Origin of the sequence: Paenibacillus sp. MER 99-2, assembly GCF_023714095.1 — a bacterium.
Taxonomy (GTDB): Bacteria; Bacillota; Bacilli; order Paenibacillales; family Paenibacillaceae; genus Paenibacillus.
On sequence record NZ_JAMAUZ010000003.1, the window covers coordinates 461,374 to 576,716 of the forward strand.

A 115,343-nucleotide genomic window follows, 5' to 3' on the forward strand; every position below is an offset into this window, starting at 1 on the left:
ATCCATTGATGCTAGCGGATTGTTCTCTTCTGCTGACGTATCGCTGCTCATTGCTACAGTGATACTCGTACTTGTGTTGTTGTTATTAATCTATCGTTCCCCGGTACTTGCGATTATTCCGATTATCGCAGTAGGGTTCGCATATATGGTGACGAGTCCGATTCTGGGATTCATGGCAGATCAGGGATGGATCACCGTTGATGCTCAGTCCATTTCAATTATGACGGTACTCTTGTTCGGGGCGGGAACGGATTACTGTCTGTTCATGATCTCTAGATTCCGCCAAATTCTCTACCATGAGCCGGACAAAAAGAAAGCTCTCTTCCAGGCGATTACGGGTTCATCCGGTGCCATTGCGATGAGTGGATTCACTGTCGTTGCGGCATTACTTGTACTGTTACTCGCTGAATACGGGGCATATCACCGTTTTGCTGTACCATTCAGTTTGTCCATCTTCATCATGTTTATTGCAAGTCTGACGCTGGTTCCAGCGCTGCTCGCTATCTTCGGTCGTGGTTCGTTCTACCCGTTCGTACCACGTACACATGAGATGGAAGTTGAACGTGCGAAGAAAAAAGGCAAACCAGCTCCAGCTCCGCGCAAAGTGAAAGAAAGCTGGATCGGGCGTACTGTTGTTACGAAGCCATGGACTGTGCTGGTAGTAACCCTAGTGCTCCTGGGTGGACTAGCAGCGTTCTCAACACAGATTAAATTCACATATGACTTGTTATCTTCCTTCCCGGAAGATGTTCCTTCTCGTGAAGGCTTCACCGTTATTGGAGAGCAGTTCTCCCAAGGGGAATTGGCTCCAGTGAAAGTTATCATTGATGCTGAGGGTCAGGACACGGATCTGCAATCCAAACTTGAAGCACTCGATTATGTAAGTAAAGTTGGCGATGCACAGCAAGGTGCGGAGAATGCAAACATTACAGCTTATGATGTAGAGTTCAATCTGAATCCGTACTCAATGGAAGCGATGCAGCATATTCCTGATTTGCGAGCAACAGCTGAACAGGCTTTGACAGATGCGGGGATATCGAATGCCGATACGCACGTATGGATTGATGGTCAGACGGCTGAGCAATATGACATTGAAGTAGCTGGAGAACGCGATGCCAAGATCATTATTCCTGTGGTCATCGGCATGATCACATTGTTATTGCTGCTCTACCTGCGTTCTGTAGTTGCAACGGCATATCTGATTGCTACTGTCGTTCTATCCTTTTTCTCAGCACTGGGATTGGGGTGGCTCATTATCCATTACGGACTTGGAGCCGATGCGATTCAAGGAGCGATTCCGCTGTATTCCTTCGTATTCCTTGTGGCATTGGGTGAAGACTACAACATCTTCATGATCTCAAGCATCTGGCAGAAACGCAAAACGATGCCGCTTCGCCAAGCCATTAAGGAAGGTGTAGGCGAGACTGGATCGGTTATCACCTCTGCGGGTCTGATCCTGGCAGGAACGTTCGCGGTATTGGCAACATTGCCGATCCAGGTGTTAGTGCAGTTCGGGATTATTACGGCTGTAGGCGTTATGCTGGATACGTTCCTGGTTCGTCCATTCATGGTACCGGCGATTACGACATTGCTAGGTAAATGGGCATTCTGGCCAGGTAAGTATGTTCCGATTGCGGAGAAACAGGAAGAGAAGCAGGTTTAATCTCTATCCTCTGATTCGGTTATATAGCATGGATGGCGGTTACGATCTAACCGCTGTCCATGTTTTTTTGAATGATGATATAGGTGCGTTGTCCAGTTTCTATCGCCGAATCTGTGATGGAATGGTGGAACTGTCAAATATGCGGTAGATCTAAGGGTGAGTAGTGCTCTCTTTGGGCAGGAAGGTTTACGTACACACAAGTTTTGGGACATAATAGAGTGAACGTTGGTCTAGAATGGGCCGAATGCAATGAACAACAATGAGACAACCAGGGGAAGGATGAAAGCTAGCATGACGAATCAACTTAATGTGTACTTTAACCATGACGGCGGTGTGGATGACCTCGTATCGCTGTTCATGCTTCTGCAGATGGACAATGTGAATGTAACCGGAGTATCTGTTATTCCGGCAGATGGATATCTGGAGCCGGCAACGGACGCCAGTCGCAAAATCATCGATCGTTTCGGAACATATTCCGTAGACGTGTCCAAGTCGAATTCCAGAGGGAAAAACCCATTCCCGGCAGCATGGAGATTGCACTCTTTCTATGTAGATGCACTTCCAGTATTGAACGAGTCTGGCAAAATGGAAGCTCCATTATCCACTCTGCCTGCGCATAAGCACTTGATTGAGAAGGTTCGCAATACCGAAGGCAAAACGTTGCTTCTGTTCACTGGACCGTTGACTGACCTTGCGCGTGCGCTGGATGAAGCACCAGACATTGAAGAGAAAATCGACAAGCTGGTATGGATGGGCGGTACATTTGAGAAAGGTAACGTCGAAGAGCCAGAACATGACGGTACAGCAGAATGGAACGTATTCTGGGATCCAGAAGCGGCTTATCGTGTATGGGAGAGCGGCATTCAGATTGATCTGGTTGCACTCGAAAGCACAAACAAAGTACCTCTTACTCCAGCAGTCCGTAACCGCTGGGCGGCAGAGCGTCGCTTCGAGGGTGTGGACTTCTTGGGTAACTGTTATGCTGGTTGTCCGCCACTCGTGTACAGTGAGACGAACTCCACTTATTATCTGTGGGATGTACTGACAACAGCTTCCGTAGGTCGCGAGGATATCGTGAAGAAGAAAACGGTGAATTGCATCGTGATCCCGGATGGGCCAAGCCAAGGTCGTACCGTAGAGCAGGCCGATGGACGTCCAGTACAATTGGTGTACGATACGGATCCAGAAGCATTCTTTACTTATATGACGGATTTGGGCAAAAAAGCTGCTCCGCAGCGTTATTAATTCAGGCAGCCGATAGGCTAGTCATCATCTAGTAGACACAATAAGCCGCTCAGCAGAGAGAAAGGAATTCCTTTCCCTGCTAAGCGGCTTATTTCGCATTGGGACACAGCGCCCAATGCATTGCTTGCTGACCCACTCTATATTTTAAAGCGGGCAATCAGTCCGTTCAGTTCACTGGACAATACACGCAGACTCTCGGCTGACGCACTGATCTCACCCATCGATTGCAATTGGCCGCCAGTTGCGGCAGACACCTCTTGAATGCTGGATGAAGATTCACGCGAGATGTGCTCCATATTTTCGACGGAAGCCGATATTTCTTCTGCACTGGCAGAGAGCTGTTCTGAAGCGGCAGACACCTCATGTAAACGCTCGTTGATCGTATCAATTCCCGAGTGAATCGAGGTGAACGAACGCCCCGCTTCCTGTACAACGACGAGTCCTGACTGGACTTCGGTTGTACTTGCACTCATATGCTCAGACAAGACTTGAGTTTGGCGCGTGATTTCGGCAATTAACTCCGATACATGCAGGGAGGACTGTTCAGATTCGGTGGCGAGCTTACGGACTTCGGAAGCCACCACGGCAAATCCATTGCCATGCTCCCCGGCGCGAGCAGCTTCAATGCTGGCATTGAGCGCAAGCAAGCTGGTCTGGGATGCAATGCCCTTCATCAGGAGAGCCACAGATTCAATCTTGCTGGAGTATTGCTCCAGCTGCAAGGTGGATACGGACATCTGCGTGTTTGCTTGATGGATTTTATCCATCCGATCAATCGCAGTGTTAATGTTCGCTTGTCCTTGCACCGCATTAAGGGTTGTTTCCTGGGATACGCCCGCAACGAGCGATGCGGAGTGAGCGATATGCTGCATGCTACGGGTGATTTCCTCCATGGCCATTGTAACTTCTCCCGCTCGGGCAACCTGTTCAGTAGCTCCCTGAGCCGTATGATCTGTATGCTTCGCGATCCGCTGGCTGGCTTCGGCCGTTGCTCTGGAGTGAACCGATACACCTTCGGCGGCTTTGAGCAAGGAATCGGAGCTTTTGCGAATACCGGCCATCACATTGCGAGTATCTGTGACGAGATGTTTGAACTCGGTAGCGAGCTGACCGACCTCATCCTTACGTCCCAGCTCCACATCGACAGTCAGGTCGCCTTTTCCTACTTGAGCGATGATCTTCTTGAGTCTGACGAGAGGGCGTGTGAGGTAATGAGCGAACCCATATACAAGTAATACGCTGAGCAAGACAATAACCAGTGCTGTCCAGATCATCGTCATGCGATTACGTGTCATCAGCTCATAGACAGCCGTGGAGTCCAGATCCGCACCCACAATGCCCAGCACTTCCCCGTTTGTACCGTGAATTGGGACATAGGCAGTGATGGTCGCTCCATACTCGTCCTGTGTTAGTTCCCCATGTACAGACTCGTTATTGGCAAAAGCGTGGAGCATGCCTTCGTATTGCGTTTCCTCTACTGATCCGTAGGGTGAAAAATCATCCTCCGACACGTCGGCAGCCGCACCATCGACCACGTAATAATATGTGGCTGTTCCGTTCTCTTCCCGTTTACCAAGAGTGTACAGATACTTCAAGCCATTGGCTTCACGAAGCTGGCTAAGCTGTTCGCGCAGGGTTCCGTAATAGGCAGTTTCATTCTGTCCCGTACTGAGTGGTGCATATTGAGTCACGTCTATGGATTGTGCAGCTCGTTCGGCAACAGCCTGAGCTTGCATTCCCATGGATTGTTCAACAAGTTCAGCAGACGAACGGTACATCGTCACACCAAGCACGGCTCCAGCCGCTAGCATGAGGCATGAAAAAAACAAAAAGATACGCATAAACAAACTGTTCATTAGTAGTATTACTCCCCCTTTTTAGCGGTAAACGGTTGTAGCTATTGATCACTATTGAAACGACTATCAACATATGGATCAGACGTGCATTGTGCTGGGTTGAACATGGGTAAAACGAATATGTATGTGTATTGCTGTATTCAATGTGCTGGCTTCATGTGCGTGTTCAAAAAGGTAGGTGCCATGAAGTAGCCGTCCACCTTCAAATATCGGCATTTCAGGGATAAAGAATTAGCCCCCGAATGCAGTTCATCCGGGAGCTCGTTTATCCTGATCTAATTGAAGCTGTATGATGTTACATTGTTCCCCCACCTTGGCGAATCGAGGCTGGGATCTTTTCTGGCCCTTGATTGATGTACTTTTGAATAAAAGTCCCCACCTTCGCATCGTCAAACGTGGCGAGTTTCATCGTCTTCGTCCAGGCGGTCACAACGACCTCGCTGCCTTCGGGAATGTCCTTGTTCGGAACGGCGAGGATTCCTGCGCCTGCTTCACGAAACTTGGTCAGATACTTCAAATGCTCTTTGAGCTCGTCACTCGCATTTTCACGATAATAAATAATGATATCTCCATGCTCCAGATTGTGTACCAGATAAGGATAACCAGGGAAGTCGGTATAGAACCCAAACTTGATATCATGTGGATTATGAGGCCCTGAGGTCGGAATGGTCATCTCATAGTTAATCGGGTCTTCCGTATGGCTAGCCCCATAATACGGGTCATCCGTCACATCTATGGTGGCATTGGCGTTCAGATCAGCAACATTGTATTGGGTAAAGGCACCCTGCATGAAGAAGAGAGCGATCACCACGATGGATATTCCGAGCATAGCGTGCGCTGTGATCCGAATGGTTCGACTTTTCTTTTTCACAATGGCCCGCTCATCCTTCTTCATATGGGCAACAATGGAGCCTTGCGTGCGTGAAGCCCAGACGTAGGCGACGATAGACAACAACAGAATGACTGCGCCGATGATGAGCCACAGGTAGGATGTACCCGCCTCGTGATTCATCTGCATGTGATCCATATGTGGATCCATAAATATCCTCTTCTTTCTTCGTTAAAATAAAATCATCATTCATTAACACTACATATCGTAGTGTTAATGGCGTTACACACTCTACTTCCGATCCAGTACACCGAGATGTACCGCAGATTAGATGCGAGAGCGAAAGGTGGATGGTCATCTTCCTTAGATGTCCAATACGTAAATAAAACCATATCAAATTTACACTACACATTATAGTGTAATCATGTGGATCGTGCAATCTTTGTGCGATATACATGACATGTTTTTCAAAGTGAATTCAAGTTTCAAGTTCATCATATGTCCTGTTCCACACTATAGTTGCTCTATAGTTATAACAAAAAGGCTCTCGTTGCCGAAGCAAGAGAACCTTTTGAAATGCCATATTGATCATCGATTACCTCTAGGGAGAGGACTACATCCGCCAGAACGAAGAGTAGAACAAGCTCAGGATGCTAAGCAATGTCTCCAAGAGCAAACGATATACGACATAGACTAGCACGATGTTGGCAATGAGCACCGTATAGATGCTGTCGATTGCGGCTTTGGAACGATTCAATGGATATTGGAACACAACCGCATTCATGCCTACAATGACGATGATGTAAGCAATCGCGACAAAATACAGTGAGAAGGAGAAGGAAATGATCGTGAACACGTTCGCCAGAACGAGTGCAGCCACTGCAGGAACCAATAATGCGCCGTACTGGGCTACGAGAATTTTGGGACGGAACGTAAGCTTCTCCACTTTCAAAATGATATACATTAACGCAACCGCAATAATTAGCATGATGGCTGTAAGCAAGAGAGGTCTGATGAACCCACTTACGAATATGCCGGGAATTTCCATAGAGCTAAAGGCAATTAAGAAGTATGTAGAGGATAAAACTGCGATTAAAGCCATCGTCAACCATCCATTGAATGAGTGCTGTTCACCAACGCTCTTCATCGCTTGGTAAGGACGAACAAGGACGCTAAGGAAATAAGATGCATATTGTTTGCTTACTTCTTTGGCTTGCTGAACTTTCTCATTTTGCATCATATTGTTCCATTGATTGTTCTGTGGATCACCGGACGCCTGATTTTCGGTAGTGTGCGCCTGTTCTTGCGGTTGCCGAATTGGAATGGGTGCTGATGTATTCGAGCTGGAATCCTGAGGTGCATGATTAGGAGAGTCTTGTTTACTTGACCAACGCGTATATTCGGACTCCGATGCAGCAGCAGATTCGTGATCTGGTGAAGCGCCAGCAGGGGAAGACGTCGAAGCAACCTCGGTCAGGTTCGATCCGCACCTCTCGCAAAAGCTAGCATTTTCATTTTCATGATTACATACTGGGCATTTCATGATATAAGCCTCCATTTCATTTATTTAGACATTTTGTCTTATTTTAAGGGTTAATGTGGAAGTTTGTCCATGACTTCCATTGAATTCTACAAGGGATTTATGAAAATGAAGTTTGTATTTATGATCATATTTAGTTCTTGTACAGTTTATGTCCATCGTAAGTATGATCGTTCTTTCTGCAGCGAATGTAATGGATAGAGAACGTAGTCTGCGGGTATACTTTTACCAGTTCAATCCTTTGTTCAATCACGTTAAGTACAGATATAAATACGTTTCAATTCATGTAATGTTCGCTTTTATGAGATATTTGTAGGTGAAGTTCATCTTTTGGGTTGCCCAACACAGAACATTTATGTATAATCAGACGTGTTAATACGTTTAATGTACGGTAGTAAATGATGTAGGTGAGTTCATGGAACTGCTGGACAGTAATGAGAGCAAGAAAAAGATGTGCCAATACTATAATGAAATATCGAAGGAACTGTTCGGCTTCGGGACAACTCTCCTGAGAGTGACCGTAGATCAGAATATTGTAACCTTCTTCGCGAAGCACCGACGTTCGCCACGCTCTGACGCCCTGGAAGGGGAGGCCCCCGGCTTGAAGCTGGAAGTGGACTTCCGCATGTCTGTCTTATATAAGAAGAAATTCAGGGAGAAGTTAGAGCAACACATGGGTTTGCCAATTGAAGCTGTTTTAAGGGATTATGATGCGTCCACGCAGTGGGCCATTACCAATGTGATTTTGGAACAAGCATAGATGGATTAGTGGGGTTTTCCTGTTGATGCATACTGCCTTTGTACCTGAGATTCATATGGATTCTGACAATTTCATACGATGGCGTCTGTCTTTGGATTGATTCTGAAGCAGAAACCGATGATGTACCGGCTACGGGTGTCGCTTTCCTTTGTTTACGAAGAAAAGTGTTCTTGTTCACACAAGAATGCTTTTCTTTTTGTTTTTTTAAGTTGAATTAGCCCTGTCATAACACAAATGCTCCGAAAACAGAAAACCTTTCGATCGTCGTTATCCCCAGATTTCTTTTATTCCCTTATATAAGGGAGAAATCTTGTGATAGCTTATGCTTCCGAAGCAGCTTTCTTACAGAAAGCTTTTAGGCGAACACTTCGTTTCTCCAGGTTCTTTCTGTTTTCTACGTAATAATTGTTATCAAGATAATTCAACTTCATAAATTGCGTTAAAAATCACACATATCAGGGGGATTAAGATCATGATGAAAAAATGGATTAGTGGTTTGGCGACAGTAGCGATGACTTCGGTATTACTTGCAGGTTGTGGCAGCAGCACGGATGATGCAACAGGCGGATCAGGCAATGGGGGAACAGCTCCAACGAAACTGGTTATCTCCACATGGGGTTTCTCGGAAGATTTCTTCAATCAAGAAGTATTTGGTCCATTTGAAAAAGAACATAATGTAGATATCGTGCTGGAAGTGGGCAACAATGCTGAGCGCTTGAACAAAATCCGTCAGGGTACATCTAGCGTAGATGTGATCTATCTGTCTGACTACTATGCGCAGCAAGGCATTGACGAAGGCCTGTTTGAGAAAATCGACCGCTCCAAAATTCCGAACATCAATGACATTTATGAAATTGCCCAAGCTCCACTTGGTGAAGATTACGGCCCTGCTTACACCGTTGGACAATTGGGGATTGCGTATAACCCAGACATGGTTGCCAAAGAAGTTACTTCTTGGAGCGATCTATGGGATCCCGCTTTTGAAAATAACCTGACGATTCCGAACATTACAGCAACCGCTGGCCCAATGGTACTCGATGCAGCATCCCGTGTTGCAGGCAATGATACGTTTAATGAAGATGCCGCATTCACGAAGCTAAAAGAGCTTAGCGGAAATGTCGTGAAATTCTACACGCAAACTTCGGAGTATGTGAACATGTTCTCTCAAGAAGAGATTGCAGGCGGTCCAATTATGGAAATGTACTTCAAAGACTTGAAGGCAGCTGTGCCTAATGCGAAGTTTGTAACACCTAGCGAGGGTGCTTATGCCGTTATGAACACGATCAACGTAGTTAAAGGCAGCAAAAACAAAGAACTCGCTGAAGAGTTCATCAACTGGCAGCTCAGTCAGGACGTTCAAGCGAAATCAGCTAAAGCCAAAGTGGATTCTCCAGTAAACACAAAAGTAGAACTGAATGCTGAAGAAGCTGAAGGTGTGACATACGGAGCAGACGTAGTTGAGAAGTTGAACAAGCTGGATATGGAGTTTGTAAACCAACAAGCTAAAGGCTGGACAGATCGTTGGAATCGTGAGATTGCCCAATAAAACAAACGTAACGACAAGGAGTGGAGCATAGATGAGTAAAACGTCTAATCCCATCATCTTGGATGTAGATACAGGTATTGATGATGCGCTGGCGATTCTACTGGCTGTCAAAAGCCGGAAGCTAGATATTCTCGGCATCACGACTGTCTGCGGGAATGTATCTCTAGCGCAGGCAACGGAGAATACGTGCAAAATACTGGAGCTGGCAGGTGCGCCTGCCATTCCGGTGATTGCTGGAGCAGCGAGTCCGCTGACTCGGAAGTCTCATTATGAACATCGTGTGCATGGACAGGACGGATTGGGTGGTGCGCTGCCTGATCCGGCAATGTCCAAGCAGGCTGATCCAGGGTTCGGCCCAGACTTTATCGTGGAGCAGGCTAAACTATACCCTGGTGAACTCACCCTGATTATGACGGCACCACTTACGAATTTGGCGCTGTCGCTAATTAAATGTCCGGAGCTGCCTTCTTTATTGAAGGAAGTCATCTTCATGGGTGGCGTTGTGCGGGGTCACGGTAACGTGACACCAGTAGCGGAGTACAATACGTACGCTGATCCTGAGGCTGCACGCATCGTTGTGCAGGCAGGAATTGAGAAGCTTACACAAGTCGGACTGGATGTGACACGCCAGACGTTGCTGAATGAAGCTACCATTGAACGCCTCACAGATCCTGTACTACGCGCATATGTAGCTCAGAGTACGGAGATTTATATTAATCGTTACGAACAAATGAATGGTGTACGAGCATGTGCGCTGCATGATCCACTAGCTGTTGGTGTAGCACTCGCTCCGGAACTGGTTGGACGCAAGTCGTATTACGTGGATGTCGAAACCGCGAGCCGTCTGTGCGACGGTCAGATGGTGTGTGATTTCCAAAACCGGTTGGGACAACAGCCCAACACCCTCGTTTGCGAAACAGTAGATGCGGAAAGCTTCCTAGAACTGTTTATCAACGCATTAAATTCGTAAATATAGAGGTTGTTCAAAAAATCCGCTTTTGATTACGAAGGATGCCTGTCGGCATCTCAGCATCGAATATGGGATTCAGCCGAAATGTCCGTTGCTCACGTAGTTTTGCCTACGCTCCGCTACTCCATTTCTATCTTCATCCCATCTTCTTGGCACTGAAAACCGGATTTTTTGAACTCGTTAATATTTTTATCCAAAGAGGAAAGTTAAGATCGATATTAAAATAAGTTCTTAACTTGATCCCGCTTAGTGGAGGGGACGAAATCGATTCTGGAGAAGCGAAGCGCTCGCCTAAAAGCTTTCTGTAAGAAAGCTGCTTCGGAAGCATATGCTATCCTTGGATTTTTCCTTCTAAGAAGAAGGAGATCAAGAAAATCCAAGGATAACAGCGATCGTAAGAACGATTCGTATCCGGAACGGCTGATGCGGAGATAGCCAACACTTGTTTTTGGAATGACTCAAATTTTTCTTATGTCAGGAGTAGAACGATGAAAAAATCAGTAATCTACTGGCTATTGCTGCCGGGATTCATATTTTTGGCGGCATTCATGATCATTCCGATTGTCCTGACGATCGGGTCGACCTTTTTTCAGGAAAACTCCTTCACGTTTGAAGGATACATGCATTTTTTCAGAGACCCTTACTTTTTGAAAATATTGCTTACCACCCTGCAGGTCAGTGTGGTCACCACGATTGTCTGCGTGGTGCTCGGATTCCCGACAGCTTATTATATTTCTCGGAAAGCGCCGCGCCGCAAAGGCATTTTGCTGGCACTGGCGATCTTCCCACTCTTGACGAGCCCGGTTGTGCGCTCGTTCAGCTGGATGATCATCCTTGGACGTAAAGGGCTGATCAACAACGCGCTCGTTGGTTTGGGAATCGTGGACAAGCCGCTGGATATTTTGTACACACCGGCAGCGATGATGATCGGTCTGACACATCTGTTCTTGCCGCTCATGATTATTTCCCTGGTCGGCGTACTGGAGAACATTGATGGTGACCTGCTCAAAGCAGCACAAAGCCTAGGTGCATCCCGCTTCACTGCGTTCCGCCGGGTTGTGTTCCCACTGGCTGTGCCAGGGCTTGTCATCGGAGCTGTGCTTGTATTTGTCGGCAGTCTGACGGCATATACGACACCTGCCCTCCTTGGAGGTAAACAGCGTGTAATTGCCACGTTCCTGTATCAGAACGCCATGACTCTCAACGACTGGTATCTGGCCTCGGTTGTTGCCGCGATTATGATTGTGATTACATTCGTCGTGGTCGGTGTCATGAACAAAATGGCCAAAACTTTAAATCCGAAGGGGTAGACATATGCGGGAGAAACATATCGGGCTGGGCCTGTTCAGTCTGCTGGTCTTTATCTTTCTGCTGGGCCCGCTTCTGATCATATCGGTCACTTCGTTTGAACCGGGAACGGTACTCAAATTCCCACCGGAGGGATTCTCCTTCCGCTGGTACGAAAATATTTTCAACACAGGCGGTTTCCTCCGCACATTCCAGACGTCCATCATTATCTCCCTGCTGGGGAACTTGCTGGCACTGGTGCTAGGGATTCCGGCTGCGTATGCACTCAGTCGTTACGATTTCAAAGGTAAATCATTGCTGAATGCCGTATTCCTATCGCCGGTATTGATTCCGGGAATCGTGCTTGGTTTCACGTTAATGAAATATCTGATCGTGATCTACCACCTTCCGATGTATCTGGGATTGTTGATTGGACACACGATTATTATGCTTCCGTTTATTATTCGGGTTATTGCTTCAAGTCTGTCGAGCTTTGATTTTGCAGTGGAGGAAGCTGCACTTAGTCTGGGTGCGGGACGTCTAAGAACGTTCTTTCAGGTGGTGCTGCCTAACATTCGCTCCGGTATTCTGGCGGCGGTACTTATTGCTTTCTTGGAATCGTTCAACAACGTGGACATTTCCGTGTTCATGACTGGCCCGGGTGTGAGTACATTGCCGATTCAGATGCTGACGTACGTGGAGAATTATTTTGACCCAACGATTGCAGCCATTTCCGTGCTGCTGATGGTACTGACAGGACTCTTAATGTTCGTGATCGAACGGATCATGGGCGGATTTTCATACTTTACTAAACGTTAATTGGAGGCGCAGAACGCTATGGCATTGCTGACACTAGACCACGTATCCGTGGCATACGATAAGCAGACAATCCTGAAGGATTTTCAGTTGGAGCTGGAAAAAGGTAAGCTGCTCTCCCTGCTCGGACCGAGCGGTTGCGGCAAAACAACTACGCTGCGCCTCATCGCCGGATTCTTAGAAGCATCACAGGGCAAGTTTATGTTCGGCGGCAAGGATTACACGAAGGTTCCGGTGAACAAGCGGAACTTCGGATTTGTATTTCAGAGCTATGCGCTGTTCCCGCATCTGTCTGTCTATGACAATGTGGCGTTTGGCCTACGGATGCGCAAGGTGAAGGACAAGGATATCTCCTCTCGTGTGATGCGCATTCTTGAAGTGGTTAACTTGATTGGATTCGAGAAACGCTTCCCAACAGAACTGTCGGGTGGACAACGTCAGCGTGTGGCGATTGCCCGCGCACTGGTGATTGAACCGGATCTGCTTCTATTTGATGAACCTCTCAGTAATCTGGATGCTAACCTGCGACTCAACATGCGAGTCGAGATTCGCCGGATTCAGCAGGAGCTAGGCATCACTACTCTCTATGTATCTCATGATCAGGAAGAGTGTTTCTCGATTTCCGATCAGGTAGCAATCATGAACAAAGGCGTGGTCGAGCAGCTCGATCGCCCAGAGACAATTTTTAAATATCCAGCAACGGAGTTTGTAGCACGATTTATCGGATTCCATAACTTTATTGAGTTTGCGGATCGCACGGATGCAGGGGATATGATTACGTTGCATGCGGGAGGCCGTACGTTTAATGCTACTGCACATCCGGGTACGGCTCGTGCCGGTGCTCGCAAAGGCGCGATCCGCCCCGATGATCTGATCGTGAGTGGAGACACATCCGCGGATCTTGCAAATGCATTGCCAGGCATCGTGAAGGTAAGTACGTACCTCGGTCGTAGTTATCAGTATGTCATTGAGACGGAACTTGGCGACTTCACAGCCAACCAAGAGATGGAGACGCCTTATCTTAGCGGACAGCGAGTGAGTCTGATTTTCCCACAGGATAAACTTGTGTTGGTGGAGTAGTCACATTGAATGTAATTGACAGCAACAGGAAGTAAAGCAGCAAAGAAGGCATGTTGTGCAGTGAATCCGGTTAGGGCAAGGTGCATCGTAGTTGCGAAACTGTAGATAAAAGCGCAGTGCAGCACGTTGCAGGTAGACTGCTCATCCGGATCACGCCGAGATGCTTGTGAAGAAGGAGATTATGCCGATGCGTGCAGATCAACTAATTGTGAATGTAAATGTGTATAACAGTTATTATAAAAGGTTCGAAGCTAATAACGTCGCTGTATTGGACGGTCGATTCCTATATATCGGTTCAGGTGGGTCAGAGCTCATTAATGCTGATGAAGTCATCGATGCACGTGGTCGTTATATGATTCCAGGTTTGATTGATATTCATCTGCACATTGAGAGTACAATGGTAACGCCAGCTACATTTTCACACGGACTTATCCGCTCTGGGGTGACTTCCATTGTGCCTGAGCCACATGAGATGGCTAATGTGTTCGGTCTGGAAGGTGTGCAGGAGATGATGGCGGCAAGTCGGGAGACGTTGGTGGACATGTTCTATGCGATCCCAAGCTCGGTGCCGGCGACTCCAATGGAAACGACAGGTGGTTCCATCGAGATCGAAGATATGGATACATTATTGGCAACCGGAGAGATCATCTGTCTGGGTGAGATTATGAACTATGTGGATGTCATTCGCGACCCGGACTGCAAAACCAATCAGATTCTTCGCCACATTCGGAAGAACTACCCGGAGCTTGTCATTGAAGGGCATACCCCGAAGCTACTGGGTCTGGATCTACACCGACTGATCTATGCTGGGGTTGATTCGGATCATACACATCAGAGTATTGAGGGATTACAGGCTCGTATTGCTGCGGGCATGTTTATTGAAATCCAAGAGAAATCCATGACACCAGAAGTGATGGAGTATCTGATTCAGCATGATGTGAAGGAGCATTTCTGTTTTGTAACAGATGATGTTATGCCTGACAGTCTGGTGGAGCGAGGACATCTGGATCATCTTGTACGTAAAGCGATTGGTATGGGAATGCGCCCAGAGGATGCGATCTATGCGGCGACATCCACTCCTGCAGCTCGGATGAAAATGACGGATCGTGGCAGTATCGCACCAGGTAAGGTAGCAGACTACGTCCTGTTGTCCGACCTTGAAATGTTGCGTATTGATCAGGTCTACAAAAAAGGTCGTAAGGCTTACGACGACTACGAACCGTATACACAAGAACGGATCATTGGGCAGTTCCCAGCTCATTTCTACCATAGTGTGCAATTGCAGCCGCTTGATGAAGAGGACTTTGCAATTCGTTTATCCAATCCTAAAGTTAGTGGTTCAGGAGTAGGTACTGGTAGTGTTGTAGATGCTCTTCAGGCAGAAGACAAGCCGAAGGCGAATGAAGACCATGCGGGTGAATCCTCGTACCCATGCCGGGTGATGATGGTGAAGGACGGCTCAACCTTTGTGGAGGAACATATTGCGCAGATACAGGCAGCGGGAGATGAGCTCTTGTGGGAAGAGAGTGAATATGGACAGATTGCCACCTTTGAGCGTTATGGGGTGAACGGTAATCATGCCCATGGTCTGATTGGCGGAGATACGATTAAACGCGGTGCCATCGCAACAACGTATTCCCATGACAATCACAACCTTCTCGTCGTTGGACGTAACCGCAAAGATATGATTATGGCAGCTAACAAGGTGATTTCGAGCCAAGGGGGATTCTGCGTTGTTGAGGATGGTAAGGTGCTCAGTCATCTGGAGCTTCCGGTAGGTGGTATTCTGACCGAGGAACCGCTGGCTGTTGTATCCCATCAAGTGAAGGAATTACGGGCTGCCATGTTATCGCTCGGTTATGTGCATTATAATCCGATTATGTCGATTAGCACCCATTCCCTTGCCGTGAGTCCAGCGCTCAAAATCACCGATCACGGGCTGATTGATGTGAATGCAGGTAAGGTTGTACCACTAATCGTACAATAGCGATTGTTCAAAGATCTGCTTTTGATTAGAAAGAAACCCAATGGAATCATCAGCATCGAAGTTGAAATTCATTTGAAATTCAGTAACTGGGTTCTGAGGAATATACAAAAAGGTAAGTGCATGGTAGAGAGAATACCGTGTACTTACCTTTTTTTGACGATCCTGTATGATAGGATGATTATTATAGCTCGGATGCAGAACTCTGAGCAGATCTCATTTTCCTGAGCTTTATCACATAGTATACTGATCTTACGGTACTACCTGCCATAGGTATTGCAATGAGTACATAGTTGAATGTTGAAGCAGAAGGGAAATTATAAAAAGCATAGACCATCACTGCCGCGGCAAAGAGCAGAAGGCTACAGTTTAGAATCAGATGGTACACAATACGCTTATATTCAGTCGGGTATGAGAAAAATTTCATGAATATACCTCCTAGTCGTATTCTTTGAAGTCATGATTAAAGGTATTCATAGAAACTTAATTATAACATTCAACGGAGTGTATTCCCACATTATTCTAATATGTTAATGAATTCGTTCGCTGTTCTGTAGCTTATTATAGAAGGAATATTGTTTCATACGTTTATCTCAATTATATAGAGACGAGAGAGGGAGTCTTAATGATGACATCTAATTCGAATGCTAAGAAGGCTGTATTTTTCGATGTGGATGATACGTTATATGATCATCTACAACCATTACGCGGGGCGCTTCAAGATATTCTTGGCTTACCGGACGATTTTCCCTACAGCGAGGTATATCATCGCTTTCGCTACTATAGTGATTGGTTATCGGAGCAGGAGGGATTGTCTGCTGTACCGGAACCGGCAGCTATGGAACGGATGCGTCGTCGCCGGTTCGAGCTGACCTTAGAAGAGTTCGGTGTGTCACTACAGGCAGGACAAGCAGAAGCATTGCAGCAGCAATATCTAAGCTGCCAGTTTCGGATATTACCTTTTGAAGGAGCGTACGATCTGATTCGGAGATTGTCAGCCGAGGGGCATGTTGTTGGCTTGATCACGAACGGTCCTGGAGCACACCAACGTACCAAGTTGGAAGCATTAGATGTATTCGGATTAATTCCAGAGGAACGAATCTTCATCTCGGGCACCATTGGTTATGCCAAACCAGATCGGCGACTATTCGAACATGTAAACGAGCTAACAGGCACAACGCCCTCTAACAGCTTCTACATTGGAGACTCATGGCGTAACGATGTCGTAGGTGCAGTGGATGCCGGATGGAGCGTTATCTGGTTTAATCATCGTGAAGCCATGCCTGAATCAGATCACCAACCACATCATGTTGCACAAACGTATGAGGACATCAAACATGTTCTTTTGTCTTTGATTTCCTGATAGATATCATTGTACCTTATCTTTAGATACCATCTAATGAGGTTGAAAAATGAATTGAATGATATACAGCAGTCCAATCGATAACATACGAGGGGCTGCTTTTTTAATGCTAAATAGATGAAGTTCCCTTCATAGAATCTTCATTTCATAACATAGCCGAAAGCCTAGCCAAGTGAGCAAGCTAGTGTTATAATTAAAACAAGATTTAGATTAAGTCTAAATTAAAGAAGTGACAACGACAACGTACGCAACTTCACATTCACTACACATTAACTTAAAATAATGAATTCGAGAGGGGATTAATTCCATGAGCACAATGCAAACTAAAACCAACCCATTTGTAACTGAAACAACTGAACTTCACGAGGTACTTAACCGTCAGATCGCAGGCTGGTCTGTACTGTACACGAAATTGCATCATTTCCACTGGTATGTTCAAGGACCACACTTCTTCACATTACATGCCAAATTCGAAGAACTGTACAATTTGGCTACAGCTCATATGGATGAAGCAGCAGAGCGTTTGTTGACCATCGGTGGACGCCCAGTAGCGACGATGTCGGAACAGTTGCGTTTGTCTCCGATTGAAGAGGCTCAAGGGCAATTCACTGCAGAACGTATGGTTGAAGCTGTTGTTGCGGATCTACGCCTGATGTTGAACGTGATTAACGAAGGTATCCAAGCAGCGAGTGCAGCAGATGACAAAGCAACTGAGGACATGCTGATTGGTTTCACGGCTGGATTGGACAAAGAAGTATGGATGCTGAATGCTTTTCTGGGTAAATAATGGTTCTTTAAAGTCGTGATCCCTCAAACCAAAACCCTACAGCGTAATCCTAACTTGCCTCCAATAAACTGCTAAACGGTGCAAGGTTATCCTATAGCCTGACAGCGATGTGTAGAGTCCGTGAACAAAGTGTCTGTTCGCTTACAAATTGAATTTGCTTACCGTATAATGAGGGCATTCAAGATGGATAGAATGGTGGAATGAACGATGCGGACAGACCTAAGAGAATTGAAGGAAGAAGCAGAACACTTTATATATAGATGTTACGATGAGCTGGGTTATTCGCGTGAAGACGCGGAGACCCGGCTTAATGCTGTTCAACATGAAATCGAGGAAAAGGGCACATATACGCACACTTTAGAAGAACTGGAACAAGGGTGCAAAATGGCATGGCGTAATAGCAATCGCTGTATTGGACGATTATTCTGGGACAGCTTGCGTATCATTGACGCTCGTCATGCAGATACAGTCGCAACTGCTGCCGATGCCGTGCTCCATCATATTCGGGTGGCTTCCAATGGCGGTAAAATTATACCTACGATCACGATTCTTCCTCCAGCTGGCCCACACGGAGCACCTGTACGCATCTGGAATCATCAGTTGATTCGTTATGCAGGGTATGAAACTGCCGAAGGTATCGTAGGTGACCCCGCTTCTCTGGAGTTAACTCGTGCTGCAATGGAGCTTGGATGGCAGGGAGCTGGTACGGCGTATGATGTGCTCCCCATCATTATGCAAGCTCAGGATGGACATCCAGAGTGGTATCCGGTACCTGAAGAGGATATCGTAGAAGTCACTATTGAGCATCCAGAACGTCCTGAAATCGCTGAGCTTGGTATGCGTTGGTACGGTGTACCGATGATTGCTGACATGCGGCTGGAGATTGGGGGGATATCCTATCCGGCTGCTCCGTTTAACGGCTGGTATATGGGAACGGAGATTGGTGCGCGCAACTTAGCAGATACGTTCCGATACAACAAGCTACCAGTGGTGGCGAAGGCGCTAGGCCTGAGCACGTCCAGTGAGACGACCCTGTGGAAAGATAGGGCACTCGTTGAACTGAATGTTGCTGTGTTACATTCGTTCAAGAAAGCTGGCGTAAGCATCGTAGATCACCACACAGCGGCCTCACAGTTTGCTTTATTTGAGCAACGGGAAGAGAAGGCTGGACGAGAGCTGACGGGGGATTGGGTATGGCTCATACCGCCGGTCTCTCCCGCGACAACGCATATTTTCCATAGCTCATACCGTAATGAGATTGTGAAACCGAACTTTTTCCGTCAAGATCCAGTGATAAATCTAGCTGGAGCTAATGCTGATACTACGTTAGACAATCAGGATGGAGCTGCTGCATCGACTAAGGATGAGCAGTTACCATCAGATTCAGATCGATCCCCGAAATGCCCGTTCGCCCATTAATCTGGTGCGAGCGGGTTCTTTTTTTTGAGGAGAAATGAATTGAAATAAAGTTGTATTATGGCTCAATCTGGCAGGTAGGAGATGCCTCAATGAGCTGTCAGACTTCTTACCTCTGGATAGTAGCAACAGGGAATGTGATTGCAAACGGATCAACCTTAAGCACCGCCCATGGTTTGCAGAGCGAGATGTCAGGGAACAATGCAGCGTTGATGGATAGCTCGTCAATCTTGGCGAGTCTGCCTTTTCCTTTGCCGGAAAATTGTGTGTAATACCATTGCTGTTGATGCTGCTGAACGAGTGGGAACGGTAGCAGGCGTGTGTTAACGGGAAAGCTCGGACCAAACGCAGATAAAGTCAGATCAGCAACGGATACTCCAGCTTGGCTAACTTGCACGTGTTCTTTACCAGAAGCTAGCTTCTGGAATGTGAACGCAGCAAGTTCCTTCGGAATGCCCCAGTTCTCCCAACCGTTATCTACACTATCCGAGGTGGACACATATATTTTGCTAATCGTATTAAGTTTGCGACCTTGGTGCTGGAACTTTCCTGGGATGAAGAGCAGCTCTCCATACGGTCCGGCGTCAGAAGACTCGTAATTCACGAGCATCACACTTCCCAGTCCCCCACTGAACTGACCTTCTAGAAAAGCAGGCACCCGCCCATGCTGCGCTACGAATTCCTTAGTGAAACGATAGATTAATATATAACCTGAGCCTTGGAGCTGCCAGGGAGCTGGAACATGATTCATTTGAGTTTCTCCTCTCTGTGCTTTTGCTGAACCCACTGTTGTAATTTTGCATTTTCATGATTGGCGTATAAACGTAAAACAAACGGGAAAATGCGATTAAGTGTATTCATTAAACGAAAAGTGAACGAAGGGTAGATGTCTCTTTTCCCTGAGCCTAACCCGTTGACCAGAGCAGAAGCGACGGCTGCCGCCGTTTGTGAAGGCCATGGCATAGGGCTATTACCTGCATTTTTGAAGAAATCGGTACGGGTGGAGATGGGATATATGACTTGAAAGTGCTGACCTGTGTTCAGCTCATATCGGTATGCTTCGGCAAATCCACGAAGCGCCGCCTTCGTTGCACTATACAGTGCATATCCCGGTAGTGGCAGAATTCCCATTCCACTGGCTGTGCACATAACGGTATATGGACGATCCCCAAGAAGCTGCTTCATCTTCTGTGCACTGTAAATCGCTCCGAAGGTGTTGATGTTAAAGATGTTGGAGATATGTTGCCAATCTGGCGAGCCGAGCAGCTCATAATAAGCAAAGCCTGCGTTCGCGATAAAAATATCAATGCCACCCATGACATCAAGGGCGTAATCGAATAACTGGTCGATCCCTTCTTGTGTGGACAGGTCACCGACATAGGCAAATAACCGAACATCGTCTGGCGTTAGACCGCCGATCTCTTTGGCTGCGGCAACGATGGTGCAATTATGCTGGAGAAGCAGCTTTACAACTTCTAGCCCTATTCCGGAGGAGGCGCCAGTAACAATGATTTTCTTATGGTTTAGTGCTGTTGTGGTCATCCTGCTTCTCTCCTTCCGGCTTGAGATTCAGAAGTGTGTCGAGCTGCCCAATGGTGTTCAGTAGCATATGGATCTGCTCGGGGGTGAAGTGGTGAAGACTGGAGGATACCGTTGAATAGTTAAAATCCTCAATAGATTGAATCTTGGCTCTACCTTCGGAGGTGATGAACACTTCAACGACTCGTTTATCGGTCTTGGAGGCGATTCGATTCGCCAGCCCTGCCTTTTCGAGTTTGGTCACCATTCGGCTTGTTACAAAGTCCTTCACGCTCATTCGATTGGAGATCTCGGATATTCGCATACCTGGGTATCGGATTAGAAGCTGGAGTAAATACACCTCATTCCAATCGACGTGGAATCGTTCAACCTCTCGCTGTTCGAATAGATAAATGCTCTGTAAAAAAGAAAATAAAGCGTCATTCACTTGTTGCTGGGGAATTGTCTGAGTCATGGAGATCGCCACCTTGGCTTCATAGTCATTGTAGTCGTTACAATTGATTTGGTTGAATTCAATCTACTGCATTTATTTGCAAAATGCAAATAAATAATCGGAGCGCAGTAATGCTGCTCCAATCCACTTTTTCAGCGATGAGTAAAGGAAGAGGAAGGGCTACCTTTGATGAACGCGGTAACGGCTGCGCATGACAGCTTGAACTGCAATGGCGGCGGCAATCAACAGCAGATTGAATACGAATACGGCATATAAGGAGCTATACTCAGCGAGTAATGCTGCGATGATCGGAGACACGATGGAGCCGATCTCCGCAGCAGACACAATTTTTCCAATCACGTTACTCCGATTCTTCTCTGGAATGTGGTCACCGACGTGTGCGAAGAACGAATCCATATAACATGCGCCGCCTACGCCTCCAATCAACATGCCCACGTATACCCATAGATAAGATGCCGTGCTCAGAAATACAATCACTTCAATGCCGATCATCAGCATGCCGAGCATACATAACAACAAGCGATCGCCCATGCGGTCGGACAAATAACCTGCAAAGGGTGCTGCCGCCAGTGTGGAGAGACCCGCAACGGTGAAGGCTAGACTGGTCTGGAGCGGGTTCCACTGCATAATATGAGCCGCATACAGAGCGAAGTAGGTTAGGAATACAGCATAGGCACTCATCTCAAGAAAGTGAACGGTGGCATACCCGATAAATTGTTGTCTCTGCGATAGTGCCGGGTTATCTGTGTCAGGGAGGTTACTTTGATCAAGATCAGGGTTTATGAATGCAGTAGCACCGGTGGGGATAGGGGGTGTATCTGTCGTAGGAGAGGAAGGGTTATGTGTATTCAGATCTTGTGTTGCTTGTATACCCAGGTTTGTGGTGCTCCTGCCCTTCATGCCCCATGCTGTACCCATAGCCATAAGACAACAGAGTGTAACCAGCCAAAAGGGGACGGATAAAGGCCAGTGTAATGCTAACCAGCCACTAATGACGGGGCCAAGAACCATACCGCCGCCTTCACTGCTGCTAATGTAGCCATTATATAAACCCCGGTTGCTTACATTGCCTTCATCTCCGATGATGGATCGTACAACTACTGTAAGACCCGTAGAGGCGACTCCTTGAAGTAGCCGCAATACACCGAAGAGCAGAGCAGTAGATGAGACAGCAAAACCCGCCATGCAGACAGCGAGCATCAGGAGCATGAGGATCAGAGCCTTCTTGCCCCCCAGCTTGCGATATACAGCGGCGGCAGGGATACCACCCAGTACTTTCCCGACATAAAAGAGTGCAAAAATAATGCCCATCATCCATCCGCTCATCCCGAATTCTTCAATGAATAAAGGAAACAGAGGGATGATCATGAAACCGCCCATCTGACTGAGAAAACAAATGAGCATGAGCAAAACGAGGTTACGTCGGATATCCACCAATAAGACTCCTCTCTCGATCAAGAGATCATGCAGCAAAAAGCTGAGGGACATGTACGTATAAATAGACATATTCACGACATTGTATGTGCCAAATGATCAGGAGAGAAGAAAAATCAAAAAAATAAAAAGACGTCCTGGTGGACGTCTTATGTACTGTTTTTAAGTTCAGTAATCATTTCATCGGAGTTAAGAATAATTTATACGATTAAATCTCTTTCGTTTGTCCTCATCTTCCCAATCTCTGTGTTGACTAAATACCTTTAGACACTTGATTGTATTGGAGTCACTACTTATATTCTCCGCAAACTCTAATCCTTCCAGCAAGGTATCAATACCTTGAGAACGTCTATGATGTAAATAATACTTCCCTAATTCGGTCAAAAATGAGGCGTATTCCTCCGCTTTGATTGGTTTATTATACTCACCAAATGCACTGTTATAGGTTTTATACGGGATATGCTCTTGGAACCGTTCCAGAATATCGTCAATGTTCACATCGAATTTATTGGCAACTTTTACAACATGGCATAGTCCAGAGAAAATCTCATCGGGGTGTGATGCAATATACGCCACATAATCGGACAAGATACTTATATTTCCCGCGAGTAATTGGTATAACAATTGGTTAGCGGTTGAATATTCATTGAATTGTATAGTAATGACCTTGGCTTCCTCAGAAGAATCATCTATCCATTCTTCTGCGTTTGCGTACAATTTTGCGTACTCTATAGCTTTCTCGTAATCTTCATATTGTTCATATGCTGCGGCTTGTAGCAAACGCGCGTACAGCATATAGAAATAATAAGGACGGAAGGGCTTCTTATACTCCGAAGTTTTGCGTTTGGGACGGAGTGATAGTTCATATTGAATAGAAGCGAGACGATACATTTCTTCGGAAAGTGTGTCAACCTTATGCCATTCTTGCAGTGAAACATAGACGTGAGCCAAGTGTTTGATAGCTTCCAGTTGATCATTTTCCTCCAGGCGGTTCGCGTAGGGTTCAAATCGTGTAGCGGCGCGCAGATTTAGCGCTAGGTTATCGCTCAATGAAAGGGAGAACAAACGATATTGGCATACAGCTAGACGCTCAGAATGCTGGTATTTCTCGATAATACTTACACTCTCATATATTAATTTGGCGGCTTCATTGTACTGACTATGAAACAACTCTTCCGCGACCTCAAAGAGTAAACTTCCGTAATTTGTGTTATCTAACAGACTGCTCAGAATAAGTTCAATACAGTCCAGCCTACCTAATTCTGCACAACGAATAAGGAAAGGGCGTAATCTGCGCCAATCTGGAGCAGTAAGTGTGACGCACTCATCAACATATCGACTATAGAAATAATCTGCTTCTAACCCCATAGCTTGCGTAATACCGTCAAGTTGACTCATGGAGAATGGTTTATTTTGATTAATGAGCCGGCTGAATGAGCCTGAATTAATATTGCATCGGGTCGAAAATTCACTATGTGTTAAATTATGATTTTGTATATATTGTAGTATTTCTGCGTGTATGGTGTTCGTTTGCATACATTACACCGCCTTTTGACATGAATCCAAAATTTAGTAGTTACATCTATTTATATCAAGTATAATACTATAATTTTATAAGCGGATAAATTTTATTTTTGTAGAGCTTAAATCCCTACATTATTGCCCTTCACATGTTTGCCAGATATCTGAAATGTCGACACTTATAGATGAAGAGGAACGTCTTGGATCTATATAAATTGAACTAAACATTTACACGGAAACGGAGAGGACAGAAATAACCTGAAGAAGCGGAGCGGTCGCCTGAAAGCTTTCTGCAAGAAAGCTACATCGGAAGCATAAGCTATCCCCGGATTTTCCCCTTATAGAGGGAATCAAAAAAATCTGGGGATAACAGCGATCGTAAGGTTGTTCTGTCATTGGAGTGGCAAGTGTAAATATTCTTTAGTTCAATTTATATAGTATTTAACGGAATGACTTTTAAAACGAAAAAAAATAAGTTACATTAACCTTATTCGAAACATGGCTGAATCAAAGTTGTGTATAATGGATAAGGTTCTTTAGGATAAACCTCAAGTTTAAGGGGGCGAAATGGCATGTCAGATCAACAACCGATTATCCGGTTTGACCGGGTAACTCAGCAATACGATCAGGATGAAGCTGTATTGAAGCAAGTTAGCTTTGAGATCGAGCGAGGTAAATTTTATACGTTACTAGGGCCGTCAGGCTGTGGTAAAACAACCATATTGCGACTGATTGCTGGCTTTGCAACGCCAACACAGGGCAGTATTTATTTTAACGGTGCCTTAATTAACAGTGTGCCTGCCCATCAGCGGCAAGTGAACACGGTATTTCAAGATTACGCATTATTCCCACATCTGAATGTGTTTGAGAACGTCGCTTTTGGTTTGCGCATCAAAAAAATGAAAACGGCTGAAATTCGCAGCAAAGTATTGGAAGCACTCAAATTCGTCAACCTATCCGGTTATGAAAACCGTGAAATAGGTGAGATGTCTGGTGGTCAGAGACAACGTGTTGCCATTGCTCGTGCAATCGTCAACGAACCTGAAATCTTGTTGCTGGACGAGCCGTTATCAGCACTCGATCTGAAGCTTCGTACAGAAATGCAGTATGAGCTGCGTGAATTGCAGCAACGGCTGGGGATCACGTTTATTTTTGTCACGCATGATCAGGAGGAAGCACTCGCGATGTCAGATGAGATCTTTGTCCTGAACGGTGGTGTGATCCAGCAGAGCGGAACACCAAATGACATCTATGATGAGCCGATCAACCGTTTTGTCGCAGATTTCATCGGGGAGTCTAACATTGTATCCGGTAAGATGAAGCAGGATTTTGTGGTGGAGTTTGCTGGTGCAGAGTATGAATGTGTGGATCAGGGCTTACAACGTGACGAGCCTGTTGAGATTGTGATTCGTCCGGAGGATCTGGAGATCACGACCGAGGAGCAAGGGAAAATGAAGGTCAACGTAGACTCCCAGCTATTCCGCGGGGTTCACTACGAGATCTCTACTTACGATGATTCTGGAAATGAATGGTTAGTGCATTCCACGAAGAAAGCTGACGTAGGTGCACGAATCGGTCTATATTTTGACCCGGAAGCGATCCACGTTATGCGTTTCAACGAGACGGAAGAAGAGTTCGATAAACGACTAGAAGCGTATCAAGAGGCTGTTCATGCAGACTAAGGCGAGTGCACGCAATGCGTATCTAATTCCATATGTGCTATGGATGGTGTTGTTCGTTGTCGCCCCGGTTCTGCTCGTTGTCTATTACTCTTTCTTCGATGTCGAGGGGAACTTTACGCTGGGCAATTATGCCCGCTTCTTCACCCCGGTCTATATGCAGATGACGCTCAGTTCATTCTGGTACGCACTGCTCATTACCGTATTCTCACTGTTGATCTCATATCCGACGGCGTATCTGCTGACTCGGACGAAGCATAAGCAGCTCTGGCTGCTGCTCATTATTTTGCCAAGCTGGATTAACCTGCTGTTAAAAGCCTACGCCTTCATCGGTTTGTTCGGCACGTATGGTCTAACCAATTCCTTGCTGGAGGTTATCGGCATTGGGTCACAGCAGATCTTGTTTACCGATTTCAGTTTTATCTTTGTGTCGGTGTACATTTTCATTCCATTCATGATTTTGCCGATCTTCAATGCACTGGAAGAGATGAATCCATCGCTGATCTATGCAGCGCGGGATCTGGGTGCTTCTTCTTGGCTGACCTTCCGCAGAGTCATCTTCCCGTTGACACTTAGCGGTGTGAAATCGGGCTGCCAGGCTGTATTTATCCCGGCATTGTCCCTGTTCATGATTACCCGCCTGATTGCGGGGAACCGGGTGATTACGCTGGGGACAGCGATTGAGCAACATTTTCTCGTTACCCAAGACTGGGGAATGGGTTCGACCATTGCGGTCTTTTTGATTATCGCGATGGCTCTCATTATGTTTTTAACTGGATCAGGGAATAAGGAGGTGCGTCATGGGAAGAAACGGAAAACTGTCTAATGTCTATCTGGCTGTTGTGTTTGCCATCCTATACGCACCGATCGCGTACCTGATCTTCTATTCCTTTAATAGTGGCGGCCATATGCGAAGCTTTGAAGGATTTACATTGGAGTGGTATAGGGAAGTATTTGCGGATACACGCCTGCTGATTATCGTTTTGAATACCTTTGTTATTGCGCTGTTATCCTCGGCTATATCCACGATGCTGGGTGTGGCGGGTGCGCTCGCCATCTACCATGTACGCCGCAAACGAACAAAGAGTACCTTGTTATCACTGAATAACGTGCTAATTGTAAGTCCCGATGTCATTATCGGTGCGTCATTCCTAATTCTGTTTACGATGATTGGTATTAAGCTAGGCTTTACATCGGTTCTGCTGTCTCATATCGCATTCAGTGTACCGATCGTCGTCATTATGGTGCTTCCGAAGCTACAGGAGATGAGCCCAACCTTGATGGATGCGGCGCGTGACCTCGGGGCAGGATCGTGGCAGATTCTAACGCGTGTGGTACTGCCGTATGTGAAGCCAGGCATATTTGCTGGATTTTTCATGGCACTAACCTATTCACTAGATGATTTTGCCGTAACCTTCTTCGTCACAGGAAACGGCTACTCTACGCTCTCCGTAGAGATCTATTCACGGGCACGACAAGGTGTATCCTTGTCCATCAACGCCTTGTCTACACTGTTGTTCCTGCTGACGGTACTGCTCGTTGTGGGGTATTACTTCATTAATCGCCGTGCGGCACGGACACCTGCTGGAAGGGGGCTACGTCCATGAAGCAACTGGTACGGACATTTGCACTTGTCTTTGTGGCGGCCTTTGCCTTGATGATCCTAACGTCTTATCTTAACAAGAGCCAAGGCTATTCTGGTGGAAATACGCTGACCATCTATAACTGGGGCGATTACATCGATCCAGATCTGCTGACGGAGTTTGAGGAAGAGACAGGCATGAAGGTTATCTACCAGACGTTTGATTCTAATGAAGCGATGCTGACCAAGATTGAGCAGGGGGGCACCACGTTCGATGTGGCGATTCCTTCCGAGTATGCGATTAGCAAAATGAAAGAAGAGAACCTGCTCGTGGCTCTAGATCATAGCAAACTGCCTAATTTGAAGAACATTGACGCACGGTTCATGAACCTTTCGTTCGACGAGGACAACAAGTTCTCGATTCCTTATTTCTGGGGAACGGTAGGTGTTGTATTTAACCCGGAACTGGTCGATGGGCTGACATTTGATAGCTGGAACGATCTGTGGGATCCTCGCCTGAAGAATCAAATTCTCTTACTCGACGGTGCTCGTGAAGTCATGGGAATGGGGCTGAACAGCCTGGGTTATTCCCTGAACGATACCAATGAGGATCACCTGCAAGAGGCACTCGCGAAGCTGTCTACGTTAACGCCTAACGTTAGAGCCATCGTCGGAGATGAGATCAAAATGTTGCTCGCCAACGAGGAAGCAGCAGTCGGGCTTGTCTGGTCTGGAGACGCGTCTGAGATTATGGATGAGAACGACAAACTGGATTATATGGTGCCAGAGGAAGGTTCGAATCTCTGGTTCGATAACATGGTCATTCCTACCACTGCACGAAATGTTGAGGGAGCGCATCAGTTTATCAATTTCATGCTAGATCCCGATCATGCTGCTCGTAATGCCGAGTACGTGGGGTATTCCACCCCGAATGCCGCTGCATTAGCGCTATTGCCTGAGGACATCACCGAGGATGAACGCTTTTATCCCGATGAGACGCTGACAGGTAAGCTTGAGGTGTACGATAATCTAGGTAAAAAAATGCTCTCGCATTATAATGACTTGTTCCTGGAGTTTAAAATGCATAGCAAATAGCTAGTTCGCTAACGAATCCAGCACACCTTATTGGGCTGATTTACAGGCATAACGAATTCTAAGGAACTTCAGCGACGCTATTCCGCGAAATACAAGGGTAGAGCGTCAACAATAACTCTAATTAGCATAAATAACGCCGCTGAGATTCATTAAAACTCAAAAAGGTGTGAAATGCAGTCAATAGCGTGCCTACGGTTCGTTAGAAAAAAATAAAAAGGGGTGCATCTCGTCATACGCATGTTGACGAGATGCACCCCTTTTTACACACATCACTAATCAAAATATCCCCTGAACCATAATAAGTTCAGGGGATATTTCTTTTTTCCTTACCCTACTTCTAGAGCTAATAGCGAATGTAGGTCTAAGTTTATTTTACACGTTAACGTAGAGGGCAGAAATAAGCTGGAGAAGCGAAGCGCTCGCCTTTATCCCCGGATTTTACCCTTTATATAAGGGAATCAAAAAAATCTGGTGATAACAGCGATCAGAAGATTATTCTGCACTCGGAGTGACTAAGTGTAAATGTCCAATGGTCTACATGCGCTTTTTGCGACCCACGATGAGCCATGCCCCGCCCATAATCAGCACAATCGCTACAAAAGGCTGGAAGAAGGACATGCTGTTTAACATCGAGCCAATCGACATTACCGCGAAGAACAGCAAGAAGAGCACGGTTAGGATGTTGATCGGAATCAACAACCATTTGTTACGGCCACCGAACCAATACAATTCGAACAGACCCACAGCTACCGCAAGAATAAAGCCAGGCCACATCGTCCCCCAGTTATCAAACAGCATCGCGATTTGACTCACAATACCCGCAGTCAGCAAAATACCGCCGGGAACCAGCAAGCCAACTCCTCGGCCGATCATGGAGAAGTAGAGCCAGTGAAAGAATAATCCCAGTGGAATGACGAATAATGTAGGCCAGAATGTGGCGAAGATCATCCCTGGACCGACTGAACCTCCCTGGTTCAGAATTAAGTACACACCTAGCAGGATGAGGACAGGCGCAAAGATTGCACGTTTTGCCATCGTAGTGTTCTCCCTTTCTCTTCGTTTTTACGAACGTTGTCATTTCAATATACACAGCATACCATGAATTGGAAAAGAATAACCTCAGTCCTTGGCGTTAAAAAGAACCTAGACTTAAGTCTAGGTTCTGCGTTCTCATCCATATGATCTTCTACCAATAGATTCTACAGGTAGGCAAGTCTATTTTGTTGAAATGTCAGCATGTTTCTTGCCCCAGCTATTGACGCCGTCATCCTCAATAATGGAGATCGCTGCATCGGCAATGTCCGGGTTGGTCATCAGCTTCTCCTGAATACGGAATTTGATATCATCCGCATCGGCGAGGGACAGACCTTTAGTTAACTCAATCAGACCTTCAACATGATAATAGCGACCTTCCTGAATGATACGCATCATTTGGATATCAGCCACATGGGTATCTGCAAGAATGGTCTGGGATACTTTATCCTCAATATCCTGTGGAGCAGCTACACCGATGAGTCCGATCATATTGTCATAACCGACTCGGAAGGCTACTGCGATCATGAGACAACCAATGAGTGTAGTTACGATACCGTCGAGCAGCGTGAAGTTGGTTAGTGCAATGACCACAACCGAGATCAGGGCAAGTGTTGCGCCGAGTACTGCCACTACATCTTCGTAGAAGACGAGACGGGTTGGCGGTGCAGCACGGCCTACATTTTTGATGGCTGCAGGTACCAGTCCGAATCCTGATGCTTTGGGTGCACGGGCTTCTTTCAGGATTTCCTTCATCGCTTTGATTAGAATGGCTCCGTCAATCAAGATGTTTAATACGAGTACACCGATGTTAATCCACAAGCCACCCGTATGACCAACCGGATGCTGCAACAAATGAATACCCTCGTGAATCGTTTCATAGGCCATGATGGTGACCACGATAACGGCGATCATACAGAAAATGTTAATGACACGCCCGAATCCTGTAGGGAATCGTGGAGTTGGTTTTTTCTCGGACAATACACTTCCGACAAATACAAACCCCTGGTTAATCGCATCAGCCAAAGAGTGCATCGCCGAGGCGAACATGGCACCACTACCACTGAATAGGAAGGCTCCTCCTTTGCACAGAGCAAGTACTGCATTACCCGCCATGGCTACGGCAGAGGATGTGTTTCCTTTTTTGACGAGAGACATGAAGCTCTCAGACTTCGGTTGTTCAGCCACTTCGAAAGTTCCTCCCAGAAATATGTGATAGGTGTAGAAAGACAGTCCCGATCTGGATAGCATGTGCATTCCCACTAAATGTTATTATAACCGTCTTTACATATCCCAGCATTATGCAAAAAAGGTCATATCATCAACTGGTAAGCATCAGCATTTGAAGGCAGGAGGGGCGTGTTTTGAACTGGCGTATAACTTTAGTATTCCTTCAGTATTCAATCGCCTCCAAGGCGCGTAAATTCTCGTTGGATTGCTCCAAAAGCTCTGTGAATGTGCCAGCCACATAATAGATAAAGTCGGGGTCATGCTTGTACATAATGATCTGTCCATATGTCCCTTCTGCGGTTGGATCGAAATCGAACATTAGATATAGTGAACCGCCTCCCAGCATTCCGAAGGTAACCCATTTCTTTTGAAACAGATAAGGCTTGATTCGGGCATCCAGTTTGCTCATCTCCTCAGCAGTGTAGAAGTCTTCCAACGTATTCTCTACAACTGTGGCTTGCTCTCTGTGAATCTTCTCTAACGATAATAGATAAAATGCGGTGTCTTGGCTGCCTTCGGCATCGGTAGGATATAGAATGTGAAAGCCATAACCGCTCCCATTTTTACGTTTGTAAAATGCACGGAAATCCGCGGGCAACTGCACACCATATTCCTGCTCGAATGCATCCAGCTGTTCGTCTGTGACACCGTCCAACTCACGGTAATCGCTGAGTAGCTCCTGATTTTCCTCATCCTGTACTTTCTCATCTAACATACCATCAAGCTCGTCCATCAATGCATATATACGTTGTTCCGACATGCCCATCCCTCCAGTGAACTATTGAGAACCAAGCGGTGAATGATGTACAAAGTAAGCCTAGTCTGATTTCACCTCATATTATAGGTATAATCCAGAACGTCTCACAAGAATCGCGAGTCCTTGTCTACATGCTACGTTGGTCTCAGGTTTTATCACCCTTAACAACCCCAAAAAAGCGTGAGCAACAGGGAAGATACCTGTACTCACGCTGTATTTTATTCGTATCATGTTCGATCTAATGAATTAATCAAACTTCCAACAGGACAGGCTTAGATTGCCCAGCTGATAGGCTTTGAACATTAAGCTCGCCTGCTTGTTGCGATCCCCAGCGCCCATTGCAAGTAGCAATGGTACGAAGTGTTCTGGTGTAGGCACAGCTGCTTGCGCAGAAGGAGCAAGTGTATCGTAGGCAAACAGAGACTCGGTATCCCAGCTCTCCAATTTGTCCTGTAACCAATTGTCGAATTCAAGCGCCCAAGGGTCTATTTCGTTGCTGCCCCAGTTTAGACGACGGAGATTATGCACAGTTCCGCCGCTGCCAATAACAAGAACATCTTGTTCGCGCAAGGAAGCGAGGGCTTGTCCTACCTGATACTGCTGTTCCCCTGTCAGGTATCGGTTCACGGACAAAGCGACAACAGGAATATCAGCATCAGGGAAGAGAAGACGAAGCACAACCCATGCCCCATGATCCAAGCCGCGTACATCATCCGTCTGAACCGGGATGCCAGCTTCCGTGAATAGACGTTCTACCTCTGCGGTGGTCTCAGCATGTCCTTGAGCGGGGTATTTGATCTGATACAATTCAGGCTGGAATCCGCCAAAATCATAAATCGTCTCATACTCCGTGACAGAAGAGACTTGTTGTGTCGTTGCTTCCCAGTGAGCGGAGAACAACACGATCGCTTTAGGTTTAGGCAGCGTTTGTCCGAGTTGCTGCAAAAATTCAGTGTATGCATTTTCCTCTAAGGCAAGGGATGGGGCACCGTGTGCAATAAATAGAGATGGCATCATTATGAATTCAGTCCTTTCGATTCTTCGCTTACCAGGTTCGCATCTGTCCGAAGGAAGTGTTGAAATTGCTGGTATAGCTCGGGAGTCACATGATGACCGCCGTGATAAGGTACGTAGGTTACGTGATCGGTATATTGACGGAAGAAATTCGCATTATCTTCACCCAGCTGCAGTGGGAATAGATGATCCTGATCGCCATGGGAGATAAACGCAGATAATGCTGGATTCGGTTGTAGCGTGTACTCGTTTTTCACAAATTGCGGTAGATAACCACTCATCGCGACAATGCCTTTGATAGCATCTCCCATCACGAGTGCAAGAGTCATCGCCATAATAGCGCCTTGGCTGAACCCGGCAACATAACGTCTCGAAGGGTCAATAGCATACTTGGAGGACAGTTCAACTATTAATTGCTGTAGTCCTTCAACGGACGCATCATATAATTCACGGATTGGATTGCCAATGCTCTTGATCTGAAAAAAAGCATAACCGCCGCCTTGAACGATTGGCCCACGCACCGCAATGATAATAAAATCAGACTGCAAAGGCTCCATCAAACGGAGCATGTCTTGTTCATCCGAGCCCATGCCGTGCAGAGCGAAGATGACCGGATATTGTTGATCTGCATTGTAATGAGCAGGAAGACGGACTTCATGGATATATGCTGATTGCATTGAAAAACACCACCTTGGTAAGAAATGAGTAGAATCTATTTTTAAGATAAAAAGTTCACCAATATGAAATAATTATTCTTATTTATGAACAAAATTTATCATGCATTTATTGTGAGGTCAATACCTTTTTTGTATTATAGAACTATGTTGTGTATAGGGAATATTGGTGGAGATAGGTTTGGGTCATTTCAATCGTTTTACAACTTATGATCAAGGACGTGATAAGCATGTTAAAGGGTATTGTGCCTATTCTAAGAATGTTTGATGAAAACAAGGCAAAAGAATTCTATCTCGACTATCTCGGTTTTCAATTGGATTGGGAGCATCGATTTGAGCCAGATATGCCCTTATATATGCAGATTTCGCGTGATGCAATCATCATCCATCTATCGGAGCATCATGGGGATTGTACGCCCGGAGCGGCGTTGCGAGTAGAGACAGACGATGTGCAAGCGTTGCATCAGCAACTTCAACTGTCTAACTATACATATGCCAGACCCGGCATTGAAGAGACGCCTTGGCATTCAAGGGAGATGACTGTAACGGATCCATTTGGTAACCGAATTATTTTTGCTCAGACCAGTACGGAATAGATCATTTTCACAGCGAAAGGAGGGGAGAGATATGGATATTGGCTCAGCCATTCGTACGATCCGCAAACAGAAACAGATTACGATTATGCAATTGTGTGAAGGTACAGGATTGTCCAAAGGATTCATTAGCAATGTGGAAAATAATAAAACATCACCATCAATCGCGACGCTCGAAAGTATAGCTGATTATCTCAACGTGCCACTTCCTTATCTGTTGCTGACACCAGAACAACGGATGAACGTGGTACGCAAGCATGAACGCCAGGAGACCACTGCGGGTAGCGGGCAGATTAAGGTGCAGCATCTCACCGCCAAGGGTGCCATGCGGTTGTCCATTGTGGAACTTCCGCCGGGAGCGTCGACAGGTATTAGCAAACATGTGGGAGAAGAGAGCCATCTTATTCTACAGGGCAAAATTCGTGCAGAGCAGGGCGAGGACGTTGAGCTGCTTGAAGAAGGTGATTCTTTCACTTGGAATGCCATTGTGCCACATGAGGTCACCAACATCGGAGATGAACCAGCCGTTGTGTTAATCGCCGTATCGAAGGAACTGGATTTGGATCAATTGTGGAATACCTAGTCTCTTTGCCGTGTAGCCCGATATAGTGCAGAACGATGACAGAGAGAGCAGACAATACCAAGCGAGAGCAAGACAAAAAAGCCGCCAGAATAGCTCTGACGGCTTCATTTACATAAGGCGATTTACCTTATGTCGTTTTCTTATTGCGGATTCGTTGTCCAGATGCCCGCAGCTTTAACAAACACACGATCCGAAAGCTTCAGCGTGGCCAAAGCAAGTTCAGCTACATCTTCTGCTTGCATCATGCGATCTTCGTCGCCAACCTTCAGGCCTGCGTTCGTAGCAAGCTCTGTATTTACCGTGCTTGGCGTTAACGCCGTTACGCGGATGTTGGATTTGCGCACTTCCTGCATGAGGGACTCGGTCATACCCAGCAGGGCGAACTTGGATGCACAGTACGCTGAACCTGTAGCGAATCCGCGCTCACCTGCCGTAGAAGCGATATTGATAATGCTTCCGCTGCTCTCCTTAATCATACTTGGCAGTACAGCGCGTGTTACATAATATGTACCCATGACGTTGACATGTAAGATGCGCTCCCATTCCTCTGGGTCCATATCTAATAACGTACCAAAGGTAGCAATGCCTGCGTTATTAATGAGAATATCGATAGCACCAAGCTCCATCTCGATGGCAGCAACAGCAGCCTCAGCCTGTGTACGATCGGAGATATCAGCAATAGCACTCGTTACTTTGACACCATACTCTTGACTAAGCGATTTTTGGAGGGCTTCCAAATCTGAAGCTGTGCGAGCGATGAGTCCAAGATGCACACCTTCTTTGGCAAGTGCCTCTGCGATGGCACGACCAATCCCTTTACCTGCGCCAGTGATGATCGCTGTTCTATTCTTAAGTTCCATGTGGGTAATTCCTCCCTCAAAATGATCTAGCATTTGATTATACTATATTACCCACGGTTCGGATATTTCCTTCATCATTATTGCGTGATCTTAATACTGCCTGAAGTTGCTCTTGCTTTGATTACATCTGTGCTGGTCATCGGAGATTCGGGAATGTTAATGTCTCCCGACGTAACCTTAACATCATAGAAACCTGCGAATTCAGGTGCGGCTTTAATGGTAATATCGCCAGATTGCCCTGACACATCAATCGGAGCTACAGTGGTCTGCTCGATTCTTACCGTTCCTGAGGTGAACGTTACATTAGCTGCACCTGCGAGTTCTTTAATCTGAAAATCGCCAGATGTCAGATCACTGGTGACATTTCCAGTGACAGCGTCCATCTTGAAGCTGCCTGAGGTCATTTTCACATTCATATCGCCTTCGATGCCTGAGCCAGAGATATCTCCAGAGGTAAGACTAAGCCCAATGTGGGGAACCGTTATATCCTTCAATCGAACTTCGCCAGATGTATTCGTAATATCCAGTGTGTTGGCATGCAGCCCTGCAAGGTTGTAGTCTGTGGAGGCAGAGGTAAGCTTCACTTCATCTAATGTATGCCCTTCAGGAATGGCAACGGTGATAGTTGGCTTCGAGTTGCTCCAATTGAAATTGAAAAATTCAATGCGGACACGATCGGGTTTGACGAGATTGAACGTACCACCGGATAATGTAGCATTCTCCAGACTTTCGATGCTTTCCTTATCCCATTTGCCATCTGCTTCAATGTAGCCCTGAGATTCAGGACTCACTATGAATTGAATGTTGGCATTGAGATTAGCGTCGATCAGCAGTCGCTGCAATTCATCATTCTTGAAGTCCCATCGTTTGGAATAGTCTTCACGTTGATTGCCGAATTCAACGCCGTATACCGATACGCCAACCAGACCAATCAGAATACATAACAAGGCTGTGACGAACCATTTTTTAGTAGTCATCCATTATACTCCCCTTGTATCGTTTTTTTGTTCCATCTTACGTATTGAACCGTGACGGAGCTGAAGGCTTTGAAAAGGTATTTGGCTAACATAGCAAACAGAATGCCGATACCACATGCTGCAATGGAGAAGAACAACTTCGAAGGCACATATTCTCCAAAAAATAAGACATCAATCACAGCAGCTATAGGCGTCAAGGCGAGAAGAGAGAATCCGGCAACCGTGAGCCAGACGGACCATAAGAGCAGACCAAGCGGCAGACCTAACATGAGATTCAGGAAAAAGAGTCCAATCCCAGCGAACACATTACGCGCCGTTGTACTGCTCTGTGGTGGAGAAGTGTTCGTTGGCATAACGCCATAGGCATGATCCGTAATCATCGTATCCAGGACATACCGGTCACCAAGTGCCTCACGTGCGATTGCCTCTGGTTGCCCAAGCTCGCGGGCAATGTCCTCCTCCGTTCGTCCATCCACAAGGCCAAGCTCAAAATGCTGTTCGTAGTCAGCAAGTAACTCTGCTCGTTCTTGCGGATCCATCGCGCTAAGCTGCAGCTCCATAAGTTGCATAAATTGTTGTTTATTCATTCGAGTTACCATCCTCAATAAGATGTGCGACATTACGCACAAATTCATTCCATTCCTTGGTGAGGGTATCCATGTAAACACGACCTTCATCAGACAACTTATAGTACTTACGTGGAGGTCCCTCCGTTGATTCCTGCAAATAGGTCGTACAGTAGCCATCATTCACAAGCCTGCGTAGAAGCGGGTATAGTGCGCCTTCGGCCACTTCAATGTGTTTGGAGACCGCCTGAGCCAGTTCGTAGCCATAACGATCCTGACGGTTGATTAGGACCAGGACGCATAGCTCCAACACTCCTTTTTTGAACTGGATATTTACATTCACACAGGTTCCTCCTTCATTCCGTATTCAATCACTAGTGTGTATTGTTTAGTAGTTGTGAATATAGAATAGCATTCAGTACTGTATAATGCAAGGTAGTGATTTTAAAATAGTTCTGTAACACAGATTGATGCTTTCCGCTCTCATGTAAATAGTAGAACCTAAATCACCTAATCCAATCTATTATACTAAATGTAAATTTATGTATAAACATTCTATTACCTCAGTATACGCAAAACCCGGATAAAGTGCCTCCGTCTGAAGACGGAACTCCATCCAGGTCTGGATACTGATTTTTGCTAGTACATCAAGGAAAGTGGCTCAGCAGGGTGTGAAAAGGCGGTAATAGATATACTTTAGCCAGTTTTGAGAGCCAACCTAATACAGTTTTATTCCGTTGCTTCGAGCACTTTGAGATCCTTGACCGCAGGTCCCTCAATGACTTGTCCTGCGTAATTAAATCGTGAACCGTGGCATGGGCAATCCCATGATCGTTCGCCTTCATTCCATTCCACTTCACACCCCAGGTGGGTGCAGGTGGTATCAACCAGGAAGAGCTTTCCGGATGTATCTTTGTATGCTCCAGCACGTTTGCCATCATGACGGACAACTGAGCCTTCATCGTTGCCGAGCTCATTCACATGTTTGTGCACGATGCCTACTTTGCCAGAGATTAATTCTTTGGCAACATTAACATTTTCCACAATAAAATTCTTGATACCTGGATCACTCTTGAATCTTGCTGGATGGAATATCTCAGCATGTGAATTCTCTACACCCGTAATTCGATCGGCAAGCAGATGCCCGGCCATCGTACCTGTGGTCATCCCCCATTTGGCAAAACCGGTAGCTACGTAGACACGTTCATGTCTTCCGGTGATTGGACCGATGTAAGGAACCTTATCGAGTGAGATGAGATCCTGTGCAGACCAGCGGAACGGAATGTTGCGAATGCCATAAGTATCTGCGGCGTAGCGCTCTAACCTCTCATAATGACCAAACGTACAGATGCCTTGACCGGTTTTGTGGTTCTCTCCGCCAAAGAGAATTAATTCTTTTCCTTCATGCAGGACGGTACGCAATGAACGGGATGGTTCATCATCAGAGATGTACATACCGCCAGCAAAGGGTTTCTGCGGCTCGACGGCTAGAGCATAAGATCGCTCGGCATGAAGTCTCGTAAAATAAAAACCAGGATCATACACCGGGAAATGAGAGGCAACAACGACATGCTCCGCTGTAACCGAAGGGCCATTCCCATAGGTTCTCACATGCAGGGCAGCGTCTTCTTCCACATCCGTTACCGTTGTATGCTCGAAGATGCGAACCCCATTTTTCACAGCGGAGTCTAGTAGAAAATGCAGATAAGCTAGCGGATCAAAACGAGCTTGTCCAGGCATCTTGATGCCTGCTCTTGATGGAACATCGATAGGGAGTGGATCCACCCATTGACCAGGGATATCCAGCTTCCCATAGGCAGTCAGCTCAATCTCAAGCTTCTTCAAGTTCTCTTCGGATTGAATATACACGTAAGCATCCTCGTCAGCCCACTGACAATCAATCTGGTGTGACTTCACCAGCTCACGCATCCAGCGTGCAGCCTCCGCATTACCTTCATAGTACATACGTGCCTGTTCGTGTCCGAAGTGCTGCATTAACTCGTTGAAAATGACACCATGCTGTGCAGATACCTTCGCTGTGGTGTGTCCAGTTGTTCCATCCAGCACCTTCCCTGCTTCAAGAACCACAACGCGCAGCCCTTTTTGGGATAGCAAATACGCTGTTGTGATGCCTGCAATTCCAGCACCGATAATGGCTACATCCGCTGTTGTACTTTCTTCTAGTTTGGGATATGAATCGAATGCGTGCGTAGCTCTCCATAGTGATTCCGGAATGGGAGGCAGTCCCACCGGGGGGTGTTGCTGATCACTCATATCTATTCCTCCTGTATCTACTCTTGAATCCAATTGGTTCTAGATGTAAAGGCGCAGTAAATCAACCTTCTATCATGATTGCCACACTAAGCGAGAAAAAAACAATACATGACGGACATTCCGAGGAATATTCATATTTTCCTGTGGTATCCTCTATTTTTTTTGATAAACATGCTATATGATAAGAGTATTATCGAAATCGTTTTAGGTGATTTATTTTATGGTGGAGAAAGAGTAACGAAACGTATGATGTATAAGGACTTCATTGTTCATATACATATCCATTAGGTACAATTGAATAGGTATGCTTTCACTTATTATGTATTCGCTATCATTTTGAATTCAAAGGAGATTCCATACAATGACTAACCAAACGAAATATCCTTTTCAAGATACATCATTAGAACTAGACTCCCGCGTGAAAGACCTTGTATCCCGTCTGACTGAAGACGAGAAAATTGAATCCATGCTACAGTATCAGCCGGCGGTAGAACGACTCGGTGTTGCTGCATATAAACACGGTACGGAAGCTGCCCATGGTCTGGCATGGCTCGGAGAAGCAACATCTTTCCCACAACCGGTGGGGCTTGCATGTACATGGGATACAGATCTGATGAAAGAGATCGGCTCTGTGATCGGGGACGAGGCTCGGGTATTTTATAAACGCAATCCAGCAGTGAACGGTCTTACGCTATGGGCGCCGACAGTTGATATGGAGCGTGATCCACGTTGGGGACGGAATGAGGAAGCTTACGGTGAAGACCCTGAACTGACAGGAGAGCTGTCCACAGCACTGGTTAAGGGGATTCAAGGTGACCATCCGAAGTATTACAAGGCAGTTGCGACGCTGAAGCACTTCCTTGCGAACAACAATGAAGTAGATCGTGGCAGTGGCTCGTCCAGCATTGATCCACGTAATATGCGTGAATATTACCTGAAAGCGTTTGAGAAGCCATTCAAAGAAGGTGGCGCGCAGTCGATGATGACTGCATATAACTCCATCAACGGTACGCCAGCGCTATTGCATCCTTATGTGAATGAGGTAGTTAAGGGTGAATGGGGAATGGATGGTTTTGTTGTCAGCGATGCAGGTGATGTGATGGGCATTAAGAATGATCATAAGTACTATGATTCTCACACACCAGGTACTGTAGAGTCGGTCAAAGCAGGGATCGATAGCATTACCGACGATGCTGATCTGTCCAAGCAGGCTCTTCGTGAAGGGTTGGAGCAGGGCATTCTTGCATGGGAAGATATTGACCGTGCATTGTTCAACACCTTCCGTGTCCGCTTCCGTCTAGGTGAGTTCGATCCAGAGGAAGGCAATCCGTATGCCTGCATTGGGGAAGAAGCGATGATGACAGACAAAGCCAAAGCATTGTCACTGAGAGCAGCAAGAGAGCAGGTTGTATTGCTCAAAAATGAGAACGGCACGTTGCCACTCGACAAAACCAAAGCGGGTAAAGTGGCGGTCATCGGTACACTGGGCGGCACCGTATATCGGGATTGGTATGCAGGCACCATGCCATATAGTGTCTCACCATTAGAGGCAATTCAGAGCAAAGTGGGCAGTGACAAGGTGCTCTTCCAGGATGGAAATGATTGCATTACGCTGACTTCAGTAGCGAATGGCAAAGCGGTTGGTCTGGCAGAAGGGGAGAATTCACCACTGATTGCTTCCGGAGAAGCAGATACCTTTAAGGTTACGGACTGGGGCTTTGGCAGCTATACGCTGCAATCCGAACGCAATGGTAAATATGTGACGACGGATGAAGAAAAGGTAACGGCATCTGCGAATGAAGTATATGGTTGGTTCGTGAAGGAAGTATTCCATCTGTTGCCACAGGCTGACGGCAGCGTAGGCTTAACGACATGGAATGGCAAGACGGTAACTGCACCGAACAATGGGAACGATGCATTCGCCGTTTCGGAAGAGCTGAAGTCCTTTGGTGCAACCGAGACATTCCAGAAGGACGTTGTCGTGGATGGTGTGGAAGAAGCAGTTGCGGCAGCGAAGGAAGCGGAAACGGCCATTGTGTTTGTAGGTAACAACCCGCTGGTAAACGGCAAGGAAGAGATTGACCGTCCAAGCCTGGATCTGGCAGAATCCCAACAACGCTTAGTAGAAGCTGTGTATGCTGCTAATCCGAATACGATTGTTGTCATTGTGGGTAGCTATCCGTTTACCTCCAATTGGGTTCAAGAGAACATCCCAGCCGTATTGTACACGTCTCATGCAGGACAGGAACTGGGGAATGCGCTTGCGGATGTATTGTATGCTGATTACGCTCCAGCGGGTCGTCTGAACATGACATGGGTACAATCGGCAGATCAACTTACAGATATTAAAGACTACGATATTATTCAATCGGGCCGTACGTATCAATATTTTGAAGGAAATGTATTGTATCCGTTCGGTCATGGCTTGACGTATGCAGCGTTCAAATACAGCAATTTAGAGCTGACTCCTGCACAGGCAGGAACAGAAGATGATATTACCGTAACAGTGGATGTCACGAATACGGGCACAATTGCGAGCGATGAGGTTGTACAATTGTATGTACGTGCAGGCAAATCTCGTGTGAAACGTCCGCTCAAAACGTTAAAAGGATTCCGTCGACTTCATATTGAAGCGGGAGCAACCGTTAACGTGAGCTTCAAGCTCCCGGTTCAAGAGTTGGCCTTCTGGGATGTGACTCAGGATCGCTATGTGGTGGAGTCTGGAACCTATGCGATCATGGTGGGGAAATCCTCCTCTGATATTCAGCTGGTTGCCGATCTGACGGTTGAGGGAGAGACAATCCCAGCCCGAAACTTGAGTGTCTCCACACGGGCTGAGAATTATGATGCGTACCTCAGTGTAGATCTGGATGAGAGCAAAGAAGGTGGAGCTGCTATCCGCGTGCTTGGAGAGCAGGGATGGGTTCTGTATAAGGATGCAGATCTCGGCAATGAAACGACTGAACTGGAAGCTCGTATATCCTCCGAACAGGAGGGTGCTGTAGTGGAGGTTCGATTGGGTGCCCCTGACGGTACACTGGCAGGACGTATTGAGCTGGCACAAGGTGGAGCTCAGCAATGGTCTTCGGTGAAAGCCGAGCTTACAGGTGCAACAGGCGTACAGGATGTATATATCCTGTTATCGGCTGGGGTACGACTCAGTCATTTTCAGATTCAATAATTCAGCTCAAGACCTTATATTCTAATGCAAAGAACCTTCGAGCCCACTAGACAAGTGGGCTCGAAGGTTCTTTTTTGTAAGACGTGTATACCTGCTGTGCGTAGTGGTTGGAGCATTCTGAAATTGCCTATGGGCAGTGAGCTTTAATCACCATAATCAATTGTTATTGTGTATCTGTTTTAATAATCTTATCAATAAATTGTTTGAGCTGTTGATTGGTGGAATTTAACTCATCAATCGTTGTCATAAAATTGTTAACGAGCTCTGCCTGTTCTTGCGAACTCGCACTAATTTCACCAATCTCATTTTCCATCCCCTGTATGGATTGCCGAACAGCTAGAAGAGATTCCTCAATGCGAGTAGTTGCATCCTTGGTATCTACGGACAGCTTGCGAATTTCCTTGGCAACGACTCCAAACCCTGCACCTGCCTCACCTACACGCGCAGCTTCAATAGCTGCATTTAAGCCAAGTAGGTTCGTTTGCTCGGATATTTCGCGAATGAAACTGGCAACCTGATTGACATTGCCTGATTTTTGCACGGCTTCTTTGGAATTGTTCAGAATTTCCTCGGTCGTGGCGCTGAGTTCTTCCGAGTGTGCAGCTACATGTTGCACGCTGTCCATTAATTGGTTGGTAAGATTGTCCGCGGCATCCATGAGTTGTTGAAGCTGATCTTGGTCATCCATGCTATACAGAATGTTTAACAGAGCCAGGATGTTCCCTTGAGTATCTTTAATTGGAATAAAAGCAACGTCAAAAGGGATTCCGAATAACTCTTTGGGATAGTGATCCCATCTTTTCTCTGTACCGCCCTTCAGATCTCGAAAATTCACATTGGATTCCAGCAGAGGATCTCCAGCTTGGTATTTCAGCTGCTTCAGTGATTCTCCCGCAGAAAAATACAAAAATTTCTCATGATCAATAATGGAAAGGGTTACATCTTGACGCATAGCCACTCGAAAATAGGGCATCACCGCAATTAGTGCTTGAACAATATCCATATGTAATGATCCTCCTAAATAACTTGAAATGAAATACAAGCAATACATTTAATACATGCCTATATTATATATCGTCACTTAAGAGAGTGAATAGTAGGTCAGAACGGATATTGCGTAAAAACTTATGAAGTATGCTTATGAAAGAAGAAAAGATCGTTACGATGCATCCATCTGCAAGGTAACGATCTCTTGGTTCATTTGTGTTGCTCTCACATCAATGATGCGTTGGTTACGGCTGCCACGATACACTAAAGAAACATCTCGTTCAGCGGCGACATAACGCCCATCGATAATGACGTCACATAATTCGGCTAGTGCTGCCCGAGACGGCTCCAGCACCAGTTCCTCATACGTAAATCCAGTGTATGCCCAGACCGATAGATCAGGGCGTAGTGCTCGGAATTGTTGAACCCAAGGAATCAGATCGGCTGCTGAGAAAAAGGGATCGCCACCACATAAGGTTACGCCATCCAGCAGAGGATGAGTTGTAACCTCATGCATAATTTGCTGCTGCTTCTCCTTCGTAAACGGCTCACCTGCACGAAAGCTCCATGAGTCTGGGCTGAAACAGCCGGGACAGGCATGGCGACAACCACTGATGAACAACACTGCACGCAAGCCAGGGCCTTCATTGACGGATTCAGGGATGTAACCGTGCAGGTTCACTTATGTTTCACCCGATCTCGAACTTCAGCCTGTTTGGCACCATTGAATCGTACTTTGTAATCCCCGGTAAGATAACCGGTAACTCGGCGTAAACGCTGGAAATGCACGTTGTTCTCGTGAATGCCACAGTTTGGGCAGCTCTCCCCAATGACACCTTCATAGCCGCAAGATGGGCAGCGATCGATAGGGTGGTTAATGGAGAAGTAACCAATATCCTGTGCTAATGCATACTGCACAATTCGCTGGAAAGCCTTCGTGTTGGCTCGCACATTTCCATCAAGCTCAACATACGAGATTGCTCCAGCATTACATAACGTATGGAAGGGTGCCTCTAGTTCAATTTTACGGTATGCAGGCAGGTTGTAATATACAGGCACATGGAACGAATTCGTATAATACTCACGGTCGTTAACACCTGCAATCGAACCATATCGCTTACGATCAATCGTTGTGAATTTACCAGATAAACCTTCCGCAGGTGTAGCGAACAGCGTAATGTTCAAGTTATGTAGTTCACTCATTCGGTCGCAGAATTCACGCATCGTACGAATGACATGTACTGCTTCTTGATGAATATGCGGATCTTGACCATGATGTCGACCATATAGAGCAGTCATACACTCTGCAAGACCGATGAAACCAATCGATAACGTACCATGTTTCAAGAGATCAGCCACCGGTTCATCTGGATCTAACTGTTTGCCGCCTTCCCACACACCCTCACGCATCATAAAGTCTGAGGCTTTGGCTGGCTGTGCTTTCTGAATCTGATATCGATGCAGCAGACCCGAAGCTGCTTGTTCCATAACCGATTGAAGGGCAGCATAGAAGCCTGTCCGATCGGCTACAGCGCGTTTTCCCTGACAGATGCCGAACCGAATCCCCAGTTTAACCAGGTTAATCGTATTGAAGGAAAGATTACCTTTTCCGCTCTGACGATTACGTCCGAACCGATCTGCTAGTGTACGTGTGCGGCATCCCATCGTAGCAATGATGGTGTCCGGATCATCTGGTTGATAGAACGGCAGATTGAACGAAGCATCCACATTAACGAAGTTAGGGTACATGCGGCGCGAAGAACAGGTGACGGCAAGCTGGAATAGGTCGTAATTGGGCTCCCCAGAAGCTTGATTAATGCCTTGTTTACACTGGAAAATATGCTGTGGGAATACGGGCGTCTCCCCGTTTCCTAAACCACGAATAGTAGCTTCTAGCAACGAGCGAGACACGAGTCGTCCTTCAGCTGATGTACAGAGTCCGTAATTAAGTGATGTGAACGGAATTTGTCCTCCAGCACGACTGCTCATGGTATTGAGATTATGGATCAATGATTCAGCAGCTTGTTCTGTCTCCAGGATTGTCTCATCCATGGCAAAATCATAGGCATGTGGGCATTGCTCCTGGGCTTCCGTACTATCCAGATAGAGTTGTTCATCCTGAATGTAAGCATGCTCTGCAAAGAGTCGTTGCCCTTTACGATAATGCTTCCGGAATGAGCGTCGCACATAAGGTGCAAGGTCCCAATCTATTTTATTGGCAGATACACCGCCGTATTGACTATTTTGTTGAGACTGAAAAATGATCGCTACCAACGCCATTGCTGACATGATTGTCTGAGGGGTACGAACGGAGCCGTTTCCCGTATTGAATCCAGATGCGAGCAGTCGGTCAAATGGAATGAAGATACAGTTGGTTGTGCCAAGTCCATACTGATCAAGGTCATGAACATAGAGGTCTCCATGCTCTACAGCTTGTGCAAGCCCTTCAGGCAGGACATGGCGAACGGCATGCCACTTCGCTGTTTCCGAACCGAGCCGGCTCATTTTCCCACTAAATGAATCTCCATTCAGGTTGGCATTCTCCCTTAACGTATCCGCATCCTCAGCTCCAATAATTCGTCTGCCAAGGTCAGATAGTAGGTCGTTTGCTGGCGGAGAGGCACATTCAAGCATATTCATTTAAGGTTCCTCCTATAATGAGAGTATATATTGGTTAAGTCTGATTAAATACTACATGTAGTTTTTCATTATCCAGTTATAAACTATATATGGATTTTTGGGTGTGATAATGATCACATCGTAATCGTAGCTGAATAGGAGATATACCTGTAGAATGTGGATAAAGGTTTCCAAAGTTGAATTCGAAGAGTATAATTTCTTTTTATGCTACACCGCGCCAAAACATCTCGTTCACGGACACAGAATCTAGGAGCAATGGTAGATTATCACCGGTCATTCCTAGCATGGAGATGCAGCGAAACAGGAGCTTGCCAGAATGAGAAGCGATTGTGAATCGCCTGCGTGATTCTTCTGAATGTTCGTGGTGTTAAAACATATATGTACAGGTTGTGACAACTGGATCAGGAGTTTTTTTTACCCTCATATATCTTTATGGATTGATTCTAATTTGAAGCGCAGCTTAGACAAGAGGGGTGAGTCATGGGAACCACAGGTGTTGCAAGGGGCTTTTATGAAAATATACAGGAAGCTGCGACCCACATCGTGGACGTATTAAGTGGGATTTTGCAGGTGAATACCATCTTTGTCGCCAGCAATGATGGTGTGACGAATGTGATCCTTGAGGCATTTAACCGCCATGAGCAGTTGGTCACGAGGGGGAGCAAGCTTCCATTTGAGACATCTTACTGTAGTTTGGTTTTGCGAGATAAAAGCAGTGAGCTAACCATCGTCGATACGGCAGAGCATCCGTTAACTCGTTCTATGAATGTGACCGGTGACCTAGGAAGTCGATTCTTCATTGGTGTTCCGATTATACGGCGCTCGGGTGAAGCATTCGGCACGATCTGCCTGATGGACAATCCGGACTACCAGCTAAGTGAAACGGATATGAAAACACTGAAAGCGATGGCTGTGTTTCTCGGATACGTCGTTGATCTCGAAGATAGCCTGCTGGTGCAGGAACAGAAACTGAATGATACGGAACAGCTAAAGGCACAGTTGCAGGCAGAGAAGGAACGTGCCGAGTCCGAAGCGATGACGAAGACGCAAATGATTGCGCTTATGAGCCACGAAATTCGCAATCCATTGAACGGGATATTGGGGTTGACGGATCTTATGCGAACGCCAGATATGCCCGAAGAGCATCTGGAATATGTGAACATGATTGAGACAAGTGGCAATATATTATTATCCTTACTGAACAATATGATGAACTTCAACATCAATGATTCGGGCAAAACGGTTGTACACGATGATCCATTTGATCTGGTGTCTACAATTGAGAATACGGTGTATCTTCATGTTGGACAGGCGATTAGCAAAGGCATTGAGATTGGTTTGAACCTGGAGATGAATGTATCTCAAGTATTTGTGGGCGATGAGATCAAAATTGGACAATTGCTGGCGCATGTGTTGCAATACGCAATCGATTATACACGGACAGGTTCGGTGCTGATCACCGCCACTATGGATGAAGAGAGTACAGGCAACCAAGCTGTGCTCTTGTTGAATGTGAAGTATAGCGGCAAGATGTTGCCTGCGGATAAGATGCGCAATGTGCCTCATACCTCAGACGGGAGCATTAGCACACAGCGGATTGTCGGTACGAATCTGGGATTAGCAGTGAGTCAGAATCTAGCGATACTGATGAACGGAAGCATTCAGATTAACAGCTTGGGGGAAGACGAGACGGAATTCCAGATTAGATTGCCACTGCTCAGACATTGGGAGCTACCTCAGCTTACCAGCATTCAGCAGCGATTGAAGGGAACGCAGGTATTGCTTGCCAAAGACCCTGACATTTTGCAGGGTGTATCATCCTTGATGCGAAGATGGAAGATGGATGTGCATATGACCTCAGGCTCGGCCGAGGCATTCAGCTGGATGGAAGACGGCTTCAGCCCGGATGTAGCGGTAATTGATATGGGATTGGTAGAGGGCGGTGCAGTCGATTTTGTGCATAACCTCAAATCTCGTGCTCACGCACTGCCGATTATCGTGCTCGTGCCCTATGGTATGCATATTAACCCCCAAGAGGCAGAGGTGTTTGATGCCGTTCTAACGAAGCCTGTGAGGCAGGCTGATCTATTGAACGCATTGAGCGTTATCTTGCACTAGAGATCGATATATAGGATTTACAGCGCATCTGTTCATAAGGTGCGCTTTTTCCTTTTTTGGAGACTGGTCAAAATGATTCGTTTAACTTGGTTAGTTGCGTTACAATAGAAAGGGAACGTCATCATAAATGACTTATACAAGGAGGATGTGCAATCAATGGAGTATCGCAGATTAGGTGGAAGCGGACTGAAAGTAAGCGAAATCAGCTTGGGTAGCTGGCTGACATACGGAGGATATGTGGAACGTGAAAATGCGGTGAAATCGATTGAAACCGCATTCGATGAAGGTATTAACTTTTTTGATACAGCTAACGTGTATGAGCGTGGCGCGGCAGAGGAGCTGCTGGGTCAGACGTTGAAAGCGTATGCTCGTGATTCCTATGTTCTGGCAACAAAAGTGTTTGGTAAAATGGGCGACGGCCCTAATGATCAGGGATTATCACGCAAACATATCATGGAGCAATGTAACGCGAGCTTGAAGCGTCTTGGAGCCGATTACGTGGACATCTATTATTGCCACCGCTATCATACAGAGACGCCAATTGAAGAGACACTACGTGCGCTAGATGATCTGGTGCGTCAGGGCAAGGTGCTGTATGTGGGTGTTAGCCAATGGACAGCAGCTCAGATGGAGGCGGCGCTGGGTACAGCAGATCGTCTATTATTGGATCACATCGTCGTCAACCAACCGGTATATAATATGTTTGATCGATACATCGAGAAGGAGATCATTCCACTTGGTGAACAAAAAGGCATTGGACAAGTTGTGTATTCTCCGCTTGCCCAAGGTTTATTGACCGGGAAATACACCTCGGTATCTGATATTCCTGAGAATAGCCGTGCAGCCAAGCTCGGCTGGGACGAAGGCAAGATCAATGCAGATCGAATCGGTAAAGTTCGCCAACTGATCGAGGTAGCTGACAAGCTGGATCTAAAGGTGGGTCAACTTGCACTTGCCTGGATTCTACGTCAAAAAAATGTGTCTAGTGCACTTGTGGGCGCGAGTCGTCCAGAACAAGTGAAGGAGAACGTCATAGCTTCCGGTGTGAAGCTGGATGCGTCCATCGTTGAAGAAATTGAGCAAATTTTGGCTTAATATGAGGTAGCGTAACGGCTGCTGATCTATATGAAATGAACAAAGGGATGTCCTCTCATTATCGTCTGAATCGACGGATGAGAGGACATCCCTTTTAATCATTTTACGAAACGGCGTTAAGCGAAGCGTTCGCCTGTATCCCCGAATTTTCCTTTAGAGAAGGGGATTGGAAAGAATTTGGGGATAAGAGCGAGCTGAAGGTTTTCTGTCATCGGAGTGGTAGTTGTAATATGGTTTAGTTGATTTTGTATAACTTACATTACAACTTGTGTTGCACAGGCAGTGGAAGTATCCGCTTCTTCATAACACATACCCGATTTCGCCCTGTATTTTTGGCTTCGTACAAGCCGCGATCCGCCTGTTCGAAGAAGTCATCGTCATCCTTATCGTCGCAGTTATCTGGAAATACCGATACGCCGATCGAAACGGTTAGACGTGTTGTGTTTCCATCAGGGAGAGAAAAGAGATATCTCTCTACAGCCTTCCTTATGCGTTCGGCAACCGCAAGAGCCTGCTGTTGATCGCAATTGACCAGCAAAATTGCAAATTCTTCGCCTCCGTTACGGGAGACGATGTCCACAGGGCGTGCATGTTCAATGAGAAGCTGTCCCAGTTGCTTCAGAACGGCATCACCAGAGGTATGGCCGAATGTGTCATTTACTTTTTTGAAGCGATCGATGTCAATGACGAGCAGGGACAGTTTTTTTTGATGTTCTCTAGCATAATTCAGTTGGAACTTGAGTGACTTTTCAAATTGAAGCCGGTTATTCAAGCTCGTTAGATGATCGGTTGAAGCCCTTCGTTCCAGTGTTAATAACAATTCATTCGATTTATTAATAAATTCGGCAATAAAGTAAATAAAGATTCCACCGATGAATGAGATGGTTAATTGCACAGGATATATTTTCATAAATTCATTAATACTTGTGGTGTTCATCATTAGAATAATAAAAATTAATGCCATGGAAAACAAATTCATCGTTAAAATTTTGGTTAATCTCGGCCAGGAAGCATAAGAGAAATATACCCCAGCTAGTCCAATAAGGACCATGACAAATGCTGCATCTATAGCAGAGGAGGATAGGCCGAAGATGACTACACGCAGGATAGAGATCACAAGCCCTGAGATGAAGGAAGCCATTCCACCCAAATATACGGCGGCCGTTATGATCGCAAGATGTCTTAGATCTACAATCGTACTTTCATTTATGCTAAAGGAATAATTCATTAATACTGTACCGTATATACCGAACAGGATACCCCCGATTAGTTGCACACGTAAGGATGGAAAGGGAACACGGATGCTATAGAATTTGGCCATAATCCCGGACACGTACATAAATGTGATCATGATACAAAGATTAACAAAAAACGTGCTGAACAACGAGCATCCCCCCTTAACACACATTGTTATATTTTATCTGAAAACGTAGCGAGTAGCGAACCATTTTATCCCAAATAGTGGATATGAGTACTGGGAATTATAGAAAATACGTTAATTCTTGAACGCCTACTCATGTTGACTTCATTATACATTAAGATTTATACTTAATCTAAATCAAAATGTTTCTATGTGTCACAGCATTTATATTTTATATGACTGTGCCTTTCTATAGAATGGATGAATAAAGGAGAATTGCTTGTGAGAACTCTAAATCTGACTATACAACGACAGGCCGTGTATGATGTAGTCCGTCATTCAGAGGATCATCCTACGGCGGCAGACGTGATGAACCGTCTTGTAGAGCAAGGTTATAATCTAGCCTATGGTACGGTATATAACTCACTTCGATATTTAACGGATAAAGAATTGATTCGGGAGCTTAAGCTCGGTGAGACGGCAAGTCGCTACGATGCCCGGATGGATGACCATCAACATATTATGTGTGAAGTATGCGGTAAGGTGGACGAGGTTATGACGGAGGTCCCCGCACAATGGATGAAGCAGGTGGCTGAAGAAACCGGATATGCAATTGACCATGCCCATGTGGTCTTTGGAGGTGTCTGCGGGGAATGCAAAAACAAACGGATCAAGTAAAAATCAACCTGTCTGGTCGGCGTTTACCACTTCGGGTCAAGCCGGCTCTGACGGATCCAGCTCCATTGGCAGAAGCTTGTCCGATCACAAGGCGTGTTATTCTCATTAGCCCTATGCCAGGTCAGGTTCACGAACTGGTCAAAGCATTGACGGATAGTTGCTTCGATGTGCTGGTATTCCATCGCTGGGAACCAGATTTGCATGAACGGCTGGATTTTGATCTTCTTGTCTATGACCTATCTGTCGCTGGGACGATTGATGCCTTCGCTGGCATCAGCAGCCGTTTGAATCGAGAAGCAGAGAATACAACGCCATGTTTGTACCTTGTAGGGGAGAAAATGATTGGCAATGCTAGCGGGCCGATGCTACAGGAAGAGTTGTTGGTCTGGCCAGCGAGACCGCAGGAAGCTTTATATCGAGTACAGCGGATGATCGGTAACAGCCCGGCCGTGCCGAAGCGTGGATTTTTGCCTAAGGAAGGGCAGCGGATCGGGTTCAAGGATCTGTGGCTGGATCGGGAGCGGATGAGCGTGCAGCGGGATGATGATCGGATTCATCTCACCAAGACAGAGTATGATCTATTGCTTAAGCTGATCGATGCCAACGGCGCAGTCATTTCCCGTGAAGAGATGCTTAGCGATATTTGGGAGACCGATTTTACAGGAGGAAGTAATGTCGTTGATGTGCATATCAAAAGCTTGCGCAAAAAATTGGGCGATAACGCAGCTTCCCCTAAATATATTGTAACGGTAAGAGGAGTGGGCTACCGCCTAGCGGATTAGTCCGCTTTTTTTTTTGCCTATAAGGCGTCTCCCCAAAATGACCTTTTTTGAACACCCTCTACAATCATGAAGTTCGTTCATGCGAAAGCCATGTGACCCTCATCTTATGCTCATGCAAATCTCATGCAAGCTGCAACCTAGGCATGTTAGAATCATTTTAACAGTTAGATCAAGTCTAAATGTATATTCGATCAAATGTTGAATATGATTTTAATCATAGAGCACATAGAGCAAGCGTGAGACCAACATGAGGAGGAAAACAAGATGACAGAACGTATGACAACCAATCAAGGTGCACCTGTAGGTGACAATCAGAATTCCCGTACAGCAGGCAGGAGAGGGCCAACATTACTTGAGGACTATCACCTGCTGGAGAAGATCGCGCATTTTGACCGTGAACGTATTCCAGAACGTGTAGTGCATGCTAGAGGTGCTGGTGCGCATGGTGTATTTACACTGGAGCAGAGCATGAAGGCATATACGAGTGCTGATTTCCTTCAAGAGCCGGGAACAGAGACGGATGTACTCGTTCGCTTCTCCACTGTTATTCATGGCACTGGGTCACCAGAGACGGCTCGTGATCCACGTGGATTTGCTGTTAAGTTCTACACACGAGAAGGTAATTATGATCTTGTAGGCAATCATCTACCTGTATTTTTTATTCGTGATGCGATGAAGTTCCCTGATATGGTTCATTCGTTGAAGCCTGCACCAGATACGAATATTCAAGACCCGGCAAGATACTGGGACTTTATGACCCTTACCCCAGAGTCAACGCATATGATGACTTGGTTGTTCTCTGATCTGGGTACACCTGCTAATTATCGTGAGATGGATGGATTCGGCGTGCATGCGTTCAAATGGATCAATGCACAAGGCGAAGTTCATTATGTAAAATACAAATGGGAGTCTGCCCAAGGCGTTCGTGGCTTCTCGCGTCAGGAGGCTGCCGAGGTTCAGGGGCAGGACTTTAATCATGCGACTCGGGATTTACACGATCATATCAAGAACGGGCAATACCCGCAGTGGAAGCTGCAGGTACAGTTATTAAAACCAGAGCAAATGGATGACTTTGCTTTTGACCCGCTCGATCCAACCAAAACATGGCCTGAAGACGTCATTCCATTCCAAACGGTAGGAACGATGACATTAAATCGTAATCCTCAGAATTTCTTTGCCGAGGTAGAGCAAGCTGCATTTTCACCAAGTGCTTTAGTACCAGGCATTGAGCCATCGGAGGATAAATTGTTGCAAGGCCGTCTGTTCTCTTACCCAGATACGCAGCGCCATCGTCTGGGGCCGAATTATTTGCAAATTCCAGTGAATTGCCCGTACGCACCAGTACGTAATCACCAGCGGGATGGACTCATGAATGTGAACCAGGATCCTTCCCCGGTAAACTATGAACCGAACAGCTCTAGCAGCAGCCCACAGGAGGATGCTACCTATAGGGATAGCCGGGCTCCACTGCACGGTGAGGTTACACGGGAGAAGCTGGAGAAGACGGATGATTACACGCAGGCAGGGGAGCTGTATCGCTCATTTACTCCTGTAGAGCAGCAACATCTATTAGATAATTTGGTGAATGACCTCAAGGGCGTGCCTGTAGATACTCAAATGCGTGCACTATGCCACTTCTTCCGGGCAGATGGACAATTCGGTGGTCGGTTAGCTCAAGGACTTGGCGTAGATATTTCGGCTCATATGCCGCCTCAAAATCGGTAATAAGAACTAATTTTCTCATTAATATCCACAAGATGTGATTGTCATATATAAAGGCCAGGGAGAACCGCATCGTTTGCGGAACTGCCTGGTCTTCGTGCTTTTCTGGGGTTCAGAGTCGCCATATCTGCTCTGGTCATTACACTGAAATGGAAAACATATTTACAAATCATTTACAATAAATAGCTGACATAAAGGTTGACTTCTTACTTGAGGGCACTACAATGGGTAGTGTGAGGGGTGTCGGAAATGAGAATAAATAATTTTAAAGTAGGTGAACGTGGACTAAATCGTTTCTTTGGTCCGCTGGAAGCGAAGATTATGGATATTTTGTGGGCTTGTCCGGGAAGTAGTATCCGCGAGGTTCAGGCCGCACTTGAGAAGGACAAGGATGTTAATTTCAATACGGTGATGACGGTTATGAATCGACTCGTGGACAAGGGGCTGCTCAGCAAGTCACAGAAGGGCAGAACGTCGTTGTACCAGCCGGTACAGAGCAAGGAGGAGTTCATGAACAACCAATCTAAAGAGCTGTCCCATGAACTGGTGGATGAATTCGGTGCTCTGGCGTTGAATCATATGCTGGATGCATTGGAGGAAGCAGATTCAAGTTTGATTGAACGACTGGAGCAGAAGATCAAACAATGGAAAAAGGATAGCGACTGATATGTGGAGAGCTCGCTCGAAGCTACTGTTTACCGTCGGCATTGGCATTCCGTTGTTTGTGTTCATGCAGATGTTTATGTACGCGATGTACAAAATCTTCGGTTGGGATATCCCGTTCAATCTACTCTGGCTATGCAATCACTGGATGAGCCGCTTAGGCTGGGTATCCGTAGGACATGTTCTGCTTGTGTTGGTGTGTCTCACATTTGCTGGAACAGGTTGGTTGTTGCTGGATCGGATGATGCAGACAAGAGCAGCAATCCAGAAGCTTCGTACGCTGGAGAATGTGGTACTGTCGAGGGAATTCGAGGCAAAGTATCAACATCTGAAACGCCCCGGCTTTATTATCGTGGACAAGCGATCACCTGTTGCATTTACGATCGGCCTCTGGAAACCGTATATTGTGTTATCTACCGGGCTGCTTAGTATGCTTGATACTGAGGAAGAAACTGCAGTGGTATATCATGAGGTTCACCATCTATGGCACCGTGACCCACTTAAAACAACGTTGTTATCGGTGTTTGCCATCATGATGCCTTACCTGCCTGTATTGAAGCATACGTCCAAGCATTACAATGTGGTGAGAGAGATTTTGGCCGATAATGAAGCTATTGAACGTACAGGTAATGTAGCGGGTATTGGCAGTGCCTTGCTCAAGCTTATTCGTGCCTATCCAGAACATTGGCATGTCAAAGGGATGGCGGCTCAATCGTCGTTCGCTGATACGTCGGTCAATGTCCGTATATCTAGACTGCTGGATCCTGAACAAGATGTTAGATTAATTCTGCCGCGTTATGCAGTGCTGACATCAGCTACCGTAATCTTGTTTCTTTCCGTCCTGTTTGTTTGGTCCATTGGGTGAGATTGAGATATATGCAGAAGATGTCACTTGAAACGATATGAATATGTAGGAGGATGATGGATATGAATACAAGAACCGTAGAGATCGGATTGTTCTTTTCTAGAATTATGATTGGATTGATCTTTGTTCTGCACGGCTGGAGCAAATTCGAAGGTGGGATTAGTGGTACGGTTGGTTTCTTCGAGAGCATTGGTGTCCCTGGGTTCCTCGCCTCGGTAGTGGCAGTCATTGAGCTGGCTGGGGGTGCAGCAATGATCCTTGGTTTAGGCACCCGTGTATTCGCCGCAGCATTTGTCGCTATTATGGTGGGTGTGCTGTTCACAGCCAAAGTAGGCGCACCGTTCTTGAACGGAACCGAACTAGACTATATGCTTCTGGCAGGTTCGTTGACCTTGCTGTTTACAGGTAGCCGCTTCCTGGCATTGGATCAGATCTTATCCAGACAGAGCAATGTACGTCAGAACGTGAGTGCATAACGGAGGTTCATGAGTCTAAGTTAGATGTTAAAGTAGATTGATATGACCTAGTAGTTTAGGGTATAAATAAAGATCTTCCATATTCATTGTCAAAATTGGCCTTGCCTCGCTTGTCGGTATTCCGGGTAATATTACGGGAATGACGTTAAGCCAGACAAGGCTTTTTTTGTTTTGGACGATGGGACTAGGTTTTTGGTACAATGAGAATAAGTATGCTACTAAGAAAAAATAAGAATGTTGAGGAGGATGCGCTCCATGATTAACCTTATTCCATCCGATGCCCGTTCAAGCTTTGATCGGGGCTGGTTACGTGGTAGTCACAGCTTTTCTTTTGGAGAATATCAAGATCCTGAGAACACAGCCTTTGGTCCAATGCGCGTAGCCAACGATGATGTCATTGCTCCAGGTCGTGGTTTCGGCGCACATCCGCACAGTGACATGGAGATTGTGTCGATTGTATTAAACGGTAAACTACGTCATGAGGATAACTTGGGTAATGTGGCAGTCACATCATTTGGCGGAATTCAACGGATGTCTGCGGGCAGTGGTGTAATCCATACCGAGCATAATGCTTCAGATCAGGAAGAGGTACGCTTGCTCCAGCTCTGGTTTATGCCGCACACCAGAGGGCTGAAACCATCCTATGAGACGACTTCTTTTGATCCAGACGCGCTTACGGGTCACCTTGTTCCAATCGTATCTGCAGAGGGTGGGTCTCGAATTGCTTCCATCCAGCAGGACATGACCATTTATCTCAGTCGTTTGGTTAAAGGGGATACGTTATCTTTTCAGCAGGCAGCCGGTCGGCGCAGTTACATTTTTGCCATTGAAGGCAAGCTTGCTTTGAACGGAGAATCTCACCTGTCTACAGGTGATACCGCTCGTATAGAAGAGACGCCATCGTTGGAGCTTCAAGCGAGTGAGGATGTTTTCTTCATGTTGATTGATCTACCTTAATGAATCGAACTGGATTGGATAAATTCGAAGAATAGGGGATGCGTATATGACTCAGCAAGAGTGGTTTATGGTTAAACATGGGGTGACAGGACGAGGGCTGGTGAATAGTAAAACAGACACGTCGTCCTATCGATATCAGCATGATGGAACCCACTTTATTTTTACTGTCACAGGGTTAGACAAGCAGACAGTCGAGCAGATTCTTGAGCTTAGACAGGAGCTGAATGTGTTTCGATTTGTACAACGTAAGGATCAGCCCCTGGTAAAGCATTGGTATTATGTCCAAGGGGACAAGGTAGAGTACAACAAGGAAAGCCATGCACTGACCATATATGCGGGTTCAGAAATTCGTTACGTGCCTGAAGACTATTTTGCAGACTAAACAAGTATCAACGAACGGATAAGTTTAAAGTGCTCTAAACTGAGTTGACACAACTTTCAATAACGTCAGGAATCCTGTATGCACAGGGTTCCTTTTTTGTTGCTTCCGTATGTAGGTATTGGAACCCTAGATAAATATCCGATCTGTTCTCAACTTGGACATAGATCTATCAAAGTTTTAGATCAGCCACATAATTCCGTTCTTTCTGGCACAAGCTACCTTGTATAAAAACAAGAGAGGAGGGACGGTAGATGGCGGATCATACATCAGGTAAAGGCGGTTCCCGGGACGCAAAAGAGAAGACTCATGTTCCATTAGGATTACCGTCCCCACCCATTTTACGACAGCCGATTGGTCTTACACATGAAAGCCATATGCTGGCGGTAAAGGATATTTTCTCGGATTGCTCTGATGTGATCTTTCGTAATGTCATGGTCTCACCAGAGGTTCAGGGCGTCATTGTATATATCGAAGGCATCGTAAATTCAACGGATATTCAGGAGCATATGTTGCGTCCTCTCATTCGTGGTTTGGTGGAGCAGCGCACGAATGAACCCGAAGCTCCCTTAGATGATACCCGCGTGGCTCTGTCCCAGGTAAAGAAAGTGGCAACGTGGGCAGAAGCTGCTGACGGTGTACTTGAATCCTCAGCTCTACTGTTGATTAACGGCAGTAAGGAGGCGTGGCTATTCAATGTCAAAGGCGGTGTCCGGCGCGGTGTCGAGGAGCCTCAGACAGAATCGGTTATTCGCGGCCCACGGGAAGGATTTACGGAGACACTACGTGTAAATACCGCGCTACTGCGGTTTAAGCTCAAGACGCCTACGCTCAAGATGTTGAGTATGACCATTGGAACAGACACCAAAACAAATGTTGTATTGACCTATCTGGATGATGTTGCAGATCCGAAGATGATTAAGGATGTGAAGAAACGTCTCAACAAGATCAAGATCGATGGCATTTTGGAAACGGGATATATCGAGGAACTGATCGAAGATCATCCGTATTCCCCATTTCCACAGATGCATTACACTGAACGACCAGATACGGTTGCAGGTAATTTGCTGGAAGGTCGCTTTGCCATTTTCGTAGATGGAAGTCCATTTGCCTTAATTGGACCCGTTACGATGTGGCAGATGCTTCAGGCGAGCGAGGATTATTATGAGCGGTTCTTCATTAGTAACCTCATTCGCTGGATTCGGTTTTTATTTGTGTTCATTGCCCTATTCCTACCCGCGCTTTATATCGCAATTACAACCTTCCATCAGGATATGTTACCAACAACTCTAATTCTAAGTATTGCTGGCGCGAGGGAGGCCATTCCTTTTCCAGCCTTAGTTGAAGCGCTCATCATGGAACTATCCTTTGAAGCTCTGCGGGAAGCCGGGGTCAGGTTACCAAAAACAGTAGGCCAAGCTGTCAGTATCCTCGGTGCATTGGTAATCGGGCAGGCAGCCGTTCAGGCAGGTATTGTATCTGCACCGATGGTTATTATCGTTTCGATGACAGGGATTGCATCGTTCACGATTCCCCGCTTCAATTTTGCCATTACGGTTCGATTATTACGCTTTCCGATCATGCTGCTTGCTGGTGCACTCGGATTGTACGGCATTGTCATTGGATTGGTTCTAATCTCGGTACATCTGACACAGATGACCTCATTTGGCGTTCCGTATTTGTCAGGTCTTAGTCCATATAGCAAGACAGATACCAAGGATATTATCATGCGTGCACCTTGGTGGAGGATGATTAATCGTCCTTCTACTGTTCACCGTGACCAGAAGAGAATGAATACAAACATCAATGGTAAGCCTGAATCCGAAGAAGGGTGGTGAACGCATGGTATGCATACGAAGATATCTACTGGTAGGGATAATGCTGCTGTGCACTCTTTTGACTGGATGCTGGGATCGGAGAGAAATTAATGATGTCGCCTTTGTTATTGGAATTGCGGTGGATAAAGAAGAACAGCAATACCGAACAAGCCTGCAGATTGCATTACCCGGACAATCAGGTGCTTCGGGAAGTGAAGGAGGCGGTGGAGGCACAAGTGGTGATAAACCATGGTTCATGTTGTCCAATACGTCCGAGACGTTACGGGGAACTTCCAATAAAGGTCAGAAGGCACTCTCGCGTCAGATTTACTATGCACACCGCCGGACATTAATGATTGGCGAGGATTTGGCTCGCGAGGGCGTTGCCCCCATGTTGGATTTATTTACACGTTATCCGCTCAATCGTTTATCTGCTATGCCGATTGTAACGAGGGGAGCTGCCTATAAGGTGTTGGACACGGATGCGCCGATTGAGAAGTTCCCTTCAGAGATGGTGCGTGAGTTGTGCTTTTTAAATATGCGTACACCTCGTTCACTTAAGATTTTTATCGATGCGATCCTTAGCGAAGGCATAGATCCGTTTCTACCCATTGCTTCCGTGGTGGATAATGTGCCGAAGAGCTGGAAGAACGTCAAAACCAATATAAAGCTGGATGGGCTAGCAATCTTCAAGAAAGATAAGCTGGTAGGCATGATTGATAAGGAACCCGCGGATGCCCTGATTTTGGCGATGGGCGAAGCGAATGCACCGGAAATCATGATTAAGGCTCCTCGAGGGAAAGGAAACCTGTTCGTGAAGCTGAATGAGAACAATTCCTCGTATGATCCCAAGATTAAGAATGGCAAGGTGAACGTGACGATTAAAATGTACGCTAAGGGAGTGTTGGTGGATAACGAGTCCAATTATGGCGACCTCCGCGAGGAAGAAATGATGAAGCTTACCGAGGCAGTGCATGTCAAGATTAAGAAAGATATTAATGAAGGTATACGACTCATACAGAGTAAATACAATGCGGATATCCTTGGTCTCGGCCGTGCTATTCATCAGCAATTGCCTAAAGAATGGGACAAGATTAAGGATCGTTGGGATGACGTATATCCTGATGTGAACGTTGTGATTGAACCACATATCATCATTGAAAATGTAGGCATCGTCAACAAACCGATCGGGCTTAGTGAGGAGGAAATCGTTCATGATTAGACCACTACTCTTCACCTATTTGTTCATGGTTATTCTTGTGCTCTGGATGGACTTCAAACATCTGAAGCAGGCGGCAGCGATTAATCGCTGGATATCGTACACCATCATTGGGTTTAGTACAGGGATCTTTTTCTATGTCACCCATTTAAGCAAAACGTTCTTCGTTACGGTATGGCTAACCCACTTCATTCAACACTGGCTGCCATTACCCTAATCGATTCTGAGCGGGATGATCATTCCCGCAAGAAAGGAGACATGTTATGAATCAGGCAGTCACCCATCGTCAACTGATTCTGCTGGTCATGCTGCTTAGCATCACGACCACATTGATACAGCCGCATGCACAGGCGATTTATTATGCTGAACAGCATGCATATCTGTCCTATATTCCCGTGTTTTTGGTGATGATTTCTGTGCTTTGGATGTTGAGCCGTGTCCAGCGACGATTTCCGAATCAAGATTTATTTGAATCACTCGTTGTACGACATCCGTTTATGGGTCGGGTGACAGCTCTGCTGTATATTATGTTTTTCCTTTTTGTATTCGCCAGAGATATTCGGTTAATTGGTGACTACATTAGTATCACTTTGCTAGAGACTACACCAATATCCATTATCATCCTATCGCTGATGGTTATGGTCGTTTTTATTGTGAGGGGTGGGCTGGGTTCGCTGATCGGAATGTCGGAGCTGTATATCACGTTATTTCTGGTGAACTCCATCATCGTTCCCTTCATGCTTATTCAGCAGATTGACCTGGATAATCTGATGCCTTATTTTGATATCGATATGGCCGGGGTTGGCAAGGGAAGTTGGTATATCATGTCCTTTTTTGGAGAGATGGTTGCATTGCCGTTTGTTGTGAAAGGTAGTGACTTTCGCTTCAAATCGGTGTTCTGGGGAGTGATGATTGCAGCGCTCTTAATGATGCTGATCTTGGTTGAAACGATCACATCGATCGGGGTTCCTATTGCATCAAGGCTGGTATACCCTTCGTATGAATTAGCAAGGCAGCTGCAAGTGAGTGATTTCCTTGATCGTTTCGATCTAGCACTAGCCGCAGCAACGCTACCAACCATGATTACGAAAATTGCGTTTGATCTCTATTTTATCTGCTGGGGGATGAAACGAATGATTCCGAAAGTGTCTGGTAAAGTGTTGACTGGGCCGATTGCTTTGCTTGGTTTTGTGTGCGCGTTCTGGTTTTTCCGTAATGCAGTCCAACTCTTTCGATTTACAAGAGAATGGACGTGGGTTGCCATTTTGTTTGAGGTGTTGTTGCCGATTCTAATATTTCTGTTTCTGCACCCTCGCAAGCAAGATCGACAACATTCCGCGGCTAAGCAGAGTGGCAGCAGTGGAGGACATAAGCAAACGTCGGATTCAAAAGAATCCACTTCGAAAGATCAGAAAAAAAGTGATGAGGGTACAGATGGTCAAGCGGGAGAGCTTCAGCCTTCCTGATCCAATTCATAAAAAAACGTTATAGCTGAGTATACATCAAATGGCATGAACGAGGTTTCCCTCCACAGAACTACCCTGTATACTGTAGTCAGACTGAAGAACGTTCGGCTGAACGAACTGGGGGGAACTTGGAATGGCTCAACATTTGGCAGGCATACGTGTAGCACTTACAGGACCACGCAAATCCAAAGAAATGTCTATATTAGTAGAGAAAATGGGCGGAGTCCCACTCGTGCGACCTGCACAGGGAACGGTGTTTTTGGATGATCGGAATATTCGCGACGGTCTGGTATCCTGGATCTCTGATCCACCGGACTGGGCTGTACTGACTACGGGTATGGGATTGGATGCGCTATTTGATATGGCGGAGGATATGGAGATTGCGGGACAATTGTTGGACTCCTTATCTGAATCATCCATTGCAGCACGTGGATACAAGACGGTGAATGCACTTCGCAAACGTAAGCTGAATCCGTTAGTTCGGGATGATGATGGCAGTACAGATGGATTAATTCGGGAATTGGAGCCACATGATCTTGCGGGGAAAAAGGTTATATTGCAGCTACATGGTGAGACAGCACCAAAGCTGGTAAACTGGCTGCAAGAACAGGGTGCAGAGGTTCGACAAGTGCTACCTTACCGCCATGTCCCTCCAGAGGATCATGAACTAGAACTGCTATTGAATGAGATTGTGAACCATGAAGTTAATGCGGTAGCTTTTACAAGTGGACCCCAGGTTCGCTTTTTGACGGCATACGCTACATCCCAAGGAAAGCTAGAAGAGATGCTGCAAGCCTTTCGTGAAGGGGTCATTCCTGCTTCTGTGGGTAAAGTTACGGCGAATGCGATGCGGGAAGAAGGCATTGAGGCACTTGTTGTGCCCGAAGAAGAGAAGATGGGTGCCCTGATTGTGGAGCTAGGACGTTATTATGCTGCCGCAAACGTGGACAAAGCTTAGGCGACACTCGATAAAAATAGGTGCACTAAACGGTCTTTTGGCATAAAGATCGTACCATGCATAAGAAATGTACATGTTATCCTGATCCATTTTTGGGTCAGGATTTTTGCTGTTTTCAAGTGGATACACCCTGAATAACTCCGAATAAAACAGAAGAAAGGTAGCTGGTACATTCATATCTTAAACATGGACATTTTTTCCGAAGCGATGTTATGATAAAAACAAATTATTCACATTATGCTCATATATGAAAACAAGCAAGGTGCTCTTGCGTCAGGCAAGAGATAACAGGGAATCGGGTGCAAATCCCGAGCGGTCCCGCCACTGTAATGGTGAAGCTCTTTTTTGGTTGATGTCACTCGTCATTCGGGGAAGGCAGAAGAAGAAGCTAATGATCCAGAGCCAGGAGACCTACCTTGCATGTGTCACCAAACCCTTCGCGGAAAGGAGTGGTGTACGAATAATCAGGAAACAGGCGGACAGACGGTTCGCCTGGTAGGCCTTTTATTTGGCGTATTCAACAACTGGATGGTGCTCTTCGCATTATGTCTTGTGGTTGTTTTCTTGAGTGTACGTACATACGTATCCCATCCGATTGTAGGATGGGATTTTTTGATTTTGAGAGATTATTATGAGAATCGTTGTTGGTCGAATGCATTTATCCATTTTTGAACAAAACGCTGCTTGATGAAGCATATTTATATAGAAGACGCTGAAAACGGAATTGTAGAATGTGCAGGTTTATTTAGGGTGATGGAGGAGGAGAAGCGATGCAAGGTCAAGGTAAGTTGCTGGTCATCGGATTTGGCCCAGGCGCGATGGAACATATTACGAATCGTGCACTTGAGGCGCTTCAGGAGAGCGAGGTTATCATCGGCTACAACACGTATGTCGATCTTATTCGGCCGTTGTTGAACGGACAAGCGATCGTGCGGACGGGGATGACAGAGGAAGTAAGCCGGGCTCAGGAAGCGGTTAGACAGGCCGAAATGGGCAAAATTGTTGCGGTAATCTCCAGTGGTGACGCCGGTGTATATGGTATGGCAGGTCTAGTCTACGAAGTATTGATGGAGCAGGGATGGAAACCTGAGAGCGGTGTTGCCGTTGAAGTGATTCCAGGCGTATCGGCTATTAATTCCTGTGCTTCGCTGCTCGGTGCACCGGTGATGCATGATGCGTGTACGATCAGCTTAAGTGATCATCTTACCCCATGGGAAACGATTATTCGCCGGGTCGAAGCAGCGGCGTCAGCGGACTTTGTCATTGCACTCTATAACCCGCGCAGTGGGCGCAGAACACGCCAAATTGTCGAGACTCAGGAAATGCTGCTTCGTTACCGTGATCCCCAAACTCCGGTTGGATTGGTGAAAAGCGCCTATCGGGATCGTCAGGACGTTGTTATGACTACCCTGGAGGATATGCTTAACCATGATATCGGGATGCTGACCACCGTGATCATCGGTAACTCTTCGACCATGATGTACGAAGGGCTCATGGTCACTCCTCGTGGGTATCAGCGCAAATATACGCTGAATACCACGGAACAGTCGCTCAGACCTCATGAGCGACTTCGCACCGAAGCCGAGCCATGGTCGCTCGGCGCAAGAGAAGCCCGCGCTGCCACCTCCGGTGAGGCAGCGGGCGCGGACGCGGCTCGCGAAGCGCAAGCCGCGAAGCTCCAGGCGGAGCCAGCCATGCCCGGCGTGAGCGCCGGAACAGGCCCAGCTCCGCAGAGCCAGCCGCCTGCCGGTGCAGGAGCCTCTGCTGCGCAGGCATCGCACCCGGCTGGCGGCGGCACCGCCGTGCTCGCTGGCGAGCGGCCAGCGTCAGCGCTGGCAGAAGCCGCGCCGCGCGCAGCGGTTGCTTCGCCGCAAGCGGGCGCCGCTGAGCTGGCGGCGGAAGCGCTAACGCGGCTCGCGGTAGGCGGTGCCCTCGCGGGCGAGTCCGCTCGCCGCTGGCTGGACGCGGCGCCTGCTGCGCCTGGCGTGGCTGGCGATGCACCGCAGGCCGCAGGCGCAACGGCGGTGCGCACTGCGCCCGCACCAGGGCAGAAGCCGCCGCTGTTCGAAGTTGGCGTATCGCCTGGCGTCGGCAACAAGAAGTTCACTGCCGCGCAGATGGCATTGCTCGCACAGTGCGCGAGTGAGGATGGGGAGCTGGAGTATACACCAGAGCACCAGATTATATTGCGCGTGCCAACCTTTGAGCCTGATCAGCTGGTAGACGAGCTGCGCGCAGCCAATTTTATCGTAGTGCCGATCGGTGATGTCATTAAAGTGAAGGCTTGTGACTTCTGTGATATGGAGAAAGATGATGCTGTGCCGATGGCTAATCATTTGCAGGCCGTTATTGGCGGATTGAATGCTCCGAAGGAAACAAGCGTTGCCCTTAATGGCTGTGGAATGGCTTGTTATGGTGCGGTGCTTGAAGATATCGGAATTGTGTATCGCAAAGGCGGGTATGACCTGTTCCTTGGCGGTAAGAAGTTTGGACGTAATGCTCACCCTGCACAACCTGTGGCTGAAGGCATTAAGGGGGATGAGATTGGTGGCATCGTGGAACGGATTGTCGCGGAGTATCGGGAAAAAGGACATCCGAATGAGCGTTTTCATAAATTTTTCAAACGTGTTGGCGTGATTCAAGGCTTCCGTCATGTGGATGCACCCGTTACGGTGGAAGTTAATCCGATCTGTGGTGACTAGTCTTCTGCGCAAACACACAAGAACTCACAAGGCTATATGTGTGTTATGAAAAAGGACTATTTTTCAGAAACATGCGATTGGCGATGTGCGATGAATGGAATACAAATACGATTTGATGAGATGCCTAGATCTGAAGATCAGGCTGGGGAGGAATTAACCGGAGATGAATGCGATATTACTGGTGGGGCATGGTAGCCGTGATCCTGAGGGAAACCGGGAGTTAATGGAGTTTGCAAACTCGGTGGCAGAGAGAGCACCTGAGAATACGATTGTGGAAACTTGTTTTTTGGAGTTGGCTAAACCGGGTATTGCTCAAGGCGTAACGGCATGTGTAGAAAAGGGTGCGACTCGCGTTGTGCTTGTACCGATTATTTTGTTTGCAGCGGGTCATGCCAAAATCGATATTCCAAATGCCATTGACCGCGCCAAAGCGCGTTATCCGCAAGTGGAATTCATCTATGGACGTCCGATCGGTGTGCACGAGAAGGTCATTCAGATTATGCAGACCCGTTTGAAGGAAGCACAACCTGTATCTGCAAATTCCGGCGGGGGAACGGCTGTAGCGACTGCACCGGTGGCAACCGATGAAGAGACTGCGATCCTGGTGCTGGGGCGCGGCAGTAGTGACCCTGATGCGAATAGTGACTTTTTCAAAATGACTCGTATGTTGTGGGAGAAGTTGCCCTACAAGTGGGCAGAGAGCAGCTTCATCGGTGTAACGCAGCCTTCCTTCCCGGATGGACTGCAACGTTGCCTTCTGCTTGGAGCCAAAAAAATTATTGTGATGCCGTACTTCCTGTTCACAGGTGTGCTTATTAAACGTATTGATGAGATGACTGCAGAATTCGCAGCAGCACATCCGGATGTTCAGGTGGAGATCGGGGGATATTTCGGTCTACATCCACAACTGGTGGAAGTCGTGCTGGAACGAGCTAATGAAGGCTTAAATGGACGTGTAGCTGCCAACTGTGACAATTGCCAGTTCAGACTGGAAGCGGCGAAACATCACCATCATCACCACGACCACGATCACGACCATGATCATCACCATGACCACGATCATCATCACGACCATCATCACCACGATCATGTGCATACACATCATCACGAAGAGACTCATGATCACGCACACGATCATGGACATGCTCACGATCACACTCATGAGCACCATGAGCATCAGCATGCGGTAGAGGAACACGAGAAGAATATTGATAACGCTGGTCAGAAGTTGGCGCCCGATTTCCATCACGATCACGATGGCGAGTTACATCATACTCATCACGATCAAGAAATTATTACGGGTCACCACGTTGATGCGCCTTCGCCTGCCGAAGCAGATGAGACGACAACTAACGCACAGATTGCTGTAGCGGAGGAGCAGGTGAAGGGCTCATGATCTTCATGTTATGTGGGACAAGCGATGCGCGGGAGCTCGCATTACAAATTCAGCAGCAAGGTACAGAGGTGCTGACATCTGTGGTGACAGAGAGCGCGGCGAATAGTCTGTCTGAGGCAGGTTTGCCGGTACGCACAGGTCGTTTGACGATTCCAGCGATGGTAGAACTGGTGCAAAAACAAGGAAGTCGAGCCATCGTAGATGCGAGCCATCCATTTGCTGAAGAGGCACATGCCAATGCAATGGAAGCAGCCAAACAAGCAGGTATTCCATACATTCGTTACGAGCGTACAGGACTTGCCTACGACGACCATCCGTTGTTGCATGTAGTTTCTTCTTATGATGAAGCGGCGTTAAAAGCGAAGGAACTTAAAGGCGCTGTCATGCTAACGACGGGCAGCAAGACACTGCAAATTTTCACAAAACATCTGCTTGGAGATCCGGATATTCGTCTCGTTGCTCGCATGCTTCCGCGTCTCGATAATATGGAGAAATGCAATGAGCTAGGAATGGAACAGCGCAATATTATTGCGATGCAGGGGCCATTTTCACGTGAGATGAATGAAGCGTTGTACAAGCACTTTGCCACAACCGTTATGGTCACCAAGGAAAGCGGCAAAACCGGAGCCGTTGATGAGAAAATCCAATCTGCGTTAGAACTGGGTATTCATGTGGTGCTGATCTCACGCCCTGAGGCGGAGTTTGGAACGGTATTTGATGAATTTGATGGTGTACTAAGTGAGCTGAGCCGTGTACTGGTGCCTTAAGACGCACATACAGAGCTTGTTCCAAAAGTCCGCTTTTGATTACGCACATATAGTCCAAATTTTCAACATTTAATTTTAAATGAATTAATTAATTTCATAATCCCTTTTTAGGAGTGAATGCATGATGGATTTCAAAACAGATTTCAAACCGCTGACAGTACAGCCGCAGGAAATTGAAGGCAAAAGCTTCGAGATGATCACCGAGGAGCTGGGCGAGCATCCGTTCACGGACGAGCAGTACCCAGTCGTGCAACGTGTCATTCACGCATCTGCTGACTTTGAACTGGGCCGGAGCATGGTATTTCACCCTGATGCGATCCAAGCCGGGATTGCAGCACTGCGTGCTGGCCAATCCGTCATTGCCGATGTACAGATGATTCAAGCGGGAGTGAGCAAAGACCGTATTCGCAGCTTCGGCGGAGACGTGCATGTACATATCTCCGATCCAGATGTGATGGAGGAAGCGAAACGGTTGAATACAACGCGTGCCATTATCTCTACGCGTAAAGCCACTCAAGCCTACGAAGGTGGAATCTATGCGATTGGTAATGCACCAACTGCACTGCTGGAACTGATCCGTCTGGTTAAAGAAGGCGAAGCGAAGCCAGGCTTGATCATTGGTATGCCTGTAGGATTCGTGTCCGCTGCTGAGTCGAAGGACGAGCTGCGCAAGCTGGATATTCCGTTTATCACGAATATTGGCCGCAAAGGCGGCAGTACCATCGTCGTCGCTGCCCTCAACGCAATCTCAATCATGGCAATGAAATCCTAATAGTTCTTGTTTAATTACTCGTGGCGACTCACTGTTTCGTCAAATACAAAGTTTGAAATAACGAGTTATCGCCATGGTTAAAGTGTTAGCCAGGTTTGTAAATTAGTAACTCCATTCACCGCGAACTTCTAGCAGCGGTGAATGAATAGTTACCCAGGCGCCTTCCAGCCCAGGTTGAGCCTTTAATCCATGGCTGTAATGTCTCTACGTGCCATGGTTAAAATGGCAGTAAGGTCTATGGATTAGTAACTCCATTCACCGCGAACTTCTAGTAGCGGTGAATGAATAGTTACTCAGGCGCCTTCCAGCCCAGGTTGAGCCTTCAATCCATGACTGTAATGTCTCTACGTGCCATGGTTAAAATGGCAGCAAGGTCTAGGGATTAGTAACTTCATTCACCGCGAACTTCTAGCAGCGGTGAATGAATAGTTACCCAGGCGCCTTCCAGCCCAGGTTGAGCCTTTAATCCATGGCTGTAATGTCTCTACGTGCCATGGTTAAAATGGCAGCAAGGTCTAGGGATTAGTAACTCCATTCACCGCGAACTTCTAGCAGCGGTGAATGAATAGTTACCCCAAACGCCCTCCAGCCCAGGTTTAGTCATTTAAATCAGGGCTGGAGGAATGTACTGTACTAACGAAGTGTGCCAGAGACGCAGGAGGTAGCGGAGGGAACGGAATCGATTCTGTAGAAGCGGAGCGTTCGCATTTGTCCCCGGATTTCTCCCTTAGTATAAGGGGAATCAAAGAAATCTGGGGACAACGGCGATCGAAAGAACGATCCGTTCCCGGAGCGGCCACCCCGGAGTCTCCCCCTTCTGCGGCAAACGTAGTTACCTCGAGTACATCCGACAATTTAAATGATAAGAAAGGACGGGAGGTCAGAGACCATGGAGAAGAAACGCATGAAAAGCGGTGAAGCACCCGATCCCGACAAACCGATGCGATCTGGCTTCACCACAGGGGCGTGTGCCACAGCCGTTGCGAAAGGGGCAACGCAGTTACTACTAACCGGAACGGTGCCTGAACAAGCTGTCGTGTCCCTTCCTGCGGGCTTTGACCACTCGTTCGAACTGATCGAGCAAGGGTTAGAGGATGGGGTGGCAACCTGCGCCACGATTAAGGATGCCGGAGATGATCCGGACGCAACACACCTCGCGAAGATTATTGCCCACGTATCCTGGCGAGATGAGCCTGGGATGGAGCTGGACGGCGGGATCGGCGTTGGGCGTGTGACGAAGCCAGGATTGCCAGTTCCAGTGGGCGAAGCAGCGATTAATCCCGTTCCCCGCCGCATGATCACCGAAGCGGTAACGCAGGTTCTCGCCGAACACGGCACAGCGCGAGGGGTGCGGGTGGTCATCAGCGTGCCAGACGGGGAAGAGATCGCGAAGAAAACGCTGAATTCCCGGCTTGGCATTCTCGGTGGTATCTCGATTCTGGGTACACGGGGCGTGGTTGTACCTTTCTCCACATCGGCGTACAAAGCCAGCGTGGTACAGGCCATCTCGGTAGCCCAGGCTTCCGGTTGCGATCATATCGTCCTCACCACTGGGGGCAGCAGTGAGAAGTACGCGATGAAAATGATGCCTGATTTGCCAGAGGAAGCCTTTATTCAGATGGGTGACTTTGTCGGGTTCGCGATCAAGCATGGCAAGCGGTTAGGGATGAAACGCATTAGTCTGGTCGGCATGCCCGGTAAGTTTGCCAAGGTGGCACAAGGTGTCATGATGGTGCATTCCAAGAGTGCGCCGGTGGATTTTGGATTTCTTGCGTCCGTCGCTCGGGAGACGGGAGCCGGAGATGAGCTGGCGCAAGCGATCGAGGAAGCCAACACGGCGACTCAGGTAGCGGATATGATGACCGAAGCAGGGTATTTGCCCTATTTTGAGCGGTTATGTACATATGCCTGTCGGCACTGTCTGGAGCATGCGGGCGGTGGCATGACGGTGGAAGTGGTATTGGTAACGATGAAAGGAATGGAACTTGGGAGGGCGGAAATCAGTGAACTTGACGACAACAACTGGAGCAAAGGATCATAAAATCCACATTATTGGCATAGGCGAAGACGGCGCATCGGGGCTGACAGCCGAATGTTTGAACATTATCCAAGCAGCTAACGTACTTGTTGGCGGTGAGCGTTTACTGCAATATTTCCCTGCATTTGAAGGCGAGAAGCTTGCAATCAAGAGCGGTTTAAGTGATCTCGTTCTAAAAATAAAAGCGCTTCAAGCCACACACCATATCGTTGTGCTGGCTTCAGGAGACCCGCTGTTCTACGGCATTGCTGGGTATCTGGCGCGTAAGCTTGGCTCGGATCAATTGCAGATCCGACCTCATCTCAGCTCGCTGCAACTCGCATTTGCCCAGCTCGGCGAGAGCTGGCAGGACGCCGTGCTCGAAAGTGTGCACGGACGTCCGCTCAAGGGGCTCGCACAGCGCATCGACGGCAAAGCCAAAGTTGGGCTGCTCACCGATGAGCAGAACAGCCCGGCGGCCATTGCAGCTTATCTGCAACAATTCGGCATGACCGAATATGACGCCTACGTGGCTGAGAATCTGGGCGCGGCGGATGAGCGTGCCCGTCATTATACATTGGACGAGCTGGCGGTAGCTGAATGCAGTCCGCTTAACGTCGTGATTTTGCTGCGCCGTAAGGATGCACCAGCACCACGCAAAGGGTTTGGCTTCGCGGATGAAGAGTTCCACCAGCGCAAGCCGGAGAAGGGTCTAATCACGAAGCGCGAAGTGCGTGTGTTCAGCTTATCCGAACTGCAGCTCGCAGAGGATAGCGTTGTCTGGGATATTGGCGCAGGCTCAGGGTCGGTTGCTGTAGAGTGCACACGGCTCGCGCCGAAGGGACAAGTCTTCGCTATTGAAAAAAATGAAGGTGACCTCGTCAACATCGAGGCCAATCGAGTGAAATTCCGGACGGACTTTACCGTCCTTCATGCCAAAGCACCAGCAGGGCTGGACGAACTACCGAATCCGGATGCGGTGTTTATCGGCGGCAGCGGCGGAGAACTCGCGCAGCTGATCGCCCTATGTGCGTCCCGGCTGCGCCCAGCGGGACGCATCGTAGTGAATGCAGCGACAATTGAGACGCTGCATGACAGCATGAAGGCGATGCGCGAAGCAGGCATGGACGCATCGGTGACGTTGCTTCAGACGGCGCGTAGCAAGCCGATTTTGAACATGACTCGTTTTGACGGATTGAACCCGATTTATGTGATTACAGGACAGTATGTTGTTGATGAGAACACAGAAGCACCAGCGGCGGGAACAACAGCAGGAGCGGCAGAATGATCGTTGAAGGACAGAACAAGGGGGATAACAACATGAGCATGGGAGCAGTAGGCACACTATATGGCGTGGGTGTGGGGCCAGGTGACCCGGAGCTGATTACCGTCAAAGCATACCGTATGATCAGGGAATGCCCTGTAGTCGCTTATCCGAAGAAACGCAAGGGTGGTAAATCCTACGCCCATGAGATCGTGGAGTTGTACGTGAATCCAGAAGAGAAGGAAATGCTGGGTCTGATCTTCCCGATGACGAAAGACCCTGTTGTACTGGAGCGTGAATGGGGTAAAACCGTTGAGGCATGTTGGGGTGCGCTCAAGGAAGGGAAAGACGTTGCTTTTGTGACCGAAGGAGACCCGAATCTATACAGCACATTTATTCACTTGGCACGTCTGATGCGCGAATTGCACCCTGAAGTGCCAATCTCTTCTATTCCGGGGATCTCCTCCGTACTAGGTGCAGCGGCAGCGCTGGATATCCATCTGGCGGATGGTGACGAGCAGGTGGGCATTATCCCAGCTACAGCAGATAAAGAGGCCATGCGACAAGCGATTGAGCATCACGATACGATTGTATTTATCAAAGTGGCGAAGGTGCTTGACCTTATGCTGGAACTGCTGGAGGAGATGGGTCTCGGCGGCAAAGCCTCGGTCGTTACCAAAGTCACTTCTCCATATGAACTGATCTGGCGTGATGCCCGTGAACTGAAAGGGCAGGAGCTGGAATATCTGAGTCTGATGGTGGTGAGCAAATGAAAACATTGAAACCGAAAGTATATATCGTAGGTGCAGGCCCCGGAGACCCGGAGCTGATTACTGTCAAAGGCTCGAACATTTTGCGAAGTGCCGATCTGGTGCTCTACACCGACTCACTCGTGAATGATGAGCTCATTGCTACGGCGAAGCCGGAAGCGGAAGTGTTGCAAAGCTCAGGCATGGATCTGGAGCGCCAAGTCGAGCTGATGACGGAGGCAACGCGCAATGGGCGCAGTGTAGCTCGCGTACATACAGGCGACCCGGCGATGTACGGGGCAATTTTAGAGCAGATGGTATTGCTCAAGCAGCAAGGTGTGGACTATGAGATTATTCCAGGCGTCAGCTCGGTATTTGCTTCGGCAGCCGCATTAGGGGCAGAACTGACTGTGCCTGAGCTGACCCAGACCGTTATTCTGACTCGCGCGGAAGGACGCACGCCTGTACCAGAACGGGAGAAGCTGCGTGACCTCGCATCGCACCACTGTACCGTTGCGTTGTTCCTCAGTGCTACACTTGCCAAAAAAGTTGTCGTTGAATTCCTCGCCGCAGGCTGGAGTGAAGATACACCGGTTGCGGTGGTACAGCGTGCCACGTGGCCTGATCAGAAAATTGTGCGTACAACGCTGGCTAATCTTGCCGCGGACCTGCGCGCTGCAGGCATTACAATGCATGCGATGATTCTAGCTGGCTGGGCGCTTGATCCAGATCTTGTGAATCGGGATGCGCATCGCTCCAAGCTGTATGACAAATCCTTCACCCATGGGTACCGCAAAGGAGTGAAGTCTGGTGAGTAATCCATATGCAGCGGTAGCCATCACCAAGCATGGGGTTGAGATGGTACGCAACATGGCTGGACAATTCCCGGGAACGGATGTTTATTATATGACGAAGTTCGCCCGTGGAGATGAGCAGCAGCTTGGCTACAACATGTTCGAGGGGTCCGTGAAACTGATTCTGCCGGACTTGTTCAAACGCTATAATGGCATTATTTTATTCATATCTCTGGGTGCCGTAGTACGCATGATTGCGCCGCTATTAGTGGACAAAAAGGTGGATCCGGCTGTTCTGGTCATTGATGATCGCGGAGAACATGTTATCAGCGTGTTGTCCGGTCATTTAGGCGGTGCCAATGAGTTGACCCGCCAGGTGGCAGAGGTGCTTGGCGCACGTCCGGTGATCACGACGGCCTCGGATGTGCAGGGGACAATCCCGGTGGATCTGTTTGGTCGTGAGCTGGGCTGGACAGTAGACAGCTTCGATAAGGCTACGCCCGTGAGTGCAGCGGTTGTGAATGAGGAGCCAGTTGCGCTGATTCAGGAGACGGGAGAGCGGAATTGGTGGAGATACGATAAGCCAGTCCCTGATCATATTCGCGTTTTTGGTAGCATGGCAGAGACAGAGGCGTTTGCTTTCAATGCGGCACTCGTGATTAGTGATCGATTGCTTACTGATGATGAACAACAGCGATTCATGAGCAACGGTGTGTTGTATCGTCCCAAAAGTCTAGTGCTAGGCATGGGCTGCAACCGTGGAACATCCTTGGAAGAATTGGAGCAGGAGGTTCTTGCGACGCTCGCAGAACAGTCTCTTTCCGTGAAGAGTGTGCGTAACGTGGCCACCATTGATCTGAAAAAGGATGAGGAAGGCTTGCTCGCGCTATGCCAAAAGTACGGCTGGGAGCTGGTTACCTATTCCCCTGCTGAACTAAACACGGTCACTCTGCCGAATCCGTCCGAGACGGTATTCAAATATACAGGAGCGTATGGCGTCAGTGAGCCGGCGGCACTACTCTCCTCTGGGGCAGACCATTGGTTGCTGGAGAAGAAGAAAAGCGGTAATCTGACGATTTCTATCGCACGCATTCCGTTTAAACATTGAACTAAAATTATATAGATAACCGCATCGGTATTCGGTGCGGTTTTGTTATATCATTTCCATCTCGATAACGAAATCATGACGACAAGGTAGGGAACTCATATGATGACGATTGCTGAACAACATGCCAAGCATGCCAGACCTCGGTTAATCATTGCGGGCACGGGAAGTGGCGCAGGCAAAACAACGGTAACGCTAGGTTTAATGAAAGCTCTTGATGAGCGGGGACTACGTGTACAGGGCTTCAAGTGCGGTCCAGACTACATCGACCCGACCTATCACACGGCGGTGACGGGCAGGCCATCTCGCAATCTGGACGCATGGATGACCTCACCGGAGTATGTACGCAATACATTTGTGCAAGCAGCAGATGGACAGGATATTTCGATCATTGAAGGAGTCATGGGATTGTATGATGGCAAAGACCCGCTCAGCAATACCGGCTCAACTGCCGAGATTGCGACGGTCACGCAGACACCTGTGATCCTGGTTGTGGATGTTCGGAGTATGGCACGCAGTGCGGCGGCGATTGTGCTTGGGTTTCAACAGTTGGAGCCTGAGCTGAATATTGCTGGTGTCATCGTCAACCGCTGCGGGAGTTCAGGGCATTACCAGATTGTGAAGAAGGCGATTGAGCAAATGTGTGACATCCCCGTGGTGGGCTGGCTGAAACGAGAGGAAGATATGTCGATTCCCGAGCGTCATCTTGGTTTGGTTCCCGCAATCGAACGGGGGGAGCTTGACCCGTTATTCCAGCGAGCGGCTGATGCACTGCGTGAGGGGACGGATCTGGACTTACTTCTGAAGATTGCAGGTAAAGCGCCTCCGCTGGAAACGAGGAGCCTTGTATATGAATTGGAAGAGCAGCAGCTTTCTGATGATGAGCAACGTTCTGAGCCTAAGCATCCCTCGGAACAGGAGCGATCTCAACAAAACCAACAATCTGAACAAAGCCAACAGGATCAAAAAGATCAACAAGAAAAAAATGAACATCAGGAACACCAGGAACGCCTAAGCGATCAACAACAACATGCCCAAGCACGTCCTGTCATCGCAGTTGCACGGGATGCGGCGTTTAACTTCTATTATCCGGATAACCTGGAGCTGCTTGAGGAAGCTGGCGCGCAGCTTACGTATTTCAGTCCAATTGCGGGTGAAGGGATTCCAGCGGATGCAGACAGCATCTATCTGGGCGGTGGTTTTCCAGAGGAATTTGCTGAAGCTATTGCGACGAACAGGTTGTTCCTAGAAGGGCTGCGTGAAGCGGCGTGTCAGCACATGCCTTTATTTGCCGAGTGTGGAGGTTATATGGTGCTTGCAGAATCGCTAACGGATCGTCAGGGGGTAACCTTCAACATGGCGGGGATTGTTCCTGCGCATGTACAGATGCAAACCAAGCGTGCAGCCCTTGGATATCGTGAGGCAAGTGCTGTTCAGGATTCATTTTTGCTGGAAAAGGGGGATACACTGCGAGGTCATGAATTCCATTATTCTACGATGACCTATCACGATACAGACACGATTCCTTACGCATATGAAACTAAAGGCATGCGAGGTTTGAAGTCAGAGGGATACAATTCAGGTCATATTCTAGCTGGGTACACCCATGTGCATCTTGGTTCTAACCCTGGAGCTGCTCACAGATGGGTAGAGCATTGTCGCATGTATCGACAAAGTAAGCAGAAGGAAGTAGAGTGACTCTATCCTCGTTCAATTATCTGAGACTTTGGTCGTGAAGTTGGCCGCTAATCATCAGAATTAAAGGTTTTTGCCTGCATATGTGGAATGACTTAAATACTGCCCAGAGCATCGATGTTACGCTGGACTGGTCAGTAATGACACATATACAATTGACGAGTGCACCTGTGGCTCTCTTGGGACGAACTCTCTAAAGGGTCACAGAATTCAGGATATGCTTATGAATAAAGCGGCTATACTAAGAAGTAGTAGTGAACATATCCGCGAATCTGAACGACAGGCATAAGCATATCGTGGCTTAAGTAAACCGGACTCACCGTCATGAAGGTTTCAAACAAGGGTAACCTGCTATTTGGATGACAAGGGGGACATCTTTTTCGGTCACTTGATAATAGGGAATTAGAAAGGGGATTACATGTAATGGATCATCGTAAAAAGGCGTTATTGCTCGGCGATTATACACATCCCGATTGGCACCCGCTTCAAGGCGTGGATGCTGAGATCAGCCGAATCTTTCAAGATATTATGACTGTGCAATGCAGTGAGAACCGCAATATGTTATTACAAGAAAATATCACAGGATTTGATGTGTGTATTTCATATATGGACGATTGGAAGGGAAAAGTCTCTCCACAGCAAACGGCAGGATTACTGTCCTATGTAAGTAATGGCGGAGGTTTAGTCATTCTGCATAACGGAATCTCGCTCCAAAATCGATATGAGCTCAAGCAGATGATTGGTGCTAAATTTTTGCATCATCCACCGTATGCTCCGCTGGAATTCACGGTTACGGAGCAGTCACATCCTGTGACAGAAGGCATTACCGGATTTGCGCTGGAAGAAGAGCCTTATCAGTTTGAATTTGGTTCCTTCTCTGAAACGAAAGTTTTGCTTGAGTATCAGTCGGAAGAAGGGCCTAAGCCAGCAGCTTGGGCACATAAATATGGTTTGGGGCGGATCGTGTACCTGATGCCAGGACATCATGTGCCGACGTTTGCCCACGAGACTTATCGTAAGTTGGTCTTCCAGGCAGGCAAATGGGCTGCGCGTTACGTGTAACCAATCGTTATATGTTTGTGTTAATCATGTGTACGGACTTTTTGAACGACCTCTAATAGGGGTATAATATATGCATCAATGAAGAGGGGGATGACAGGAATGAGCGATTTGTTCAAAAAGGCGATTTCATTAGGGCTAGGTCTTACCGTCGTAAGCAAAGAAAAGATTGAAAAAACAGTGGATGATCTAGTAAAACGCGGTGAACTCGCGCCGGGTGAATCCAAGGCTCTAGTTGAACGTCTGATGGAACGAGGAGACGAGGAGCAAGGTCAGCTGAAGAAAGTAATTCACGAACAGGTTAGACGTGTGCTGCAGGAAGTGGGCGTACCTTCAAAAGATGAAGTAACAGGTCTAGAGCAACGTGTAGCGCTCCTTGAGAAGAAACTTGCAGAACTGAATCAGACACCACAGCTTCAAACGGATAGCTCCCCTGCTCCACTTGAAGTTCCTCCTCTCAAAGGAAACGAGATCGAGTAGATGGCTGTACGAATTAAACATGTCGGCAGATACCGTGAAATTGCCATGGCGCTAGTGCGTCATGGCTTCGGTTATATGGTCGAGGAGTTGGGTTTGTTCCAAATTCTCGCCTTACCCCGCCGATGGATGTCGCGTGAAGCCCACACGACCAAAACATTGAGTGAGCGTATACGGCTAGTGCTGCAGGAGCTGGGGCCGGCTTTCGTTAAGCTGGGGCAATTGGCGAGCACACGGGCAGATTTGTTGCCTGAGTCTGTCATTCGTGAACTGGTGAAACTGCAGGATCAGGTTCCACCGTTTTCTTCGGAGACGGCTAGGGGTATTTTGGAACAGGAATTGGATATACCGCTGGAAGAGATCTTCTCCCGGTTCGAGGATACCCCTGTAGCTGCGGCCAGCATTGGTCAGGTGCATTTGGGTAAACTTCAGAGCGGTGAGGCGGTTGCGATCAAAATTCAGCGACCTGGCATCTCACGAATTGTGCAGCGCGATTTGGATATTTTGCGCGAGTTGACCGCGATGGCTGAGAAGCGCTGGGATTGGGTGAAGCAGTACCAGATTCCGCAAATGGTTGAGGAGTATGCACAAGCGCTGATGGCTGAGTTAGATTACACCATTGAAGCGAGAAATACCGAGAAGATCGCACAGCAATATCAACCGGACGAGAAGGTGAAGATTCCGACGATTTACTGGGATCAGACGTCTTCCCGTGTGCTCACGATGGAGTATATCGAAGGAATCAAGCTGAATGACCGTGAACAATTAGTTAAAAAAGGACATGACCTGAACGATATTGCACAGCGGCTGGTAGATTCGTTATTGAATCAGATTTTCATCCATGGCTTCTTCCATGCTGACCCACATCCAGGTAACCTGATGGTACTCAAGGATGGTAGATTAGCCTTTATTGACTTTGGCATGGTAGGAACGTTGAGTGACGAGATGAAGCAACAGCTGGCTACGCTTATTATTGGACTGATGCGCAAAGATACGGACAGTATGGTTCGTTCGATTGAGAAGCTGGGTATGATGCCTGATGATATGGATCTTCGCGGGCTACATGTCGATTTGGACAAGCTCAGAACGAAGTATTACGATATTCCTTTTTCCAAAATCAGTGTAGGTGAGGCGCTCAATGACCTGTTCGGCGTGGCTCAGCGGCACCGTGTGGTGATGCCTGCGGATATTCTATTGTTAGGCAAGTCGCTACTGACGATGGAAGGTGTCATTGAGCATCTCGACCCATCCTTGAGTATTGTGGATATGGCGGAGCCCTTTGGACGTAAACTGATTAAGGAACGATTCAGCCCAGGCAGGATCAAAAATAAACTGTTCCGCAGTGCTGCCGACATGGCAGAAAGTGTGATTGGATTGCCAGGACAATTGCGGCAGTTATCTTCGATTATCAGCAAAGGAAAGCTGCGATTGGAAGTCAGTGTGCCTGAACTGGAGACGCTGCTGCGCAGGCTGGATCAGATCAGCAACCGATTATCATTCAGTATCGTACTGCTTGCCTTTTGTATCATTATGGTTGGACTTATCATCGGTTCATCGATCAGTCATCAGGCAACGATGCTATGGGACATTCCGGTGATTGAGATTGGATTTCTTGTGGCTATATTGATGGTGGCGTTTCTGCTCTATTCGATATTTAAATCAGGGCGGTTCTAGACTAATATTGAAATAAACAATAAGGGTATTTACACGCTAGCCACTCCGATGACAGAATAACCTTCCGATCGCTGTTATCCCCAGATTTTTTTGATTCCCTTTGATAAAGGGGAAAATCCGGGGATAAAGGCGAACGCTTCGCTTCTTCATGTTATTTCTGTCCTCTCCGTTATGGTGTAAATGTTTAGTTCAAAAATATAGCTAGAACCGTGATTTATTGGGGAGTAAATATTACGAGGCTGTCTCAAAGTCACATAGGTGACTTGAAGACAGCCTCGTAATTTTTAAAATGTTGGTAACCATATAGACTTTTAGGAACCTGAACTATTACATATCGTTTTCTACCTTTAAAAAGTATATTAATGCTTAATTAATTATTTATTAGAATCTTTTTTCATCCAAATGCAGAGTCAATTAGAAATCATGAATGCTGGATGCAAGTTTACCCGAAACCTCGCCATTCACGGCATACTCGTTGCCGCTCCATTCCAAGACGTAACTTCCGCCGCGCATGCCTTGTGGATACCCCTCTTCAAAATTAGTCCAGATCAGAGTATCGTGTGAAGCAATTGTCTTCTCGAAATAGATTTTATCCGTGCTCCCTTTATGCGTCAGGGTGACTTGGACTGGATGGCTACTATTATTTTTCATGATGAGTTTAAGATGTCCACGACCTGCACTTATGGTAAAAGCATTAGGAACCGAAGTGCCGCCAATGGCTTTATGCTCCCAATCTGCATCTTTTGTAGAGTGTTCAGTCTCATCTTCTCCATCCGCGGACGTATGGATCACCGAGTAGGTGGTTTCCGTTGGAAGTGTGCTGTCTTGTGAGTTACCGGAATGTGACCTGTCTGAGGTGACACCTACAATAAATGTGATAAATGTGGTCAATGCGATGGTCAACACTAAGGTGATCGTTACCCTTTTCTTCATGAAACATAATCCTCCAAATCGCAAATATAAAATGGAACAAGGCATGATAGACCGGTTAATTCTATAATATGTAAATCGTTACGTGTAATTAACTATAATAGGTATTTTTTCTGAATTTAAACCATGACGGCATAAAGAGCAAGTTATATTTTTTGACTAATTAAAGCATGTAAGAGTAATTTATAGAAAAAGGAAGATATTAAAAGATAATTCGCTATTATCTCCACATAAACGTATTCGTACATATAGGGCACCTTGTCTATAATAATAGGTCAGTACATAACGGATCCGGTTTTTCTGAGAGGGGAAAACCACGAGTATCATGAGCTTCAAACATCATTCTTTCATGATAACTCATCAGTATCGAAACGCCCGGAATGCAACGATGGAATTTAGGTGGATTCACACTGGAACGGATGCCGGTGCAGACCTGCATTTTATTTTTTGCTCTACAGTAGTTTTGGACGGTTATGAAGCCATACCACAGGTGCAGATGATCATCATTGCGGATAATGATTCCGCTATTTTGTGCTGGTTGTCTTCGTAAATCAGTGATGAATCGTTCTCTCGATGATCGGGTACTCATTTTAAATTTGGTGTTATAGAGCGGGAGGATTAGCAAGAAACATATGAATACGTTAAAACAACAATGGTTTGGCAACATTCGCGGAGATGTGCTGGCAGGTATTACAGTTGCGCTCGCACTTATTCCTGAAGCGATTGCCTTCTCCATCATTGCAGGTGTCGATCCGATGGTCGGATTGTACGCTTCCATTACGATTGCTATCGTGATTTCGATTGCCGGAGGCAGACCGGGTATGATCTCGGCCGCAACGGGTGCCATGGCAGTACTCATGGTTGGACTTGTCAAAGATTATGGCGTGGAATATTTATTCGCAGCGACCATATTAACGGGAATTATTCAGTTTATATTAGGTATTTTTAAAGTTGGACGATTCATAACCTTTGTGCCGCACTCGGTATTGACCGGATTTGTGAACGCACTGGCAATTCTTATTTTCATGGCACAGCTCACACATTTTACAGGCGCGAACTGGATGATGTATGCGATGGTTGCGGGCACGCTGGCGATTGTTTATATTTTGCCAAGATTTTTCAAAGCGGTACCGGCTCCCCTCATTGCGATCATTGTCATGACGATTATTACCATGGTCTTTCACTTAGATGTGAAAACGGTAGATGATATGGGTAAGCTGGCCAGTACACTCCCGATGTTCCATTTGCCTAATATCGCTTGGACGTGGGATACACTGATGATTCTGTTACCGTATTCCTTCACTATGGCGCTGGTAGGTTTGCTTGAATCTCTACTGACTGCAACGATTGTAGACGAGATGACCGAGACAAAGAGCAGCAAAAACCGGGAAGTACGTGGGCAGGGGATCGCTAACTTTGTTAACGGCTTATTCGGTGGTATGGGCGGTTGTGCGATGATCGGACAGTCGGTCATTAATGTGAAGTCGGGCGGACGTGGACGCTTATCCACCTTCACTGCAGGAGCGTTTCTGGCGATACTATTGCTACTTTTCAGTGGTGTAGTCAAGCAGGTACCAATGGGTGCACTCGTAGGTGTCATGTTTATGGTGTGCATCGGAACCTTTGACTGGAGTTCGGTTAAAAATATTGCTCGTGTACCTCGGGCAGAAGCGATTGTCATGGTAATTACCGTAGCGATTGTAGTCTATACACACGATTTGTCGATCGGGGTTATGGTCGGGGTTGTACTCAGTGTGCTGCACTTCGGCTGGAAACAGACCAAAATCCGTGTACAGACAAGCCAAGAGCAAGGGCAGAAGATTTATCGCGTGGTTGGACCGTTTTTCTTTGGTTCATCCTCTCATTTCGTGGATAAGTTCAACGCGGAGGCTGATCCGGACGAGATTACGATTGATTTTGGCGGATCACATATCTGGGATAATACGGCCGTCGTTGCGATTGGCAAGGTGAAGTTCAAATACGCGAAGCTTGGCAAAACCGTGCATCTGCGTGGACTGAATGAAGAAAGCTCACGTTTGTTAGAGCGAAGCGGATTCGCCACATCTGGCGGACATGGATGATAGACCGTTTGAAACTACGTTTGAACCACGGCAGGATGGTATCATTTGTAGCTGAATGAAGCAGTTTGGTAGCGGTGGAATCGAGTTACTTATAGCGGTAGATGAATGAAATGGTTTATATCGCTTAAATAAAGTGATTGCCAATCAAGCTGGGAGTGTCTGAAAACTCGGAAGGACGCAGATTTTGCCGAATTGTCGTTACAGGCCAGGAAATTTTCTGCAGGCGTACCGGGGCACGTCAAGGGAAAGTGACGCAGCAAGGGGCGAAAAGGTGGTAAAAGATGCACTTCAGCGAGTTTTCAGACACGACCTAGTAAGAGCTGATCTATAAAAATAATAACTTCTTCCTTACAGCGGTGACTTCTCTCAGGGTGCAACTTGGGAGAGGCGCCGTTGTTCTAGTTTTAACGAACCTAACACGTCTTATGTGTGGGGGGATCATGCTTTTGTTTTTCTAACGAATTACAGGCACGTTATACTGTCAGTATCGCCAATATGTCTTCTGTTTTTGGGGATATATCGAGTAATAGGGCTGCTGGAGTTCGTTAGAAATGACAACTCGTTAAATACGCTGGAATAGAGTGTGCTAGGTTCGTTAGGAATTCGGGGATCGTTTGGTTGAAAACGTGCTGCTACAAATCTCGGTAATTTGTGCTACAAGTTAGTAGATAACGCGGTATCCCCTTTTGTTTTGCTGGACTAACGTGTAAACTACAGGGTATGGAGAAGAAGAGCAACGTGTGGATTGCTTTTTAAAAAATTCATTTCATAATCATGGTTGATATAAGGGAAACTATGTAGGTTGAAATAGACATTTTACACTGATTAGATGGTTGTTAGGTCATTTGAGAGGTCATTGTAAAGTAAACTGGTTCAATTTATTACGCGAGTCATTATGAAATGGACTTATCTAAATGAATATACAGAGGTGTAACGATTGGCAAACTTTGAACAACTGGGCATTCGTCCAGAATGGTGCGAAATCCTGAAGCATCAGGGAATCGCTGTTGCGACTCCGGTACAGGAACGTTCGATTCCGGTACTACTCGGAGGACGCGATATTATTGCTGAGGCACAGACAGGCACAGGGAAAACACTGGCTTTTTTGCTGCCGATCATTCAGAAAATCAACGTATCTGACCGCTCACCGCAAGCGTTAATTATTGCGCCTACACGTGAACTCGCGTTGCAGATTACGGAAGAAGCGAAGAAGCTGACAGCGAATGATGATAAGCTGCATGTGCTTGCTGTATATGGTGGACAAGATGTAGAGAAGCAGCTGCGCAAATTGCAGAACGGTACTCAGATCGTAATTGGTACACCGGGACGTCTGCTTGATCACCTGCGCCGTGGCACATTGAAGCTGGATAACGTAAAAAAATTAGTGCTGGACGAAGCAGACCAAATGCTGCACATGGGCTTCTTGGATGATGTAGAGACGATTATTCGTGAACTGCCACACAAACGTCAGACGATGCTGTTCTCAGCAACTATGCCGAAGGGCATTCGGATGCTGGCTAAAAACTACATGAAAGACCCTGAGGATGTAAAAGTATCCTCGAAATCGGTTATTCCGATCCATCAGATTCGCCAGCAGGTGCTGGAGTGCACGGATCGTGGGAAGTTTGATGCACTTCGTGGCATGATTGATACGTATCGCCCATACCTCGCGATTATCTTCTGTCGGACGAAGCGTCGTGCCAACAAGCTGAACCAAGATCTGCGCGAAGCAGGGTACGAAAGTGATGAGCTTCACGGAGATCTGTCCCAATCCAAGCGTGAGAATGTCATGAAAGCATTCCGTGATGCCAAATTGCAGATCCTTGTTGCTACGGATGTAGCGGCACGTGGTCTGGACGTTGAAGGCGTAACACATGTATTCAACTACGATATTCCTCATGATGCGGAAAGCTACATTCACCGAATTGGCCGTACGGGTCGTGCGGGTGGAACAGGTCTTGCGGTAACCTTTGCAACTCAACACGACAGACCGGAGCTTGCGCGTATTGAAGAAGGTACTAACCAGAAGCTGAACCGTATTCAGTGGACAAGCGAAGGTCCAGTAGCTTCTACTGGAGCAACGCGTCGTACCATCAACAGTCAAGGTGATGACGAGCGTTCAGGCGGACGTTCTGCTGGCACAGGCAGTGCTCGCCGCGGTGCAGGTCGTAGCGACCGCAGAGATGGCGGTCGTGGTGGTCGTGGTTCCCGCGGCGGCGAAGGTGGACGCAGTGGTGGACGTAGCGGCGGCCGTAGTGGCGACGAGCGTAGCGCTGGACGTGGTTCCGCGCGCAGCAGTGACAGCAGTCGCGGCGCTGGTCAAGGCGGACGCAGCGCAGGTCGCAGCGGCGATGAGCGCAGCAGCAGCCGTAGTGGTGGCCGTAGCGCCGAGGGGCGCAGCAGCAACAGCGGCTGGGGTGGACGCAGTTCCGACCCACGCAACGCTGGGCGCGGCTCTGCGAAGGGTGACCGTCGCGATTCACGTCGCGGACGGTAAGATCGATTACGCTAGCGGTGGTATAACCATGCTGGCGTAACGATGATGCCATGCTGGATGTAAGCATGGCATATATACGAGAGGACTCCGGTACAACGGTACCGAGTTCTCGAACAAGGGTCACGGCAGGGGTTTGCCGTGGCCCTTTTTTCCGTGGGAGAAACGCATTAGATTCTGGTACGTATTGGATAGTCATGGATTATTTATAAGATGAACTGCACTTACGAGGATAGAGATGGATTGTTGCAAAGGTGGAGAATGCGGGTATACAAGAAGTGGGAAAATTGCCTATCTTAGTTATGTATATTGAACGTTTTATGGCTAGGAGGTTATACATGAGTACACATGGTTTGATTCAGGAACAGCGGAGAATACAACCTTTCTACTGGATATTTACACAGTTCATGAGTGGATTAGGCATGCTTATGGCATTAGCCATGATTGTAGGTTCGCTCTATCTAATCACCCAGTTTACAGTAGAGTGGCTTTGGTTGACGCTCATTTTGCTGCCGTTGGGGATGTGGTTTTTCTACGTCTTATGGCGAGCACGGCGTCGGTATGCGTGGAAGAATCGGCATTTGGATCGTGTGGAAATGGACGACTATCAGGTACGGTATATACGGTGGAACCCGGAAACCCGTGAGTCGGAAGAGGATATGTTTGACCGTTCTGCTATTTGGCGTGTGTATATGAGTCGTTATACGATGAAAAATGCTCATTTCTATAAGAAGGCCAAGTTGGGAGAGCATGTGATGCTTTATCAGTTTCTGCCGGAAATACATATCATCTACCGTCAGGGGATGCAGAACAAGATCTGTACCGTCCGTTTTTATGAAGGGGCTGAAGCTAAGGCATGGTTAGATGAGCTGTCCTCACAGGATGTTCCACTAACGTTCACAATGTATTCTAACGATAAGCTTGGTTCAGAAGAGCTTAGCGTCGGACTAGAGGAAGACCCATATCTGGAAGAGGCATCATGGACGGGAAATGTTCTGCTCCAATACGAGGCTTACCATGAGCGCAGGATGAAGATGATTCTGGATCAGATTGAGAGTGTTCAGTCAGCGAAAAGTGAGAAGAAACAGAAAAAGCCTCCGCGTAAGAAGGTCAAAGCCTTTCGCAATGTAGGTTGGGCTTGGCTTGTATTTGCACTCCAATGGGGAATAGCCATACTGCTCAAAGAGCAAGCAGAACAAGGTAATCTTAATCCGGTATCTTCCCTAATTCCTATCGTGCTTTATGTTGTTGGCGGCGTCATATTCGGTTTGTTAACAAAGACCTTTGTCTGGAAGCATGTGTTGATCTATTGTATATTCACTGCGGTTAACCTGGTTATTATCAGCGTCTCATTCTATTCTTCAGATGATATGAGTGCCGGTGCACGTATGTTGGATACTATGGGTGTTGTGAGCTTCCTAGGTGTCTTATTTGTTGCCCTGCCTTTAATCGCTTATCACTATCGGCTAACGGCGCGCAAAGGATTGCTGTATAAAAATGAGGATCAATCCTCCACTACCCAAGACAAGTGACATCACAATGAATTATCGTGAAATATAACATATAGAATCAAAGCTTATATTTAAGCCTTTTTAGAAGGAGGACTTCCTATGAGTGCATATACCCATTCACATGATCTCATCGAGAAGCAACGATCCATGTCACCTTCGTATCGAAAATTCCGTTATGCCACGTTGTATGCATATATGATCATCGGAGTTCTGCTCGTGATTGCGCCTGTTATTCTCCTTTTCGTAGATCTATCCATTTTAACGTGGTTCTTTCTTGGTGCGATTCCTTTTGGCGGCGTGTTAGCCTATCGTTCTTATCATCAATTACAACAGGAGACGTGGTTGGAGAATCACCTTAGTCAGACTCAGATGCACAATAACCAAATTAGATACAGCCAGTGGAATCCGCATACCAAAATGAACGAGGAGAACCAATTCGAGTGGTCTCAGATTCAAACGGTGTATTACGGCAAATATATGATAGATCGCCTTAATGCTTATGTGCATAAAGCACCTTCGGGTCAGCAAACCATGCCTGTCATTCACTTGGTATATCAGCAAAACATGAAGGATCGAGTTCATAGTGTGCCATTTTATGAAGAGCAGGATGCTGAAGCGTGGATGGAACGTCTTGCATCAACGGGGAAATTGAAGTTCACAACGATCCATACCGTTGGTTATGTACCTGAGGCAGAGCTGTTGAGGAAACTCCGTATGGATCGAGATCAAGAAGCATTTTCGTACACAGAACAATTAAGTCATCAGCACGATATGTATCTCGAGCGAGTGGAAGAACGGATGGAAGCCGATGACTATGACGAATTAACAGAGGAAGAAGAGGAAGAATTACTCGCACTAATGCGTGCTGAAGACGAGCAAGAGCGACGAGACTCATCAACGCGTAATGTAGGTCTAGGTTGGCTGGTATTTGTGCTGCAATGGGGCGTTGCTTATTTCATGGGGAGAGCTGCAGAATCCGGAAGTATTGAATCGGAACAATGGCTTATGCCGTCCATTATCATCATGATGGGTTGTGCACTGTTCTATATTTTAGTGAAGCGACTGATGTGGAAGCATATGTTGTTCTACGCTGGGGGCACACTTCTGAACTTCTTAGGCACCAGCATCCTGCTGGGAGGAAGTGATGAGACAACAGTGATTGGACAGATGAACCTTTCCTTGTCAGGCAGTGCAATATTATGTGCAGTGTTAGTTTGGATTCCATACATTCTCATCTATCCGCTCAGAGCAGGAAGAGATGGTCGTAGACAGGACGAATCCATATCCCTAAGTCATTCATAACCATTTATAATACAGCCCAATAATACAGTAAATGCACCCCGCATTCTGAGGAATCGTGGGGTGCTTTTGTATAGATCTATACATGATCATCACGAAGAAAATACACGTGTCGAAACTCGATGCAGGGATAAACTTATTTTTTGTCGTCTATATACAGGGATCTAAGTTTGCACTCATTTACCTATTTAAGATATCAAGATCACACCTCTGCGTAATGATCTCGATATTTCTCGTCATATACCCGACCGACTGATTCTGCCAGTCCACCTCGCGCTTTCTGAGGATAGCGTTCTATGGTGTGATACAAGCGCATGAATCGATCCTTGGGCATAAAGCGGGCGTAGCGGGTAATAAGACTAGGGAATAATTCAATATATTTGCTTTTGCGTACAGCCGCGGCGGCTACGGCAGTTAGGATCTGAATGCCATTGTGTAGCTGTAAAATATTCACCTCGTACGTAGCGATGTAACGAATGGCATCTTCACGAACCAGATCAGGCTTGAGTCGAGCAATCTCACCGATATATTCAGCGAGCAGCCGCTCGAAATTACGAAGCAGCAGTGGTTTCAACTGTAAATCCATGTCACTGCGAAGGACGAAGGATTGAAGTAAAGCCACTTGCTGAAGACGAATTCGATCATTGTATACGAGTGAGCCGATCTCACGCAGCATCTCGTATGCAAGAGCTTCATCCTCCTGTCGAGCTTCGGCGACTAGCGCCCAGTTGCGGTTGATGCCCTGACGGATCTTTTCCCGTTCCTCGTACAACAACCGCTTCATCTGGCGGAGTTGTTGAACAGGAAGGGCGCGTTTATGAATATAGATGAGCCATCCGATGAGCAGGAGAGACACGGTTGCGGCTAGCATCGTTTGATCGGTCGTCTCACCGAAATAGGTAGCAGCAGACCCCAGAATAATCGTAAATAGGAAATCACGAGCGATCCGGCGCTTAACCCTTGAGCCAGCATGTTCCTGAACATGAATCAGTGTGCTGCGGCCACAGGATGTGCATTCATCTTCCCATAAGCAAGTATATTGTCCACATCGCTTGCACACACGCAACTTTTCAAAGGCATATGTCGTCCGGTTAAAAGGTCTAATAGAAACCACTTGTTTTGTGCTCATGCTCTAATCACGCTCACCGTTCAGTATAGTGTACAGCGTGCGATCTGAATCTTCTCGGGTCACGGGCTTCCGGTTGTGAAGATAGAATCGAACCGCTCTAATTAGGACAAAAAGAAACAATATGGCGAGACATACGTATGTAACCATAATTCGATCCTCTCTAGATAGCGTTATTGTGCGTACAAATAAAGGTGATCGTACGCTACGTTGTTATATTGCGGTTTGATGGCAATAACTATATCATATTTCCATAGTTGGAATATTTGTTCCAACCAAAAGGCTGGAATCGTCGATTTTTGCCAGTCATTACAGAATTGTAACTGAAGATAGGGGTGCTTTTCAGAATTTATTAGTAGACTGTTAAGATTTCCTTAAGGCTTGACGCCTATAATAAACTATTCCCATTTTAATCTCAAACGTGAAGGAGTACACCTCATGCTGCGCACACGCAAAATACGCTGGCTTAGTGGAACCTTGGTTCTGCTGGTATTACTAACGCTACTGCTGCCTTCGACGTTGCTGCCTCAGGCGGTAGCGGCTCAGACACAATCAAGCGGAATTGATGCGGTACTTGTGGCCGATGTAAGTAATTCGATGAACACAAGTGATCGTGACAAGATTAGCAATGAAGCCATGAAAATGTTTATTGATATGTTACCTGTCCAAGGGGACAAGGTAGGGATTGTCGCATACACCGATCAGGTCGAGCGGGAGAAGGCGATGCTAGAGATTCAGTCAGATGCAGACAAAAGCAACCTGAAGGATTTTATTGATCAGCTGGGTAGAGGGCCATACACCGACATTTCAGTAGGTGTTGCCGAGGCTGTGAACATCCTGAACCATGGTGCTGATCCGTCTCATTCCCCGATGATCGTACTGCTGGCGGATGGTAACAACGATTTTAACAAAACAAAAGGTCGTACACAGGCACAGTCCGATGCGGATCTGGACATAGCCGTTAAGGAAGCACAGGCACAAGGCATTCCCGTGTATACGATTGGTCTGAATGCCGATGGCAAACTGAACAAGGATGCACTCGCTGACCTAGCCGAGCAGACAGGTGGTAAGTCCTTTATCACGGATACGCCGGATGATCTGCCACAGATTCTAAGCGAAATATTCGCAGATCATGCCAAATTAAATGTCGTAAAGCTGCCTTCCATTACGGGAAACGGCAGTTATCAGGAAGTTACCGTGAACGTGCCGAATGATAGTGTGTTAGAAGCTAACATCTCGATCATGTCATCGAAGCCAGTCGAGATCCAATTAACCGATCCAGCTGGCAATGCTGTCGATCTGAACTCCGATGCAGCCAAGCTATCTACTTCGAAGAGCTATTCCTTGGTGAAGTTGCTCAAACCGGAAGAGGGAGATTGGAAGCTGCGAGTCAAAGGGGCTCCGAAGGACAGTATTGATATCAATCTGCTGTTTAACTACGATCTGCAACTCGTCGTGGATCCAATTAAGACCAAGTCCTATAAAAAAGGCGACAAGATTGATCTAACCGCGAAGCTGGAGAATGGTGGTCAACCATTACAGGATCAAGACCTGTATGCTGATATGAAAGCAACGCTGGTGATCAATGATGTGGATACAGGTAAAAGTGAGGAACAGCCGATCGAGAACACAGGAGATGGATTTGCTGGTACGTTCACCGTTCCAGATAACCATCAATACGAGTTGGTTATTCGAGCAGAGGAAGATAGCTTTTACCGGGAGAGCGCTCCAGTCATCATTAATGCTGGCGGAGCAGCAGGAAGTGGAACTCAGCCAACGACATCAGCCGGTGGGGAGGACAAGCCATTCCCATGGTTACCGGTCATTCTGGGTGTCATCGCTCTGATCGTTGTGGCGGTTGGAGGCTGGTTCCTGATGGGCTGGCTGAAACGTAAAAATCGCGGGTTTGTCGGTCAGATGGTCGTGGAGATTCGTGATGAGAACACGGGAGACAAGTCCTATCCGCAATATAAAAAGTTAGCATCGTTCCGGGGCAAGTTCCATCTGCATCAATTGTTGCAGTTAGACCCTGAACTAAAGGAAACCGAAAAATATATCTTCACACCCGGCAATGGTGACCGGATTATGATACGCAACACGGCAGGAGGCACGCTGGAGAAATCGGGTCGTGCGGTCGATGCAAGCTCAGGCGTTGAACTGAAGAACGGTGATCGGCTGAGCATCCCGCTGCAACAAGCGGATAAAACCATTTTGATTGAGTATTTAGTGTAACCAAAGGGAGGACATGGAATGAAACCGATTGTTAGAGAACATATTCAGCAACTGGATGTATCGCTTGGCGGAGGAATTGTCAGCGAAAAAATCAGGGTTGATACCATCGATAACCCGATGTTGATTATTGGTCTTGGGGGAACAGGGATCGATGCATTGCTTCGTCTCAAGTATCAGATTAATCGTCGCTTCAAGCTGCCACAAGATCCAGTATCTAAGAAGAAAATGGAGAAGCCAGACAACGTCGAGTTTCTTGCATTCGAAACGAACGAACAGGATCGTGCGAAGAGATATAAAGGAATCGGTCTAGACCCGATTAATGAATTTGTGCTCCTGTCCAATGCCGAGATTGGCGGATTGCTGCAGAACCGCAGTGTACTGGAGCCTTATATTACGGACTGGCTCTCGCCAGAGCTGAGCATTACGGATGGTATGAACGGAGCTGCAGGCGTTCGTCAGGCAGGTCGTCTGCTGTTATTCACGAAGATCAACCAAGTGGTGCAAGCCATCGATAAGAAGATTAAGACACTTTCCGTAGGTACAAATAAGAAATTAATGGTGTTCTTACTCACAGGTCTGTCCGGGGGGACTGGCAGTGGGTGCTTCCTCGATATTTCGTATATTGTGCGTGGCATCATCGAACGTGATCATGGCTCAGCGGGGATTGACCGCGTTAATACACTCGGCTACCTGTTCACGCCAGACGTGAACTTGTCCAACAAAAGCTTGAGTGAGCATACGCGGGAATATATCCGCAAGAACGGTTATGCTGCGCTTAAAGAGCTGGATTACTGGATGAACGTGGACAGCCGCGGTGAACGCTTTACGCAGAAGTACGGTAATATCCTGACCGTTAACTCGCCGTTGCCACCTTTTAACCTGTGTCACTTGATCTCAGCTACGAACACGGAAGGTAAACTGCTGGAAAATGCGTACGATTACTGTATGAATGTTACGGCAGAGAATATCACCAACTTCATGGCGAGTGAAGAGAAGCAGTCTGGTGAAGAGTTCGCGATCCATGACTACATTAGCAACATTCGTACCAACATTGCACAGATGAACAAGGTGTACCCAGCGAACTATGATTACAACATTATCGGTGCATCCTCGGCTGTACTGCCGATTGAAGAAATGACGACATATCTGGCGTACCGGATGTTCGACAAGATGAGCACGATGTTCTCCAAAGCACCGAATCAGGAAGATACCGAGAAATTCGCTCGTAAGTTAGGCATTGATCTCGAAAGTGTAGTGAAGGCATTTGAATCCCGCGTGCCAGAGCCGCTTCCAGGTTATCAGAACAGTGAACGTCTGTCCTACAACAATGTCGTGAAATCCCAAGTGGTGAATATGGACACAGAGCTGGAACAGAACTTCCTAGCACGTGCACGTGAAGAATATATCAAAGCGAAGAAACAGCATCCAGGTGAGATTGCAGGGCAATTCACCGAACAGATTCGCCGGATGTTCCTGCATCCAGAGCAGGGGCCATTCTATGTTTCTCGTCTCATCTATACGGAGAAAGGCTTCTGTATTCTCAAGATGATCCAATCGTACATTGAGACATTACGGGAGAATGCTTTCCGCATTCCACGCGATATCGAGGCTGCCCAAGAACAGTCTGAAGAGAAGCTTGGTGATGCGAAGAGCGCCTTCGTCTCCAAAGAGAAGAAAAAGAATGCTTATATTGAAGCCAAAATTCATGAATACTGGCTGCACGCTGATGTAGAGCGGAACGAACAGATGATCGAGTTCTATGAGGATCTGTATGAACTGCTCAACCAAGAGAACAGCCGCATCTATAACGTATTTAGTGAGACGTTGAATGCACTCAGCTCGATTTTCTCCAAGAACGGAGATATTCTGACCCGCGGGGAAGAACAGGCAGATCATAAAGGCAACAAGACGTATTATTGGAACGTTGTAAGTGTACCAGATATCGTTAGCGTGGTAGATGGACTATTAGACAAGCGTGATACGGATGACTTGATCCGTGACTTCTCACGTGAACTGTTAGAGAACTCCAACCAGTGGGTGAAGGAGAACGAGATTGACGTGGTAAGTTCCATCTCAGACTTCTTGACCGAGAAGTTCGGCGACCTGATTACCCGTTCGATGGAAGATTTCCTCGTGATCAAATATGGTCAGGATGAGTCTGTTGAGAAGTTCGTAGAACGACACATCGCAGGTAAACTGGATGATGAGGCGGTACCCGTATTTAACCTGAGCAATAGCACGGGTAGCCTTCACTTCCCATCATGGGGATTCGTATCCGTACCAACACAGGCACCGGGTATTCTCAAAGGAATTCGCAATTATCAGAACAATGCAGTAGGGAAGTCTCACTTTACGGTTAAGGAGAGCGAGGTTCGTAACCGAATCTTCTGGTTGAACACACGTAACGGTGTGCCTCTCTTTGTGTATACACCGCTGAAAGTATATGAAGAAAGTTATGAGCGTACGATTCTCGACAAAGAGGGGATTGGTCGCCACCTTGTGCAGACGGAGAAAAATAACTGGACGTATCTTCCGTCCCCGATCCCAGAGAAATCATGGGGCGATGTGTACGAAAACAGCCGCGTGAAGCAGTACAATGCCCGTGTTCGTTCCGAATTTGAGCAGGCGCTTGGATACAACATCATTATTGCGAAGACGTTGGATGAGAACACAAGCAACCGCTACGCGGTAGTAACGACAGAGCCGTTTGATCTATCCGCGAAGTTAGGCAGCTACGACATGCGTCTGACATCAACTACACCTAACCTTGGTGAAGTGAAGCGGGCGGTCATTGAATTGAAACGTCTGCAATCCGAAGGATTGCCACGGGTCAGCGTGAAGGATATTTTCGGAAGTATTAATGAAGATATGGCCAAAGAAAACCTGGTGCGTTCTCCACAACTGATTGCGCGTGTACGCGAAGAACTGGCGAAGATGAATGCAATCTCGGTGAAAGTATCTGAGCTTGAAGGAATCCTTGCTCAGCATCAGGATGAAGAGCAGTGGTATGATCGCTTCATTGAAGCCCTCTATACGGACACAATTGTGAAGAAGGGCGCACTGTATGTCTATGATCGTGACCCCGAGGAAGATGCATGGGAGCCGTTCGCCAATCTGATGAAGAGCCGTAACTTCGCTGAATATGAGGTGTTTGGCAACTTCCGTGGATTGTCTGAAAAGGATCGGAACACCTTGCTTCGCAAAGCTTCACGCCGGGATAACGATCTGACCGCTTCGGAGGATATCGCTCCTCTCCTTGCGAAACTGGATGAACTTGCTGCACTGTTCATGGATTCCCGTGATCGTCTGGAATACGAACGTGTCGAGCTGGCGAATGGCGAGGATATCTATCAGTTCTACAGAACGATGTCGTCCAAGCTGAACGACATTCGCAGAAGGTTGAAGTAAGATGGCTGCCGGGATGAAGCACAGATTGGAGCAATTCGCGGCATCGTATACGGCGGAGCAGGAACGTCAGGGCAGTCTGGGTGATGGTCGTAGCAGCATCCATTACCCTGCCTTGTTCTTGTTTGTAGGTGACCTGGTTGCACCAGCACTACCTGTTGTCCGTGAGATCAACCGAATGAAGTGGGATAACGGGGATGGCGTAGTTTATGTACAGGTTGGAACCGAAGACTTGGATCAACAAATGGAACGTAGAGGCGAACGAGCTGAGGATAGTCAGGTCGCTCGTCATATTCTACCGCTATCTACGGGACATTCTGAATCATCCAAAACATTGCGCAAAGACATATACCGTCAGTTTCACGATTCAGATCAGGCACTTGCGGGTCTGAATCGTACATTACGGCGGGTGAGTAACCGAATCGCTGAATACGGGCGACTGTATTCTTCGTTTGACCGCATCTATGTGACGGTTGTAACTAGAGCGGATGATCCATTGAATGTGCTTTTGCCTGAGCTTACGAAATTGACGGAGACGATACTGGCTCAATCCTTCAAATCGGTGCAGACAGATCTGCATGTTCTGGTTAGTGAAATGGAGCAAGTGAACTCATACGGATATGCAAGCGCAGCAGGACTGGCCTTTTTGCGAGAGCTTGATTATATGCAGGGCTTGGACTATACCTTTAGCGGTCGTCTGCTCGTGACGGAAGATGGCATTTCTATTCCGGTCACACATCCCGCTTCGCCGCTGTTTGACCTGGTGTATATTTTGTCAGATAAGAATGAACGGGGTACAGGGGTATCTGGCGGGTGGATAGAGAATGCTGAGATCATCTGCCGCATCTGTCTGCTCAAGAATCGTAAACAGGATATGGATGCTGCTGGCACCATTTCGAGCACAGGAGCGAACACCTACAACAATACCTCATTCAAAAATAACATTCGCACCACCTCAGATCAGCATGGTTATGCCAGCGCAGGTTATGCTGAGATCAGGCGTCCCAACAAGCCTATCGCGCTTGCTGTGCTATATCACTTCTACCGGCATCTGCTTGAACAGATGCGGAAGGAACCGGAGGATTGGGGCATCAAGGACAAGCTTTCGTTCTTCGGCCTTGATCCGATTACAATAGAACGTAAGATTGATGGGCTATTACCAGGTGAGGATCTGGTCAGTGGTATGAGCGGCATCATGACCCATAACGTCAGCTATGCTGATCTCAAGCCGCTATCGCTACGTGAAGCGGAGAGAGCGCTGTTCGGTCATGGAGCTGAAGCGTACTTCCGTGATAATGTGGCACGTAAGGTCGAAGAGCGTGTACGTCAGCGGAGTACCGAAGGTGCTCTTCGTCAGCAGGCAGAACAAGCTCGGGATGAACACCCGGAGGTAGGTTACTTCCAGTGGGCGGCTTGGAGTAATCATGGAATGGGAAGTGTACGGGAAGGCTTGCTTGGATTGATTCGGGACAAATCCATGCAGCTTGAATCGGCACGAGCTGTTCTTGAGCAGCGGCTGCAGGAGCAGGTGCAGGATCAACCGTTCAAAAGAGCCTTATTCCGTGATAAACAAAATGTACGCAACGTGATCGACTGTATCCTTGAACGAGTGTATGTACCGAAGGTGGAGTTATTACGGATCGAAAATGAACTGCAATTGCTGCGCATCTACGATACGGAGATGGAGCAGCTTCACGCTTTTAGTCGAGGCATCACCCAGTCCCTTGAGGAATTGGAACAAACATTGCGTGATACAGCCGAAGCGAGCATAGCTGCAGCGGATGAGTACATTGGACAGAATGTCATGGAATACTACGGCAAAGTGACGGAAGACCTAGTTACGGATCTAGAGGCCAAGCGTGGACGGGCAGTATGGTTTGAAGACCGCTATATGGGGGATATGAACCATCTGGCTACGCGGGGCAAGGAACGTGTATTGGAGCGTCTTATGGACGTATGTCATGCGCTGTTACTGAGCGCTGAACCGTTGCGTGTCCCTTTTGAAGAAGAGCTATTACAGCGTGCCAATGTCACGATTACGTATGGAGATAAAAATGTGTTAACGCGTGATGACCTGTTCCGTCGATTATATCGCACGTTAGAGGATCAGGCTGTTGTACGTGTTAGGGTGTTCGATTATACGCAGGAACATCGGTACGAAGAAAAGTATTTCTTTGGCGACCATGATAGTGCCTTCATGGACTATGCGGCACATGCCGAGGAAACTTCACGAATCTACAAGCTTGGTGTCGTGTATGAAGAGCGCAGCAGCGGCGTAGAGAAATTGAATCTTATGGGAGGCTTCCATCTCGAGGATCTGATGGTCTATCGTAATGCCAAGGTATATTACGAGTCCTATACAGATAACGGATATGAGCTGCATCCTGAAGGTCTTGCGGACAAACTGTCTCCCGTGCGGTAGCCAGCCCTCGTCATCACTCACGCTTGTATTAATTCAGCCTCATTAAGGGCTGGTGTAGAAAGGATGCATGTGAACATGCAGCGAAAAATCAATCTTCTCCTGGTACTGTTCAGCCTCGTTGGCGGAGCAGTAGGATTTGCGGCAGGGGAAATCATGCTGCATCAGTGGCTTGGAGAGATGCCTCGTCTGTTGCTGATGGGATTATATTTCGGTGTTGTTGCACTAAGTGTGGGTCTATTCTGCCTACTTGCTGAGATGATCTCACCGAAGCTTAACGGTGCTTCATGGAAGCTGCGATATCTGAGCTTATCTTGGAAATTACTTGTCCCGGCAACACTCGCACTCTTATTCGTGGTGGGGCTAGTAGTACAACTGCTGTATCAGATCAATCCAGGCGGTGTGAAGCAGGTCAAGGATATCGTGCTCATGATTGACAATTCAGGCAGCATGACAGAGACCGATCCGAATAATGGCCGCTTTGAGGCCGCGAAGACGCTGATTAGCCAAATGGAGAGCGATAAGCAGGTAGCCGTCATTACATTTGCGGATGAGCCAGAACTGTTGCAGCCGTTCATTGCGCTGGATAATGAAGCAGCTAAGAATGAGGTATATGACAAGATCGCTAGCATCGTGACAACCTCAGGCGGAACGAATTTTGATGCGGCTTTGAAAGAAGCGATGGAACAGATTAAGGGCAAACAAGATCCGAAGCGTGGTACCGTTGCTATATTGTTATCTGACGGTATGAGTGAAGTCGATACGTCTGGCATTCTATCGGAATACGTGAATGAACAGATTGCGGTCAACACGGTGGGACTCAGCTTGGTAGACCCTTCGGGAACGGATCTTTTGCGCAGCATTGCTGGGCAGACAGGTGGCCTTTATTATGATGTGCCGGATGCAGGAGGACTTAACCTGGCATTCCAGCAGATTTACGACACGATTGATGAGCGAACACTGGTTACGGAACGTACGGGTATGATGGAGCATAGCACGTATCTGGCTATTTTCCGCGTAGCTGCCCTGCTGTTGATTGGGGTAGCGCTGGGTGTATCACTTGGACTGGTATTTGATAATCGCCATCTGGCGCTCAGCTTCGGCGTCGGTGGAGCAGTCTCAGGTCTGTTAGCCGGTCTCCTTCTAGAATGGGGGCTGGATGGATCACCTGTCGGCGATGCATTTGTAAGGCTTGGCGCAATGCTCCTGCTGGCTTCCGTATTGACCCTGTTTACATGGATTATTCCGATGAAGGAGAATACACCACGGAGCAATCGCGGCCGGCGCGATGCCAGAAGAGGGAACGCTTCGGCGGAAGGTTTCGGAGGGCGCGCAAGAGACACACGAAGCAAAGGATTCTAAACATCGGGAGGTCTTAGGAACATGCAATTTACGGATGCAGATCCTTCGGCGCCCACCATTCGCAAACTGACACTGGCGGTGGACGAAGGCATGTGTACGCTCCGCTGGCTCTGGCCAGAGGGTGTCGAGGCTGTGTATGTTGAACGGCTGGAGGTTGCGATGCTGGGCAAGGAGAACAGCGGCGATGCACATGCGCAAGGTAAGTTGAAGCTCTATACGCGTGAGGAGTACAAAGCAAGTAACGGATACGTGGATCGAATAACAGGTTTTGGAGCGATCCGTTATACGGTTTATATCTACAGGATGGACGATGCCGAGCCTGTCTTGCTCCGTCAGTCGAACGGTGAGAACACGGTAATGGCGAGTGCAGGCAAGGCAGATATTCGATTTTCCATTCGGTATAAGAGTGGTTTTTTTCAGAAAAGAAAAAGTGTATTCATGACCGTTATGACCGAAGCACCGGTTCCGAAGGAGGCGCTCTGTTATGTTCGTAAACAGGGGAGTGTCCCGCTTAACAAGGAAGACGGTACGGTGTATCCATTTGTAAATGATTTTGCACCTGGAAGAAATGAGATGCCGCCTGTTGAGATTGCGAAGGATGAATACGTTAGACTATTCTTCACGGACGGCCCCAAGTATGGAACGGTGTACCGGCTAATATCGGACTAATGAATAGGTTGACTTTCAATTAGGGGAGGGGAGTGGCTATGAGCTTTTTTAGTCGTTTTTTGAAAAGACAGCAGCCAGAAGAAAGGCCGCTATTTTACGATATTGTATGTCCCTATTGTTTCAGTAAATTCTCACCTGAAGAGGTTGTATTCCGGGCAGCTCATCACCGAGACGACGATGAAGACTACGCATTGGGGGAAGATGCGAAGCTGAATCGCTACCGTGAACGGTTTGGCCTTGATACGGTGTTTGATATGGAGGCCGTGCTTGCCCCGCATGACGTACCAGAGGAGCATCGCATTTATTCAGATAACATTGTGATGGGATTAAATGATCGGTATGGTGTCGTTACCCGCCGCAGACTGTGCCCGCATTGTCATAATGAGCTACCTGTGACAGCAGGCAAGGCGCCAAGCAATATCATATCCATTATTGGGGCTTCCCAAGTGGGTAAATCGGTGTACATGACATCGCTCATCCATACGTTACAGCATTACACAGCCGATCATTTTGATGCTGCTTGTATGCCGCTGAATGCAGAGATTAGCCGTAGATTCCGTGCGGATTATGAAGAACCGTTGTTTGAGCGGGGGGATCTGCTGGATTCAACGCAGAAGGAGAAGCTGCAGGAGCCGTTTATTTTCCAATTTGTGTTCAAGGACGAAGATAAAGCTCCACTGACATTGGTGTTTTTTGACGTGGCTGGTGAAGGTATGGTGGAGCAGGATTATCTGGGACTTCACGGACAGCATATCAAAAATTCAGCCGGCATTCTGTTTATGGTTGACCCACTTCAGATTCGCTCCATTCGGGACAAAATCCGGATTAACCTCGGCAATGAGCCGGGTGAGTGGACACCAAGATATGATGAACCGCGCGACGTGGTACTGACATTGTTCGGTGACTTTATCGCTTATCAAGACAAGGCAAAAACAAACATTCCAACAGCCGTTGTGCTGACCAAAAGTGACATGCTGCATTCCCTGAAGGATGAGGATGGCGATTACATCAAATCCAACAGCAACGTGTTCCGTAACATGGTTCACCGCGATTGGTTCGACTTGACGGAGTTTGAGAATATCGATGGAGAGATTCGCCGCTTTATTGAGAAGGTGGATCGTCCGTTCAAAGGCACAATGGATGTCTATTTCAAAGATACGGCATACTTCGCTGTGTCCGCACTAGGAAGCAATCCGGTAGATATGAAGCTACAAGGGGTTGTTAGTCCGATCCGCGTGGACGAGCCATTCTTATGGCTGCTGTACAAGCTGAAGTACATTGAGGGGAGAGTGGGATGATGCAGTCTTCCATGACCCCGCCGATTGAACAGCAGATGTATACCCGAGAGCGGCGAGGGGTATTTCGCACCACAGAAGGCTTCGATACGGTCGCGGCATCACCGGGACTGGAACCTTCTTTTATCAAAAAAGTACTTCATCCGTACTGTGTCTATGATGCTCCTGCGGAGCTGACTGGCCGGAGCGAGAAGGACGAGACCAAATTCCCAGCTGCCATACATCTACTGCATCTGGACAGTGGAGAGACGATCCTTGGGCAGAATGTGTACCAAGCAGCAGACTTTACTGGGCTTCGAAGTGCTTTCTTCGCCCATAACTATGTACTGTCTCCTGAACGCTCGGAAGAGCTGATGAGAACGGGTAGCTGGCTGGATGCGGCATTTGCCACGTCCTATGACATCGAGCAAGGTACAGTGCTGCCTGCGCTGTCTGTGTTACCGCGTGTTTCTACAAGGGAGAGGGAAGTTGGGCAGGGCTCTGAAGCGTCTTCAGCCGCACCTAGCGAGATTCTAGCGGGGTTAAAACTGAATGAGGCATTGTTCAAGCGTCTGCTCTATGCCGTGATGCAGGCTGTTGCGACACGCCGTAAAGTGTATATCGCATTGGACCTGCCCGCAGAGCAAGTCACCGCAGGGGCGAAAGAGTTGCTTCGTCTGCTCTATACGGCACTACCTTACGCCTTCCGGAGACAGCTTGGATTCATGACGTTTGCGAAGGAACCGCAAGCCAAAAAAGGCATTCATCTTCAGTTCGTGGAGAGAGGCACACTTCGTCCCAAAGATCGTAATACAGAGAAGGACTTTACGTTTGATCTCATGTCAGGCAGGGTAACCCACGCGGATGCAGCAGTGGCGAATCTTCCTTATATGGATTTTGCGTGGTCATTACTGCATGATCCGCAGGCGGCTACGCCGTTTTATTCTTTTGCCGACGAGATGCTGTCAGGCATGGAGCCTGGACGTGAGCTTTCGGTTGAAGCGTACGGGGAGTTATCGCTATTTTACCGGCTGGAACAAGGACATGAAGACCTATACCTTAATAATAAAAGTGGTGTGCTAAGTGGGCTTCTTACATATCTGAAACCCGAAGCAGCCATCCAGCGCCGCGCTCGTCTGAATGAGCTATTCCTGACGCTGCTTAGTCGGGAACTAAATAATGTTAAACGAGAAAATGTGCCTGAAGAGCCGGTTGCAGCTCGGATCGGTGAGTATTTCGCCGTAGCCGCGCCAGTCGTGCAATCTCGAATCGTGGACTATTTCATCTATGCGATCAACAATGCACGCACACAGAAACGTATGCGGGCCGTTCAAGAATTATATAGTTTGCTGGATCGGAATGCTGCACTGAATCGTGCATTTTTCGGTAAGGTGTTAACCAATGAATCATTGACCAAACTGTTATTTGAGCCTTATCTGGACGCTCAATTAAAACAAACAGAGTCAGCGGCAAATGTGGTGGATGTCATTGAAAATTGGGTGCTATCCCATCCGTCGTCTATCCATAATGCTTTCTTGCTGGAACGGACAGCCACAGAGCTCCGTGAGCGACTATGCTCTGCACCGAATCCGGTGCAATCCGCCAATGAAGCGCTCAGTCGAGTGAGTGTATTGGACCGTGTCTCGACTTCCATGGAAGAGCCTGTGGACATGGGAATTACGGGACAGATCGGTCAATCGGAGGCCGTTGCCCGTCCAGAACGTAAATCTGGAGCTGACGCTGCAGCCTTGTCATATCAAGAGCAATTAACCCGTCTAGCGGATAAGCTTGCCTACGTCATTAATCTCTTCCTGATCCAGGATCTTGACCTAGAGCGAGTGAGCCGGGCACATCTGTTAAGCATTGATATTTTGCAGCATGATCGTGAGGTTCGGGATTGGGCTGCACGTCAGGGCTCAGATGTATCCGCACGCACGAACATGATGCTGGCCGCGAGAGCCTGGCTCAGTGGTGAAGGTCGTGATGAAGAGGATCTGGAAGCCCTCTCCCTTACAGAGCGTAATGAGCTCCAGCGTTGGACCAGACGCTGGCTTGCCGATGAGCTTAGAGAACGTCCTGATCAGGATGCATTCGCAGCCTTGCCTCTTGCCTTTTATCGTGGAGGTAACGGGGCTAAGCTTGATTATGCAGGTCTGATTGAGTTTGTTCGGAGCACAGCAGGCAGTGAGCGAGGTCTGTATCCGTTTCTGGAATGGTCGGGCAATCAACGGCTGTTTGTCCGAGGGTCTCAAGCGAGTAAGCCATACTCCGATGCGATCGTAGCGTACTTCAAGGCGCATGATCGTGAAGCCTTCAAGTCTAAGTCAGCCTTTAAGCCATATTATGCTAGAGCAAGTAAGACCATGAAGCCAACCTATGACCGGGCGAAGTCGGAGTTATCTTCATCCCTGGTACGTTTATTGACCGGGAAGAGGAAAAATGTTTTTCTAGGGTCATTCGTGGTGATTCTGATTCTCGGCATTGCCGGAGGAACGTATGCTTTAATGGGGAATAACGCAGAACCACCTGCAGCTTCACCTACACCGGTTCAAGACCCTGCGATCCCGGCTGAACCAGAAGTTTCGTTAGCCGATCAGATGGCATACATTGTACCGGCAACCGAAGAGAGCGGCACAGCGACTGCGCCTCAACTCGTCATTCGCTTCCGTAATGAAGCAGACCGTGATGGATTGCAGACGGATAAGCTGCAATTGAAGCTGGCGGACGGTAGCGTCGTTGAACTGGAGGATGCCACAAGTGAATGGGAGAGCTTCAACCGGAATGAGGAACCAGATGCGGTAGATTCATCTGATGGTGAATCACAGGATACGGAAGAAGGGAATACGGGGGATAGCTCTGATGGAAGTTCGGAGAGTACCTCTACTGACACAACCGATGATACCCAATCCAGTAACGATGGAAGTCAGGATTCCGATTCGACCACAACATCCGATTCTACGGAATCTACGAACGAGTCTTCCCAAGATGGAGCGGGGACAACGCCATCAGGATCTTCTGACGGAGCGGAGTCTGGAGAAGAAGGTTCTGCTGTGACAGTACCACTTACCGTGGAGGCGGCAGATCGCTTATATCCTTTCGGTAAACAGGTCTCACTCCCTGCTGATATGGATCCAGCGAAGATTGTAAGTATCCAAAGTGGAACCACTGTGATTGAGCTATCGTTACAACCGGAAGCTTAGAAATACAGTCTTCTATTCGTTTCACGTATTGAATGTAATGAACTTATGTATATCTAAAGTGATTCGTGTCATGTAATTCATTCATATTAAATGACCTCGGTATTGGTTTACCGGGGTCATTTTTTTGTGAACAGCAATCCATTTTCATGTAACATTTGGATGGTTTTGGCTGTCTATATAAGTTGAACTAAAGAATATTTACACTTGCCACTCCAATGACAGAACAATCTTCCGATCGCTGTTATCCCCAGATTTTTTTGATTCTTCTTTCCTAAAGGGAAATCCGGGGATAGCTAATGCTTCCGATGTAGCTTTCTTGCAGAAAGCTTTCAGGCGAACGCTCCGCTTCTTCAGATTATTTCTGTCCTCTCCGTTCTCGTGTAAATGTTAAGTTCAATTTATATAGAATATAGCGGTTGATAGAATGAATGAGATGATATAGGGGGCATATGATGAAAGTTTGGTTAGCAATCATACTGATGTGTTGTCTCGTAGTGGGATGTTCTAATGCAGGGAACCAAATCTCAGACCCACCGGATCAGATGGAAAAGCAAGATGGATCACTTACAGCAACAAGGCAAGTGGGGAATTATGTGTTGCAGCTTGTGGCGACTCCTGAGGGGGAGCAGCTTATCCATTTTCGTCCCAGCATCAAGTATGTTGGAGAGCAGACCGAGCATGAAATCTTTCATGGAGTTGCACTGTTCGATGTTGATCTACATCATGAAGGGGAATCTATTTTTCCGCCAAGAAGCTCTATCGACCTTGGAGTTACAACCGTCCTAAAGGCTAACGAGTGGTTTACGGAAGAGAAAGAGCTTCAACTGACTCAGGAACATCTTCGAGATATCCCTATGGATGAGATTCAAGTGGTATTAGAAGCGGACTTCGAGTCAGAGGAAACTGGATTTGATGATAAGAAAAGAATGATCTTACAACTTCATGAGATACAATCGGATTGAAAAATTGCACCCTATCCTACGATGAATGCTCTAATATAATGCGGATGTGGATGAGCTTCTGGCCTTTGACTTTCTGCATAAATGAAACGTAAGAGCATATTGATAACTGGAGTGATTTTCGCGGAGAAATGTTGCGATAAGTAGCATTTATGCTGAGAAAAGCTCTCACACTTATTAAGATAAATTAAGGGTTAGTAACTGAAGTTAACGTTGAAATGTGTCGATCCAGCTTAGAAAAAATAGATTAAATTTCGATTACCTGTTGACAAATGATAATGATTATCAGTATCTTTAGTATATAAGATATTTTGCGCCGGAATAATCAGAATTACAATTTCGTTTTCGTTGTCGATAGCCGGGGTACCGGGATAAATGAGAGAGGGATGATCGAATGTTTCGTCTGGAGACGTCTAAGCTGGATATCGCTTATGAGGAAAGACTAATTGTTGAGGATCTGAATATCCAGATTCCCCAAGGGAAAATCACAGCACTTGTTGGAGCCAACGGCTCAGGAAAGTCTACGATCCTGAAAACGATGGCTCGGATCATGAATCCTAAGGCTGGTAACGTTCTGCTCGACGGAAAGTCCATTCATAAGCAATCTACGCGTGAAGTAGCGAAGCAACTCGCGATCTTGCCACAGAATCCTACAGCTCCCGAAGGACTCACAGTAACGGAACTGGTTTCTTATGGACGATTCCCTTATCAAAAAGGTTTTGGTTCAATGCGTGCTGAAGACAAGCGCATGATTGAATGGGCGATTAACGTAACAGGCATGACAGAGTTCCATGACCGTCCAATTGATCAACTGTCTGGTGGACAACGTCAACGTGCTTGGATCGCTATGGCACTTGCGCAGGAAACGGATATTCTTTTCTTGGACGAGCCCACAACGTTCCTTGATATGGCTCACCAGCTTGAGGTGTTACAGTTGTTGGAACAGCTTAATGCTACAGCTAACCGCACCATTGTGATGGTTGTCCATGACTTGAACCACGCTTCACGTTATGCGCATCATATGATCGGAATCAAGAAGGGTAAAGCAATCGCTACAGGGTCGCCTGTAGAGGTTATGAACTCCGATGTACTCCGTGAAGTATTCAACATTGAAGCGGATATCGTTATTGATCCACGTTCTGGTGTACCTCTCTGCTTGCCTTATGCTCTTGCAGGGGAGCGTCAACAAGAATCTACGGCACCAGATCCACGGGTAATCAACGGTGCTATGGTTCATGCCGGAGAACGCACAGAACAACGTGTTCATCAGGCAACGGGAAGTTAAACAGGTAATTAATGATTGAAGACCCTTCTTAGAAGGGTCATACATTATAGAATGAAGCCATGTGGAGTATTGCACGTGGCTTATTTTTGTTTAGAGATGGTTGTAAGAGGTTGTTAATAAACTTTTATGTAGGACGCTGTACACGGTGGAGAGTCTATTGAAAGGCGAGTGGTTACAGACAGATAGGTGTTGAGGATATTTGGTAATTAAACGGTTCATGTTTATAATAGTTAGTAAGACAGGCTATTCAAGAGCGCACATCATTCTGATTGGGTAAGCTTATGTCTAGAATCAAAACCAACTTCAATCATGGGAGGAATCAGTCATGTCCGTATATTCGTACAAAGCGTTAACTACAGCTAATCAGGAAGCACCTCTGGATCTGTATCAAGGTAAAGTATTGGTGATTGCCAACACAGCCAGCAAATGTGGACTGACTCCACAATACGGCGAATTGCAGAAGCTATACGACCGTTATCGCGATCAGGGTCTAGTTGTATTGGGCTTCCCTTGTAACCAGTTTGGTGGACAAGAGCCAGGCACGAGTGAGGAAGCAGAGTCGTTCTGCCAAGTGAACTATGGGGTTAATTTCCCTGTGTTTGCCAAAGTCGATGTTAACGGCGAAGATGCTCATCCATTGTTCCAGTACCTTCGTGAACAGCAACCAGGTGAGGGTGAAGATAACACGATTCAGTGGAATTTCACGAAGTTCCTGGTTAATCGTGAGGGTGAGGTTGTAGGTCGTTATGAGCCTAAAGAATCTCCAGAAGCCATGACAGCAGAGATCGAGAAGCTGCTCGGTTAAATACATGATGTGGGGAGCTTGGTCTCTGTTAAGAAACCAGGCTCCTTTATCATTTTATAGAGGTTGTTCAAAAAATCCACTTTTGATTACGAAGGATGCCTAGCGGCATCATCAGCGTCGAATATAGGATTCAGCCGAAATGTCCGTTGCTCACGTAGCCTCAACCTACGCTCCGCTACTCCATTTCTAGCTTCATCCCATCTTCTTGGCACTGAAAAGCAAACTTTTTGAACTTGGATTGTATAGAGGTTGTTCAAAAAATCCACTTTTGATTACGAAGGATGCCTGACGGCATCATCAGCGTCGAATATGGGATTCAGCCGAAATAAGTGAATGCTTACGAAGTTTGTTTCCTTGGGAAACAATGTAGTTGCTCACGTAGCCCAACCTACGCCCCGCTACTCCATTTCTAGCTTCATCCCATCTTCTTGGCACTGAAAAGCGAACTTTGTGAACTTCGATTGTAAGAGGTTGTTCAAAAAATCCACTTTTGATTACGAAGGATGCCTGACGGCATAAATTTTATGATCCAGGCAAAGGTGTGCTTAGAGGATAGTACCCGCTATCCGAAGCAAGCTTCAACAGATTACGCGCGTAGCTTCCTGCCCAAGAATACCCGTGTCGCCGTTCTTCGCTGATGTCCAGAATGTTCATGTACTTCAATCCATCCCGATCCGCATAGAAAGGCACATCCTCATCTACGTTATAGAAGCGGTACCAGATTACGCTCCCCGCATCTGGTTCAAAATAAACAGGTCCTTGTCGATTATATTTGGTTCCATTTTCCCGAACGGTATCAAACCAACGCAACGCTGCTTTGGCTGCTCGTTCAATTTCCGGAGTCTGCGGTCTGGACATGAGAAAGGCTGTTACGGCTACAGATTCAGATCCCGACTTGGAGGCCAATTCATACGCTCTACCTGCTACAGGAGCATAGGTCACAGGATCATGCTGCGCACCCCAAACGGTAGGCTGACCGTTATTGATAATCTGTGCTTTAAGGGTATAATCGATACCCTTATCCAAGGCAGTCTTTAATTTATTGCGGTCACTGGTGCTGAGAATATCGTTGTCGAACCCATCTCTTCGCTCCACGATATCGTCAATGAGTACCATCGTTTGTACCATAGCATTGTCATTATAAGTGACTGCGTCGGAGTAGTTGCTCCGTTTAGGATATACCTGAGGCCATCCTCCAGACGGATATTGAGAGGTCAAGATAAAGCCGACCGCTTTGCGGACGCTGTCTCTGAAGGCAGGATTTCCTGTTTTGCTATACATATCAGCCAGAAAACGAATCTCGGATGTTGTAGCATCATTATCAAACGTGCCCAGTTCAGTGCCATTTGGATCCTTCCAGCCTGAGCGTGCTGTCACGCCATCCCAAGGTGCTGCATATTGCTCTTCCATGTCTTTGTAGAATCCACCATGCGGCATCTGCCAGGAAACGATATTGAGTGCATAGGCTGTATCCTTAGCTAGATCACCAGTGGCAAAATTACTGAAATCCCTAAACTTATGAAGCAGAGAAGAGACATTTACACCTGCTGAAGCTTTGGAGGACAGAACTTCGGTTTTGATCGTAACGGGTGGGGAATCGAGAGCAGCGGCAGGGGCAGTGGAAGCAGCAGAAGCAGCAGAAGCACCGTAAGGTACAGCGACTCCGGCTGTCATCATGGCAACGGCAAGCGCGACGGGAACCAATTTGAGTGTGGCAGGCACTGAATGTTTCTTCAAATGAACGCCTCCTGTGATTTTGGTATTTGTATCATATAAAATCCAAATAAAGGATCATACGCATATATTGTAAGCGCTTACTATAATGAAATCAACCCATTTACCTTATGCTTTTGAAAAAAAAATTGGATTTACCTTCCTGAATTTACGTTAAGGGAGGGTAAAAATTAACCCATTTACTGTTCCTCTTTGAAGCAGTTCAGATCATCACACTGGAGCATAAAGGGCTTATTTTCAGGGGAAAATAACGTCGTGAAGATATGCAACACATGCATAGCTAGTACCAAGAACGAGGATCGTATTAAATAGCAGGAAGCCGAGTTAAACTGCATTTGACAACTTTTTTTCAAAAACCTATTGCAATGTGAAAAAGATCACATTATAATGAGTGTATAAAGTGAAATAAATCACATGAAAAGTATCGACAAAGTAGTGAAATATTTCACAACTTAATTAACGTTATAAATCCTACAATTTTTCATACACTCAAGGAGGAATTTTAAATGAAAATCGCAGTTATCGGATGTACACACGCAGGAACCGCAGCTATTGTTAACACCGCCAAATTGTATCCGGACGCAACGATCACCGTGTACGAGCGCAATGACAACATCTCCTTCTTATCTTGTGGTATTGCGCTATATGTTGGTGGCGTGGTGAAAGATCCAGATGGACTGTTCTACTCGTCTCCGAATCAGCTCGCTGATCTGGGCGTTGTAACTAAAATGCTGCATGAGGTTACTGCTGTTGATACAGCCAATCACAAACTTCAGGCTAAAAACCTGCAAACAGGGGAAGAATTCGAAGATACTTTCGATAAGCTCATTGTCACTACAGGATCTTGGCCAGTTATTCCGAAGCTGGAAGGTATCGAGATGGATAACATCCTGCTCTGCAAAAACTATAACCACTCCAATACGATTATTGAAAAAGCCAAAGACGCCAAACGCATCACTGTTGTAGGTGCAGGTTACATTGGCGTTGAGCTGGTTGAAGCTTTCCAAATGAACGGTAAAGAAGTTACCTTGATTGATAGCGTAGATCGTATTTTGAACAAATACCTTGATCCTGAATTTACAGATGCCATCGAAGACACGCTGACTAGCCGCGGTATTAAGCTGGCATTGGGTCAGACGGTACAGAAATTTACCGGTGAGAATGGCAAAGTGAGCAAAGTTATTACATCCAAAGGTGAGTTTGAAACAGATCTCGTTATCCTGTGCATCGGCTTCCGCCCGAATACGGAGCTGCTCAAAGGTCAGGTGGATATGCTGCCTAATGGTGCTATCATTGTAGATAAATATATGCAAACTAGCCAGAAAGACGTCTTCGCCGCAGGCGATAGCTGTGCAATTCATTACAACCCAACTGGTAAAGCATCTTACATTCCACTGGCAACCAATGCTGTACGGATGGGAACACTCGTAGCACGTAACCTGGTTCGTCCGACGACACCGTATATGGGTACACAGGGTACGTCAGGTATCAAAATTTATGAGCAAAACATTGCCGGTACTGGTATGACTGAGGTATCAGCGGCGGATGAAGGTCTGGTGGTCGAGGCTGTCGTCTTGGAGGATAGCTACCGTCCAGAGTTTATGCCAACAGCTGAGAAGTTGCTGCTCAAAGTGGTCTATGAACAAGCAACTCGCCGCATTGTTGGTGCACAAGTGATGTCCCAGGTGGATCTGACACAATCGATCAATACCATCTCGGTCTGCATCCAGAACAACATGACAGTAGATGAGCTTGCGTTCATCGACTTCTTCTTCCAGCCACATTACAACAAACCGTGGAACTTCTTGAACACAGCAGGACTGCAAGCTCTACCTCCAATTGAAGTGAAAGCACCGGCGTTGGTGTAAGCAAGTTCGAATTAGTGGATGTCATAAAAGTAAATTAGGAACTATCCAAGGAATTAATCCAAGGAACCTTACAAACCAAAAGGCTGGCGAGCAATCGCTGGCTTTTTGGTTGTTTGGAGAGAAGTAGCATGTTCTCTATTTAGCTGGAGATAGACGAACCATAGCATGTAGGATGTGCTACACGTTTCAAAGTCACCTCCAAGATTCTAACGAACTCAGGTGAGCTTATAACCTATATTTGAGCAATGTTGGAATTTTAACGAACCTCAGCAGTCCTATTGCACGAAAAAGCCTGATAAAGTGTCCAAATTTACTCCAAATGATCACAATAAGGTGTACTGAGTTCGTTAGATATCAGATCGGTGCAAAATCCACTCAATAACGTGTCTCATGTTCGAAAGATATAGATCCGAAATTGTTTAGCCCAACGAGGTTAGAAAACGATCAATAACTAAAAATGCATCTATTCTTTGTGATTATTTGCACAAAGTTTTATCTCCAGCCAAGATACAATTAGATCAGGGCAGTGAAGCTGTAACAACTTAGGCATGAACTGAAGAACGTTCCATTCAATATGAGATGCAAAGGAGAGAATGGCTATGGCGGTCAAAACACCTCTTGAGGTTGCACAATACACGGTGCAGAGCGGGATCAAGAAGGCTCACAATCCTGTTTTATCTGTACTTATCCTTGGTTTTATGGCAGGGGCGTTTATATCTCTAGGATTTTTGCTAAATATTCGGGTAGTTGCCTCTGCTCCAGCAGAGTGGGGAAGCCTGGTGAACCTAATTGGTGCGTCTGTCTTCCCATTAGGTCTAATTCTTGTGCTTATTGGCGGTGGAGAGCTATTAACTGGCAATATGATGGCTGTACCTCTAGCTACAATCGCACGTAAACTATCGGTGAGAAGTATGCTCAAGAACCTGACTTTGGTGACGATTGGGAACTTTCTAGGCGCGATCTTCGTGGCTTATGCGTTCGGTCATGTGTTAGGGCTAACGAGTGAGGGCGTATATCTAGCGAAGGTTGTGGATATGGCGGGACATAAGCTGCATGACGGATTCCTGCAAGCCTTCATCTCCGGCATTGGCTGTAACTGGCTAGTCGCTCTGGCAGTGTGGTTGTGCTATGCAGCAGATACGATGAGCGGTAAAGTGCTCGGCATATGGTTTCCTACGATGGCCTTTGTCGCGATTGGATTCCAGCACGTTGTCGCGAATATGTTCTTGATTCCTGCAGCGATCTTCGAAGGGCATTATTCGTGGGCGCAATACATCATGAACTTCATTCCGGTATGGCTTGGTAATCTGACGGGCGGTGCTCTGTTTGTCGCGGCAGCCTACTATATGGTGTATCTACGTAAAAGCGAGTCGGAGGTGAAGGCGGAGTTGAAAATGGCAACCGAGCCTGAAGCTAGACCGATACTGAGCAAACAGGCGTAACGATTATATCCAGGAAGTATGACAGTGCAGACGATCTTGTCTCGTTCTAGATCACGGTGAGCAACTCCGTGGCAGAGCGGAAACGAGATCGTTTTTTATATTTAATTTTGTCGGTGAGGCAGAGTTAAGGTTTTTTTGCCATCGAAGTGACAGCTGTAAATAATCATGTGTTTAGTTTTATATAATATATAAATTGAATTAAACATCTACACCAAACGTAGAGGGCAGAAATAACAAGAAGAAGCGGAGCGTTCGCCTTTATCCCCGGATTTTCCCTTTGTAAAAGGGAATCAAAAAAATCTGGGGATAACAGCGATCGGAAGGTTATTCTGCCATCGGAGTGTCGAGTGTAAATGCTCTTTAGTTTAATTTATATAAATACACAAAATAAATTCGCCATGACAAGGTTCGGGGGAACGAAACCTGTTCATGGCGAATTTCGGGAGTGGTCCATGATATGGCATGAGGAGGAAGTGGGGAAACACTAGCCTAATGCCTTGTTTTTTATTTACCCCTGAATCTGGAGGATGAATCATAAGCAAAAAAACTTTTTTTGCAAAAAAATGGCGTCTTGTGTAGACGGGAAAATGAACTGTTCTCTTTACGTTAATGCATTAGAGAAGATATGATAGAGAGATAGCTTTTACAGGGGAGGAACTTCAACATGATTAATCAGGAGAATGGTGTATTCCCGGCGGTTTGTCCACTTGATTGCCCGGATACATGCGGTCTGCTGTTACATAAAGAGAACGGAAAAATTGTAAAGGTCGTGGGGAACCCCGATCATCCAATCACCAAGGGCGCCATCTGCAATAAAGTTAGAAATATGACTGAGCGTGTATATCACCCTGAGCGGCTTCAATATCCGATGCGACGGGTTGGTGCCAAGGGCGAAGGGAAGTTCGAACGGATCAGCTGGGACGAAGCGATTGGTGAGATTACTTCCAAATTCAGTTCCATTGCGGAGACGTATGGTTCAGAGAGTATTCTGCCGTACAGCTTCTATGGAAATATGGGCATTCTCGGCGTTGACGGTATGGATCGGCGTTTCTTCAACGCACTTGGAGCGAGCATGCTGGAGCAGACGATCTGTAATGCGGCGGGCAATACCGGCTGGAAATATACCATGGGTGCTAATCAAGGGACGATCCCAGAGGATACCGAGCATGCGGACCTCATCATCGTATGGGGAGGCAATATTGTCAGCACGAATATGCATCAGGTTGTACTCGCAGAGAAAGCCCGCAAGAAGGGCGCTCAGATCGTTGTCATCGACGTACACCGCAACCGTACCGCTCAATGGGGAGATTGGTTTATCCCGCTCTACCCGGGTACAGACAGTGCGCTAGCACTGGGAGTCATGCATGTGTTGTTTGAATGTGGAATGGCGAATGAAGCCTTTATGCAAAAGTATACCGTAGGACATGAGGCACTGCGTGATCATGTTCAAAGTTATACCCCAGAGCGTGTAGCACGCATTACCGGCGTGCCGGAAGCTGACATTGTGAAGCTGGCTGAGCTGTACGGCAAGGCGAACGCAGCGCATATTCATATCGGCAATGGCCTCCAGCATCATGATCATGGTGGGATGAGTGTGCGCAGCATATCTTGTCTGCCTGCGATTACAGGCCACTGGTTGCAGCGCGGCGGCGGTGCCGTACGCACGAATAGCTATGCGAGCACCAATAGCGATGCATTGGAGCGTCCAGATCTGCGGCGTAATCCAGAGCCGCGAGTAGTGAACATGAACCGGATTGGTGAAGCGCTGCTCGAAGCAGAGCAGCCAATCCGAGCGATGTTAGTGTATTGCAGCAACCCATTGGTTGTTGCACCGGATTCCGAGCGGGTGGAGCGAGGTTTTGCAAGAGAAGATTTATTCACGGTTGTACATGATCTATTCATGACGGATACGGCCAAATACGCAGATATTGTGCTGCCTGCCAAGTCCTCATTTGAAGCAACAGATCTATACACGTCCTACTGGCATCAGTACGTTCAATTACAGGAGCCTGTTATCGCGCCGATTGGGGAGAGCAAGAGCAATGTAGAGTTGTTCTCTTTGCTTGGTCAGGCGATGGGATATGATCCTGAGATCTTTGGCGAGACGCCGGAACAGATGATTGAAGCAGCACTCCAGAATACAGATAATCCGTATATGAACGGAGTAACGCTGGAGGCACTTCAGGAGCAGCGGTTTGTGAAGCTGGATATGACGCCATATGATTCTTATCTGGATCGTTTACCGACGCCATCTGGGAAGATTGAACTGTACTCCGAAACGATGAAGCAGCGTGGATTACCACCCCTGCCTACGTACCGCGCTTCCTTGGAAGGTTATGATGGAGAACGACCAGCCAGTGTTACGGATGAGTATCCGCTGATGTTTGTATCTCCGCCGAATCATAACTTCTTGAACTCGTCATTTGCGAATACGCAGAAGCATCAACGTCTGGAGAAACTGCCTATGCTACAGATTCATCCAGAGGATGCCGCACGTCGGAACGTGGAAGAGGGCGACCCAGTGCTCGTGTGGAACGAACGTGGACAGATTGAGCTTACAGCGAAAATCACTGAAGCGATGCTCCCTGGAACGGTAATTAGCCAAGGTTTGTGGTGGGATGGCGAAGGGAAGAAACAGCGCGTCAATACGCTGACGTCCAATCGTCTGTCTGATATGGGGAATGGCGCAACATTCTTCTCTGCCACTGTTGAAGTGAAGCGTCAGTGAGTGTGCTTGCAAGCTCGTTTTTTTGAGGTAATATAGATTCATATTATATAAACTTTACCATACAGGCTTTCGCTTCGGCTGGTCATGCCAGTCGTTGTGGGAGCTTTTTCTACGGAAGCAGGTTGGTGTACGAAGGAGCATGAACGAAGATTATGAGATGGCTGGATTCCTATCCTAAGGAAGTAAAAGTATTTTTGCTGGCAAGTCTGGTCAACGCGACAGGCAGTGCCTTGATGTGGCCGCTGACCACGATGTATGTGTTTGACGAATTAGGTCGGACGATGGCTAACGCGGGATTTGTCATTTTAATTCAATCTCTGGGCGGTATTTTTGGGCAATTGCTTGGCGGCGCACTGTATCACAGAGTTGGTGTCAAAAAGTTGATTATCGGATCGCTGGCACTGAACGCCTTAGGGCTGTTTGCTCTACCGTGGATCAGTGCATACTGGGTTGTGTTTATCTGCGCGATGGGCTGGATTGGTTTATTCAGTTCCTTGTCGCTGCCGGCGATTCAAGCGTTTATCGGTTTCCGGTTTGCAGAGCGGCGTGGTGAACTGTTCAACATTATCTATGTGGCGAACAACATCGGTGTAGCGATTGGTACAGCGCTTAGTGGATTTCTGGCTGACTTTTCGTATCACCTCAGCTTCATATTGAACGGGGTCACCTCGGCAGGCTTTGCGATATTTTTCTGGTATTATCTGTCGCGGCTTGAACCTGAGCAAGGGGAAGTACATCTGACCAAACGCCAGACAGAAACTGGTGGTGCAAGTGTATGGGCACTGCTGGGCAATACGAGGCTGTATCTGTTTATGAGCCTAGGTGTGCTGTTCTTGTTATTCGGTAACTCAATCTGGAATACAGGGGTATCGCCGTACATTATTTCAGAAGGTATGGAGAAAAGAATGTATGGTCTGCTCTGGACCCTGAACGGGGTGCTGATCTTTGTAGGGCAGCCCTTCACAACGTGGATTAAACGTACAATGGCTCGTACCTCCAATGCGCAGATGACGGCTAGTGCCGTATTCTACGGTATGGCATATCTGGTGATGATCACGATGTATAACTATCCCGGCATGGTTCTGGCGATGGTACTCGCAACCTTCGGGGAAATGCTGATCTCTCCGGCAACGCCGGCATTTATATCCGAGCACGCTGGACGAGCAGCGCCCTTCTATATTGGGGTATCCGGTGGTATCGGTGCAATTGGTCGGGTCATTGGCCCGTATGCGATGGGAGTCATGTATGACAAGCAGGGATTGATTCCTGTAGCCTGGCTTGCGACTGCGATGGCAGGTGTAGCGGTCGTTGGTTTCCTACTGCATGCGGCACTGAATCGGCACCGTGAGGCGAAGGAATATGGAATTGACGGCTAAAATAAATAATTGACAAAAATTTATTTATATGCTATAATTTACATATATAAATATCCCGTATATAATAAGATTCTCCTGGCCAGGGGGAATCTTATTTTTTTGTGGGAGGAACACGAGATGAAGCACGGACAGGCAAGTATAACTTCATTAGTGTCAGCGTTTAGTCGAGCGTATCACAGTCAGTATGATGTACCTTACATTTTCAATGATAGTCTGGCTAAGGAATTGATATCACCTCAGGAGCATTCAGAGATCCGGAATAATATGATTCAAGGGATGTCATTTTTTGATGCAGGAAAGGCAT

94 protein-coding genes and 1 riboswitch (2 of these 95 only partly in view) are annotated in these 115,343 nt (G+C 47.1%); of the genes, 68 read left to right on the top strand and 26 right to left on the bottom strand.

Annotated elements, in window-relative coordinates:
* A protein-coding gene (locus tag M3636_RS17070; RefSeq protein ID WP_251383317.1) for an MMPL family transporter crosses the window boundary here: on the top strand, nucleotides 1–1,663 show its 3' portion. 560 nt of this gene lie to the left of the window's left edge; 1,663 of the gene's 2,223 nt are visible here — the last part of the coding sequence; its start codon lies beyond the left edge, outside the window; its stop codon occupies nucleotides 1,661–1,663.
* Between the two features lie 291 nt (nucleotides 1,664–1,954).
* Nucleotides 1,955–2,908: a nucleoside hydrolase gene (locus M3636_RS17075; protein WP_056701889.1), complete on the top strand. Its 954-nt coding sequence runs from the start codon at nucleotides 1,955–1,957 to the stop codon at nucleotides 2,906–2,908.
* Nucleotides 2,909–3,045: 137 nt separating this feature from the next.
* On the opposite strand, the gene M3636_RS17080 is transcribed toward M3636_RS17075, so the two are convergent.
* From M3636_RS17080 to M3636_RS17090, 3 genes are all read right to left on the bottom strand, one after another.
* Nucleotides 3,046–4,764, bottom strand: coding sequence for a methyl-accepting chemotaxis protein (locus tag M3636_RS17080; RefSeq protein WP_251383318.1), 1,719 nt, complete (start codon nucleotides 4,762–4,764; stop codon nucleotides 3,046–3,048).
* Nucleotides 4,765–5,059: 295 nt separating this feature from the next.
* Nucleotides 5,060–5,803 (bottom strand): DUF3105 domain-containing protein, encoded by a 744-nt coding sequence (locus tag M3636_RS17085; RefSeq protein ID WP_251383319.1) that lies wholly within the window; start codon nucleotides 5,801–5,803, stop codon nucleotides 5,060–5,062.
* A gap of 403 nt (nucleotides 5,804–6,206) precedes the next feature.
* Nucleotides 6,207–7,136, bottom strand: coding sequence for a zinc ribbon domain-containing protein (locus tag M3636_RS17090; protein WP_251383320.1), 930 nt, complete (start codon nucleotides 7,134–7,136; stop codon nucleotides 6,207–6,209).
* 412 nt (nucleotides 7,137–7,548) lie between these two features.
* Here M3636_RS17090 and M3636_RS17095 point away from each other — a divergent pair, with 412 nt between their 5' ends.
* The 7 genes from M3636_RS17095 to M3636_RS17125 all read left to right on the top strand — a co-directional run bounded on the left by M3636_RS17095 (nucleotide 7,549) and on the right by M3636_RS17125 (nucleotide 15,579).
* Nucleotides 7,549–7,893, top strand: a complete 345-nt coding sequence (locus M3636_RS17095; RefSeq protein WP_056701897.1) for a Na-translocating system protein MpsC family protein — start codon at nucleotides 7,549–7,551, stop codon at nucleotides 7,891–7,893.
* A 475-nt stretch (nucleotides 7,894–8,368) separates the two neighbouring features.
* Nucleotides 8,369–9,439 carry an ABC transporter substrate-binding protein gene (locus tag M3636_RS17100; protein ID WP_251383544.1) on the top strand — a complete coding sequence of 357 codons (1,071 nt, stop codon included), beginning with the start codon at nucleotides 8,369–8,371 and terminating at the stop codon, nucleotides 9,437–9,439.
* Between the two features lie 31 nt (nucleotides 9,440–9,470).
* Complete coding sequence (locus M3636_RS17105) at nucleotides 9,471–10,409, top strand: nucleoside hydrolase (RefSeq protein WP_251383321.1); 939 nt, start codon at nucleotides 9,471–9,473, stop codon at nucleotides 10,407–10,409.
* Between the two features lie 488 nt (nucleotides 10,410–10,897).
* Entirely contained in the window at nucleotides 10,898–11,719 is an 822-nt protein-coding gene (locus M3636_RS17110) for an ABC transporter permease (RefSeq protein ID WP_056701902.1), read from the top strand.
* A 4-nt stretch (nucleotides 11,720–11,723) separates the two neighbouring features.
* Nucleotides 11,724–12,515, top strand: coding sequence for an ABC transporter permease (locus tag M3636_RS17115; RefSeq protein WP_056701904.1), 792 nt, complete (start codon nucleotides 11,724–11,726; stop codon nucleotides 12,513–12,515).
* Nucleotides 12,516–12,533: 18 nt separating this feature from the next.
* Entirely contained in the window at nucleotides 12,534–13,592 is a 1,059-nt protein-coding gene (locus M3636_RS17120; RefSeq protein WP_145407102.1) for an ABC transporter ATP-binding protein, read from the top strand.
* A gap of 187 nt (nucleotides 13,593–13,779) precedes the next feature.
* Complete coding sequence (locus M3636_RS17125) at nucleotides 13,780–15,579, top strand: adenine deaminase C-terminal domain-containing protein (RefSeq protein WP_251383322.1); 1,800 nt, start codon at nucleotides 13,780–13,782, stop codon at nucleotides 15,577–15,579.
* A 181-nt stretch (nucleotides 15,580–15,760) separates the two neighbouring features.
* Here the strand turns inward: M3636_RS17125 and M3636_RS17130 are convergent, their stop codons facing one another.
* Nucleotides 15,761–16,003, bottom strand: a complete 243-nt coding sequence (locus M3636_RS17130; RefSeq protein WP_128103923.1) for a hypothetical protein — start codon at nucleotides 16,001–16,003, stop codon at nucleotides 15,761–15,763.
* Between the two features lie 198 nt (nucleotides 16,004–16,201).
* Here M3636_RS17130 and M3636_RS17135 point away from each other — a divergent pair, with 198 nt between their 5' ends.
* From M3636_RS17135 to M3636_RS17145, 3 genes are all read left to right on the top strand, one after another.
* A complete protein-coding gene (locus M3636_RS17135) occupies nucleotides 16,202–16,939 on the top strand; it encodes an HAD family hydrolase (protein WP_251383323.1) in 738 nt (245 codons plus the stop codon).
* 307 nt (nucleotides 16,940–17,246) lie between these two features.
* Nucleotides 17,247–17,726 (top strand): Dps family protein, encoded by a 480-nt coding sequence (locus M3636_RS17140; protein WP_128103921.1) that lies wholly within the window; start codon nucleotides 17,247–17,249, stop codon nucleotides 17,724–17,726.
* 207 nt (nucleotides 17,727–17,933) lie between these two features.
* Nucleotides 17,934–19,145 carry a nitric oxide synthase oxygenase gene (locus M3636_RS17145; RefSeq protein WP_251383324.1) on the top strand — a complete coding sequence of 404 codons (1,212 nt, stop codon included), beginning with the start codon at nucleotides 17,934–17,936 and terminating at the stop codon, nucleotides 19,143–19,145.
* Nucleotides 19,146–19,251: 106 nt separating this feature from the next.
* Here M3636_RS17145 and M3636_RS17150 read toward each other — a convergent pair whose 3' ends face one another.
* From M3636_RS17150 to M3636_RS17170, 5 genes are all read right to left on the bottom strand, one after another.
* On the bottom strand, nucleotides 19,252–19,893 hold the full coding sequence (locus M3636_RS17150) for an acetoacetate decarboxylase family protein (protein ID WP_251383325.1): 642 nt from the start codon (nucleotides 19,891–19,893) through the stop codon (nucleotides 19,252–19,254).
* A complete protein-coding gene (locus M3636_RS17155; RefSeq protein WP_251383326.1) occupies nucleotides 19,890–20,684 on the bottom strand; it encodes an SDR family NAD(P)-dependent oxidoreductase in 795 nt (264 codons plus the stop codon). The genes M3636_RS17150 and M3636_RS17155 overlap by 4 nt, the downstream gene beginning before the upstream one ends.
* The gene (locus M3636_RS17160) at nucleotides 20,659–21,135 is read right to left on the bottom strand and encodes a MarR family winged helix-turn-helix transcriptional regulator (protein WP_251383327.1); all 477 of its coding nucleotides are present in this window, start codon (nucleotides 21,133–21,135) and stop codon (nucleotides 20,659–20,661) included. Before M3636_RS17160 ends, M3636_RS17155 begins: the two co-directional genes overlap by 26 nt.
* A 159-nt stretch (nucleotides 21,136–21,294) precedes the next feature.
* Nucleotides 21,295–22,569 carry an MFS transporter gene (locus M3636_RS17165; protein ID WP_251383328.1) on the bottom strand — a complete coding sequence of 425 codons (1,275 nt, stop codon included), beginning with the start codon at nucleotides 22,567–22,569 and terminating at the stop codon, nucleotides 21,295–21,297.
* Between the two features lie 189 nt (nucleotides 22,570–22,758).
* Nucleotides 22,759–23,967: a transcriptional regulator gene (locus M3636_RS17170; protein WP_251383329.1), complete on the bottom strand. Its 1,209-nt coding sequence runs from the start codon at nucleotides 23,965–23,967 to the stop codon at nucleotides 22,759–22,761.
* 695 nt (nucleotides 23,968–24,662) lie between these two features.
* On the opposite strand from M3636_RS17170, the gene M3636_RS17175 reads away from it, so the two are divergent.
* Genes M3636_RS17175 through M3636_RS17190 form a run of 4 tightly spaced genes read left to right on the top strand, consistent with a single transcriptional unit; the run spans nucleotide 24,663 to nucleotide 28,446 of the window.
* Nucleotides 24,663–25,772 carry an ABC transporter ATP-binding protein gene (locus tag M3636_RS17175; protein ID WP_251383330.1) on the top strand — a complete coding sequence of 370 codons (1,110 nt, stop codon included), beginning with the start codon at nucleotides 24,663–24,665 and terminating at the stop codon, nucleotides 25,770–25,772.
* Nucleotides 25,762–26,595 (top strand): ABC transporter permease, encoded by an 834-nt coding sequence (locus tag M3636_RS17180; RefSeq protein WP_128103914.1) that lies wholly within the window; start codon nucleotides 25,762–25,764, stop codon nucleotides 26,593–26,595. The genes M3636_RS17175 and M3636_RS17180 overlap by 11 nt, the downstream gene beginning before the upstream one ends.
* The gene (locus tag M3636_RS17185) at nucleotides 26,570–27,376 is read left to right on the top strand and encodes an ABC transporter permease (protein ID WP_056701927.1); all 807 of its coding nucleotides are present in this window, start codon (nucleotides 26,570–26,572) and stop codon (nucleotides 27,374–27,376) included. Before M3636_RS17180 ends, M3636_RS17185 begins: the two co-directional genes overlap by 26 nt.
* Entirely contained in the window at nucleotides 27,373–28,446 is a 1,074-nt protein-coding gene (locus M3636_RS17190; protein WP_251383331.1) for an ABC transporter substrate-binding protein, read from the top strand. The genes M3636_RS17185 and M3636_RS17190 overlap by 4 nt, the downstream gene beginning before the upstream one ends.
* Nucleotides 28,447–28,980: 534 nt before the next feature.
* On the opposite strand, the gene M3636_RS17195 is transcribed toward M3636_RS17190, so the two are convergent.
* From M3636_RS17195 to M3636_RS17215, 5 genes are all read right to left on the bottom strand, one after another.
* Nucleotides 28,981–29,481: a hypothetical protein gene (locus M3636_RS17195; protein WP_128103913.1), complete on the bottom strand. Its 501-nt coding sequence runs from the start codon at nucleotides 29,479–29,481 to the stop codon at nucleotides 28,981–28,983.
* 180 nt (nucleotides 29,482–29,661) lie between these two features.
* Entirely contained in the window at nucleotides 29,662–30,636 is a 975-nt protein-coding gene (locus M3636_RS17200) for a cation diffusion facilitator family transporter (protein WP_285859026.1), read from the bottom strand.
* Between the two features lie 235 nt (nucleotides 30,637–30,871).
* Entirely contained in the window at nucleotides 30,872–31,468 is a 597-nt protein-coding gene (locus M3636_RS17205) for an SMI1/KNR4 family protein (protein WP_251383333.1), read from the bottom strand.
* 243 nt (nucleotides 31,469–31,711) lie between these two features.
* Entirely contained in the window at nucleotides 31,712–32,482 is a 771-nt protein-coding gene (locus M3636_RS17210) for a DODA-type extradiol aromatic ring-opening family dioxygenase (RefSeq protein ID WP_251383334.1), read from the bottom strand.
* Nucleotides 32,482–33,156: an alpha/beta hydrolase gene (locus tag M3636_RS17215; protein ID WP_251383335.1), complete on the bottom strand. Its 675-nt coding sequence runs from the start codon at nucleotides 33,154–33,156 to the stop codon at nucleotides 32,482–32,484. Before M3636_RS17215 ends, M3636_RS17210 begins: the two co-directional genes overlap by 1 nt.
* Before the next feature lie 227 nt (nucleotides 33,157–33,383).
* On the opposite strand from M3636_RS17215, the gene M3636_RS17220 reads away from it, so the two are divergent.
* Both M3636_RS17220 and M3636_RS17225 read left to right on the top strand, forming a co-directional pair.
* On the top strand, nucleotides 33,384–33,749 hold the full coding sequence (locus tag M3636_RS17220; RefSeq protein WP_251383336.1) for a glyoxalase superfamily protein: 366 nt from the start codon (nucleotides 33,384–33,386) through the stop codon (nucleotides 33,747–33,749).
* A 31-nt stretch (nucleotides 33,750–33,780) separates the two neighbouring features.
* On the top strand, nucleotides 33,781–34,329 hold the full coding sequence (locus M3636_RS17225) for a helix-turn-helix domain-containing protein (RefSeq protein ID WP_128103908.1): 549 nt from the start codon (nucleotides 33,781–33,783) through the stop codon (nucleotides 34,327–34,329).
* A 140-nt stretch (nucleotides 34,330–34,469) separates the two neighbouring features.
* On the opposite strand, the gene M3636_RS17230 is transcribed toward M3636_RS17225, so the two are convergent.
* From M3636_RS17230 to M3636_RS17250, 5 genes are all read right to left on the bottom strand, one after another.
* A complete protein-coding gene (locus M3636_RS17230; protein ID WP_128103907.1) occupies nucleotides 34,470–35,189 on the bottom strand; it encodes a 3-ketoacyl-ACP reductase in 720 nt (239 codons plus the stop codon).
* A gap of 77 nt (nucleotides 35,190–35,266) precedes the next feature.
* Complete coding sequence (locus M3636_RS17235) at nucleotides 35,267–36,166, bottom strand: DUF4097 family beta strand repeat-containing protein (RefSeq protein ID WP_251383337.1); 900 nt, start codon at nucleotides 36,164–36,166, stop codon at nucleotides 35,267–35,269.
* Nucleotides 36,163–36,753: an HAAS signaling domain-containing protein gene (locus tag M3636_RS17240; protein ID WP_251383338.1), complete on the bottom strand. Its 591-nt coding sequence runs from the start codon at nucleotides 36,751–36,753 to the stop codon at nucleotides 36,163–36,165. The genes M3636_RS17235 and M3636_RS17240 overlap by 4 nt, the downstream gene beginning before the upstream one ends.
* Nucleotides 36,746–37,075, bottom strand: a complete 330-nt coding sequence (locus tag M3636_RS17245; RefSeq protein ID WP_056701948.1) for a PadR family transcriptional regulator — start codon at nucleotides 37,073–37,075, stop codon at nucleotides 36,746–36,748. Before M3636_RS17245 ends, M3636_RS17240 begins: the two co-directional genes overlap by 8 nt.
* 386 nt (nucleotides 37,076–37,461) lie before the next feature.
* Nucleotides 37,462–39,006, bottom strand: a complete 1,545-nt coding sequence (locus M3636_RS17250; RefSeq protein WP_251383339.1) for an FAD-dependent oxidoreductase — start codon at nucleotides 39,004–39,006, stop codon at nucleotides 37,462–37,464.
* A gap of 361 nt (nucleotides 39,007–39,367) precedes the next feature.
* Here M3636_RS17250 and M3636_RS17255 point away from each other — a divergent pair, with 361 nt between their 5' ends.
* On the top strand, nucleotides 39,368–42,187 hold the full coding sequence (locus tag M3636_RS17255; RefSeq protein WP_251383340.1) for a glycoside hydrolase family 3 C-terminal domain-containing protein: 2,820 nt from the start codon (nucleotides 39,368–39,370) through the stop codon (nucleotides 42,185–42,187).
* Between the two features lie 163 nt (nucleotides 42,188–42,350).
* Here the strand turns inward: M3636_RS17255 and M3636_RS29570 are convergent, their stop codons facing one another.
* The 3 genes from M3636_RS29570 to M3636_RS17270 all read right to left on the bottom strand — a co-directional run bounded on the left by M3636_RS29570 (nucleotide 42,351) and on the right by M3636_RS17270 (nucleotide 45,814).
* Entirely contained in the window at nucleotides 42,351–43,190 is an 840-nt protein-coding gene (locus M3636_RS29570) for a methyl-accepting chemotaxis protein (RefSeq protein ID WP_285858989.1), read from the bottom strand.
* A gap of 156 nt (nucleotides 43,191–43,346) precedes the next feature.
* Nucleotides 43,347–43,856 carry an anaerobic ribonucleoside-triphosphate reductase activating protein gene (gene nrdG, locus M3636_RS17265; RefSeq protein WP_128103902.1) on the bottom strand — a complete coding sequence of 170 codons (510 nt, stop codon included), beginning with the start codon at nucleotides 43,854–43,856 and terminating at the stop codon, nucleotides 43,347–43,349.
* Entirely contained in the window at nucleotides 43,853–45,814 is a 1,962-nt protein-coding gene (locus tag M3636_RS17270) for an anaerobic ribonucleoside triphosphate reductase (RefSeq protein WP_128103901.1), read from the bottom strand. The genes nrdG and M3636_RS17270 overlap by 4 nt, the downstream gene beginning before the upstream one ends.
* Before the next feature lie 480 nt (nucleotides 45,815–46,294).
* Between M3636_RS17270 and M3636_RS17275 the strand changes: the two genes are divergently transcribed.
* Both M3636_RS17275 and M3636_RS17280 read left to right on the top strand, forming a co-directional pair.
* Nucleotides 46,295–47,932 (top strand): hybrid sensor histidine kinase/response regulator, encoded by a 1,638-nt coding sequence (locus M3636_RS17275; protein ID WP_251383341.1) that lies wholly within the window; start codon nucleotides 46,295–46,297, stop codon nucleotides 47,930–47,932.
* A 156-nt stretch (nucleotides 47,933–48,088) separates the two neighbouring features.
* Nucleotides 48,089–49,027 (top strand): aldo/keto reductase family protein, encoded by a 939-nt coding sequence (locus M3636_RS17280; RefSeq protein WP_251383342.1) that lies wholly within the window; start codon nucleotides 48,089–48,091, stop codon nucleotides 49,025–49,027.
* Nucleotides 49,028–49,286: 259 nt separating this feature from the next.
* Here the strand turns inward: M3636_RS17280 and M3636_RS17285 are convergent, their stop codons facing one another.
* Nucleotides 49,287–50,411, bottom strand: a complete 1,125-nt coding sequence (locus M3636_RS17285; protein ID WP_128103898.1) for a GGDEF domain-containing protein — start codon at nucleotides 50,409–50,411, stop codon at nucleotides 49,287–49,289.
* Nucleotides 50,412–50,669: 258 nt separating this feature from the next.
* On the opposite strand from M3636_RS17285, the gene M3636_RS17290 reads away from it, so the two are divergent.
* The 27 genes from M3636_RS17290 to M3636_RS17420 all read left to right on the top strand — a co-directional run bounded on the left by M3636_RS17290 (nucleotide 50,670) and on the right by M3636_RS17420 (nucleotide 78,840).
* On the top strand, nucleotides 50,670–51,065 hold the full coding sequence (locus M3636_RS17290; protein ID WP_056701967.1) for a Fur family transcriptional regulator: 396 nt from the start codon (nucleotides 50,670–50,672) through the stop codon (nucleotides 51,063–51,065).
* Nucleotides 51,041–51,847: a winged helix-turn-helix transcriptional regulator gene (locus M3636_RS17295; RefSeq protein WP_128103897.1), complete on the top strand. Its 807-nt coding sequence runs from the start codon at nucleotides 51,041–51,043 to the stop codon at nucleotides 51,845–51,847. Before M3636_RS17290 ends, M3636_RS17295 begins: the two co-directional genes overlap by 25 nt.
* A gap of 264 nt (nucleotides 51,848–52,111) precedes the next feature.
* Complete coding sequence (locus M3636_RS17300) at nucleotides 52,112–53,572, top strand: catalase (protein ID WP_251383343.1); 1,461 nt, start codon at nucleotides 52,112–52,114, stop codon at nucleotides 53,570–53,572.
* A 246-nt stretch (nucleotides 53,573–53,818) separates the two neighbouring features.
* Nucleotides 53,819–54,235 carry a BlaI/MecI/CopY family transcriptional regulator gene (locus tag M3636_RS17305; RefSeq protein WP_251383344.1) on the top strand — a complete coding sequence of 139 codons (417 nt, stop codon included), beginning with the start codon at nucleotides 53,819–53,821 and terminating at the stop codon, nucleotides 54,233–54,235.
* 1 nt (nucleotide 54,236) lies between these two features.
* Nucleotides 54,237–55,097 (top strand): M56 family metallopeptidase, encoded by an 861-nt coding sequence (locus M3636_RS17310; protein WP_251383345.1) that lies wholly within the window; start codon nucleotides 54,237–54,239, stop codon nucleotides 55,095–55,097.
* 62 nt (nucleotides 55,098–55,159) lie between these two features.
* Complete coding sequence (locus M3636_RS17315) at nucleotides 55,160–55,573, top strand: DoxX family protein (RefSeq protein ID WP_251383346.1); 414 nt, start codon at nucleotides 55,160–55,162, stop codon at nucleotides 55,571–55,573.
* 255 nt (nucleotides 55,574–55,828) lie between these two features.
* The gene (locus tag M3636_RS17320) at nucleotides 55,829–56,530 is read left to right on the top strand and encodes a pirin family protein (protein WP_251383347.1); all 702 of its coding nucleotides are present in this window, start codon (nucleotides 55,829–55,831) and stop codon (nucleotides 56,528–56,530) included.
* 46 nt (nucleotides 56,531–56,576) lie between these two features.
* Nucleotides 56,577–56,912, top strand: a complete 336-nt coding sequence (locus tag M3636_RS17325; protein ID WP_128103891.1) for a hypothetical protein — start codon at nucleotides 56,577–56,579, stop codon at nucleotides 56,910–56,912.
* 251 nt (nucleotides 56,913–57,163) lie between these two features.
* Nucleotides 57,164–58,747, top strand: a complete 1,584-nt coding sequence (locus M3636_RS17330) for a spore germination protein (RefSeq protein ID WP_128103890.1) — start codon at nucleotides 57,164–57,166, stop codon at nucleotides 58,745–58,747.
* A gap of 4 nt (nucleotides 58,748–58,751) precedes the next feature.
* The gene (locus tag M3636_RS17335) at nucleotides 58,752–59,948 is read left to right on the top strand and encodes a Ger(x)C family spore germination protein (protein ID WP_164848805.1); all 1,197 of its coding nucleotides are present in this window, start codon (nucleotides 58,752–58,754) and stop codon (nucleotides 59,946–59,948) included.
* Nucleotides 59,941–60,162 carry a hypothetical protein gene (locus M3636_RS17340; protein ID WP_128103888.1) on the top strand — a complete coding sequence of 74 codons (222 nt, stop codon included), beginning with the start codon at nucleotides 59,941–59,943 and terminating at the stop codon, nucleotides 60,160–60,162. Before M3636_RS17335 ends, M3636_RS17340 begins: the two co-directional genes overlap by 8 nt.
* Nucleotides 60,163–60,208: 46 nt before the next feature.
* Nucleotides 60,209–61,411 carry a GerAB/ArcD/ProY family transporter gene (locus tag M3636_RS17345; RefSeq protein ID WP_251383348.1) on the top strand — a complete coding sequence of 401 codons (1,203 nt, stop codon included), beginning with the start codon at nucleotides 60,209–60,211 and terminating at the stop codon, nucleotides 61,409–61,411.
* A gap of 133 nt (nucleotides 61,412–61,544) precedes the next feature.
* Nucleotides 61,545–62,369, top strand: a complete 825-nt coding sequence (locus tag M3636_RS17350; protein ID WP_251383349.1) for a uroporphyrinogen-III synthase — start codon at nucleotides 61,545–61,547, stop codon at nucleotides 62,367–62,369.
* Nucleotides 62,370–62,612: 243 nt separating this feature from the next.
* Nucleotides 62,613–62,802, top strand: a riboswitch (cobalamin riboswitch).
* A complete protein-coding gene (locus M3636_RS17355; RefSeq protein WP_145407069.1) occupies nucleotides 62,790–63,041 on the top strand; it encodes a hypothetical protein in 252 nt (83 codons plus the stop codon). (Overlaps the previous riboswitch by 13 nt.)
* A 98-nt stretch (nucleotides 63,042–63,139) precedes the next feature.
* Entirely contained in the window at nucleotides 63,140–65,071 is a 1,932-nt protein-coding gene (cobJ, locus tag M3636_RS17360; protein ID WP_251383350.1) for a precorrin-3B C(17)-methyltransferase, read from the top strand.
* Between the two features lie 163 nt (nucleotides 65,072–65,234).
* Nucleotides 65,235–66,467 carry a sirohydrochlorin chelatase gene (locus M3636_RS17365; RefSeq protein ID WP_251383351.1) on the top strand — a complete coding sequence of 411 codons (1,233 nt, stop codon included), beginning with the start codon at nucleotides 65,235–65,237 and terminating at the stop codon, nucleotides 66,465–66,467.
* Nucleotides 66,464–67,234, top strand: a complete 771-nt coding sequence (gene cobK, locus M3636_RS17370; protein ID WP_251383352.1) for a precorrin-6A reductase — start codon at nucleotides 66,464–66,466, stop codon at nucleotides 67,232–67,234. Before M3636_RS17365 ends, cobK begins: the two co-directional genes overlap by 4 nt.
* A 124-nt stretch (nucleotides 67,235–67,358) precedes the next feature.
* Entirely contained in the window at nucleotides 67,359–68,006 is a 648-nt protein-coding gene (locus tag M3636_RS17375; RefSeq protein WP_128104639.1) for a precorrin-8X methylmutase, read from the top strand.
* 889 nt (nucleotides 68,007–68,895) lie between these two features.
* The gene (locus tag M3636_RS17380) at nucleotides 68,896–70,047 is read left to right on the top strand and encodes a cobalt-precorrin-5B (C(1))-methyltransferase (RefSeq protein ID WP_251383353.1); all 1,152 of its coding nucleotides are present in this window, start codon (nucleotides 68,896–68,898) and stop codon (nucleotides 70,045–70,047) included.
* The gene (gene cbiE, locus M3636_RS17385) at nucleotides 70,010–71,311 is read left to right on the top strand and encodes a precorrin-6y C5,15-methyltransferase (decarboxylating) subunit CbiE (RefSeq protein ID WP_251383354.1); all 1,302 of its coding nucleotides are present in this window, start codon (nucleotides 70,010–70,012) and stop codon (nucleotides 71,309–71,311) included. The genes M3636_RS17380 and cbiE overlap by 38 nt, the downstream gene beginning before the upstream one ends.
* Before the next feature lie 32 nt (nucleotides 71,312–71,343).
* On the top strand, nucleotides 71,344–72,060 hold the full coding sequence (cobI, locus tag M3636_RS17390; protein WP_128103880.1) for a precorrin-2 C(20)-methyltransferase: 717 nt from the start codon (nucleotides 71,344–71,346) through the stop codon (nucleotides 72,058–72,060).
* A complete protein-coding gene (gene cobM / locus M3636_RS17395; RefSeq protein WP_251383355.1) occupies nucleotides 72,057–72,854 on the top strand; it encodes a precorrin-4 C(11)-methyltransferase in 798 nt (265 codons plus the stop codon). Before cobI ends, cobM begins: the two co-directional genes overlap by 4 nt.
* A complete protein-coding gene (locus tag M3636_RS17400; RefSeq protein ID WP_251383356.1) occupies nucleotides 72,847–73,938 on the top strand; it encodes a cobalt-precorrin 5A hydrolase in 1,092 nt (363 codons plus the stop codon). The genes cobM and M3636_RS17400 overlap by 8 nt, the downstream gene beginning before the upstream one ends.
* Before the next feature lie 99 nt (nucleotides 73,939–74,037).
* A complete protein-coding gene (locus tag M3636_RS17405; RefSeq protein WP_251383357.1) occupies nucleotides 74,038–75,633 on the top strand; it encodes a cobyrinic acid a,c-diamide synthase CobB in 1,596 nt (531 codons plus the stop codon).
* A 420-nt stretch (nucleotides 75,634–76,053) separates the two neighbouring features.
* On the top strand, nucleotides 76,054–76,692 hold the full coding sequence (locus M3636_RS17410; RefSeq protein ID WP_128103877.1) for a ThuA domain-containing protein: 639 nt from the start codon (nucleotides 76,054–76,056) through the stop codon (nucleotides 76,690–76,692).
* A 99-nt stretch (nucleotides 76,693–76,791) separates the two neighbouring features.
* Nucleotides 76,792–77,169, top strand: coding sequence for a phasin family protein (locus tag M3636_RS17415; RefSeq protein WP_128103876.1), 378 nt, complete (start codon nucleotides 76,792–76,794; stop codon nucleotides 77,167–77,169).
* Nucleotides 77,170–78,840: an ABC1 kinase family protein gene (locus M3636_RS17420; RefSeq protein WP_128103875.1), complete on the top strand. Its 1,671-nt coding sequence runs from the start codon at nucleotides 77,170–77,172 to the stop codon at nucleotides 78,838–78,840. It abuts the gene before it with no gap.
* A 414-nt stretch (nucleotides 78,841–79,254) separates the two neighbouring features.
* Here the strand turns inward: M3636_RS17420 and M3636_RS17425 are convergent, their stop codons facing one another.
* Nucleotides 79,255–79,773: a pilus assembly protein gene (locus M3636_RS17425; RefSeq protein ID WP_251383358.1), complete on the bottom strand. Its 519-nt coding sequence runs from the start codon at nucleotides 79,771–79,773 to the stop codon at nucleotides 79,255–79,257.
* 385 nt (nucleotides 79,774–80,158) lie between these two features.
* On the opposite strand from M3636_RS17425, the gene M3636_RS17430 reads away from it, so the two are divergent.
* From M3636_RS17430 to M3636_RS17450, 5 genes are all read left to right on the top strand, one after another.
* On the top strand, nucleotides 80,159–80,320 hold the full coding sequence (locus tag M3636_RS17430; RefSeq protein ID WP_251383359.1) for a hypothetical protein: 162 nt from the start codon (nucleotides 80,159–80,161) through the stop codon (nucleotides 80,318–80,320).
* Between the two features lie 82 nt (nucleotides 80,321–80,402).
* Nucleotides 80,403–81,851 (top strand): SulP family inorganic anion transporter, encoded by a 1,449-nt coding sequence (locus tag M3636_RS17435; RefSeq protein WP_251383360.1) that lies wholly within the window; start codon nucleotides 80,403–80,405, stop codon nucleotides 81,849–81,851.
* A 937-nt stretch (nucleotides 81,852–82,788) separates the two neighbouring features.
* Nucleotides 82,789–84,348 carry a DEAD/DEAH box helicase gene (locus tag M3636_RS17440; RefSeq protein ID WP_251383361.1) on the top strand — a complete coding sequence of 520 codons (1,560 nt, stop codon included), beginning with the start codon at nucleotides 82,789–82,791 and terminating at the stop codon, nucleotides 84,346–84,348.
* Nucleotides 84,349–84,683: 335 nt separating this feature from the next.
* On the top strand, nucleotides 84,684–85,877 hold the full coding sequence (locus M3636_RS17445) for a hypothetical protein (protein WP_251383362.1): 1,194 nt from the start codon (nucleotides 84,684–84,686) through the stop codon (nucleotides 85,875–85,877).
* Between the two features lie 78 nt (nucleotides 85,878–85,955).
* Complete coding sequence (locus tag M3636_RS17450; RefSeq protein ID WP_251383363.1) at nucleotides 85,956–87,158, top strand: hypothetical protein; 1,203 nt, start codon at nucleotides 85,956–85,958, stop codon at nucleotides 87,156–87,158.
* 199 nt (nucleotides 87,159–87,357) lie between these two features.
* On the opposite strand, the gene M3636_RS17455 is transcribed toward M3636_RS17450, so the two are convergent.
* Nucleotides 87,358–88,284, bottom strand: coding sequence for a hypothetical protein (locus tag M3636_RS17455; RefSeq protein ID WP_251383364.1), 927 nt, complete (start codon nucleotides 88,282–88,284; stop codon nucleotides 87,358–87,360).
* A 435-nt stretch (nucleotides 88,285–88,719) separates the two neighbouring features.
* Here M3636_RS17455 and M3636_RS17460 point away from each other — a divergent pair, with 435 nt between their 5' ends.
* The 10 genes from M3636_RS17460 (at nucleotide 88,720) to M3636_RS17505 (ending at nucleotide 105,891) form a co-directional block, all read left to right on the top strand.
* A complete protein-coding gene (locus M3636_RS17460) occupies nucleotides 88,720–90,513 on the top strand; it encodes a vWA domain-containing protein (protein ID WP_251383365.1) in 1,794 nt (597 codons plus the stop codon).
* A gap of 18 nt (nucleotides 90,514–90,531) precedes the next feature.
* Complete coding sequence (locus M3636_RS17465) at nucleotides 90,532–93,921, top strand: tubulin-like doman-containing protein (RefSeq protein WP_251383366.1); 3,390 nt, start codon at nucleotides 90,532–90,534, stop codon at nucleotides 93,919–93,921.
* 1 nt (nucleotide 93,922) lies between these two features.
* Nucleotides 93,923–96,340 carry a transcription initiation factor TFIID gene (locus M3636_RS17470; RefSeq protein ID WP_251383367.1) on the top strand — a complete coding sequence of 806 codons (2,418 nt, stop codon included), beginning with the start codon at nucleotides 93,923–93,925 and terminating at the stop codon, nucleotides 96,338–96,340.
* A gap of 75 nt (nucleotides 96,341–96,415) precedes the next feature.
* Nucleotides 96,416–97,699, top strand: a complete 1,284-nt coding sequence (locus M3636_RS17475) for a vWA domain-containing protein (protein ID WP_251383368.1) — start codon at nucleotides 96,416–96,418, stop codon at nucleotides 97,697–97,699.
* A gap of 21 nt (nucleotides 97,700–97,720) precedes the next feature.
* Nucleotides 97,721–98,368, top strand: a complete 648-nt coding sequence (locus M3636_RS17480; RefSeq protein ID WP_251383369.1) for a beta-mannanase — start codon at nucleotides 97,721–97,723, stop codon at nucleotides 98,366–98,368.
* A 38-nt stretch (nucleotides 98,369–98,406) separates the two neighbouring features.
* Nucleotides 98,407–99,666 carry a TRAFAC clade GTPase domain-containing protein gene (locus M3636_RS17485; protein ID WP_128103867.1) on the top strand — a complete coding sequence of 420 codons (1,260 nt, stop codon included), beginning with the start codon at nucleotides 98,407–98,409 and terminating at the stop codon, nucleotides 99,664–99,666.
* Nucleotides 99,663–102,842, top strand: a complete 3,180-nt coding sequence (locus M3636_RS17490; RefSeq protein ID WP_251383370.1) for a GAP1-N2 domain-containing protein — start codon at nucleotides 99,663–99,665, stop codon at nucleotides 102,840–102,842. Before M3636_RS17485 ends, M3636_RS17490 begins: the two co-directional genes overlap by 4 nt.
* Before the next feature lie 452 nt (nucleotides 102,843–103,294).
* Nucleotides 103,295–103,804 (top strand): hypothetical protein, encoded by a 510-nt coding sequence (locus M3636_RS17495; RefSeq protein ID WP_251383371.1) that lies wholly within the window; start codon nucleotides 103,295–103,297, stop codon nucleotides 103,802–103,804.
* A gap of 391 nt (nucleotides 103,805–104,195) precedes the next feature.
* Nucleotides 104,196–105,086: an ABC transporter ATP-binding protein gene (locus M3636_RS17500; RefSeq protein ID WP_251383372.1), complete on the top strand. Its 891-nt coding sequence runs from the start codon at nucleotides 104,196–104,198 to the stop codon at nucleotides 105,084–105,086.
* Nucleotides 105,087–105,411: 325 nt separating this feature from the next.
* The gene (locus M3636_RS17505) at nucleotides 105,412–105,891 is read left to right on the top strand and encodes a glutathione peroxidase (RefSeq protein WP_128103863.1); all 480 of its coding nucleotides are present in this window, start codon (nucleotides 105,412–105,414) and stop codon (nucleotides 105,889–105,891) included.
* 522 nt (nucleotides 105,892–106,413) lie between these two features.
* Here the strand turns inward: M3636_RS17505 and pelA are convergent.
* Nucleotides 106,414–107,628 (bottom strand): pectate lyase, encoded by a 1,215-nt coding sequence (gene pelA, locus M3636_RS17510; RefSeq protein ID WP_251383373.1) that lies wholly within the window; start codon nucleotides 107,626–107,628, stop codon nucleotides 106,414–106,416.
* A 503-nt stretch (nucleotides 107,629–108,131) separates the two neighbouring features.
* Here pelA and M3636_RS17515 point away from each other — a divergent pair.
* The 5 genes from M3636_RS17515 to M3636_RS17535 all read left to right on the top strand — a co-directional run.
* A complete protein-coding gene (locus M3636_RS17515) occupies nucleotides 108,132–109,493 on the top strand; it encodes an FAD-dependent oxidoreductase (RefSeq protein ID WP_128103862.1) in 1,362 nt (453 codons plus the stop codon).
* A 599-nt stretch (nucleotides 109,494–110,092) separates the two neighbouring features.
* The gene (locus M3636_RS17520) at nucleotides 110,093–110,935 is read left to right on the top strand and encodes a formate/nitrite transporter family protein (RefSeq protein WP_251383374.1); all 843 of its coding nucleotides are present in this window, start codon (nucleotides 110,093–110,095) and stop codon (nucleotides 110,933–110,935) included.
* A gap of 664 nt (nucleotides 110,936–111,599) precedes the next feature.
* Complete coding sequence (locus M3636_RS17525) at nucleotides 111,600–113,663, top strand: molybdopterin-containing oxidoreductase family protein (RefSeq protein WP_251383375.1); 2,064 nt, start codon at nucleotides 111,600–111,602, stop codon at nucleotides 113,661–113,663.
* A 152-nt stretch (nucleotides 113,664–113,815) separates the two neighbouring features.
* Nucleotides 113,816–115,039 (top strand): MFS transporter, encoded by a 1,224-nt coding sequence (locus tag M3636_RS17530; RefSeq protein ID WP_251383376.1) that lies wholly within the window; start codon nucleotides 113,816–113,818, stop codon nucleotides 115,037–115,039.
* Between the two features lie 117 nt (nucleotides 115,040–115,156).
* Nucleotides 115,157–115,343, top strand: the 5' portion of a protein-coding gene (locus M3636_RS17535; protein ID WP_251383377.1) for a class I SAM-dependent methyltransferase. 731 nt of this gene lie beyond the right edge of the window; 187 of the gene's 918 nt are visible here — the first part of the coding sequence; the start codon lies at nucleotides 115,157–115,159; the stop codon falls past the right edge of the window.

Coding starts and splice junctions, on each gene's coding strand:
- M3636_RS17075 (WP_056701889.1), top strand. CDS start 1,955: ATGACGAATCAACTTAATGTGTACTTTAACCATGACGGCGGTGTGGAT.
- M3636_RS17080 (WP_251383318.1), bottom strand. CDS start 4,764: ATGAACAGTTTGTTTATGCGTATCTTTTTGTTTTTTTCATGCCTCATG.
- M3636_RS17085 (WP_251383319.1), bottom strand. CDS start 5,803: ATGGATCCACATATGGATCACATGCAGATGAATCACGAGGCGGGTACA.
- M3636_RS17090 (WP_251383320.1), bottom strand. CDS start 7,136: ATGAAATGCCCAGTATGTAATCATGAAAATGAAAATGCTAGCTTTTGC.
- M3636_RS17095 (WP_056701897.1), top strand. CDS start 7,549: ATGGAACTGCTGGACAGTAATGAGAGCAAGAAAAAGATGTGCCAATAC.
- M3636_RS17100 (WP_251383544.1), top strand. CDS start 8,369: ATGAAAAAATGGATTAGTGGTTTGGCGACAGTAGCGATGACTTCGGTA.
- M3636_RS17105 (WP_251383321.1), top strand. CDS start 9,471: ATGAGTAAAACGTCTAATCCCATCATCTTGGATGTAGATACAGGTATT.
- M3636_RS17110 (WP_056701902.1), top strand. CDS start 10,898: ATGAAAAAATCAGTAATCTACTGGCTATTGCTGCCGGGATTCATATTT.
- M3636_RS17115 (WP_056701904.1), top strand. CDS start 11,724: ATGCGGGAGAAACATATCGGGCTGGGCCTGTTCAGTCTGCTGGTCTTT.
- M3636_RS17120 (WP_145407102.1), top strand. CDS start 12,534: ATGGCATTGCTGACACTAGACCACGTATCCGTGGCATACGATAAGCAG.
- M3636_RS17125 (WP_251383322.1), top strand. CDS start 13,780: ATGCGTGCAGATCAACTAATTGTGAATGTAAATGTGTATAACAGTTAT.
- M3636_RS17130 (WP_128103923.1), bottom strand. CDS start 16,003: ATGAAATTTTTCTCATACCCGACTGAATATAAGCGTATTGTGTACCAT.
- M3636_RS17135 (WP_251383323.1), top strand. CDS start 16,202: ATGATGACATCTAATTCGAATGCTAAGAAGGCTGTATTTTTCGATGTG.
- M3636_RS17140 (WP_128103921.1), top strand. CDS start 17,247: ATGAGCACAATGCAAACTAAAACCAACCCATTTGTAACTGAAACAACT.
- M3636_RS17145 (WP_251383324.1), top strand. CDS start 17,934: ATGCGGACAGACCTAAGAGAATTGAAGGAAGAAGCAGAACACTTTATA.
- M3636_RS17150 (WP_251383325.1), bottom strand. CDS start 19,893: ATGAATCATGTTCCAGCTCCCTGGCAGCTCCAAGGCTCAGGTTATATA.
- M3636_RS17155 (WP_251383326.1), bottom strand. CDS start 20,684: ATGACCACAACAGCACTAAACCATAAGAAAATCATTGTTACTGGCGCC.
- M3636_RS17160 (WP_251383327.1), bottom strand. CDS start 21,135: ATGACTCAGACAATTCCCCAGCAACAAGTGAATGACGCTTTATTTTCT.
- M3636_RS17170 (WP_251383329.1), bottom strand. CDS start 23,967: ATGAGTCAACTTGACGGTATTACGCAAGCTATGGGGTTAGAAGCAGAT.
- M3636_RS17175 (WP_251383330.1), top strand. CDS start 24,663: ATGTCAGATCAACAACCGATTATCCGGTTTGACCGGGTAACTCAGCAA.
- M3636_RS17180 (WP_128103914.1), top strand. CDS start 25,762: ATGCAGACTAAGGCGAGTGCACGCAATGCGTATCTAATTCCATATGTG.
- M3636_RS17185 (WP_056701927.1), top strand. CDS start 26,570: ATGGGAAGAAACGGAAAACTGTCTAATGTCTATCTGGCTGTTGTGTTT.
- M3636_RS17190 (WP_251383331.1), top strand. CDS start 27,373: ATGAAGCAACTGGTACGGACATTTGCACTTGTCTTTGTGGCGGCCTTT.
- M3636_RS17195 (WP_128103913.1), bottom strand. CDS start 29,481: ATGGCAAAACGTGCAATCTTTGCGCCTGTCCTCATCCTGCTAGGTGTG.
- M3636_RS17200 (WP_285859026.1), bottom strand. CDS start 30,636: ATGTCTCTCGTCAAAAAAGGAAACACATCCTCTGCCGTAGCCATGGCG.
- M3636_RS17205 (WP_251383333.1), bottom strand. CDS start 31,468: ATGTCGGAACAACGTATATATGCATTGATGGACGAGCTTGATGGTATG.
- M3636_RS17210 (WP_251383334.1), bottom strand. CDS start 32,482: ATGATGCCATCTCTATTTATTGCACACGGTGCCCCATCCCTTGCCTTA.
- M3636_RS17215 (WP_251383335.1), bottom strand. CDS start 33,156: ATGCAATCAGCATATATCCATGAAGTCCGTCTTCCTGCTCATTACAAT.
- M3636_RS17220 (WP_251383336.1), top strand. CDS start 33,384: ATGTTAAAGGGTATTGTGCCTATTCTAAGAATGTTTGATGAAAACAAG.
- M3636_RS17225 (WP_128103908.1), top strand. CDS start 33,781: ATGGATATTGGCTCAGCCATTCGTACGATCCGCAAACAGAAACAGATT.
- M3636_RS17230 (WP_128103907.1), bottom strand. CDS start 35,189: ATGGAACTTAAGAATAGAACAGCGATCATCACTGGCGCAGGTAAAGGG.
- M3636_RS17235 (WP_251383337.1), bottom strand. CDS start 36,166: ATGACTACTAAAAAATGGTTCGTCACAGCCTTGTTATGTATTCTGATT.
- M3636_RS17240 (WP_251383338.1), bottom strand. CDS start 36,753: ATGAATAAACAACAATTTATGCAACTTATGGAGCTGCAGCTTAGCGCG.
- M3636_RS17250 (WP_251383339.1), bottom strand. CDS start 39,006: ATGAGTGATCAGCAACACCCCCCGGTGGGACTGCCTCCCATTCCGGAA.
- M3636_RS17255 (WP_251383340.1), top strand. CDS start 39,368: ATGACTAACCAAACGAAATATCCTTTTCAAGATACATCATTAGAACTA.
- M3636_RS29570 (WP_285858989.1), bottom strand. CDS start 43,190: ATGGATATTGTTCAAGCACTAATTGCGGTGATGCCCTATTTTCGAGTG.
- M3636_RS17270 (WP_128103901.1), bottom strand. CDS start 45,814: ATGAATATGCTTGAATGTGCCTCTCCGCCAGCAAACGACCTACTATCT.
- M3636_RS17275 (WP_251383341.1), top strand. CDS start 46,295: ATGGGAACCACAGGTGTTGCAAGGGGCTTTTATGAAAATATACAGGAA.
- M3636_RS17280 (WP_251383342.1), top strand. CDS start 48,089: ATGGAGTATCGCAGATTAGGTGGAAGCGGACTGAAAGTAAGCGAAATC.
- M3636_RS17295 (WP_128103897.1), top strand. CDS start 51,041: ATGCAAAAACAAACGGATCAAGTAAAAATCAACCTGTCTGGTCGGCGT.
- M3636_RS17300 (WP_251383343.1), top strand. CDS start 52,112: ATGACAGAACGTATGACAACCAATCAAGGTGCACCTGTAGGTGACAAT.
- M3636_RS17305 (WP_251383344.1), top strand. CDS start 53,819: ATGAGAATAAATAATTTTAAAGTAGGTGAACGTGGACTAAATCGTTTC.
- M3636_RS17310 (WP_251383345.1), top strand. CDS start 54,237: ATGTGGAGAGCTCGCTCGAAGCTACTGTTTACCGTCGGCATTGGCATT.
- M3636_RS17315 (WP_251383346.1), top strand. CDS start 55,160: ATGAATACAAGAACCGTAGAGATCGGATTGTTCTTTTCTAGAATTATG.
- M3636_RS17320 (WP_251383347.1), top strand. CDS start 55,829: ATGATTAACCTTATTCCATCCGATGCCCGTTCAAGCTTTGATCGGGGC.
- M3636_RS17325 (WP_128103891.1), top strand. CDS start 56,577: ATGACTCAGCAAGAGTGGTTTATGGTTAAACATGGGGTGACAGGACGA.
- M3636_RS17330 (WP_128103890.1), top strand. CDS start 57,164: ATGGCGGATCATACATCAGGTAAAGGCGGTTCCCGGGACGCAAAAGAG.
- M3636_RS17335 (WP_164848805.1), top strand. CDS start 58,752: ATGGTATGCATACGAAGATATCTACTGGTAGGGATAATGCTGCTGTGC.
- M3636_RS17340 (WP_128103888.1), top strand. CDS start 59,941: ATGATTAGACCACTACTCTTCACCTATTTGTTCATGGTTATTCTTGTG.
- M3636_RS17345 (WP_251383348.1), top strand. CDS start 60,209: ATGAATCAGGCAGTCACCCATCGTCAACTGATTCTGCTGGTCATGCTG.
- M3636_RS17350 (WP_251383349.1), top strand. CDS start 61,545: ATGGCTCAACATTTGGCAGGCATACGTGTAGCACTTACAGGACCACGC.
- M3636_RS17355 (WP_145407069.1), top strand. CDS start 62,790: ATGTGTCACCAAACCCTTCGCGGAAAGGAGTGGTGTACGAATAATCAG.
- cobJ (WP_251383350.1), top strand. CDS start 63,140: ATGCAAGGTCAAGGTAAGTTGCTGGTCATCGGATTTGGCCCAGGCGCG.
- M3636_RS17365 (WP_251383351.1), top strand. CDS start 65,235: ATGAATGCGATATTACTGGTGGGGCATGGTAGCCGTGATCCTGAGGGA.
- cobK (WP_251383352.1), top strand. CDS start 66,464: ATGATCTTCATGTTATGTGGGACAAGCGATGCGCGGGAGCTCGCATTA.
- M3636_RS17375 (WP_128104639.1), top strand. CDS start 67,359: ATGGATTTCAAAACAGATTTCAAACCGCTGACAGTACAGCCGCAGGAA.
- M3636_RS17380 (WP_251383353.1), top strand. CDS start 68,896: ATGGAGAAGAAACGCATGAAAAGCGGTGAAGCACCCGATCCCGACAAA.
- cobI (WP_128103880.1), top strand. CDS start 71,344: ATGAGCATGGGAGCAGTAGGCACACTATATGGCGTGGGTGTGGGGCCA.
- cobM (WP_251383355.1), top strand. CDS start 72,057: ATGAAAACATTGAAACCGAAAGTATATATCGTAGGTGCAGGCCCCGGA.
- M3636_RS17405 (WP_251383357.1), top strand. CDS start 74,038: ATGATGACGATTGCTGAACAACATGCCAAGCATGCCAGACCTCGGTTA.
- M3636_RS17410 (WP_128103877.1), top strand. CDS start 76,054: ATGGATCATCGTAAAAAGGCGTTATTGCTCGGCGATTATACACATCCC.
- M3636_RS17415 (WP_128103876.1), top strand. CDS start 76,792: ATGAGCGATTTGTTCAAAAAGGCGATTTCATTAGGGCTAGGTCTTACC.
- M3636_RS17420 (WP_128103875.1), top strand. CDS start 77,170: ATGGCTGTACGAATTAAACATGTCGGCAGATACCGTGAAATTGCCATG.
- M3636_RS17425 (WP_251383358.1), bottom strand. CDS start 79,773: ATGAAGAAAAGGGTAACGATCACCTTAGTGTTGACCATCGCATTGACC.
- M3636_RS17430 (WP_251383359.1), top strand. CDS start 80,159: ATGGAATTTAGGTGGATTCACACTGGAACGGATGCCGGTGCAGACCTG.
- M3636_RS17435 (WP_251383360.1), top strand. CDS start 80,403: ATGAATACGTTAAAACAACAATGGTTTGGCAACATTCGCGGAGATGTG.
- M3636_RS17445 (WP_251383362.1), top strand. CDS start 84,684: ATGAGTACACATGGTTTGATTCAGGAACAGCGGAGAATACAACCTTTC.
- M3636_RS17450 (WP_251383363.1), top strand. CDS start 85,956: ATGAGTGCATATACCCATTCACATGATCTCATCGAGAAGCAACGATCC.
- M3636_RS17455 (WP_251383364.1), bottom strand. CDS start 88,284: ATGAGCACAAAACAAGTGGTTTCTATTAGACCTTTTAACCGGACGACA.
- M3636_RS17460 (WP_251383365.1), top strand. CDS start 88,720: ATGCTGCGCACACGCAAAATACGCTGGCTTAGTGGAACCTTGGTTCTG.
- M3636_RS17465 (WP_251383366.1), top strand. CDS start 90,532: ATGAAACCGATTGTTAGAGAACATATTCAGCAACTGGATGTATCGCTT.
- M3636_RS17470 (WP_251383367.1), top strand. CDS start 93,923: ATGGCTGCCGGGATGAAGCACAGATTGGAGCAATTCGCGGCATCGTAT.
- M3636_RS17475 (WP_251383368.1), top strand. CDS start 96,416: ATGCAGCGAAAAATCAATCTTCTCCTGGTACTGTTCAGCCTCGTTGGC.
- M3636_RS17480 (WP_251383369.1), top strand. CDS start 97,721: ATGCAATTTACGGATGCAGATCCTTCGGCGCCCACCATTCGCAAACTG.
- M3636_RS17485 (WP_128103867.1), top strand. CDS start 98,407: ATGAGCTTTTTTAGTCGTTTTTTGAAAAGACAGCAGCCAGAAGAAAGG.
- M3636_RS17490 (WP_251383370.1), top strand. CDS start 99,663: ATGATGCAGTCTTCCATGACCCCGCCGATTGAACAGCAGATGTATACC.
- M3636_RS17495 (WP_251383371.1), top strand. CDS start 103,295: ATGAAAGTTTGGTTAGCAATCATACTGATGTGTTGTCTCGTAGTGGGA.
- M3636_RS17500 (WP_251383372.1), top strand. CDS start 104,196: ATGTTTCGTCTGGAGACGTCTAAGCTGGATATCGCTTATGAGGAAAGA.
- M3636_RS17505 (WP_128103863.1), top strand. CDS start 105,412: ATGTCCGTATATTCGTACAAAGCGTTAACTACAGCTAATCAGGAAGCA.
- M3636_RS17515 (WP_128103862.1), top strand. CDS start 108,132: ATGAAAATCGCAGTTATCGGATGTACACACGCAGGAACCGCAGCTATT.
- M3636_RS17520 (WP_251383374.1), top strand. CDS start 110,093: ATGGCGGTCAAAACACCTCTTGAGGTTGCACAATACACGGTGCAGAGC.
- M3636_RS17525 (WP_251383375.1), top strand. CDS start 111,600: ATGATTAATCAGGAGAATGGTGTATTCCCGGCGGTTTGTCCACTTGAT.
- M3636_RS17530 (WP_251383376.1), top strand. CDS start 113,816: ATGAGATGGCTGGATTCCTATCCTAAGGAAGTAAAAGTATTTTTGCTG.